This window comes from Bradyrhizobium sp. UFLA05-153, from assembly GCF_054185185.1.
Genome location: NZ_JBBIAM010000006.1, coordinates 1 through 110570 on the forward strand (window position 1 = coordinate 1; position 110570 = coordinate 110570).

General features: G+C 64.4%; 112 protein-coding genes, 5 pseudogenes and 1 riboswitch (1 of these 118 running past the window's edge). Of the genes and pseudogenes, 62 read left to right on the plus strand and 55 right to left on the minus strand.

What is annotated here, in order from left to right; genetic code table 11:
• Positions 1-271 precede the first annotated feature (271 nt).
• From hisS to Q2941_RS05760, 3 genes are all read left to right on the plus strand, one after another.
• The gene (hisS, locus tag Q2941_RS05750) at positions 272-1651 is read left to right on the plus strand and encodes a histidine--tRNA ligase (RefSeq protein ID WP_371260488.1); all 1380 of its coding nucleotides are present in this window, start codon (positions 272-274) and stop codon (positions 1649-1651) included.
• A gap of 67 nt (positions 1652-1718) precedes the next feature.
• Entirely contained in the window at positions 1719-1973 is a 255-nt protein-coding gene (locus Q2941_RS05755; RefSeq protein WP_084801445.1) for a tautomerase family protein, read from the plus strand.
• A 133-nt stretch (positions 1974-2106) separates the two neighbouring features.
• Positions 2107-2502 carry a thioesterase family protein gene (locus tag Q2941_RS05760; protein WP_254110911.1) on the plus strand — a complete coding sequence of 132 codons (396 nt, stop codon included), beginning with the start codon at positions 2107-2109 and terminating at the stop codon, positions 2500-2502.
• Between the two features lie 122 nt (positions 2503-2624).
• Here the strand turns inward: Q2941_RS05760 and proC are convergent, their stop codons facing one another.
• Positions 2625-3452 (minus strand): pyrroline-5-carboxylate reductase, encoded by an 828-nt coding sequence (gene proC / locus Q2941_RS05765; RefSeq protein ID WP_458191906.1) that lies wholly within the window; start codon positions 3450-3452, stop codon positions 2625-2627.
• Positions 3453-3628: 176 nt separating this feature from the next.
• On the minus strand, positions 3629-4129 hold the full coding sequence (locus Q2941_RS05770; RefSeq protein ID WP_027523082.1) for a type III secretion system chaperone family protein: 501 nt from the start codon (positions 4127-4129) through the stop codon (positions 3629-3631).
• Positions 4130-4530: 401 nt separating this feature from the next.
• Positions 4531-4682: riboswitch (FMN riboswitch) on the plus strand.
• A 77-nt stretch (positions 4683-4759) separates the two neighbouring features.
• Between Q2941_RS05770 and Q2941_RS05775 the strand changes: the two genes are divergently transcribed.
• The 9 genes from Q2941_RS05775 to Q2941_RS05815 all read left to right on the plus strand — a co-directional run bounded on the left by Q2941_RS05775 (position 4760) and on the right by Q2941_RS05815 (position 14228).
• Positions 4760-5338 (plus strand): 6,7-dimethyl-8-ribityllumazine synthase, encoded by a 579-nt coding sequence (locus Q2941_RS05775; RefSeq protein ID WP_458191907.1) that lies wholly within the window; start codon positions 4760-4762, stop codon positions 5336-5338.
• A gap of 101 nt (positions 5339-5439) precedes the next feature.
• A complete protein-coding gene (locus Q2941_RS05780) occupies positions 5440-6642 on the plus strand; it encodes an MHYT domain-containing protein (protein WP_458191908.1) in 1203 nt (400 codons plus the stop codon).
• Between the two features lie 301 nt (positions 6643-6943).
• A complete protein-coding gene (locus tag Q2941_RS05785; protein WP_027523085.1) occupies positions 6944-7807 on the plus strand; it encodes an FAD binding domain-containing protein in 864 nt (287 codons plus the stop codon).
• An 11-nt stretch (positions 7808-7818) separates the two neighbouring features.
• Positions 7819-8319, plus strand: coding sequence for a (2Fe-2S)-binding protein (locus tag Q2941_RS05790; protein ID WP_458191909.1), 501 nt, complete (start codon positions 7819-7821; stop codon positions 8317-8319).
• Positions 8316-10736, plus strand: coding sequence for an aerobic carbon-monoxide dehydrogenase large subunit (locus tag Q2941_RS05795; protein WP_027523087.1), 2421 nt, complete (start codon positions 8316-8318; stop codon positions 10734-10736). The genes Q2941_RS05790 and Q2941_RS05795 overlap by 4 nt, the downstream gene beginning before the upstream one ends.
• A 100-nt stretch (positions 10737-10836) precedes the next feature.
• Positions 10837-11703, plus strand: coding sequence for an AAA family ATPase (locus Q2941_RS05800; RefSeq protein ID WP_027523088.1), 867 nt, complete (start codon positions 10837-10839; stop codon positions 11701-11703).
• On the plus strand, positions 11700-12908 hold the full coding sequence (locus Q2941_RS05805) for a vWA domain-containing protein (RefSeq protein WP_458191910.1): 1209 nt from the start codon (positions 11700-11702) through the stop codon (positions 12906-12908). Before Q2941_RS05800 ends, Q2941_RS05805 begins: the two co-directional genes overlap by 4 nt.
• 11 nt (positions 12909-12919) lie before the next feature.
• Entirely contained in the window at positions 12920-13807 is an 888-nt protein-coding gene (locus tag Q2941_RS05810) for an XdhC family protein (protein WP_051389747.1), read from the plus strand.
• Entirely contained in the window at positions 13767-14228 is a 462-nt protein-coding gene (locus Q2941_RS05815) for an SRPBCC family protein (protein WP_027523090.1), read from the plus strand. The genes Q2941_RS05810 and Q2941_RS05815 overlap by 41 nt, the downstream gene beginning before the upstream one ends.
• Position 14229: 1 nt before the next feature.
• Here Q2941_RS05815 and Q2941_RS05820 read toward each other — a convergent pair whose 3' ends face one another.
• Both Q2941_RS05820 and Q2941_RS05825 read right to left on the minus strand, forming a co-directional pair.
• Complete coding sequence (locus Q2941_RS05820) at positions 14230-14802, minus strand: DUF1700 domain-containing protein (protein WP_027523091.1); 573 nt, start codon at positions 14800-14802, stop codon at positions 14230-14232.
• Entirely contained in the window at positions 14799-15128 is a 330-nt protein-coding gene (locus Q2941_RS05825; RefSeq protein ID WP_027523092.1) for a PadR family transcriptional regulator, read from the minus strand. Before Q2941_RS05825 ends, Q2941_RS05820 begins: the two co-directional genes overlap by 4 nt.
• A gap of 113 nt (positions 15129-15241) precedes the next feature.
• Between Q2941_RS05825 and Q2941_RS05830 the strand changes: the two genes are divergently transcribed.
• Positions 15242-16336: a serine hydrolase domain-containing protein gene (locus tag Q2941_RS05830; RefSeq protein WP_458191911.1), complete on the plus strand. Its 1095-nt coding sequence runs from the start codon at positions 15242-15244 to the stop codon at positions 16334-16336.
• 35 nt (positions 16337-16371) lie between these two features.
• Entirely contained in the window at positions 16372-17370 is a 999-nt protein-coding gene (locus tag Q2941_RS05835) for a dienelactone hydrolase family protein (protein WP_458191912.1), read from the plus strand.
• A gap of 55 nt (positions 17371-17425) precedes the next feature.
• Here Q2941_RS05835 and Q2941_RS05840 read toward each other — a convergent pair whose 3' ends face one another.
• From Q2941_RS05840 to Q2941_RS05875, 8 genes are all read right to left on the minus strand, one after another.
• The gene (locus Q2941_RS05840) at positions 17426-18460 is read right to left on the minus strand and encodes a D-alanine--D-alanine ligase family protein (protein WP_027523095.1); all 1035 of its coding nucleotides are present in this window, start codon (positions 18458-18460) and stop codon (positions 17426-17428) included.
• Positions 18457-19485 (minus strand): putative zinc-binding metallopeptidase, encoded by a 1029-nt coding sequence (locus tag Q2941_RS05845; RefSeq protein ID WP_027523096.1) that lies wholly within the window; start codon positions 19483-19485, stop codon positions 18457-18459. The genes Q2941_RS05840 and Q2941_RS05845 overlap by 4 nt, the downstream gene beginning before the upstream one ends.
• A 220-nt stretch (positions 19486-19705) precedes the next feature.
• A complete protein-coding gene (locus Q2941_RS05850) occupies positions 19706-20659 on the minus strand; it encodes a ribose-phosphate pyrophosphokinase (protein WP_027523097.1) in 954 nt (317 codons plus the stop codon).
• Between the two features lie 191 nt (positions 20660-20850).
• Positions 20851-21465 (minus strand): hypothetical protein, encoded by a 615-nt coding sequence (locus Q2941_RS05855; protein ID WP_458191913.1) that lies wholly within the window; start codon positions 21463-21465, stop codon positions 20851-20853.
• 184 nt (positions 21466-21649) lie between these two features.
• Positions 21650-22417 carry a peptidoglycan editing factor PgeF gene (gene pgeF, locus Q2941_RS05860; RefSeq protein WP_027523099.1) on the minus strand — a complete coding sequence of 256 codons (768 nt, stop codon included), beginning with the start codon at positions 22415-22417 and terminating at the stop codon, positions 21650-21652.
• Entirely contained in the window at positions 22414-23535 is a 1122-nt protein-coding gene (locus tag Q2941_RS05865; RefSeq protein WP_027523100.1) for a class I SAM-dependent methyltransferase, read from the minus strand. Before Q2941_RS05865 ends, pgeF begins: the two co-directional genes overlap by 4 nt.
• A 21-nt stretch (positions 23536-23556) precedes the next feature.
• Positions 23557-24399: a prolipoprotein diacylglyceryl transferase gene (lgt, locus tag Q2941_RS05870; RefSeq protein WP_027523101.1), complete on the minus strand. Its 843-nt coding sequence runs from the start codon at positions 24397-24399 to the stop codon at positions 23557-23559.
• A 12-nt stretch (positions 24400-24411) separates the two neighbouring features.
• Positions 24412-25143, minus strand: coding sequence for a dienelactone hydrolase family protein (locus Q2941_RS05875; protein ID WP_027523102.1), 732 nt, complete (start codon positions 25141-25143; stop codon positions 24412-24414).
• Between the two features lie 176 nt (positions 25144-25319).
• Between Q2941_RS05875 and Q2941_RS05880 the strand changes: the two genes are divergently transcribed.
• The 4 genes from Q2941_RS05880 (at position 25320) to ychF (ending at position 28410) form a co-directional block, all read left to right on the plus strand.
• The gene (locus Q2941_RS05880; protein WP_027523103.1) at positions 25320-25586 is read left to right on the plus strand and encodes an accessory factor UbiK family protein; all 267 of its coding nucleotides are present in this window, start codon (positions 25320-25322) and stop codon (positions 25584-25586) included.
• Between the two features lie 213 nt (positions 25587-25799).
• Complete coding sequence (locus tag Q2941_RS05885) at positions 25800-26525, plus strand: 50S ribosomal protein L25/general stress protein Ctc (RefSeq protein ID WP_027523104.1); 726 nt, start codon at positions 25800-25802, stop codon at positions 26523-26525.
• Positions 26526-26585: 60 nt separating this feature from the next.
• Positions 26586-27191: an aminoacyl-tRNA hydrolase gene (pth, locus tag Q2941_RS05890; protein WP_027523105.1), complete on the plus strand. Its 606-nt coding sequence runs from the start codon at positions 26586-26588 to the stop codon at positions 27189-27191.
• Between the two features lie 121 nt (positions 27192-27312).
• A complete protein-coding gene (gene ychF, locus Q2941_RS05895; protein WP_027523106.1) occupies positions 27313-28410 on the plus strand; it encodes a redox-regulated ATPase YchF in 1098 nt (365 codons plus the stop codon).
• Positions 28411-28524: 114 nt separating this feature from the next.
• Here ychF and Q2941_RS05900 read toward each other — a convergent pair whose 3' ends face one another.
• On the minus strand, positions 28525-28818 hold the full coding sequence (locus Q2941_RS05900; protein WP_027523107.1) for a DUF4282 domain-containing protein: 294 nt from the start codon (positions 28816-28818) through the stop codon (positions 28525-28527).
• Positions 28819-28973: 155 nt separating this feature from the next.
• Here Q2941_RS05900 and Q2941_RS05905 point away from each other — a divergent pair, with 155 nt between their 5' ends.
• The 3 genes from Q2941_RS05905 to Q2941_RS05915 all read left to right on the plus strand — a co-directional run bounded on the left by Q2941_RS05905 (position 28974) and on the right by Q2941_RS05915 (position 30251).
• On the plus strand, positions 28974-29426 hold the full coding sequence (locus tag Q2941_RS05905) for a MaoC family dehydratase (RefSeq protein WP_027523108.1): 453 nt from the start codon (positions 28974-28976) through the stop codon (positions 29424-29426).
• Positions 29426-29908, plus strand: a complete 483-nt coding sequence (locus Q2941_RS05910) for a MaoC family dehydratase (RefSeq protein WP_458191914.1) — start codon at positions 29426-29428, stop codon at positions 29906-29908. Before Q2941_RS05905 ends, Q2941_RS05910 begins: the two co-directional genes overlap by 1 nt.
• 196 nt (positions 29909-30104) lie before the next feature.
• Positions 30105-30251 carry a hypothetical protein gene (locus Q2941_RS05915; protein WP_458191915.1) on the plus strand — a complete coding sequence of 49 codons (147 nt, stop codon included), beginning with the start codon at positions 30105-30107 and terminating at the stop codon, positions 30249-30251.
• A gap of 42 nt (positions 30252-30293) precedes the next feature.
• Here Q2941_RS05915 and Q2941_RS05920 read toward each other — a convergent pair whose 3' ends face one another.
• From Q2941_RS05920 to Q2941_RS05945, 6 genes are all read right to left on the minus strand, one after another.
• Positions 30294-30431 carry a hypothetical protein gene (locus tag Q2941_RS05920; protein WP_198031757.1) on the minus strand — a complete coding sequence of 46 codons (138 nt, stop codon included), beginning with the start codon at positions 30429-30431 and terminating at the stop codon, positions 30294-30296.
• 320 nt (positions 30432-30751) lie between these two features.
• The gene (locus Q2941_RS05925) at positions 30752-31168 is read right to left on the minus strand and encodes a hypothetical protein (RefSeq protein ID WP_027523111.1); all 417 of its coding nucleotides are present in this window, start codon (positions 31166-31168) and stop codon (positions 30752-30754) included.
• A gap of 307 nt (positions 31169-31475) precedes the next feature.
• Positions 31476-32384, minus strand: a complete 909-nt coding sequence (locus tag Q2941_RS05930) for a hypothetical protein (protein ID WP_458191916.1) — start codon at positions 32382-32384, stop codon at positions 31476-31478.
• A 270-nt stretch (positions 32385-32654) separates the two neighbouring features.
• Positions 32655-33095: a nuclear transport factor 2 family protein gene (locus Q2941_RS05935; RefSeq protein WP_458191917.1), complete on the minus strand. Its 441-nt coding sequence runs from the start codon at positions 33093-33095 to the stop codon at positions 32655-32657.
• Positions 33096-33276: 181 nt separating this feature from the next.
• Entirely contained in the window at positions 33277-33543 is a 267-nt protein-coding gene (locus Q2941_RS05940; RefSeq protein ID WP_027523114.1) for a hypothetical protein, read from the minus strand.
• 288 nt (positions 33544-33831) lie between these two features.
• On the minus strand, positions 33832-34281 hold the full coding sequence (locus Q2941_RS05945; protein ID WP_254110921.1) for a nuclear transport factor 2 family protein: 450 nt from the start codon (positions 34279-34281) through the stop codon (positions 33832-33834).
• A gap of 299 nt (positions 34282-34580) precedes the next feature.
• Between Q2941_RS05945 and Q2941_RS05950 the strand changes: the two genes are divergently transcribed.
• Positions 34581-34967, plus strand: coding sequence for a hypothetical protein (locus tag Q2941_RS05950; RefSeq protein ID WP_027523116.1), 387 nt, complete (start codon positions 34581-34583; stop codon positions 34965-34967).
• Between the two features lie 184 nt (positions 34968-35151).
• Here the strand turns inward: Q2941_RS05950 and Q2941_RS05955 are convergent, their stop codons facing one another.
• From Q2941_RS05955 to Q2941_RS05975, 5 genes are all read right to left on the minus strand, one after another.
• Entirely contained in the window at positions 35152-35853 is a 702-nt protein-coding gene (locus Q2941_RS05955) for a hypothetical protein (RefSeq protein WP_458191918.1), read from the minus strand.
• Between the two features lie 284 nt (positions 35854-36137).
• On the minus strand, positions 36138-39035 hold the full coding sequence (gene uvrB / locus Q2941_RS05960; RefSeq protein ID WP_458191919.1) for an excinuclease ABC subunit UvrB: 2898 nt from the start codon (positions 39033-39035) through the stop codon (positions 36138-36140).
• Between the two features lie 87 nt (positions 39036-39122).
• Complete coding sequence (locus tag Q2941_RS05965; protein WP_254110928.1) at positions 39123-39353, minus strand: hypothetical protein; 231 nt, start codon at positions 39351-39353, stop codon at positions 39123-39125.
• A 47-nt stretch (positions 39354-39400) separates the two neighbouring features.
• Positions 39401-39631, minus strand: a complete 231-nt coding sequence (locus Q2941_RS05970; RefSeq protein ID WP_027523120.1) for a hypothetical protein — start codon at positions 39629-39631, stop codon at positions 39401-39403.
• 92 nt (positions 39632-39723) lie between these two features.
• Complete coding sequence (locus Q2941_RS05975) at positions 39724-40638, minus strand: LysR substrate-binding domain-containing protein (RefSeq protein WP_458191920.1); 915 nt, start codon at positions 40636-40638, stop codon at positions 39724-39726.
• Between the two features lie 311 nt (positions 40639-40949).
• Here Q2941_RS05975 and Q2941_RS05980 point away from each other — a divergent pair, with 311 nt between their 5' ends.
• From Q2941_RS05980 to Q2941_RS05995, 4 genes are all read left to right on the plus strand, one after another.
• Positions 40950-41729 (plus strand): sulfite exporter TauE/SafE family protein, encoded by a 780-nt coding sequence (locus Q2941_RS05980; protein WP_027523122.1) that lies wholly within the window; start codon positions 40950-40952, stop codon positions 41727-41729.
• Positions 41726-41956 carry a hypothetical protein gene (locus Q2941_RS05985; protein ID WP_458191921.1) on the plus strand — a complete coding sequence of 77 codons (231 nt, stop codon included), beginning with the start codon at positions 41726-41728 and terminating at the stop codon, positions 41954-41956. The genes Q2941_RS05980 and Q2941_RS05985 overlap by 4 nt, the downstream gene beginning before the upstream one ends.
• Before the next feature lie 45 nt (positions 41957-42001).
• On the plus strand, positions 42002-42982 hold the full coding sequence (locus Q2941_RS05990) for a hypothetical protein (RefSeq protein ID WP_458191922.1): 981 nt from the start codon (positions 42002-42004) through the stop codon (positions 42980-42982).
• Positions 42983-43091: 109 nt separating this feature from the next.
• Positions 43092-43787, plus strand: a complete 696-nt coding sequence (locus Q2941_RS05995) for a glutathione S-transferase family protein (RefSeq protein WP_458191923.1) — start codon at positions 43092-43094, stop codon at positions 43785-43787.
• A gap of 12 nt (positions 43788-43799) precedes the next feature.
• Here the strand turns inward: Q2941_RS05995 and Q2941_RS06000 are convergent, their stop codons facing one another.
• A complete protein-coding gene (locus tag Q2941_RS06000) occupies positions 43800-44282 on the minus strand; it encodes a hypothetical protein (RefSeq protein WP_458191924.1) in 483 nt (160 codons plus the stop codon).
• Positions 44279-44875 (minus strand): hypothetical protein, encoded by a 597-nt coding sequence (locus tag Q2941_RS06005; protein ID WP_458191925.1) that lies wholly within the window; start codon positions 44873-44875, stop codon positions 44279-44281. The genes Q2941_RS06000 and Q2941_RS06005 overlap by 4 nt, the downstream gene beginning before the upstream one ends.
• 434 nt (positions 44876-45309) lie before the next feature.
• On the opposite strand from Q2941_RS06005, the pseudogene Q2941_RS06010 reads away from it, so the two are divergent.
• The 4 genes and pseudogenes from Q2941_RS06010 to hmuQ form a co-directional block, all read left to right on the plus strand.
• Positions 45310-46875 (plus strand): annotated as a pseudogene (locus Q2941_RS06010) (DUF1800 domain-containing protein); the annotation flags it as partial.
• A gap of 87 nt (positions 46876-46962) precedes the next feature.
• Entirely contained in the window at positions 46963-48183 is a 1221-nt protein-coding gene (locus tag Q2941_RS06015; protein ID WP_458191975.1) for a DUF1501 domain-containing protein, read from the plus strand.
• 64 nt (positions 48184-48247) lie between these two features.
• Positions 48248-48523 (plus strand): annotated as a pseudogene (locus Q2941_RS06020) (endonuclease domain-containing protein); the annotation flags it as partial.
• 148 nt (positions 48524-48671) lie between these two features.
• On the plus strand, positions 48672-48995 hold the full coding sequence (gene hmuQ / locus Q2941_RS06025; protein WP_027523131.1) for a heme-degrading protein HmuQ: 324 nt from the start codon (positions 48672-48674) through the stop codon (positions 48993-48995).
• A gap of 147 nt (positions 48996-49142) precedes the next feature.
• On the opposite strand, the gene Q2941_RS06030 is transcribed toward hmuQ, so the two are convergent.
• The 6 genes from Q2941_RS06030 to Q2941_RS06055 form a co-directional block, all read right to left on the minus strand.
• Complete coding sequence (locus tag Q2941_RS06030) at positions 49143-50084, minus strand: aldo/keto reductase (RefSeq protein WP_458191926.1); 942 nt, start codon at positions 50082-50084, stop codon at positions 49143-49145.
• Between the two features lie 253 nt (positions 50085-50337).
• The gene (locus tag Q2941_RS06035; protein WP_458191927.1) at positions 50338-50793 is read right to left on the minus strand and encodes a GNAT family N-acetyltransferase; all 456 of its coding nucleotides are present in this window, start codon (positions 50791-50793) and stop codon (positions 50338-50340) included.
• Between the two features lie 84 nt (positions 50794-50877).
• Complete coding sequence (locus tag Q2941_RS06040) at positions 50878-51690, minus strand: PAS domain-containing protein (RefSeq protein WP_458191928.1); 813 nt, start codon at positions 51688-51690, stop codon at positions 50878-50880.
• Between the two features lie 178 nt (positions 51691-51868).
• A complete protein-coding gene (locus tag Q2941_RS06045) occupies positions 51869-52015 on the minus strand; it encodes a hypothetical protein (RefSeq protein WP_198031758.1) in 147 nt (48 codons plus the stop codon).
• 76 nt (positions 52016-52091) lie between these two features.
• Positions 52092-52268 carry a hypothetical protein gene (locus Q2941_RS06050; RefSeq protein ID WP_198031759.1) on the minus strand — a complete coding sequence of 59 codons (177 nt, stop codon included), beginning with the start codon at positions 52266-52268 and terminating at the stop codon, positions 52092-52094.
• Between the two features lie 146 nt (positions 52269-52414).
• Positions 52415-53065: a glutathione S-transferase family protein gene (locus Q2941_RS06055; RefSeq protein ID WP_027523135.1), complete on the minus strand. Its 651-nt coding sequence runs from the start codon at positions 53063-53065 to the stop codon at positions 52415-52417.
• A 547-nt stretch (positions 53066-53612) separates the two neighbouring features.
• On the opposite strand from Q2941_RS06055, the gene Q2941_RS06060 reads away from it, so the two are divergent.
• From Q2941_RS06060 to Q2941_RS06090, 7 genes are all read left to right on the plus strand, one after another.
• On the plus strand, positions 53613-54815 hold the full coding sequence (locus tag Q2941_RS06060) for a pyridoxal phosphate-dependent aminotransferase (protein ID WP_027523137.1): 1203 nt from the start codon (positions 53613-53615) through the stop codon (positions 54813-54815).
• Between the two features lie 413 nt (positions 54816-55228).
• On the plus strand, positions 55229-55708 hold the full coding sequence (locus tag Q2941_RS06065) for a DUF992 domain-containing protein (protein ID WP_027523138.1): 480 nt from the start codon (positions 55229-55231) through the stop codon (positions 55706-55708).
• 128 nt (positions 55709-55836) lie between these two features.
• Positions 55837-57885 carry an elongation factor G gene (locus Q2941_RS06070; protein ID WP_027523139.1) on the plus strand — a complete coding sequence of 683 codons (2049 nt, stop codon included), beginning with the start codon at positions 55837-55839 and terminating at the stop codon, positions 57883-57885.
• 224 nt (positions 57886-58109) lie between these two features.
• A complete protein-coding gene (locus tag Q2941_RS06075) occupies positions 58110-58943 on the plus strand; it encodes a shikimate dehydrogenase (protein WP_027523140.1) in 834 nt (277 codons plus the stop codon).
• A 56-nt stretch (positions 58944-58999) separates the two neighbouring features.
• Entirely contained in the window at positions 59000-59626 is a 627-nt protein-coding gene (locus Q2941_RS06080) for a hypothetical protein (protein WP_027523141.1), read from the plus strand.
• A gap of 119 nt (positions 59627-59745) precedes the next feature.
• On the plus strand, positions 59746-60405 hold the full coding sequence (locus Q2941_RS06085) for a single stranded DNA-binding domain-containing protein (protein ID WP_156944304.1): 660 nt from the start codon (positions 59746-59748) through the stop codon (positions 60403-60405).
• Positions 60406-60721: 316 nt separating this feature from the next.
• Entirely contained in the window at positions 60722-62266 is a 1545-nt protein-coding gene (locus tag Q2941_RS06090; RefSeq protein WP_458191929.1) for a L,D-transpeptidase, read from the plus strand.
• Between the two features lie 28 nt (positions 62267-62294).
• Here Q2941_RS06090 and Q2941_RS06095 read toward each other — a convergent pair whose 3' ends face one another.
• On the minus strand, positions 62295-63431 hold the full coding sequence (locus Q2941_RS06095; RefSeq protein ID WP_458191930.1) for an alpha-hydroxy acid oxidase: 1137 nt from the start codon (positions 63429-63431) through the stop codon (positions 62295-62297).
• A gap of 90 nt (positions 63432-63521) precedes the next feature.
• On the opposite strand from Q2941_RS06095, the gene Q2941_RS06100 reads away from it, so the two are divergent.
• The 11 genes from Q2941_RS06100 (at position 63522) to Q2941_RS06150 (ending at position 74661) form a co-directional block, all read left to right on the plus strand.
• On the plus strand, positions 63522-63689 hold the full coding sequence (locus Q2941_RS06100; RefSeq protein ID WP_458191931.1) for a hypothetical protein: 168 nt from the start codon (positions 63522-63524) through the stop codon (positions 63687-63689).
• A 225-nt stretch (positions 63690-63914) separates the two neighbouring features.
• A complete protein-coding gene (gene glmM / locus Q2941_RS06105; protein WP_027523145.1) occupies positions 63915-65258 on the plus strand; it encodes a phosphoglucosamine mutase in 1344 nt (447 codons plus the stop codon).
• A 151-nt stretch (positions 65259-65409) separates the two neighbouring features.
• Positions 65410-66663: an MFS transporter gene (locus Q2941_RS06110; protein WP_458191932.1), complete on the plus strand. Its 1254-nt coding sequence runs from the start codon at positions 65410-65412 to the stop codon at positions 66661-66663.
• A gap of 226 nt (positions 66664-66889) precedes the next feature.
• The gene (locus Q2941_RS06115; protein ID WP_458191933.1) at positions 66890-67717 is read left to right on the plus strand and encodes an outer membrane protein; all 828 of its coding nucleotides are present in this window, start codon (positions 66890-66892) and stop codon (positions 67715-67717) included.
• 170 nt (positions 67718-67887) lie between these two features.
• Complete coding sequence (locus Q2941_RS06120; RefSeq protein WP_458191934.1) at positions 67888-68712, plus strand: outer membrane protein; 825 nt, start codon at positions 67888-67890, stop codon at positions 68710-68712.
• 73 nt (positions 68713-68785) lie between these two features.
• Positions 68786-69376, plus strand: coding sequence for a glutathione S-transferase family protein (locus tag Q2941_RS06125; protein ID WP_027523149.1), 591 nt, complete (start codon positions 68786-68788; stop codon positions 69374-69376).
• A 14-nt stretch (positions 69377-69390) separates the two neighbouring features.
• A complete protein-coding gene (locus Q2941_RS06130) occupies positions 69391-69858 on the plus strand; it encodes a GNAT family N-acetyltransferase (RefSeq protein WP_027523150.1) in 468 nt (155 codons plus the stop codon).
• 119 nt (positions 69859-69977) lie between these two features.
• On the plus strand, positions 69978-70214 hold the full coding sequence (locus Q2941_RS06135; protein ID WP_458191935.1) for a hypothetical protein: 237 nt from the start codon (positions 69978-69980) through the stop codon (positions 70212-70214).
• Positions 70215-70293: 79 nt separating this feature from the next.
• Positions 70294-71466: a phosphoserine transaminase gene (locus tag Q2941_RS06140; RefSeq protein ID WP_027523152.1), complete on the plus strand. Its 1173-nt coding sequence runs from the start codon at positions 70294-70296 to the stop codon at positions 71464-71466.
• Positions 71467-71688: 222 nt separating this feature from the next.
• Positions 71689-73278 (plus strand): phosphoglycerate dehydrogenase, encoded by a 1590-nt coding sequence (gene serA, locus Q2941_RS06145; RefSeq protein WP_458191936.1) that lies wholly within the window; start codon positions 71689-71691, stop codon positions 73276-73278.
• A gap of 213 nt (positions 73279-73491) precedes the next feature.
• Positions 73492-74661, plus strand: a complete 1170-nt coding sequence (locus Q2941_RS06150; RefSeq protein ID WP_458191937.1) for a thiolase family protein — start codon at positions 73492-73494, stop codon at positions 74659-74661.
• Here the strand turns inward: Q2941_RS06150 and Q2941_RS06155 are convergent, their stop codons facing one another.
• Positions 74662-75732: an AraC family transcriptional regulator gene (locus Q2941_RS06155; RefSeq protein WP_027523155.1), complete on the minus strand. Its 1071-nt coding sequence runs from the start codon at positions 75730-75732 to the stop codon at positions 74662-74664. It abuts the gene before it with no gap.
• Positions 75733-75935: 203 nt separating this feature from the next.
• Here Q2941_RS06155 and Q2941_RS06160 point away from each other — a divergent pair, with 203 nt between their 5' ends.
• Together Q2941_RS06160 and Q2941_RS06165 are read left to right on the plus strand one after the other, a co-directional pair.
• Positions 75936-76565 carry a response regulator transcription factor gene (locus tag Q2941_RS06160; RefSeq protein ID WP_027523156.1) on the plus strand — a complete coding sequence of 210 codons (630 nt, stop codon included), beginning with the start codon at positions 75936-75938 and terminating at the stop codon, positions 76563-76565.
• 170 nt (positions 76566-76735) lie between these two features.
• A complete protein-coding gene (locus Q2941_RS06165; RefSeq protein ID WP_254110966.1) occupies positions 76736-78424 on the plus strand; it encodes a mucoidy inhibitor MuiA family protein in 1689 nt (562 codons plus the stop codon).
• A gap of 160 nt (positions 78425-78584) precedes the next feature.
• On the opposite strand, the gene Q2941_RS06170 is transcribed toward Q2941_RS06165, so the two are convergent.
• Together Q2941_RS06170 and Q2941_RS06175 are read right to left on the minus strand one after the other, a co-directional pair.
• Entirely contained in the window at positions 78585-79940 is a 1356-nt protein-coding gene (locus Q2941_RS06170; protein ID WP_254110968.1) for an esterase-like activity of phytase family protein, read from the minus strand.
• 146 nt (positions 79941-80086) lie between these two features.
• Positions 80087-81095, minus strand: a pseudogene (locus Q2941_RS06175) (C-terminal binding protein).
• 260 nt (positions 81096-81355) lie between these two features.
• On the opposite strand from Q2941_RS06175, the gene Q2941_RS06180 reads away from it, so the two are divergent.
• Positions 81356-83041 (plus strand): methyl-accepting chemotaxis protein, encoded by a 1686-nt coding sequence (locus tag Q2941_RS06180; protein ID WP_458191938.1) that lies wholly within the window; start codon positions 81356-81358, stop codon positions 83039-83041.
• A 149-nt stretch (positions 83042-83190) separates the two neighbouring features.
• Here Q2941_RS06180 and Q2941_RS06185 read toward each other — a convergent pair whose 3' ends face one another.
• The 3 genes and pseudogenes from Q2941_RS06185 to Q2941_RS06195 form a co-directional block, all read right to left on the minus strand.
• Positions 83191-84126 (minus strand): DMT family transporter, encoded by a 936-nt coding sequence (locus tag Q2941_RS06185; protein ID WP_027523163.1) that lies wholly within the window; start codon positions 84124-84126, stop codon positions 83191-83193.
• Between the two features lie 348 nt (positions 84127-84474).
• Positions 84475-85407 (minus strand): DMT family transporter, encoded by a 933-nt coding sequence (locus Q2941_RS06190; protein ID WP_254110973.1) that lies wholly within the window; start codon positions 85405-85407, stop codon positions 84475-84477.
• Between the two features lie 355 nt (positions 85408-85762).
• Positions 85763-86727, minus strand: a pseudogene (locus Q2941_RS06195) (cation-transporting P-type ATPase); the annotation flags it as partial.
• A 314-nt stretch (positions 86728-87041) separates the two neighbouring features.
• On the opposite strand from Q2941_RS06195, the gene Q2941_RS06200 reads away from it, so the two are divergent.
• Both Q2941_RS06200 and Q2941_RS06205 read left to right on the plus strand, forming a co-directional pair.
• Positions 87042-88334 (plus strand): adenylosuccinate synthase, encoded by a 1293-nt coding sequence (locus Q2941_RS06200; RefSeq protein ID WP_027523167.1) that lies wholly within the window; start codon positions 87042-87044, stop codon positions 88332-88334.
• A 37-nt stretch (positions 88335-88371) separates the two neighbouring features.
• Positions 88372-89985 carry a hypothetical protein gene (locus Q2941_RS06205; RefSeq protein WP_027523168.1) on the plus strand — a complete coding sequence of 538 codons (1614 nt, stop codon included), beginning with the start codon at positions 88372-88374 and terminating at the stop codon, positions 89983-89985.
• A 66-nt stretch (positions 89986-90051) separates the two neighbouring features.
• Here the strand turns inward: Q2941_RS06205 and Q2941_RS06210 are convergent, their stop codons facing one another.
• From Q2941_RS06210 to Q2941_RS06225, 4 genes are all read right to left on the minus strand, one after another.
• Complete coding sequence (locus tag Q2941_RS06210) at positions 90052-91332, minus strand: virginiamycin B lyase family protein (protein WP_458191939.1); 1281 nt, start codon at positions 91330-91332, stop codon at positions 90052-90054.
• 86 nt (positions 91333-91418) lie between these two features.
• A complete protein-coding gene (locus Q2941_RS06215) occupies positions 91419-91691 on the minus strand; it encodes a hypothetical protein (protein WP_035662401.1) in 273 nt (90 codons plus the stop codon).
• Positions 91692-91944: 253 nt separating this feature from the next.
• The gene (locus Q2941_RS06220; protein WP_027523171.1) at positions 91945-92151 is read right to left on the minus strand and encodes a hypothetical protein; all 207 of its coding nucleotides are present in this window, start codon (positions 92149-92151) and stop codon (positions 91945-91947) included.
• Positions 92152-92223: 72 nt separating this feature from the next.
• Positions 92224-92466, minus strand: coding sequence for a hypothetical protein (locus tag Q2941_RS06225; protein WP_458191940.1), 243 nt, complete (start codon positions 92464-92466; stop codon positions 92224-92226).
• A gap of 150 nt (positions 92467-92616) precedes the next feature.
• Here Q2941_RS06225 and Q2941_RS06230 point away from each other — a divergent pair, with 150 nt between their 5' ends.
• Together Q2941_RS06230 and Q2941_RS06235 are read left to right on the plus strand one after the other, a co-directional pair.
• Complete coding sequence (locus Q2941_RS06230; protein ID WP_254110979.1) at positions 92617-93042, plus strand: DUF5413 family protein; 426 nt, start codon at positions 92617-92619, stop codon at positions 93040-93042.
• 78 nt (positions 93043-93120) lie between these two features.
• Positions 93121-93672, plus strand: coding sequence for a DUF4112 domain-containing protein (locus tag Q2941_RS06235; RefSeq protein WP_027523174.1), 552 nt, complete (start codon positions 93121-93123; stop codon positions 93670-93672).
• 211 nt (positions 93673-93883) lie between these two features.
• Here Q2941_RS06235 and Q2941_RS06240 read toward each other — a convergent pair whose 3' ends face one another.
• From Q2941_RS06240 to msrA, 4 genes are all read right to left on the minus strand, one after another.
• Entirely contained in the window at positions 93884-94171 is a 288-nt protein-coding gene (locus Q2941_RS06240; protein WP_027523175.1) for a hypothetical protein, read from the minus strand.
• A 204-nt stretch (positions 94172-94375) separates the two neighbouring features.
• A complete protein-coding gene (locus tag Q2941_RS06245) occupies positions 94376-94540 on the minus strand; it encodes a DUF3309 family protein (protein ID WP_080586674.1) in 165 nt (54 codons plus the stop codon).
• Positions 94541-94644: 104 nt separating this feature from the next.
• A complete protein-coding gene (msrB, locus tag Q2941_RS06250) occupies positions 94645-95064 on the minus strand; it encodes a peptide-methionine (R)-S-oxide reductase MsrB (protein ID WP_027523176.1) in 420 nt (139 codons plus the stop codon).
• Between the two features lie 30 nt (positions 95065-95094).
• The gene (gene msrA / locus Q2941_RS06255) at positions 95095-95805 is read right to left on the minus strand and encodes a peptide-methionine (S)-S-oxide reductase MsrA (protein ID WP_458191941.1); all 711 of its coding nucleotides are present in this window, start codon (positions 95803-95805) and stop codon (positions 95095-95097) included.
• 246 nt (positions 95806-96051) lie between these two features.
• Between msrA and Q2941_RS06260 the strand changes: the two genes are divergently transcribed.
• The gene (locus Q2941_RS06260) at positions 96052-97737 is read left to right on the plus strand and encodes a caspase family protein (RefSeq protein WP_458191942.1); all 1686 of its coding nucleotides are present in this window, start codon (positions 96052-96054) and stop codon (positions 97735-97737) included.
• 94 nt (positions 97738-97831) lie between these two features.
• Here Q2941_RS06260 and Q2941_RS06265 read toward each other — a convergent pair.
• The 8 genes and pseudogenes from Q2941_RS06265 to napE form a co-directional block, all read right to left on the minus strand.
• Positions 97832-98044 (minus strand): annotated as a pseudogene (locus Q2941_RS06265) (ATP-binding domain-containing protein); the annotation flags it as partial.
• A 73-nt stretch (positions 98045-98117) separates the two neighbouring features.
• Entirely contained in the window at positions 98118-99101 is a 984-nt protein-coding gene (locus Q2941_RS06270) for an ABC transporter substrate-binding protein (protein WP_458191943.1), read from the minus strand.
• Positions 99102-99263: 162 nt separating this feature from the next.
• A complete protein-coding gene (locus Q2941_RS06275; protein ID WP_458191944.1) occupies positions 99264-100379 on the minus strand; it encodes an ATP-dependent DNA helicase in 1116 nt (371 codons plus the stop codon).
• A gap of 165 nt (positions 100380-100544) precedes the next feature.
• Positions 100545-101210 carry a NapC/NirT family cytochrome c gene (locus Q2941_RS06280; protein ID WP_458191945.1) on the minus strand — a complete coding sequence of 222 codons (666 nt, stop codon included), beginning with the start codon at positions 101208-101210 and terminating at the stop codon, positions 100545-100547.
• Positions 101207-101677: a nitrate reductase cytochrome c-type subunit gene (locus Q2941_RS06285; protein WP_027523181.1), complete on the minus strand. Its 471-nt coding sequence runs from the start codon at positions 101675-101677 to the stop codon at positions 101207-101209. The genes Q2941_RS06280 and Q2941_RS06285 overlap by 4 nt, the downstream gene beginning before the upstream one ends.
• A gap of 2 nt (positions 101678-101679) precedes the next feature.
• On the minus strand, positions 101680-104184 hold the full coding sequence (gene napA / locus Q2941_RS06290; protein WP_458191946.1) for a nitrate reductase catalytic subunit NapA: 2505 nt from the start codon (positions 104182-104184) through the stop codon (positions 101680-101682).
• Between the two features lie 30 nt (positions 104185-104214).
• Positions 104215-104529 carry a chaperone NapD gene (locus Q2941_RS06295; protein ID WP_027523183.1) on the minus strand — a complete coding sequence of 105 codons (315 nt, stop codon included), beginning with the start codon at positions 104527-104529 and terminating at the stop codon, positions 104215-104217.
• 25 nt (positions 104530-104554) lie between these two features.
• Positions 104555-104737, minus strand: coding sequence for a periplasmic nitrate reductase, NapE protein (gene napE / locus Q2941_RS06300; RefSeq protein ID WP_027523184.1), 183 nt, complete (start codon positions 104735-104737; stop codon positions 104555-104557).
• A 322-nt stretch (positions 104738-105059) separates the two neighbouring features.
• Here napE and Q2941_RS06305 point away from each other — a divergent pair, with 322 nt between their 5' ends.
• The 6 genes from Q2941_RS06305 to ssuD form a co-directional block, all read left to right on the plus strand.
• A complete protein-coding gene (locus tag Q2941_RS06305; RefSeq protein ID WP_458191947.1) occupies positions 105060-106265 on the plus strand; it encodes an LLM class flavin-dependent oxidoreductase in 1206 nt (401 codons plus the stop codon).
• Positions 106266-106499: 234 nt separating this feature from the next.
• Complete coding sequence (locus tag Q2941_RS06310) at positions 106500-107669, plus strand: cytochrome P450 (RefSeq protein WP_458191948.1); 1170 nt, start codon at positions 106500-106502, stop codon at positions 107667-107669.
• Positions 107670-107678: 9 nt separating this feature from the next.
• Positions 107679-108173, plus strand: coding sequence for a hypothetical protein (locus Q2941_RS06315; protein ID WP_458191949.1), 495 nt, complete (start codon positions 107679-107681; stop codon positions 108171-108173).
• A 221-nt stretch (positions 108174-108394) separates the two neighbouring features.
• Entirely contained in the window at positions 108395-109345 is a 951-nt protein-coding gene (locus Q2941_RS06320) for a sulfonate ABC transporter substrate-binding protein (protein ID WP_458191950.1), read from the plus strand.
• 38 nt (positions 109346-109383) lie between these two features.
• A complete protein-coding gene (locus tag Q2941_RS06325; RefSeq protein WP_458191951.1) occupies positions 109384-110337 on the plus strand; it encodes a sulfonate ABC transporter substrate-binding protein in 954 nt (317 codons plus the stop codon).
• A protein-coding gene (ssuD, locus tag Q2941_RS06330) for an FMNH2-dependent alkanesulfonate monooxygenase (RefSeq protein ID WP_458191952.1) crosses the window boundary here: on the plus strand, positions 110334-110570 show its beginning. It continues 930 nt past the right edge of the window; the window shows 237 of its 1167 coding nt (coding positions 1-237); it begins with the start codon at positions 110334-110336; its stop codon lies beyond the right edge, outside the window. The genes Q2941_RS06325 and ssuD overlap by 4 nt, the downstream gene beginning before the upstream one ends.

A 110570-nucleotide genomic window follows, 5' to 3' on the forward strand; every position in this document is an offset into this window, starting at 1 on the left:
GTCGGCAGCGTCAGATGTGTATAAGAGACAGGGGGCGGTGGCAGTGAGATTCGCGGAGAGTCCCCCTCACCCGAAATTCCCGCTTGCAGCGTGAATTTCGACCTCTCCTCGCAAGCGGGGCGAGGTGAAGAACACGCCAGTTGCCGCATCGCGCGTCGGCTGGTAAACGCCGCGCATGGCCGAAAAACCCAAAAAACCCCAGAAACTGAAGGCGCGCCTGCCGCGCGGGCTGGAGGATCGCGATCCCGCCGCGATCAAGGCCACGCGCCAGATGGTCGAGAAGATCCGGGCCGTCTACGAGCTCTACGGATTCGAGCCGGTGGAAACGCCGGCCATGGAGTATACGGACGCGCTCGGAAAATTCCTGCCCGACCAGGACCGCCCGAACGAGGGCGTGTTCTCGTTCCAGGACGATGACGAGCAGTGGATCTCCTTGCGCTACGACCTGACCGCGCCGCTCGCGCGTTACGTCGCCGAGAATTTCGATACGCTGCCAAAACCCTATCGCAGCTACCGCGCCGGCTACGTCTTCCGCAACGAGAAGCCCGGCCCCGGCCGCTTCCGCCAGTTCATGCAGTTCGATGCCGACACGGTCGGCTCGGCGACGCCGGCGGCGGACGCCGAGATTTGCATGATGGCCGCGGACACGATGGAGGCGCTCGGCATCGCGCGTGGCTCCTACGTGGTGAAAGTGAACAACCGGAAAGTTCTCGATGGCGTGCGCGATGCGCTCGGCATCGCCGACGACGCCCAATGGCTCACCGTCATGCGCGCGATCGACAAGCTCGACAGGCTTGGTCTTGCCGGTGTGCGACAACTCCTCGGCGAGGGTCGCAAGGACGAGTCCGGCGACTTCACCAAGGGCGCAGGCCTGAAGGAGGACGACATCGCGCTTGTCATCTCCGCTATCGAACAGAATAACGGACCGCTTGACTCGCGACTGGCGGCCAGTGCCATCGGACAGCAGGGACGCGATGAACTCGACCAGATCGGCAAGCTCGTGTCGGCTGCCGGCTACGGCGAAGATCGCATCAAGATCGATCCTTCCGTCGTCCGCGGCCTCGAATACTACACCGGCCCCGTCTACGAGGTTGAACTCCTGCTCGACACCAAGGACGAGAAGGGCCGCCCGGTTCGCTTCGGCTCGGTCGGCGGCGGCGGGCGTTATGACGGCCTCGTCTCGCGCTTCCGCGGTGAGCCGGTGCCGGCGACAGGTTTTTCGATCGGCGTGTCGCGCTTGCAGGCCGCGCTGACGCTGCTCGGCAAGCTCGACACGCGGCCCGAATTCGGGCCCGTCGTCGTCACCGTGTTCGATCGCGACCGCGTCGCCGACTACCAGAAAATGGTCAGCGCCTTGCGCAGCGCGGGCATCCGCGCCGAGCTCTATCTTGGTAACCCCAAGAACATGGGCAACCAGCTCAAATATGCCGATCGCCGTAATTCGCCTTGCGTGATCATCCAGGGCTCGGATGAGAAGGCGCGCGGCGAGGTCCAGATCAAGGATCTGATCGAAGGCGCCAAGGCCGCGGCCGCGATCGCCTCCAACCAGGAATGGCGCGAGACGCGCCCGGCACAATTCTCGTGCGGCGAGGCTGATCTCGTCGCGAAGGTGCGCGAGGTGCTCGCGCGCCATGACGTGAGCTGGGGTTAGCTATTCGCGATAGCCGTCATGCCCGGGCTTGTCCCGGGCATCTGCGTCCTGTTTGATGCGAACGACCATGAATGGCCGGGATGTGCCCGGTCATCGCGAAAGCCGCAGGGAGAAGACGATGCCTGAGATCACCATCAGCATGGCCGAAGGCCGCACCGACGAACAGAAGGCCGGCATGATGCGCGACATCACGCAGGCGCTGGTGAAGAATCTCGGCGTCGACGCGGAAGCCGTCGTCATCCAGATCAACGAAGCTCCGCTTCGTCACAAGATGAAGGGCGGCAAGACCTTCGTGGAACGCGCGGCCGCAGCGAAGAAGTGACGCGTGAGCGTCATTCCGGGGCAGCCCGCAGGGCTGAACCCCAATGCGCAATTGCGCATTGGGGAATCTCGATCCCCAACCTCTGGATTCCGGGTCCGCGCTTCGCGCGTCCCGGAATGACGAACAAGGCATCATGGACGCACGCGAGTTCATCACGATCGGCATGAGCGCTGAGCGCACGCTGGTGGTGCCGGCGGAGCGCACGGTTGGGCATTTCGTGCCCGGCATGCCGATGGTCTATGCGACGCCGATGATGATCCTGGAGATGGAGATGACTGCGGGGGATGCTATCCGCGGTGCACTTCAGCCGGGCTGGGTCACGGTCGGCACCGAGGTCGACATCCGCCATCTCGCAGCAAGCCTCGTCGGCGCGACGGTGCGGACCACCGCGAAGGTGATCGCGGTCGAGCGCCGCGTGATCCGCTTCGAGGTCGAGGCGTTCGAGGGTGCGCGCAAGCTCGGCGAAGGCCGCCACGCCCGCGGCCTCGTCAATGTCGAGACGTTCAACAAGCGGTTGGGCGCAACGTAGAAGAAGCCGTAAAGCGGGGATGCCGTAGGGTGAGCAAAGGCGCTCTTGCGCCGTGCCATCTCTCCACGTGTGCGACAGAAGTGGTGGGCACGCTTCCGCTTTGCCCACCCTACGGCATCGAATTACTTGGCGAGCTCTTTCGATCGCTTCGTCGCCGCCGCGATCGCGCGGATCATCAGGTCACGCAGGCCCACTTCGCCCATCAGCACCTCGAGCGCCGCGGCGGTGGTGCCGCCGGGCGAGGTGACGTTCTGGCGCAGCGTGCTCGATGCGAGCTCCGAGCGGTGCAACAATTCGCCGGCCCCTGATACGGTCTCGCGCGCGAGTTTGGTTGCGAGCGCTTCCGGCAGACCTGCCTCCACGCCGGCGCGCGCGAGCTCTTCGGCGAGCAGGAAGACATAAGCGGGGCCGGAGCCGGACACGGCGGTGACAGCATCCATCAGGCCTTCATCCTCGACCCATTCGACCGAGCCGGCGGTGCGGAGCAGCGCGTCGGCGACTGCGCGCTGCTTGTCGCTGACATTGTTCGCGGCCACGGCAACCGTGATGCCGCGGCCGATCGCGGCCGGCGTGTTCGGCATCGCGCGCACGACGGCGCCGCCGCAGACTTCTTGCAGCGAGGCGATCGTGGTTCCCGCCATGATCGAGACCACCGAGGTGCCTGCAGACACATAGGGCTTCAGCTTCGCGCCGGCCTCGCGGAAGGATTGCGGCTTGACCGCGACGACAAGCGTCTCGACGCTGCCGGCGCTGGTCACATCCGGATTGAGCGCAACGCCTTTCGCAGCAAGCGCGCTGATCTCCGGCGACAGGTGCGGCTCGATCACCGCGACGCGGCGTGGATCGAGACCTTGCGCCAGCCAGCCGGTCAGCATCGCCCCGCCCATCTTGCCCGCGCCGGCGAGGAGGACTGTGCCGGTGATGTTCTTCAAGGTGCTGTCGTTCGCCATCGCTGGTGCCGCTCACTCGGTGTCGTCCTGGCGAAAGCCAGGACCCATTACCCCGAGTGGTTCTAGTGGATGGGGATGTCGGCAACAAGCACCGCGCGATGCGGTCAGACCTCGCGGTATGGGTCCTGGATCGCGCTCGCTCCGCTCGCATGTCCAGGACGACGAGGGGAGAGGCCTTACGCCTCACCGGCCGTGTCGAACATCGCCGCGTCCATCGCCTCGGTGGTCGACTTGCCCGCCCACACCACGAACTGGAACGCAGGGAAATAGCGCTCGCAGCCGTGGATGGCACCGGCGAGCATGGCCTCGCATTGCGCGGTCGAGGCGGTCAGTCCACCCGGCAGCACCAGGGCCTGGCGGTGCATGATCATGCCAGTGTGGGTCCACAGATCGAAGTGGCCGACCCACAACTGCTCGTTGATGGCGGCGACCAGCCGCTGCACCTCGGAGCGGCGTGCGACCGGAACCTTCATGTCGAACGCGCAGGCCAGATGCAGCGCCTCGATCTCGCCCATCCAGGTGAAGGAGAGCTGATAGTCGGTCCACTGTCCCTTCGAGACGATGGTGATCTCGTCGTCGCCGGAACGTTCGAACGCCCAATTGTTGCTGGCGGCGATGTCCTCCACCACCGAGAGCGGGTGGCTGCGGGAATCGATATTGCTTTCGAGCAGGGACATGCCGTCTCGACCTCTTGCCTTTTTGTTATCTTGATACGCACGCGGTTGGCCCGGCGCGCGCTCCCTTAACGTCGCTGACGGCGATCCCCTCGGATCGCGCGGGCCTTTCGGGGATCAACTGATGTGATTTGCGGAATCTGCGCAACTCCGTCGCGAGTCCGTCCACAAGGTCCGACAGGCTCGTCCACAGCTCATCTCGGTCACAATTATTAATTTGAGAACAAATCGGAATCGGATTGAGCAACTGGTGCGGCAATCGTTAATGCCGTCCCAAAATTCCGTTCCATGGGGCGCCGGACCGCCCCGGCAGCATGGGACCATGCGGTTTGGCGATGCCGAAGGCGCTTGCTGCGGCCGCCCGCCGGCGTCATATTTCATCCAGGTTGTTCATTCCGAGCAGCCGATGTTCTCAGGGCGGGGTGAAAGTCCCCACCGGCGGTAAAGGGCCGTAAGGTCCAAGCCCGCGAGCGCCTTCCTCCGCAAAGGGGAAGGGTCAGCAGATTCGGTGCAACTCCGAAGCCGACGGTTAAAGTCCGGATGAAAGAGAACGGTCGGTGGCGGTCCGCATCGCGAGGATGCGGCCGTTTGTCGTTCCGTATGCCCTGATTCTGGTCCTTAAGAAGGAAAGCCATGAATCAGATGTTGCAAGACCCGCAAGTCGAAGCATCCCAGCTTCACCCCTCCCAAGAAATCAAACCTCCGCCGGTTCCACCCGAGCCGCCGGCGCACGAGCATCCCCGCTTCGCAAAGCCGCAGCGGGTCGCCTTCGTCGAGGCCTGCTGGCATCACGACGTCGTGCAGGAGGCGCGCTTTGCCTTCCTGAGGGAGGCCGAGGCGCGGCATCTCACCCATGTCGACGTGTTCCAGGTGCCGGGCTCGTTCGAGATCCCGCTGCACGCACAGATCCTCGCCAAGACGCGGCGCTACACCGCGATTGTCGCGGCCGGCCTCGTCGTCGACGGTGGCATCTACCGCCATGAGTTCGTCGCCGACACCGTGATCAAGGCGCTGATGGACGTGCAGCTGCGCACCGAGGTGCCGGTGTTCTCCGCCGTGCTGACGCCGCAGCAATTCCACGAGACCGAGGTGCACTACGATTTCTTCCGCAAGCACTTTGCAATCAAGGGCGTCGAGGTTGCCGAGGCCTGCGCCAACACGCTGCACGGACTGGAGCGGCTGCGCGGCCAGGTCGCGGCGGGGATCGTATAACCTTCGTCTCACAGGCCGCCGATTGTCTTTCCCGCCGCTGCGTTGATAAACTCGGCGGCGGGAGGGGACCGGTCCGTGGAGACGGACTGGCCGGCAAGATCATGTTCGAAGGACACGATCCCTATCTGGTCGCGCTCTCGGTGGCGATCGCGAGCCTGGGCGGCTATACCGGCTTTGCGCTTGCGGCGCGCATCCGCAACACGCCGGGCGTCAGCAACCGCGTGCTGCTGGCGGGCGCTGCGGCATTTCTGGCCGTCGGCATCTGGACCATGCATTTCGTCGGCATGTTGGCGGCGCCGCTGCCGCCGGACACCGTCTATCTCGTGCTGCCCACCATCATCTCATTCCTGATCTGCGCGCTGGTCGTCGGCATCTCCCTGTTCTTCGTATCGATCGGCGAGCCATCGCTGAAGCGGGTGGTGTCCTCGGCCGTGCTGCTCGGCGTCGGTATCAGCAGCATGCATTACGTCGGCATCCACGGCCTTTCCGGGCCGTTCACCATTGCGCATGACGGGTCAATGGTGCTGCTCTCGGTCGTGGTCGCGATCGTCACCGCCTATGGCGGCTTGCGTGCCTTCCTGGCGCAGCAGGAAGGTCTTCGCCTGATCGTAAGTTCGATCGCTTATGGGATTGCTGTGTCCGGCATGCACTACACGGCGATGCATGGCATGCATTTCATGCCGCTCACGGGTGAAGCGCATCAGCATCTCGGCGGCGGCCTTGCGGCGTCGCAGCAAATATTATCCATCGTCGTGGCCGTGCTGTGCTTCGTGATCGCCGCCGGTTTCCTGCTGTCGCTGGTGCCGGATCCGCGCCGGCAGACGCTGGTGCCGGCGATGGCCGACGACCCGACCGCGCCGCCAGTCGAGGCTGTTGCGCCGGCTCTAGCTGCGGCGTCACCACGGCCGGTGTCGGCGCCGCTCGGTGGCGTCGGTCAGCCGCCGCGCGCGGCGCCCGTCCCGCGCCTGCCGGTGGAAGGCGCCGACGGCACACATTTCATCGATACCGCCGATGTCCGCAGCGTGCGTGCGGATGCCCACTATACGCGGGTGCATGACGGCACCCGCGAGCGCATGTGCCCGTGGTCGATCTCGGAGGCGGAGGCGCAGCTGGACCCCAGTCTCTTTCTCCGGGTGCACCGCAGCCACATCGTCTGCATCCCCCACGTCGCCCTCGTTCGCAGGGAGGGCGACGGCGCCGTGCTCGAACTCGATGGCCCGTCCCCGCACCGTGTGCCCGTGAGCCGCAGCAAGATCGCCGAGGTGAAGGCGAGGCTGGGGCTGGCGTCGCGGCGGCACGCGTAGTGCGCTCCCTCTCCCGCTTGCGGGGGAGGGCTGGGGTGGGGTGCTTCCGCAATCGAGATTCCCAATGTGGAGCGAGTTCCCGCCCGTCGCGCTACGCGCGCCGACCTCCCCCGCAAGCGGGAGAGGTGCAGCGGAGGTCAGGTCCATAGGTCGCCCTCTCTGACGCAATTCGTGGGTTCCAGTCCGCATTTCGTGCGAAATTCCCCTCTTTGTGCCCCAACCATTGCAGCCCGCTCCGCTCAGGAAGACGGTCCCGCCCAACGTCCGCGCCACCGTGCGCAAGGACGATTGGGAGGAGACGATGATCCCCGGCGCATTCAGCTATCACCGGCCGGCAAGCGTTGCCGACGCCGTCAAACTGCTATCCGACCTCGGCGAGGACGCGCGGCCGCTGGCCGGCGGGCACAGCCTTGTGCCGATGATGAAGCTTCGGCTGGCGAGCCCCGCGCATCTGGTCGACCTCCACGGCATCGCCGGCCTCAAGGGCATCCGCCGCGACGGCGATAACCTCGTCATCGGCGCGATGACCACCCAGCATGATCTGCTCGCCTCAGAGGATGTCGCAAGATCAGTGCCGATCCTCCATGAGGCCGCGCTTTTGATCGCCGATCCGCAGGTGCGCTACCGCGGCACGATCGGCGGCAATGTCGCCAATGGCGATCCCGGCAACGACATGCCGGCGCTGATGCTGACGCTGGGCGCGACCTATCGCCTGGAAGGCGCGAATGGCGCCCGCGAGGTCCAGGCGGCCGATTTCTACCAGGGCGCCTATTTCACCGCGCTCGAGCCCGGCGAGATCCTCACCGCTGTCTCGGTTCCATTGCCCGCCGCGGGCCACGGCTACGCCTACGAAAAACTCAAGCGCAAGGTCGGCGATTACGCGACCGCCGCTGCAGCCGTCGTGCTCACCCTGGCGGGCGGCAAGGTCGCAAGCTGCGCGATCGGGCTCACCAATGTCCACGAGACGCCGCTGCTCGCGGCTGACGCCGCGAAAGCGGTGATCGGCACGAGCCTCGATGCGGCTGCGCTGAAGAACGCCGCGGCTGCGGCGCAAGCGATCATGTCGCCGGCGGCGGACGCTCGGGGGCCGGTCGAGTATCGCAAGCATGTCGGCGGCATCATGGTGGCGCGGGCGCTGCAACGCGCCGCGAGCCGCGCGCGCTAGGGGAGGGACGAATGGCAAAAACACATGTGACAATGAAGGTGAACGGTGCCGAGGTCGAAGGCCTCGTCGAGCCGCGGACGCTGCTCGTGCATTTCATCCGCGAGAACCTCGGGATGACCGGCACCCATATCGGCTGCGAGACCACCCATTGCGGTGCCTGCACCATCGATATCGACGGCATGTCGGTGAAGTCCTGCACCATGTTCGCGGTCCAGGCCAATGGCAGCGACATCACGACCGTCGAGGGCATGGCCAATGCCGACGGTTCGTTGTCGGCCTTGCAGGAAGGTTTCCGCATGATGCACGGCCTGCAATGCGGCTTCTGTACGCCCGGCATGATCATGCGGGCGCACCGCTTGCTGAAGGAAAATCCTTCGCCATCCGAAGAGGAAATCCGGCTGGGCATCTCCGGCAACATCTGCCGCTGCACCGGCTACCAGAACATCGTCAGGGCGATTCAATACGCCGCTGCCAAGCTCAACGGCATCGAATTCAAGGAGGCCGCGGAATGAACGACTTAACTCCCACGCGGGAACAACGCACGGCCGCACTCGAAGGCATGGGCTGCAAGCGCAAGCGCGTCGAGGACATCCGCTTCACCCAAGGCAAGGGCAACTATGTCGACGACGTCAAGCTGCCGGGCATGCTGCACGGCGACTTCGTCCGCTCGCCACACGCGCATGCGCGCGTCAAGTCGATCAACAGCGAGGAGGCGCTGAAGGTCCCCGGCGTGCTCGCGGTCATCACCGCCGAGACGCTGAAGACGGTCAACCTCGCCTGGATGCCGACGCTCGCCGGCGATGTGCAGATGGTGCTCGCCGACGGCAAGGTGCTGTTCCAGAACCAGGAGGTCGCCTTCGTGGTTGCGACCGACCGCTATGCCGCCGACGACGGTGTCAACAAGGTGGTTGTCGAGTATGAGCCGCTGCCGCCGCTGGTCGATCCCTTCAAGTCGATGGCGCCTGATGCGCCCGTCCTGCGCGAGGATCTCGCCGGCAAGACATCTGGCGCGCACGGTCCGCGCAAGCACCACAACCACATTTTCGAGTGGACGGTCGGTGACAAGGAATTGACCGACGCCGCCTTCAAGAAGGCGGAGGTCACGATCAAGGAGATGATCTCCTATCACCGCACCCATCCGTCGCCGCTGGAGACCTGCCAGTGCGTCTGCTCCTTTGACAAGATCAAGGGCGAATTGACGATCTGGGGTACCTTCCAGGCGCCGCACGTGATCCGCACCGTGGTGTCGCTGATCGCGAAGCTCCCGGAGCAGAAGATCCACGTGATCTCGCCCGATATCGGCGGCGGCTTCGGCAACAAGGTCGGCGCCTACCCCGGTTATATATGCGCGGCGGTGGCCTCCATCGTCACCGGCAAGCCGGTGAAATGGGTCGAGGACCGCATCGAGAACCTGACCGCGACCTCGTTTGCGCGCGACTATCACATGACGACCGAGATTGCCGCAAACAAGGACGGCAAGGTCACCGGCCTTCGCGTCCACGTGCTCGCCGATCACGGTGCGTTCGACGCCTGCGCCGATCCGTCGAAATGGCCGGCCGGCTTTTTCAACATCGTCACAGGATCCTACGATTTCCCGACCGCGCATCTCGCGGTCGACGGCGTCTACACCAACAAGGCGCCGGGCGGCGTCGCCTATCGCTGCTCGTTCCGCGTCACGGAAGCCGCCTACTGCATCGAGCGCGCAATGGACATCCTGGCGCAGAAGCTTGGCATGGACCCGGCCGAGCTACGGCTGAAGAACTTTATCAAGCCGGAGCAGTTTCCGTATCACTCGGCCCTGGGCTGGGAATACGACTCCGGTGACTACCATACCGCCATGCGCAAGATGATGGAGACGACCGGCTACGCCGCGCTCCGGAAGGAGCAGGCGGACAAGCGCGCGGCCTTCACGCGCGGCGAGACCCGCGAGATCATGGGCTTAGGCGTCTCCTTCTTCACCGAGATCGTCGGCGCCGGCCCGTCGAAGAACTGCGACATCCTCGGCATCGCGATGTTCGACTCCTGCGAGATCCGCATGCATCCGACCGGTGCCGGCATCGCGCGCATGGGAACGAAGAGCCAGGGCCAGGGCCACGAGACCACCTGGGCCCAGATCATCGCGACCGAGATCGGCATTCCCGCCGACAACATCCAGGTCGAGGAGGGCAACACCGACACCGCGCCTTATGGGCTCGGCACCTACGGATCGCGCTCGACGCCGGTGGCGGGTGCCGCGATCGCCATGGCGGCGCGCAAGATCAAGGCCAAGGCGCAGATGATCGCGGCCTACAAGCTCGAGGTCCACGAGGACGACCTCGAATGGGACATCGACGGCTTCCGGGTGAAGGGCCTGCCGGAAAAATTCATGTCGATGAAGGATATCTGCTGGGCGGCGTACAACTCGGTGCCGCCGGGCATGGAGCCGGGACTGGAGGCGGTCTCCTATTACGATCCGCCCAACATGACTTATCCCTTCGGTGCCTATCTCTGCGTGATGGACATCGACGTCGATACCGGCGTGTACAAGGTCCGGCGTTTCTATGCGCTCGACGATTGCGGCACCCGCATCAACCCGATGATCATCGAGGGCCAGGTGCATGGCGGCCTCACGGAGGCCTTCGCGATCGCGATGGGGCAGGAGATCCGCTACGACGACACCGGCAACGTCGTCACCGGCTCGTTCATGGACTTCTTCATGCCGACGGCAGTCGAGACGCCGCATTGGGAGACCGACTTCACCGTGACCCCGTCGCCGCATCACCCCATAGGCGCCAAGGGCGTCGGCGAGAGCCCGAATGTGGGCGGCGTGCCGGCGTTCTCCAATGCCGTCAATGACGCGTTCTCGTTCTTGGGGAGCACGCACATCCAGATGCCGCACGACTTCTGGCGCAACTGGACAGCGGCGAAGCAGCTGGGAGCGGTGGCATAGTGGAGTTGATCTCGTCATTCCGGGGCGCCCGAAGGGCGAGCCCGGAATCTCGAGATTCCGGGTTCGGCTCTTCGAGCCGCCCCGGAATGACGGAGGTAACATGAAAGGCCGTGACGAGATCGCGCAAGCGCTGGCTGCGTCGGGCTACATCGCCGACGCGGAGCTCGCGACCGCGATCTCGCTGATGCAATTATTGCGGCGTCCGCTGCTGCTGGAAGGCGAGGCGGGCGTCGGCAAGACGGAGGTGGCGAAGGCGCTTGCCAAAGTGCATGCGACCGAGCTGATCCGCCTGCAATGCTATGAGGGTCTCGACCAGTCCTCCGCACTCTATGAATGGAACTACCAGCGCCAACTGCTGGCAATCCAGGCGCATCGTGGCACTGACAGCATCGAGGACCAGATCTTCTCGGAAAAATACCTGCTGGAGCGCCCGTTGCTCGCTGCGATCCGCCGCGCGCAGGCTCCGGTGCTGCTGATCGACGAGATCGACCGCGCCGACGACGAGTTCGAGGCGTTTTTGCTGGAGCTGCTGTCCGACTTCCAGGTCTCGATCCCCGAGCTCGGCACCATTCCCGCGATCACCATCCCGCAGGTGGTGCTGACTTCGAACGGCACGCGCGAACTCTCCGACGCGCTGCGCCGGCGCTGCCTCTATCACTATGTCGACTATCCCGACGTCGATCGCGAGACGCGCATCATCCTGGCGCGGATCGCGGGCGCAAGCCCGTCCCTGTCGCTCCAGATCGCGCACATGGTCGAGGGCGTCCGCAAGGAGGAATTGCGGAAAGTGCCTGGTGTCGCGGAGACGCTGGACTGGGCGGCCGCGCTCGTCGGCCTCGACATAGGCGATCTCCACGATGCGCCCGAGACCGTGCACGAGACGCTGATCTGCCTGTTGAAGACGCATGAGGACCGCGCGCGCGTCACGCGTGAGGTGACGCAGCGCCTGCTCGGGAGGGTCGCATGAGCTGCTGCGGCGCGAGCCCCGAATTCGACGATCTCAACGAGGTCTCCCGACTTGTCTCCGCAAGGCTCGCGGCTTTCCTGCGCACATTGCGTGACGCCGGCTTCCGCGTCGGGCTCGCCGAGGGGCTGGATGCGGCGGCGCTGATGTCTGCGGGCTATGTCGCGCGTCCCGGCCTCCTGCGCTCGGCGTTTAAACATCTGTTTTCGGCGCGCAAGTCCGACTGGGACAAGTTCGACGGCCTGTTCGACGCATTCTGGCTCGGCAAGCGCTCGCGCTCGCGCTCGCGGACGGTCGGCTCGGCGCAAGGCGCGAACAGCCCGTCGCTCAAGAGCTTGCAGGAAGGGGCTATGGAGCAGGGCGGCAAGCAATCGCTCACCGACCAGATCCCGTCATCCGAAGATGCACCGGATGGGCGCGGCGGCGAGGGACGGATGGAAGGCGCCTCGCGCGCCGAGAATCTCGCCGAGGTCGATTTTCGCAAGCTCAGCGATCCCGACCAGATCGCACAGGCCCACGAAGCCGCGGCGCAGCTCGCAAAAGTGATGCGCACGCGGCTGACGCGGCGTGATCTCGCGCGAAGGCGCGGATACCGGCTCGATCTCCGCCGCACCATCCACCGCAACATCAGCCATGGCGGCGTGCCGATCAGCCTGGTGAAGCGGCAGCGCAAGGACAGGCCGCTGCGGCTTATCGTTCTGCTCGACGCGTCGGGCTCGATGAGCGCCTACACATCCGTGTTCCTGCGCTTCATCCACGGCGTGCTCGACGAATTCCACGAGGCCGAGGCGTTCCTGTTCCACACGCGCCTCGCCTACGTTTCCGATGCGCTGAAGGAGAAGGATGCCGGCCGCGCGCTCGACCGGCTCTCGATCATGGCGCAGGGCACCGGTGGCGGCACGAAGATCGGCGAGAGCCTGCAAAGCTTCAACCGTTGGCACGCGCAGCGCGTGATCCATTCGCGCAGTTGCGTGATGATCGTGTCCGACGGCTACGAGACCGGCGACGCCGTATTGCTCGGGCGGGAGATGGCGGCGCTGTCGCGGCGTTGCCGGCGCATCGTCTGGCTCAATCCGATGATGGCGTGGGCGGGCTACGCGCCGGAGGCGAGGGGCATCAAGGCTGCGCTGCCTCATGTCGATCTCTACGCGCCCGCCAATACGCTGCAAAGCCTGCACGCGCTCGAACCCTATCTGGCGAAGCTCTGACGGAGGCGCCAATGACAGCGAATGTCGAAGTGCTGGATCTGGTGGCGCAGCTGAAGGCCGCCGAGCGTGCCTTCGTGCTCGCCACCGTTGTGCGCACCGTGTCGGTCACAGCGGCCAAAGCTGGCGCAAAGGCGATCATCGCGGCCGACGGGCGCATCGTCGCGGGCTGGATTGGCGGCGGCTGCGCCCGGGGTGCGGTGCTGAAGGCGGCGCGCGAGGCGCTCGCCGATGGCGTGCCGCGCATGGTGTCGGTGCAGCCGGAGAATCTGCTCGCCGAGCTCGGCGTCAGCCCGGGTGAGAGCCGCGACGGCATCCGCTTTGCCAGCAACATGTGCCCGAGCAAGGGAACCATGGACATTTTCGTCGAGCCGGTGCTGCCGCATCCTTCGGTCGTCATTCTCGGCGCGAGCCCGGTTGCGCTGTCGCTCGCAGCCCAAGCCCGCACGCTAGGCTTTCACGTCACGCTGGCGGCGCCATCGGCCGATCTCGCCTCGCAGCCCGACGCCGACACGCTCATCGACGGCTACCGGTTGGGCGAATTGACTGAGGCAAAACGCTTCGTCGTGGTCTCGACGCAAGGCAAGGGTGACGAGGCCGCGCTGCGTGCCGCGGTCGCAACCGAAGCCGCCTATCACGCCTTCGTCGGCAGCCGCCGCAAGATGGCGGCGCTGCGCGCCAAGCTGATCGCGGAGGGCGTGGATGCCGTTGCGATCGATCGCGTCAAGGCGCCGGCCGGGCTCGATCTCGGCGCCATCACGCCGGAGGAGATCGCGATGTCGATCCTCGCCGAGATCACGCAAGCGCGCCGCCGCGGCCAGCGCGCCGCCACCTCGCTCACGGACAAGGAGAAGACCGACCATGCAGATGACCGACAGCCAGCGCATTCCCGCATCCCGTGACAAGGTCTGGGCAGCGCTCAACGATCCCGATGTGCTCAAGCAGTGCATCCCGGGCTGTCAGTCGCTCGAGGTCACCGGCCCGAACGAAATGACCGCGACCGTCGTCTTCAGGGTCGGCCCGGTGAAGGCAACCTTCGGCGGCAAGGTGACGCTCTCCGATCTTCAGCCACCGAACAGCTATCGCATTTCGGGTGAAGGCTCGGGCGGCGTCGCCGGCTTCGCCAAAGGCGGCGCAATGGTGCGGCTGGAGTCGGACGGTGCCGACAGCACCGTGCTGCACTATGATGTCGACGCGCAGATCGGCGGCAAGCTGGCCCAGCTCGGGGCGCGGTTGATCAACTCCACGGCAACGAAGCTCGCCGGAGAGTTCTTTGCGTCCTTTGCCGAGGTTGTCAGCGCCAGGGCGGTGGCGGACACCTGACTCACGCGATCGGCTGCTCCGGCTTGAGCAGCCGGTAATGCAGCCGCGCGTAGCCGCCGAGCCACCTGACGGCAGCATTGAGTCCAAGCAGCAGCAATGCACCGAAACCTACGCCTGTCGTCACCAGCGTGATGCCCGCCAAAGCGCGCAAAATGAGCGCGACGATCCGTCCGTCACCTACATGCTTGTAGAGGCTGAGCAGCAATCCGATTCCGACGATCCCGAGGACGAGCATCACGAAGGCTATCACGAGCAGGATCAGCACGACCACCAGCAGCAACGGCAGCAGCAGGATGATATCGACCACGGCGAGGCCGCCGAGTGCCAGCAGCGCGGCCGTGGAGTTTTGCAGGGAATGATGATTTTCCCACCGGCGAAGCCCGGTCTCGGCGCGCAGCTCGCGCGCCAGTCGCCGCGGGTCGCCGAGCGCTTCCGCGACCTGCTCCTCGGGCCGGCCGGAGGCGCGGGCTTCATCGAAGTGGGCGGCGTAGTCGGCGAGGATGTCGTCGACATCGTCTCTGGGAAGTCCGGCGAGCCCGTCACCGAGGATGTGGAGGAAGTCGGCACGCTTCATCTGGTGTCTCCGAGCAACTCGTTGACGGCGTCCGCGAATGTGCGCCACTCGCGCTTCTGCGCGGTGAAGGCCGCGCGGCCCGCCGGCGTGAGCCGGTAGTATTTTCGCGGCGGCCCGCTGCTGGATTCGGCGAGGCGGGTGTCGACGAGTCCGTCATCCTGCATGCGTCGCATCAGTGGATAGATCGTGCCTTCGCCCATGCCGACGCTGGCCGCCAGTGTCGAGGCGATCTCATAGGCATAGCTCTCGCGGCGCGCGAGCAGAGCGAGCACGCAGAGTTCGAGCGCGCCCTTCTTGAGCTGAATTTGATTCGCGGAATCTGCCATTCCTCCACTTGACTACACTGCCTTGAAGTGAACTTATATAGCAAGGTACTGTGTATCACAAGGTACCTGTTAATATGCACCTCCAGGTGCGCGCTTTTATGGGAGACGCAGCCATGAGCCTTCTTGATCGTCGCCGCCTTCTCGCTGTCCTTGGCGCCGGCCTCGCTGCGCCGCGTACATTGCTTGCAGCCGCACCATCCGAAGCGATCGCGCAGCGGCTTGCGGACGCCGAACGCAACGGCAAGGTGTTCGGTCTACATGCGCTGCTCGTGAGCCAGGGCGGCAAGTTCGTGTTCGAGCATTACGGGCAGGGCGTGGACGTGGCCTGGGACCGGCTGCTCGATAATGTCGTGTTCGGGCCGGACGTAGCGCACGATCTGCGCTCGGTCTCCAAGAGCGTGGTCGGGCTCGCCTATGGTGTTGCGCTTGCGGCAGGCAAGGTCCCGCCGCCGGATGCCAAGCTCTACGGCCAGTTTCCGGAGTACGCCGATCTCGCCAGGCAGCCGGGCCGCGACAAGATCACGATCCATCACGTGCTCTCGATGACGCTCGGCTTCGACTGGGACGAGCTGACGATCCCCTATGGCGATCCGCGCAACAGCGAGATGGCAATGGAAGCCGCCGCCGACCGCTATCGCTTCATCCTCGAGCGTCCGATCGTTGGTGAGCCCGGCGTGAAGTGGACCTATTGTGGCGGCGCCACCGCGCTGCTCGGCCGCCTCATCGCCAAGGGCACTGGGGAAGCGTTGCCGGCCTATTGCCGCCGCGTGCTGTTCGATCCCATGGGCTTTGGTCCGTCCGACTGGAGCGTCGGCCGCGACGGCGAGCCGCGCGCCGCGTCGGGCCTGCGGCTCCTCCCGCGCGACCTCTTGAAGATCGGCCGGCTCATGCTCGCTGGCGGCACCTGGAACGGAACACCCATCGTTCCCGCCGACTGGGTAAAACGCGTCACGACGCCTGTGGTCCCGACCAGCAACATCCGCAGCTACGGCTATCACTGGTACATGGGCGATTATGCGCCCGGCACAACTCCACAGCCATTGCACTGGTTCGGCGGTGTCGGCTGGGGCGGCCAGTATCTCTTCGTCATTCCCGCGCGTGATCTCGTCATCGTGATCCATTGCGGGAATTACCGGCGGACCGGCGCCGAGCAGACCGCGGTCATGCGCACGCTCATGACCGAGATCGTGTTGCCGAACTTCGTGTAAGTGCGAACGCGCAGAGTCAGACAGAAGGGGCTCTCATGCACCGGTTTTTATGCGTCCTCATGGCGATGGTCGTATTTGGAACAGCGGCTGCGCATTGTCAGGCACCACAGGCCGGAACGACCACGATCACGCTTCAATCGTCTACCTACAGCGACTTTCGTCAGCTTCTGACGCGAGAGGCTCCGGCCGGAACGGTTACTATCCGTGCGAATCTGGGCTTTCCGGATGAAGCCAGGGATCACTATCCCGCAATCATCGTCATTCATACGATCAGCGGCTATCGCGATGCCAATGAAGGCTATGTCGTTGCTGAACTACGCAAGTCAGGTTTCGCCACCTTGACCTACGACAGCTTTGCCGCGCGCGGGACAACGGGGGCGGTTCTGTCGGGGACGCCGGCCTATCTGCCCGCCGGTGTGGCGGACGCTTACGCCGCGCTGCGGCGGCTGGCGAGCGAGCCCAGGATTGACGCCGATCGAATTGCCATTATGGGTTTCTCATATGGCGGTGAGATGGCTCATCTGACGGCCTTTGAGCGGCTTCGTTCGGCGCTGGATCCCGGACAAGGTCGCTTCGCCGCGCATGTTGCTTTCTATCCCGCCGGAAATTTCGGCGTAATCGCCGAAAGCGGTGCCTATACCGGGTCGCCGGTGTTGATGCTGCTTGGCGAGAAAGACGACAATCTGCCGGTGGCAAAGATCGAAAGCTATCTGGCCTACGCCCGGGCTGCCGGGAATCCGGCGCCGATCGAAACCGTCATCTACCGGGGAGCCTACCACGCATGGACCGTTCCTAGCCTGGTGACGTTGCGCTTCTACCCTGACTACGTCAGCACAAAAAAATGTCCGCTCATCCTGCTCGGATCAAACGGACCTGCGTTCCTCATCGATGGTCAAGCAAAGGCGTTCGACCCGGGCTTCTTCGCGGCTTGCATGGGCGAGGCGCCCGGCTATTCGATGGTTTTCGATGCCGCGGTTCGGGAGCGATCGATCAGCGATTCGGTGCAGTTTCTTCGGCGAAAGCTCCAACCCTAGCGCGTGGGACGGTTGGCTGGGTAACGCGAACGATTCCGGACTCGCCCCGCAAGGATCAACCCAGGGATACGCCTGCCTTGGCACGACTTATCCCGAGAGTCAGGATGCGCTCCAGGAGATCCGGATATTTGAGCCCGTCGTGCTGAGCTGCCGTGGCGAACTCTTGGCTCTTCGCGATTTCGGGATTTGGGTTTGCTTCGATGAAATACGGCGTGCCGTCGGCGGAGAGACGAAAATCGATGCGCGCGTATCCGTCGAGTCCAAGCGCCCGATAGACGCGTTTCGCAGTTCGCTGAATGCGTGCGGTGACCTCGGGCGCCAGGTCTTTCGCTGGCCCGTCGACGATTCCGACGCGCTCCTGATAATCTGGATCGTGCTTGGCCTTCTCGGTGGCGATGTGCCGTGACCTGTGACCGCCCATGCTGCCGAATTTCAATTCCCAAACCGGTAAAACGCGCAGGCGGTTGTTGCCGAGCACGCCGACATAGAGCTCCCGTCCCTCGATAAACTGCTCGGCGATGGCGGCGGTCTCGCTCCGATCGTGGATGAAGGCGACCCGCTCGGCGAGCTTCTCGTCGGTATCGACGATCGATGCCTGAGAGATCCCGAAGGATCCATCCAGGTTCAGGCTCTTGACGATCAGCGGCAGCGCGAGGCGCGGTGGCCGTTTGACCTTGCGGCGCATCGGGAAAACGGCGAAGGCCGGCACCGCGATCCGGCGATGGTGCACCAGCGTCTTGGAAAGGTCCTTACCGCGCGCCAGGATCAGGCCGCGCGGGTTGCATCCGGTATAGGCGACCTTCATCAGCTCGAGATAGCTCGCGATGTGCTGGTCATATGCGACGTTGTAGTGGAACTCCTCCAGCAAGGTGAAAACCACGTGCGGCTTGAAGTCCTCGATCGCGTCGCGCACCGGCTTGATTTCCTCCTGCGCGCCGAGTGGACGAACGTCATGACCGGCCGCGCGCAGGGTGCTCACGACGTCGTATTCTGTTTTCCATTCATTGATCTGCTGCGCGGTGTATCCGTCGGTCGAGTCCGGAGGCACGAAATCCGGATGCATGAGCACGAGAATACGGAGGCGTCTCATAGCGCAATCCATTTGCGTCGTGATGGGCCGAACAGCGCGTGCATGGTCTTGGCGGTGACGAGCACGGTGAAGTCGAGAACGAGCTTCTGTTCAGGGCCAACGGCACGCAGATCTAGCTCGCGGCAGCGGGAGATCATGTCGTCAAGCACGGCGTCGAGCGTAAGCTGGTTCTCGCCGGTCCATCGCGCTACCAATTGCCTGATTTTTGCGCGGTGCCGCCTGATCAGGACCGAAGCCGGCTTTGACCGTTGATGCCGTGAGGCGGCGGAAAAGAGCCTTCGGAGGTCGCGGTCGTAGGTCTTCGGCGGCGTGAAGGCGTAGAACGCCTGCTTCTTCTTGTAGTGGTCCTCGAGCGTCTGGCTGAGCTGACTCAATGGATCGACGCGCTCCCGCGTCGTGATCGCCGGTCGCTGTCCCGCGATCTCGCCCATCAGCTCGTCGACATATTCGAGCTTCTTCAACGCCGGCCAACCGGCATATCGCGTCCGCCAGTTCGAACGCGGCCGCAGCCACACCGCAAAAGTTTCGGCGAAATCCTCGTCCGGATGGCTCTGCGCGTACCAGAGCCTAAGATGCTGGACGTAACGCCGGCTGGCGGGATTGGGTCGGTAGTAGCGCGGGTAGTGTTTCGATGAGGGACCGAACAGCTGCTGCCAACGCCGGCGCCGCTGCAGCTGGTAGCCGTGCTGCACGGCATGGCCGGCCTCGTGTCGGAGGATGGCCATGCATTCGCGCCAGGTTCCGCCCTCGACGTCGAACATCATTTTCTTCTCGAGCTTCATCAGCCGCGGATGTGCGAGATAGAACGGGACGGCGATGCCTGGCACATCTGCCGGGCTAAACCATTCGCTTGATATCCATGTGTGTGGCCGCAGCCGGATGCCCCGCTCTTCGAGTTCCTCGTGAAGCGTGCTGACACAATCCTCGAGCCAGGTGCCTTCGACCGTCACCCTCAAACTGCTCAGGCGTAGTTCGAGCAACTGCTCATCCGACAGCTTTTCCCAAGCAAATTTCCGGCGTGGCATCAGGCATCCAGAAGGCAGCGATGACTCGGTATCTGGATGATGTCACGGGCCGCTGCCCGCAACAACCCGCAGAGCTGCGAGGCGTGCTGCAGCGCGTCAGAGCGCGCCGATCATAGGGTGGGCAAAGCGAAGCGAAGCGTGCCCACCGTTTGCGCCGCAAAGAAAAAGGTGGGCACGGCGCGTCGCGCCTTTACCCACCCTAGGGCACCGGGAATTTAAATCAGTCGAACAGGCTCGACACCGATTCTTCCGACGCCGTGCGCGCGATCGCATCCGAGATCAGGCTGGCGATCGGCAGCGCGCGGATGTTCGGCGCCTTGATCACCGCATCGGTCGGCAGGATCGAGTCGGTGATGACGAGCTCTTTCAGCCTCGAATTGGTGATACGGGCGGCGGCGCCGCCTGACAGGACGCCGTGAGTGATATAGGCATAGACGTCCTTGGCGCCCTTGGCGATCAGCGCATCGGCGGCGTTCACGAGCGTGCCGCCGGAATCGACGATGTCGTCGACCAGGATGCAGGTGTAGCCGGCAACGTCGCCGATCACGTTCATGACCTCGGACTCGCCGGGACGCTCGCGCCGCTTGTCGACGATCGCGAGCGGGGTGTTGATGCGCTTCGCAAGCCCACGCGCGCGCGCCACGCCGCCGACGTCGGGGGAGATCACCATCACCTTGGAGAGGTCGAACTTCTCCTTGATGTCGCGCACCATCAGCGGCGCAGCGTAGAGATTGTCAGTCGGAATGTCGAAGAAGCCCTGGATCTGGCCGGCATGCAGGTCGAGCGTCATGACGCGGTCGACGCCGGCCTGCGTGATCAGGTTGGCGACGAGCTTTGCAGAGATCGGAGTGCGCGATCCCGATTTACGATCCTGCCGCGCGTAGCCGAAATAGGGCAGCACCGCGGTGATGCGGCGCGCCGACGACCGGCGCAGCGCGTCGGTGATGATCAGGAGTTCCATCAGATGGTCGTTCGCGGGGAACGAGGTCGATTGGATGATGAAGGCGTCCGAGCCGCGGACGTTCTCCTGGATCTCGACGAAGATCTCCATGTCGGCGAAGCGCCGCACGACCGCTTTCGTCAGCGGTAGGTCCAGACCTTGCGCGATCGCTTGCGCGAGCGCCGGATTGGAATTGCCGGCAACCAGCTTGATTGAGCCGTTTTTGGCCGACATGGTCGCTTCCTCCCGCGCCTTGCTGGACACGACGTTCAACATCTCGGATACCCATGGAGCACGGTTTCGACGGGCGAGCAAATATCAGGCCCAAGGCCGCACTGGCAACCCGGGATGCTACGTTTTCCCTGCGAAAATCCTGAGTCGGGCCAACAGTTTGGCTGGGTATTGGGGCTGTGGTTTAGCGCTGGTTATCGCTCGGCATAGCCGAGTGCCGCAGCCGGCATGTCTGATACGGGCGAGCCGGGCGTCACGCTTGCCACTGCCGGTCCCCGCAAGCCGGGAACGGAGCTCGGCGCATCCGGCGTTGCGTTGATCATGTTGGAAAGTCCGCTGAATCCGGCCTGCGCGATCTTCCGGAGGACCATGTCGTCGGCCGCCGACCAGGGGTCGCGGCCGCTCTTTCCGCCAGGTTCCTCACCGGACAGGCGCAGCGCCCGCTGCTGGTTGGCGTCATAGACGTCCCAGACCCAGGCGATCATGGTCTTGCCGCGGACGACCTGAGCCGAGAGATAGCTGCGCACACGGTAGGCAGCGGTGCCCTCGCGCGAGACCACCGTCAGGCTGCGCAGCTTCGATTCGCTGTCGAGCACGCCGACCATGCGGTCGAACACCTGCGGCGGCGGCCCATCGATCGATTCGAAGGCCACCGTCGTCCCGCCGCCGCCGCTCGGCGGCGCCATCGCATAGGAGTTGCTCGCCGCCCCGCCGCCGGCGCAGCCGCCAAGTGCGCACGATGCCGCCAGCAGCATGGCCACCAGCACGCGCGTGCCCGCGCGGCGCAAGAATGATGACGCTTCCCTCATTATGGAGGGCAGCGATATCGTTAAAATGCGTTAAGGTCTAGGGCAGGGGAGCCACAGTCCCAAATGCAGTCATTCCGGGGCTCGCGTAGCGAGAGCCCGGAATCTGGAGGTTGTGGCGCGAGATTCCCGGTTCGGCTCTTCGAGCCGCTCCGGAATGACGGAAATCAAAGTGTTGCTGTTGTGTTCACGCTTCGAGCGCGATCGCGTGGATGTGGCGGCCGTAGTCCGGCTCCTTGCGGTGCACGGAGCGGCGGTAGCTGAAGAAGCGCTCGTCGGCATAAGTGTCGAGGCCGAGGTCGTCGATCATCAGGATGCCGGCGGCCTCCAGTCGCATGCGGATGAAGCCGGCGAGATCGAACATCGCATGGCCCTCGCGCACGGATGGAATGAAGAACACCGCGTTATTCGCGTCCGCCTCGATGAAGCGCGCGACGAACTCGTTGCCGACCTCGTAGCTTTCCTGGCGGATCAGAGGGCCGATCGCGGCGATGATGCGGCCGCGCTCGGCGCCTAACTTTTCCATCGCCGAGATCGTGGACTCCAGCACACCCGTCAGCGCGCCCTTCCAGCCGGCATGTGCCCCGCCGATCACCCGCGCGTTCGGGTCGACGAACAGCACCGGCCCGCAATCCGCTGTGGAGACGCCGAGCGCAAGGCCGGGCGTGCGGGTGACGAGCGCATCGCCCTTCGGCCGCGGACCGCTTGGCCAGGCGCCGTCGGCGACGAGCACGTCGGGCGAGTGGATCTGGTGCAGGCTGATGAAACGCTCAGGCCGAACGCCAACATGCTCGGCCATGCGGCGGCGGTTTTCCGCGACGAGTGCCGGATCGTCATTGGAGCCGAGCCCGCCGTTGAGCGCGGCATAGATCCCGCTGGAGACGCCGCCCTCGCGGGTGAAGAAGGCGTGGCGCAGGCCGGGTACGGCCGAGAGCAGCGAGGAGCCGAGAGTCATGACGCGTCGTCGCCTTCTTCAACATGGTCGCTCAGGGCCGCGAGCGAGGTGAGCCGCGGCTCGGAGATGGCGAGCACCTTGAACATCGAGCCCATGCCGCCGCGGCCCGTATCGGTCAGTCGCTTCAGCGCTGTGGCGATGTCGGTGGCGACTTCTGGCGTCGCCTTCTGCATCAGTGCTGCCGCGCGAGTGTCGACGCCGAGGCGCTTCAAGAACTCGCCCTGCGTCACCGGTCCATGGACGCGGGCGCCAACGTCCTCGGCGGCACGCGACAGCGCCTGGAAGTCGACATGGGCGGTGACGTCGGCCTGGCCCGGCGCCTTCAGGGGATCGGCAAAGGTGTGGCGCGCGATCGCCTGGAAGGTATCGCCGGCATCGCTGCGCAAGTGGCCGTAATCGATGATCAGCGCCGCGCCGTCCTGGTCGCGCACGCGGCTTGCGAGCTTCATGATCTCGGCATCCGGCCGCCATTCGAACACCGCACCGACCGGCGCCGCCCGCACCAAAGGCGGCAGCAGCACGTCGAAGCGTGGGGTCGGATCAGCGGCGGCGCCGAACTGAAGCTTGCCGTTCGCATCAATGTCGACGACGCGCTCGTGCCAGCCGTTTTCGCGCTTCACCATCTGGTGGATCGGCAGCACGTCGAAGTACTCGTTGGTGAGGATGATCGAGGGGCCTTCAGGCACGTCGTCGATCGTGTCGTGCCAGCTGATGTTGCGCACACCCGACAGTGTCGCCTTCTGCCGCTCGCGCAGCACCGGATTGATTTCGACCATGTGGACCTGGAGTGCCTGGTAGAGCGGCGGCAGCACCCGCAGCGCGCGTAGCGCGTCCGCCATCATCGTGCCGCGGCCGGGGCCGAGCTCGATCAGCCGCAACAGCTGCGGCGAGCCCATCTGCTTCCACACCGATGCCGTCCACAGCCCCAGGAGCTCGCCGAACATCTGGCTGACTTCCGGCGCGGTGGTGAAGTCGCCTTCACGCCCGAGCGGATCGCGCGAGATGTAGTAGCCGTGACGCGGATGCATCAGGCACAGCTCCATGTACCTCCACACCGGCATCGGGCCGGAGGATTTGATCAGGGCCTTGATCTCGTTCAGCAGCGGCGAGTCGGTCACAGCCTGTCTTCTCGAAATGAATTAACGAATGGCCTCGAGCGGTTCGGGCGCACCGCGCCGCACTGCAAATACAATAAGTATGGCGCCGACGATAAGCATGGGGATCGACAACAGCATGCCCATGGTTAACCCGCCCCACAAAAATCCGAGTTGCGCGTCCGGCTCGCGAAAATGCTCGCCGATGATCCGGGTCAGGCCGTAGATCAGGATGAAGCTGCCGAGGATCATTCCCGGCCGCTTCAAGGCGCCGAAGCGGATCATCACGGCGAGCACGGTGAACAGCAGAATGCCTTCCATGCCGGCTTCATAGAGCTGGCTCGGATGGCGCGGGACGTTGCCGCCGGTCGGAAAGATCATTGCCCAGGGCAGGCTCGGATCGGCGGCGCGGCCCCACAGCTCGCCATTGATGAAATTGGCGAGCCGCCCCAGGAACAGGCCGATCGGCCCCACGGCGGTCGTGATGTCGCCGAGCGACAGGATCGAAATGCCGTTCCGGCGCGCAAACCACATCACCGCAACGACGCAGCCCAGGAAGCCGCCGTGGAAGGACATGCCGCCTTCCCACAATTTGAGAATCTCCGAGGGGTGCTCGATGAAGAAAGGCAGGTTGTAGAACAGCACGTAGCCGGTGCGGCCGCCTAGGATGATCCCGAGCGTAACCCAGAGGATGAAATCGTCGAGCTGGACCAGCGAGATCGGCGCGGGCCCGCTCCACAGCCTGTCGGTCTTGACCAGCGCGCGGGCGTAGATCCAGCCGATCACGATCCCGCCGATATAGGCGAGCGCATACCAGCGGATGGCGAACGGCCCGATTGCAATCGCGATCGGGTCGAAGGAGGGGAAGTTGATCAGAAGAAGCGGCATCGCGCCAAGGTTCTAGACAAGATTGCGGCGATAGAGCGCCAACAGGCGTTCCCAGTGCCGCTCGGCGGCGTCGCGGTGATAGACCGGGCGCTTGGGGAAGGCGAAGCCGTGATGGGTGCCGGGATAGATCTCGACCTCGGCCTTGGCGCCTTCCATGGCTGCCTTCACTTTGTCGATGATCTCCTGCGGCGCGTAGATGTCGGTCTCGGCGCAGGCGAAATAGAGCTCGGCTTTGGTCTTGCTCGCCGCGAGATGCGGGCTGTTGGATTCCTCCGTCGCCAGATGCGTGCCGTAGATCGAGGCCGCAGCCTTCACACGATCGGCAAAATGCGTGGCGGCGTTGATGGCGTAACGGCCGCTCATGCAATAGCCGACGGTGCCGACCAGCCTGGTGTTGGCGGCCGCCTGGCCCTCGGCATAGGCGAGCAGGGCGCGCGTATCGTCCATGATCAGGGGAATGTTGATCGAGTTCATCAGCTCGTACATGCGCTTGCGCTCCGGCGCATTCGGGTCCGGTGGCACCGGTCCGATCTCCATCACGCCGGAGCGGTAATAGAGGTTCGGCAGCATCACGTAGTAACCGGACGTACCGAGCCGGCGCGCCATGTCGCGCAGCTCCTCGCGGATCGCCGGCGCATCCATGTAGAAGATGATGACGGGAAACGGGCCGCCGCGCTCGGGATGGGTGATGAAGGTGGTGGTCGAGCCGTCCTTGGTCGGGATCTCGATCTGCTGGTCGATCATGGTCTCGTGCTTCGCTTTCTGATTCTTGTTATGCCCGGTCCGATCAATACGATTGCAAGGAAACCAGGGCATGACAAGGACGGCTCAGACGCGCGTATGGGCCCTTGATCGGCCGGGTCCGGATTGCCATTGTCTTCCCAAGCTCAAGGTTCGCGCAAAGGCATCCGGAGATCGCCATGACACAGACCACCAACCGGTTTTTCGACGAGATCGGACGCCTCATGAATGACGCCGCCGGTGCCGCCCAGGGCGTCAAGCGCGAGTTCGATACGGTGATGCGCACCCAGGCCGAGAAATTCCTGCGCGACATGGACCTCGTGAAGCGCGAGGAGTTCGAGGCGGTCAAGGATATGGCCCGCCTCGCCCGCGAGGAGAACGAGGCGCTGAAGGCCCGGATCGCGGCTCTGGAAACCAGGCTAGGCGGAACGCCGCCGTCCTCCTAGCAGGCGTCATTCCGGGTTCGCCCGCTGGCGCGATCGCCCGGAATGACGGCAAAACCGGTTCTGGCCGGATGCCCATTCTCCTTGTCATTTCCGCAGCTTCCGGCTAAAAGCCCGCCACGTCCGCGGCCCCCGCACCCCTGGAGGCTTGCTGCGGCGAAAACCATGGGCCGCGTTGCGGCCCATTAACTTTTGCAAAAACAAGGACTTAACGTTATGGCGACCGTCAAGGAATTGAAGGCGACCGCACGTCCGAAGAGCGGCAAGGGGGCCGCCCGGGCTGAGCGTCGCGCCGGGAGAGTGCCCGGAGTGATCTATGGCAACAACCAGCCCCCGCTCCCGATCTCGGTTGACGATCGCGAACTGCGCCAGCGCATCCTGGCCGGCCGGTTCCTCACCACCCTTGTCGACATCGACCTCGAGGGCAAGAAGCACCGCGTGATTCCGCGCGACTTCCACCTCGACCCGGTCAAGGATTTCCCGATCCATGTCGACTTCATGCGTCTCGGCGAAGGCGCCACCATCCGCATCAGCGTGCCACTGCATGTCGTGAAGGCGGAAGGCTCGCCCGGCGTGAAGCGCGGCGGCACGGTGAACATCGTCGCTCATGCGATCGAGCTCGAATGCGGTGTCGAGAACATCCCGCAGTTCATCGAGGCCGACGTCGGCTCGCTCGAGATCGGTCACTCCTTGCATCTGTCCGACGTCAAGCTGCCGACTGGCGTGAAGGCGCTGACGCGTGAGGACGCAACCCTCGTGACCATCGTGCCGCCCTCCGGCTACGCCGAAGAGCAGAAGGCGGCGGCTGCGGCTGCAGCCGGTGCTGCGGCTCCGGGTGCTGCGGCTGCGGCGGCTCCGGCGGCTGGCGCGGCAGCTCCCGCAGCGGGTGCTGCTCCGGCAGCGGCTGCCAAGGCTCCGGCCGGCGGCGACAAGAAGAAGTAATCTCTCACGGCGCTGGCGCGCGGTTTCTGACCGCGCGCCAGGCGAGGGGCGCGCCGCGTCATGCGACTCTTTGTTGGGCTCGGCAATCCCGGCGCGAGATACGCACGCAACCGGCACAATATCGGCTTCATGGCCGTCGACGAGATCGCGCGGCGTCATGCCTTTGCACCATGGCGCCGCAGATTTCAGGGCGAGACCTCCGAGGGCACGTTGGGGACCGAGCGCGTCATTCTGCTCAAGCCCACGACCTACATGAACGAGTCGGGCCGCAGCGTTCAGGAAACCTCCAGCTTCTTCAAGATCGCGCCCGGCGACGTCACAGTGTTCCAGGACGAGCTCGAGCTGCCGCCGGGCAAGGTGCGGGTGAAGATCGGCGGCGGCATCGCCGGCCATAATGGTCTGCGCTCGATCTCCGCGCATATCGGCAACGAGTATCGCCGGGTGCGGCTCGGCATCGGTCATCCCGGCGTCAAGGCGATGGTCCACAGCTATGTGCTGGCGGACTTCGCCAAGGCCGACGACGAATGGGTGACGACGCTCTGCGACGCCGTTGCCGAGCACGCTGCTCTGCTCGCCAAAGGCGCGGACGCGACCTTCGCCAACAAGGTGCATCTCGCCATGCAGGCGAAGGGATTTTTGACTAAGGACGACAACGGCAAAGAGTAGGGTGGGTTAGCCCCGCGGCTGCGCGAAGCGCAGTCCGCTCGGCGTAACCCACCATGTCACGGCAAAATGTTGGTGGGTTACGCTTCGCTAATCCACCCTACGCACTGCGTTAGAGGACACGATGGGATTCAAATGCGGGATTGTCGGGTTGCCCAATGTCGGCAAGTCGACCTTGTTCAATGCGCTGACGGAGACTGCTGCGGCGCAAGCGGCGAACTATCCGTTCTGCACCATCGAGCCGAATGTCGGTGAGGTCGCGGTGCCGGATCCGCGGCTGGAGAAGCTCGCCGCGATTGCCAAGTCAGGGCAGATCATCCCGACGCGATTGACCTTCGTCGATATCGCAGGGCTCGTGCGCGGCGCTTCCAAAGGCGAAGGCCTCGGCAACCAGTTTTTGGCCAACATCCGCGAGGTCGATGCGATCGCGCATGTCGTGCGCTGCTTTGAAGATTCCGACATTACCCATGTCGAGGGCAAGATCGCCCCGCTCGCCGACATCGAGACCATCGAGACCGAGTTGATGCTCGCGGACCTCGACAGCCTCGAGAAGCGCGTCGACAACCTCACCAAGAAGGCCAAGGGCAACGACAAGGACGCCAAGGAGCAGCTCGACCTCGTCAACCGCACGCTCGTGCTGCTGCGCGACGGCAAGCCCGCGCGCCTCGTCGAGCGCAAGGCTGAGGAAGAGCGCGCCTTCTCGATGCTCGGCCTCTTGTCGTCGAAGCCCGTGCTCTATGTCTGCAACGTCGAGGAAGGCTCGGCCGCCACCGGCAACGCTTTCTCCAAGGCAGTCGAGGAGCAGGCCGCGAAGGAGGACGCTGTCGCCGTCGTCATCTCCGCCAAGATCGAGTCCGAGATCGCGACGCTGTCACGCGAAGAGCGCGTCGACTTCCTGGAGACGCTGGGCCTGGAAGAAGCTGGCCTCGATCGCTTGATCCGCGCCGGCTACCGGCTGCTCGATCTCATCACCTATTTCACGGTGGGACCGAAGGAGGCGCGCGCCTGGACCATCCATCGTGGCACCAAGGCGCCCGCGGCGGCCGGGGTCATCCACACCGATTTCGAGAAGGGTTTCATCCGCGCCGAGACCATCGCCTATGACGATTATGTCGCGCTGGGCGGCGAAGCCGGCGCCCGCGATGCCGGCAAGCTGCGCCTCGAGGGCAAGGACTACACCGTCGCCGACGGCGACGTGATGCATTTCAGGTTTAATACGTAAGTTCTGTGGGACTCGCAGGGCGGGTTAGCGAAGCGTAACCCACCACTTCTCCCGCGGTGATGAAAGCGGTGGGTTACGCCTTCGGCTAACCCACCCTACGCATCTGCGCTTGCCTCAGCGCATCCCGCCCTGGTCGCGGATGGCGCCGAGATGCTCGTTGATGCGGAACACGATCAGGATGAACTCCGCGACGATGCGCGAGAACACGATGCCGACGATGACGCTCGCAATCGACGAGAGCACCACGAGAAAGCCGCCGAACGGGCTGATCGCCATCGCTGCGAGCCCAGAAAAGATGCCGGAGATGCCGAACAGGCAGATCAGCGCCATCACCAGCCAGTAGAAGGTCTTGATGATGGTCGGCGTGATGAAGCGGTCCCACTGAAACAGGTCGCTGAATGTGAACATCTCTCTCCCCCGGCAAATCGGGCCTGACCCGCGTCCATCCGACTCAGGGCAGGCAAGCCCTGCCGCATCGAATGTAGCACGAGCCATGCGGGCGGGCGGGTTGAGATTGCCGCAAAGTGCGGCCACAATCTGTCATCCCCGCTGATCTCACCAAGATGACCCTGACCTTCGAAGACTTTCCCACCGGCCGTTTCGGCACGTTCGGCCCGCGCCATGTCAGCCGCGACGAGATTTTGGCCTTTGCCGCTGAGTTCGATCCGCAGCCGATGCACCTCGACGAGGAAGCTGCCAGCAAGAGCATGCTCAAGGGCCTGTCCGGCTCGGGCTGGCATCTCTGCTCGCTGATGATGCGAATGATGGCCGACGGCTTCATCACCCGCGCAGCCTCGCTCGGCTCGCCCGGCGTCGACGAGGTGCGCTGGCTCTCTCCTTTAAGGCCCGGCGATGAACTGACTCTCGACGTCGACGTGTTGGAGGCGCGCGCCTCGAAGAGCCGGCCCGAACTCGGCATCGTCAAGTTCAAATGCACCGCCCGCAATTCGCGAGGCGAAGCGCTGTGCGAGATGACCTCCCCGATCCTGATCAAGCGGCGCGAAGGGCTCAAGTGATGCGGTTCTTCGAAGACATGCCGATCGGCCTGCGCCGCGAGATCGGCTCCTACACGTTCACCGCAGAAGCCATCAAGACGTTCGCCGCGAAATTCGATCCGCAGCGTTTTCACCTCGACGAGGAAGAGGGCAAGAACTCGCTGTTCGGCGGGCTCGCCGCGTCCGGCTGGCATGTCGGCTCCGCCTGCATGAGCCTGCTCGTCGCTGATGGCCAGCGCCTTGCGAGGGAAGCTGCCGCACGTGGCGAGAAGATTGCGGTGTGGGGGCCGTCACCAGGGTTTCGCGACCTGCGCTGGATCAAGCCGGTGCTCGCAGGTGATGTGGTGAGCTTCGTCAGCGAAGTCACCGACAAGCGCGTCTCCGCCTCGCGCCCCGGCTGGGGCATCCTGCAAGGCATCACGACCGGTACCAACCAGCGCGGCGAACAGGTGTACGCGATCACCACGACCGCCTTTGTGCCGATGCGCGGGCAGGGCGGTTAGACCAGTTCCAATCTGAACGGCCAAAATGCGCGGCAAGTGTTGCCCGCGCGCTATGGACGGAATTGGCGCTCGCTGCCATAAGCCTCGCCATGCGGTTCGTCGCGAAGCATTTCGCGGAACCATTGATTTGCTAACCAATTGTGAACCTGTCGCTGTCTATTTGAACCAACGGGATAGAGGACAGGGAACGAGGACCATGGCAGACCGCGGCGCACTCAAGCTGGTCGGATTCATCTTCGCCACCGCGACGCTCGCGGTGATGCTGATTGCCGGCATGGTGGTGCGGGGCTATGCCGATGGCGGCTATACGCTCGAAGCCTCGACCGTCGTGGCGGATCGCTAACGGTTCATTAACCCATCATTCGCCGGCGCGAGGCGAGCCGTTTCATCGGCTGTAGACCAGCGCCAGAATCACAATCGCGACCACCAGCAGCCCGACAAAGCGGATCATGATCGTGCCGAACTGCGTCGGCGCAGGGCGCAGCGGGATGGGGTCCGTGGTCTCGGGCCGAATGCTTTCCATCTGAAACTGTCCCCTGCCAAGGCCCGCAAAAAAGGGGCCCGCGAATGCGGCGCTAGGCTTTAGTCGCGGCGGGACTGTGGAAAGTTCAAATCAAGATTTCGCGGGTGGGAGCTGCAAAGCTTGCCACATTCTCGGTCGTCATGCCCCGCGAAGGAGGGGCATCCAGTACGCCGAGGCCCATCCGTATTCGTCGCCGCCTCTGGAATACTGGATCACCCGCCTTCGCGGGTGATGACGCCTGCAATGGGGACGCGCATCTCCCAAAATAAAACCGCCGCGCTCCCTTGGGAACGCGGCGGTCAAAGCGTTGTGGACTGCGATCAGCTGTTGCGCAGGCCGTCGGCGGCGCGCTTCCACTGCGCGACGTTGTCGGAGATCATGCGGGTCGACTTCATCGCGGCCTGGCTGAGCTGGGCGTAGCCGGATATCTCGCGCTGGACGCGCTGGCCTTCGGCATGCAGGAGATCGCGCAGGCTCTCGAGCTCGGAGATCAGGTTCTCGATTTCGGCGAGCGAAGTGCCGGCGACGCGCTGGATCAGCGAGTTGACGTTGGTGACGGTCGCTTCCGCCGACGCATCGAGCGCCGGCTCGCTGCCCGCGGCCGGACGGCGCAGATAGGCGATGTCGTTGCGCACGAAGTCGCGGATGCCGGCCTCGACTTCCGTGACCGCGGCGAGGTTGCTGTCGGCGACCTCGGTCTCAGTTGATTCAATCTTTTCCGAACGAATGGCGTTCATCGTTGTTCCCCTGTTCGCGTTGAGCGCAGCGCGAGTGTCCCCCGCACGACGACGTCTGTAAGGCGAAGGGCATCAGGGCGTCCGATTTTGACCGCATATGGGCGTAGATGCGGCAAGGATCGACCATTCGGCGGCTTTGCCGTGGCGGTGTTGTCGACCTCTCCCCGTTCTTACGGGGAGAGGGTTGGGGTGAGGGGCTGCTTCCGCAGATTCGGCGACAGTCGGACGCGGGGAGGCTCCCCCTCACCCGGAATCCGCGCTCCGCGCGCATTCCGGCCTCTCCCCGCCGGCGAGGGAGGCGAAGACCTCACCAGCTCTTCTTGAACCCGGCCGTCAGGCTCTTGTTCGTGGTGCCCTGCGCGGTCTCGCCGACGGAGCCGGAGACGGTGACGTTGTCGAACAGCTTCTGCTCGGCGCCGACCTTGCGCAGCCATTTGTCATCGGTGGTCGACATGGTCTGGCCGGCAACGAGGCTCGTTCCGGTCTCGCCGAAGGTGACCTTGGCGGACTGGTCGGTCTCGTAGTTGCGCGTGGTGCGGCCGGCAATGCCCGGGATCGGCGTCGTGCCTTGCTGGTTGACGCTGTACCCGTTCTGCAGCGTCAGGGAATGCTCGTCCGACAGCGGCACCGATTTGCTGAGCGAGGCGCCGAGCTTGCTGCTTTCGGCGCCGGGATCGACACGGGCTTCCACCGCGGTCTTGTCCCAGATCGAGCCCGCACCCGGCGCGGTCACCGTCGCCCAGGCGCTGCCGGAGGATTGCGGCACGCTGCCGCCATTGGCGGCCTTCTCCGCCAAAAGCTCGGACATCGTGGTGGGCTCGCGCGTCACCATCATGTCGGCGCCGACCTGGGTGTCCCAGAACGGGGTGACCGATTGCTTCACCGTTACCGCCGATGTGCCGTTGGCGCGCCGGTCGTTCGACCAGTTCGGCCCGCCATTGGCGGTCGCCTGCGCGCGCTTCTTCGCCGCCATCAACTCGTTGAGCGTGGCGGCGTCGATATTGAGCTGGCTCCAGTCGAGCTTGTCGACGTCGATGCCCTTGAGCACGTCGGGATCGTTGACGTCGGCCGCTTCCTCGGCCTCCTCGGGCGCGGCTGCGGCCTGGTCGGGCTGCATCGGTACGATCTGCGCCGGTGCCACCGTCATGGACGCCAACACGAACACGGCCGCCAGCAGCGGCAGCCTGGTCCAGCTCAACCCTGTCGAGAATTCCATCGTCCTGCCCGCAAGCCCGGCGCATGATCGGGAAAACTGTGCGGGTTTTCCGGCTCGATCATGCGTTTCATTCCGCGTCCACGATGCGGAGATATCGTCGCAAAATTGTGGCGGCAAGGGGCGGGCGAAACGTCACATCACAGCGAAGACCAACGGGCCGCGCGCGCTAAGCGCGCGCCCGGCGACATGGGAAGCGACCCGGCGGGGCTGGCGGCCAGGTGCTCACGCGCACGTCATCGGGCCCGGGAATGACGGGACCCGTTGGTGCCCTCACCCCACCCGGCTCATCTTCGGCAGATGAATGGGACGGCCGAGCGCCTGCTCGACGAGATCAAAGGTGTCGATCAGCACGCGCATGTTGAGCAGCCTGCCGGCCTTGAACTGCGCGAACTGCGCCACCCGCAGCGAGATCGGCTTGTCCGAATCGAGCGCCGTGAGCGAATAGCGCAGCATGGACGAGGCGGAATCCAAGCCCAGCATGATGGTCTCGCGGTCGAAGCGGCGGACGCGGAAATTGTCCGCGATCTGGCGGATGACGTCGAGCACGGCGTCCTTGCCCTGGCGGGCGCCGAGAAACGGAAACATGTCGATCGGGCCGTAGACCGCCCAGTCGACGTCCTCGTCGATCAGGGTCTCGAGATCCTCAAACTGCCGGTCGTTGATCGCGCCATGCAACGCGCGCGAGAAACGCCAGAGACTATGCTCTGTCATTTGGGTCGTTCCTGAAACTGGCTAGCAAAAAACGAAAACAACCCCATGCACAGTAGGCGCCGCGGGGTTGCTGAATTCGTTCGTACGCAAACAAATAAGCCTGGCACGCGAAAACGCAATTCACGTTTTCGCCATGCACAATTGAGTGCGCTTTGTGAAATTTACAATAGAACCCCGTAATTTACCGGTCGGTCCGGGGCACGGGTTCCCGCTGGACGGCGATCGCGTCGTCGCGCATCGCCAGCAGGCCGAACAGCACGCCGCCGGCGATCCCGCCGATCCCGGCCCCCAGGGGCATGAAGGTGAAGAACACCAGCATGCCGCTATAGCCCTCGAAATTCGTGGTCTTGAAGATTTCGACCCAGGCGAGCCCGGCTCCGATGCCCAGCGCAGCCCCGCCAAGCGACCCCAGAAACAGCCCCAAAAAGGCAAGCAACGCGATCTTCATAGGCCCGGACTCAAGTTGGCCGGCGTCCACAACGCCCCGAGGTGGGTCGGGGGAGGGAAGAGCGAGGTTCAATTTTCATCTCTCACCGTTCCAGCGCGCGAAGCGCCGCACATCCGATGTCGTCCTGGCGAAAGCCAGGACCCGTTACCCCGAATGCAACTGTGACGGACGCTGCCAACCACCAGCCTGCCCATTGCGGAAGCTGGTGGGTATGGGTCCTGGCTTTCGCCAGGACGACTATGAGGAGACAGCCAGCGTATCGTGGCATAGCGTGGATCGCGAGCCGCGCTACCCCTCCACCGGCTCCCCCACGATCAGCGGGCCGATCTCGCGCTCGAGCACCTGCTGCACCAGGTCGTAGGAATCGATGATCTCGCGGATCTCCGATACGAGCCCGTCGCGCAGCGAATAGAACACGGCCATGTCGACCTGCACGATGCGCTCGTTGGTCCGCTTCCTGAAGAAGGTGCGCAAGTACGTCGCGACCTGATCGCCCTCGGCGACGACGCGCGCCGGCTCGTGGCGGATCTCGGAATAGCGCGACCACACCGTCTGCCAGAGTTTTCGCAGCTCGGCCTTGCCGTGCCGCGGCACCATGTGCGGCAGCACGTCGATCGGTGCGTGAGTGAGGAAGTCGACGTCGTCGGTGCAGCACGCCAGCGCGGCATCGAGATCGCCGCGCGCAAAAGTCTCGAGGAGATGCAGCACGCGCTGTCTGTTCAAGCTCTCAACCGTCATGCTCCGCCGCCCCTCATTGGCCCGCACATAGCAAACGCTATCCTGGCCTGCCCGATCCCAGCAATCCGCAAAAACACCGAGGATTGCAGAGGTTTTGACGCGGCGGCGCAATACCCGGTTCATGGTATGCAACTGTACATTGTGTGACTATTTCCTGCACGGATTCGTGTGCAATAGGGCCATGGGGCAATGGCGCAGCAGGCTTGTCGATGGCGCGCGACGCCGGGCACGTGAGCCAGCTCACATCAGGCGACGCCGGCTGGGGTTAGTGTCACACGCGTGTCATCAGGGAAACACGTATGGCTGTGACCGCCGCTGCCCGGAAATCCCGCCTGCAAAACCTGCTCGAAGGTTTTGCGTTGACCGCGATTCTGCAAAGCTTTCCGACCTTTGCGGCCGCCGCGCTGATGCTCAAGCTCGTCGGCAACAAGGACCTCGTCGGCGACGCCGGCGTCGCCGTCTTCGTCGTCGGCGCATCGCTGGTCCGCGCGCTGCTCGCGGTGTCGCTGGGGCCGAAGCTGCCGACCCTGTTCCGGATGATCTACGAGCCGAAATTCTTCGACGGCCATTTGTCGCTGTCGGACAAGATCACGGAGTGGCGCACGCAGCCCGCGGCCTCGCTGCAACTGCTGACGATCATGTTGATGCTGTCGGTGCTGGCCGTGGTGGTAGCGAGCGTCGGGTAGGGTACGATGCGATTGGATGCGGCCGCAAACAGCGTTGCAGGCGCGCTCCCTCTCCCACTTGCGGGAGAGGGCGGGGGAGAGGGTTTTTCCGCAATCAGGATTCTCTGAGTGGAGAGAGCCCCGCGCCGCTTTGCGCCGCGACCTCCCCCGCAAGCGGGAGAGGTAAGGCGAGTCCGTGGCTCAATCAGACCACGACGGTGGTTGGCGTCCGCAGCCATGCTTCGTGGGTGATCGCCACCATCGACGGCACGTCGATGATGCCGATGCTGCCCCAGGTGAACATGGCATAGCCGGGCTTGGTGCCGTCCACGCCCGATGGCACGGAGGCGTCGAGCTGATGCGCCAGCCAACTGATGGTGCCGTAGCCGCACAGGCTCACGCAATGATCCTCGTTGTTGTCCTGTGTGTAGCCGGTGGCGAACCAGCCGGTCTTGAAATTGTGCGCGCGGCAGGTGGTCTCGAGCTGGTCGGCGGCGACGCCGATCTTGACCGGCCCGTGATACAGCGCGCTCTTCAGCACCGCCGGGTTGGTCCAGTCGACCGTGCTCGCGTGGCCGTCATCATAGGAGTGATCGCTCTGGCTGAAGCCTTCCTTCTGCATGGCCTTCAGCACGTTGATGAGCACCGCGCCCTCGTAGACGCCGTGGGCCTTGGCCCATTTCTCCACCTCGGCATCGCTGATGAAGATCTCCGGCTTGTGGCAGGCCTTGGCGAAGGCTTCTTCGGCGGTCACGCAGTCGCCATGGATGTCGTTGTGCCAGATCGAAAGTTTCTTGGGGAAGAACAGGTGATGGGCCGGGACGTGAGCCAGCGCCACATGCGGCATCGCCGCTGCCAGTTCGTGTCGCGGGCTCGGAATCGCACCACGTTTCACCGCCATTGCCATGTCTATCACTCCTCTAAAATGTCCACCCCGGCAATTCGTAATTGAAACGTGGAAATCGTCAGGTGAAGTAGGTCACACCGGCAAGCCGACTGGTCACACTCTGGCTTCACAAGCGTGTGTGCAAGCAGCGCATGCAAAGTGGAGACGATGTGTCGTTATCGGCTTGGCGCGGCAATGCGTGCGGGGAGGCGGCAATCTCTCGTCTTCATTCCGGGGCGCCGCAAAGCGGCGAGCCCGGAATCCATCGCGTCTCTTGCTTCTTGGGTAGAATGCGAGCGCCCAACCTACCTCTTCTTCCACCCACCCCTTCGCCCCGGCGCTCCTCCCGTCGACTTCGGCGCTGGCCCGAACTCCGGGCCCGACTGCCGCGAGTCGGTGGGCTGGATGATCCGGCTCGTGCTGCCGAACGGCTTTGACGGCAGCGCGCGGCTCTCGCGATAAGGCAGCGACTCCGGGCCGTGCATCTCGTCGAGATGCGGCTTGTGGACCTTTGAGCCGCTGCTGCCGCTGGCCTTGATCGCGGAGCCCACCGTCCTCTTCTTCATGGCGCTGACCGGGAGGTTGGCGGCGTCGCCGTATTTCCTGGTGCCGGCATAGGCGCCGGCCTTGCCCTGCACTGTGCGCTGCTTCGCGGTGGGATCGTCGACCACCGCAAGCTCGGTGGCGCGCAGGCGCTTGACCTCGTCGCGCAGGCGCGCGGCCTCCTCGAAGTTCAGGTCGGCGGCGGCCTCGCGCATGCGGGTTTCGAGGTCAGCGAGCACGGCTTCAAAGTTGTGGCCGATCGAGATGACGTCGTCGGTCATGTCGTGGCCGCCGACCTCGACCAGCACGTGGTCGCGCTCGTAGACGGAGTTGAGGATGTCGCCGATCTGTTTCTTCACGCTCTCCGGCGTGATGCCGTTGGCGTTGTTGTACTCGACCTGCTTCTCGCGGCGGCGGTTGGTCTCGGCGATCGCGCGCTCCATCGAGCCGGTCATCTGGTCGGCATAGAGGATCACCTTGCCGTCGACGTTGCGCGCGGCGCGGCCGATGGTCTGTATCAGCGAGGTCTCGCTGCGCAGAAAACCTTCCTTGTCGGCGTCGAGGATCGCGACCAGTGCGCATTCGGGAATGTCGAGCCCCTCGCGCAAGAGGTTGATGCCGACCAGCGCGTCGAAGGCGCCGAGTCGCAAATCGCGGATGATCTCGATGCGCTCAATGGTATCGATATCCGAGTGCATGTAGCGCACGCGAATGCCCTGCTCGTGCAGATATTCGGTGAGGTCCTCCGCCATGCGTTTTGTGAGCACCGTGATCAGTGAGCGATAGCCGGCCTGCGCGGTGACGCGGACCTCGCCGACGAGGTCGTCGACCTGCGTGCGCGCCGGGCGGATGTCGACGGGCGGATCGATCAAGCCGGTGGGACGGATCACCTGCTCGACGAATACGCCGCCGCTCTCGTTGAGCTCCCAGCCCGAGGGCGTCGCCGAGACGGCGACCGTCTGCGGCCGCATCATGTCCCACTCCTCGAACCGCAAGGGGCGGTTGTCCATGCAGGAGGGCAGACGGAAGCCGTATTCGGCGAGCGTTGCCTTGCGGCGGAAGTCGCCGCGGAACATGGCGCCGATCTGCGGGATGGTGACGTGGCTCTCGTCGGCGAAGATCAGCGCGTTGTCGGGCACGTATTCGAACAGCGTCGGCGGCGGCTCGCCGGGACGGCGTCCGGTCAGGTAGCGCGAATAGTTCTCGATGCCGGCGCAGCTTCCCGTCGCTTCCATCATCTCGAGATCGAAGGTGGTGCGCTGCTCCAGCCGCTGCGCTTCTAACAGGCGCCCCTGGTCGTGGAGCTGGTCGAGCCGTTGCTTCAGCTCGAACTTGATCGACTTGATTGCCTGCACCAGCGTCGGGCGCGGCGTCACATAATGCGAGTTGGCGTACATCTTGATGAATTCGAGCTCGTCCTGCTTGTGGCCGGTGAGCGGGTCGAACTCTTCGATGTTCTCGATAGTGTCGCCGAACAGATTCACGCGCCAGGCGCGGTCCTCATAGTGCGCCGGGAAGATGTCGATCACATCACCTCGAACACGAAAAGTGCCGCGGGTGAAGTCGGCCTGCGTGCGCTTGTATTGCAGCGCGACGAGGTCGGCGATGAGCTGGCGCTGGTCGATGCGCTCGCCCTTCTTCAGCGCGAAGGTCATCGCGGTATAGGTCTCGACCGAACCGATACCGTAGATGCAGGACACCGAGGCGACGATGATGACGTCGTCGCGTTCGAGCAGCGCGCGCGTCGCCGAATGGCGCATGCGATCGATCTGCTCGTTGATCGACGAATCCTTCTCGATATAGGTGTCGGTGCGCGGGACGTAGGCTTCGGGCTGGTAATAGTCGTAATACGAGACGAAATATTCGACCGCGTTGTCGGGGAAGAAATTCTTGAACTCGCCATAGAGCTGGGCGGCGAGCGTCTTGTTCGGCGCCAGGATCAGGGCAGGGCGCTGCGTCGCCTCGATCACCTTTGCCATCGTGTAGGTCTTGCCCGAGCCGGTGACGCCGAGCAGCACCTGCGAGCGATCGTTGCGCTCGACGCCTTCGACGAGCTCGGCGATCGCGGTCGGCTGATCGCCCTTGGGCTGGTATTCCGACTTGATCTCGAAGCGCACGCCGCCTTCGGACTTTTCCGGGCGCGGCGGCCGGTGCGGCGTCCACACCTTCATGGAGCCGTCGTCCTTGCGGAACTCCGGTCGTCCCTCGCGGATCAGCGTCTCCAGCGCGTCCGCGGTGGCCTTGACGCCAAGCGCCTCCATCTTGCTGCGCGGGGGACGCGCCAGGGCTTCCGCGTCATCCTCCTCCGTGGGCAGTCCGAGCTGACGGGCCAGTTCCGGATCGAGGAACGGCACGGTCGCGGCGGTGCCATAATTAGCCTGCGGCGCTTCCTCCAACCCCGCGGGGCGATCGGCCGGAAAATCCTTCGGCGTCGACGCTCGTGCGCGATGTGCGGCGGCCTCGCCGCCGGCGCGGCGGTCGCGCGAATTGTCCGGCGGCGGCTGCAGCCCCGTGGACGAGCCGATGCCGCTCTCGCCGCGATTGATCGCGGGATTGAGCAGTTCGGCCAGTGCCGGCGCGATCGGCTGCACGTCGGGCCGATGTGCTTTGGATTTCGGGGTTTTGACGGATTTTTCGGGGGGAGCAGGTTTCTTCGCCATCCTCCGAATATGGGACGAGTCCGCCGCACAGGAAAGGGCGAATGCCCCTGCTCGGGTCAGCCTGCTGACAGCAGGTTGGCAGCAGGCTCACGCCGCCGGCAGCGAGCCGCCGTCTTCGCTCAGCGCTTGCGGTGGGACGATGTCGAGATGGATCCCGCCGCAATGGGTGCAGCGCATGGTCCAGTACTCGCAGCCGGCGCGGCCGCTGATCACCCGGAGCACGGCGAGCTCGCCGGCGCATTCCGGGCAGCTCGACAGCACGGATCGGTGACAGGATTGGGCCAGCGGTTGCGTCTCTTCGAACTCGATCTGCGACATGACTTCAGTCCTCGCCCTACCACCGCGCTGTGTCAAAAATATCCCGGTCAAAATCCCTCGTCGTCGTGCTCCGTCCGCCGGCGGAAGCGGTCGATATGGTGCTTGGCATCGGCGATCGCGGCTTCCGGATCGGGCCAGGCGAAACCGACCTCCATTGCCGGAAACAGCACGCCGTCGATGGCGAGAAGGCTTAAGTCGGCTCGCCGGATGCGGGCATGCCACAGGCCCTTGCCAGCCTCGAACGATTCGATGTCAAAGCCGTCGTAAAGCGTCGTCATTCGTAGTCCCCAATTTCTCGTTGGAGGGTTAGGAGACCACGTCCGCGCGAAAGCGCGTGTGAAGCCGTTCACACGGAGGCGGCTTTTTCGCCTCAGGCGCGCGCGGCGAGGCGCGCGCCCTTGCGTGGGCGCACGGCAGGTTCCGCGGCGGTGCGCATGATCCAGCGGCGGAACGCGGCAAAGTCGCGCTGCTCGGTCTGGAAGCTGCGATACACCAGATACCAGCGCATGCCCTTGGGCACCGAGAGGTCGAACGGTGCCACCAGCCGGCCGGCGGCGAGATCGTCGTCGATATAGGGGCGGATGCCCATCGCGATGCCGAGCCCGTCGACGGCGGCCTGCAAGGCCTGGCCGTAGAACTCGAACTCGGGCCCGCGCGCGGTGACGCGGCTGACATTCGCCGCCTTCAGCCAAAGCGGCCAGTCCTCCGGCGAATGCGCGACGCGGATCATGCTCGGGCCCTTGAGGTCGGCCGGCCGCTTCAGGGATGTGGCCAGGCGAGGTACGCAGACCGGCGTCAGGTCGCCGGCGAACAGCGGCTCGGCGACCAGTCCCGGCCAGTCACCGGTGCCGAGCTTGATGCCGCAGCTCCAGTCCTCGCCGAACGGCACCGCCGCGCCGCCGGTGGTGAAGCGCACCTCGATATCCGGCTCCTCGCTGCGGAACTCGGAAAGACGCGGGATCAGCCAGCGCATTGCAAAGGTGTGGCCGACGCCGATGGTGAGCACGCGCACGCTGGAGGGTGCCGTCACCTGCGCGGTGAGGCTTGCCAGCGCATCGAAGATCGGTGTCAGCCCGCTCTGATAGGCGCGGCCCGCTTGCGTCGGCACGAGCTTGTTGGCCTTGCGCTCGAACAGCGCGACGCCGAGGCGCTCCTCGAGCAGGTGCACCATGCGGCTGACCGCGGCGGCGGAGACGCTCAGCTCGACGCCTGCCGCGGCAAAGCTGCCGGTCCGCGCCGCCGCCTCGAATGCCTTGATGCCGTTGAGAAAGAGCAGCCGTCGCAAAGCCCCGTACCCTCAGGAAAGCTGATGCCAGGCCAAGATAACTCAGTTTGCGTGAGTTCCACAAGCGAGGCACAAGAATGGACGTAGCTTGAAGCCGATTTTCGCGACGCGTGCTGCACTTCACCTCGCCCCGTTCTTACGGGGAGAGGTCGATCGCGAAGCGATCGGGTGAGGGGAGTCTCCGCGAGTCCTTCTCGCGCCGAATTCGCGGAAGGAGCCCCTCACCCCACCCTCTCCCCGCAAGAGCGGGGCGAGGGAGAACTAGCAATTTGCGTCCCTTACTCGCAGAGCCCAACGCTGGAGATTTTCTCGTGACGCCCATCATGATCGCTGCCCTCGGATTACTGATGGTCGCCACGGCGTTCCTGTCGGGGCTGTTCGGCATGGCGGGCGGGCTGATCCTGATCGGCGTGCTGCTGGCGCTGATGCCGCTGCCGACCGCGATGGTGCTGCATGCGATCACGCAGATGGCCTCGAACGGCTGGCGCGCGTTCCTGTGGCGGGCGCATATCCGCTGGCGGCCGGTGTTCGTCTATCTGATCGGCTGCGCGCTGGCCTTGGCGCTCTGGTCGATCACGCGCTACGTGCCGGACAAGCCGGTCGCGCTGCTCCTGCTCGGCGTGACGCCGTTCATGGCGCGGATGATGCCGGCAGGAATCAAGCCGAACCCGGACAGCATCTGGCAGGGCACGTTCTACGGCTCGATCTGCATGGGTTTGATGCTGATGACCGGCGTTTCGGGTCCATTGATGGACACCTTCTTCCTCGGCGGCAAGTTCGGCCGGCGCGAGATCGTGGCGACGAAAGCGACCTGCCAGGTCGCGAGCCATTTCACGAAGCTGCTTTATTTCGGCGGCATCATCGATCAGGCGGCGACGCTCGATCCGGTGCTCGCGGGGGTCGCGATCGCGGCCTCGATGCTCGGCACCTCGCTGGCTCGGCGCCTCCTTGAGGCGATGACCGACCAGCAATACCGCGTCTGGGCGACGCGGCTGATCACCACGATCGCCTGCTACTACATCGCCTATGGGAGCTGGCTTCTGGTCCGTACGCCCGTGATGGCGGCCTTTGAGAACGGAGGTGTGCAATGACTGACGGCGCAGACCCGCTGGTGCTCGATTTCGTCGAATGGATCGCGCGCGAGCCGCGCGCCTATGCCGAGGTGATTTCGACCTGGAAGACCTCCTGCCCGCGCCTGACGATCTGGGAAGACGCCGCCGACCGCGGCTATGTCGCGCGGGAGACGCTGCCCGGCATGGGCCTGATCATCGTAGTGACGGAGGACGGCGAAAAGTTTTTGCGCGTCAACGGACGGTAATTGAACCCATTCCCTCCACACCACCACCAAGGGCTGGAGGGACGCATGATACACCCGCAGTTTGACACCATCCGCCGTGCCGGGACGTTCGCCGCCGCGCTCGCCGCCCTCGCACTTCACACCGCCTGCGCCGCAGAGCCGCCCGAGCGTCCCTTCGATCCGCCGGTCGGCAGCCGCTGGATCATCGAAACCGAAACCAGCACCGACGAGGCCAGGGCGGAGGGCGGCACGCGGAATTCGCTGCTCAAGTCGCGTGCCGAGATGACCTTCGATGCGAAGGTCGCCGACGGTTTTCGCATCACCTATGTCCATCGCGGCACCACGGCCGAGGGCAACGATCCGACGCTGCCGCTGGTGCGTTCCGTCGCGAAGGCGCTCGACGATGTCCCGATCAAGGTCACCACCGATGTGCACGGCAGGCCGGTGCGTGTCGACAATCTCGATGAGGCCAAGGCCGCCGTGCGCAGGATGGCCGGCAGCCTCACTGAGCCGTACAAGGACAAGCCGCAGCTTGTCGCCCTGCTCAACCAGATCATGGCGGGCTTCGTTGAAGTTGACGCCGACAAGGCCGCGACCAGCTACGTCGAAGATTTGCCGCAACTGGCAAAAGCGCAGGTGACCGGCATGAAGCGGGGCGAGGTCAGGCGCTCGACCGATACGGTCGATAGTCCGCTCGGCGGCGGTGCGATGAAATCCAACGCCAGCTTCGAGCTGACCGAGGCGGATGCTGCCACCGGCAAGCGCACCTATGTCAACACCACCTCTTACGACGCCGCAGCGTTGAAGGAGTTCACGCAGTCGCTGATGAAGAAGCTGATGGCCGCCGCCGGCAACAGCGCGACGCCGCAGCAGATCGACGACATCGTCAAGCAGATGGTGCTCTCGCTCGACGAGCGCGCTGTGCTCGAGGTCGAGGACGGCATGACGCGCAAGATCACCGACAAGTCCGTGACCTCGGCGCGCGCGCTCGGCCGGAGCATGCAGAAGACCGAAGTCAGAACCATCACAGTGACGCCAGCGCAGTGAGTAAAGCGAAGCAAGAATTTCGCTGCCGCGGCAATCTGGATTGCTACTTCACTTGCGCTCCTTGCGGTGACGGTTACTCTCTCCGCTAATCACAGCAGCGGGGCCACTCATGTCACTCAAACTCTTCGAACTCGTCGGCACCGACGCCGGGCGGCCCTTCAGTCCGTATTGCTGGCGCACGCGCATGGCGCTTGCGCATAAGGGTCTCGCCGCCGACACGCTGCCCTGGCGCTTCACCGAGAAAGCCGCAATCACGCCGCACGGCTCGGAAAGGGTTCCGGTGCTGCTGCACGACGACAGGCCGGTCGTCGATTCCTGGACCATTGCCAACTATCTCGAAGACACCTTTCCCGATCGTCCGTCGCTGTTCGGCGGGGAGGGCGGCCGCGCCATGGCGCGGATGCTGAACGGATGGGGCGACATCGCGATCGTCGGCGGCATCTTTCCGTTGATCATCGCCGACATTCCGAAGAACCTGGCACAGGTCGATGCGGATTATTTCCGCCGGACGCGTGAAGCGCGCTTCGGCAAGCCGCTGGAGGAGATCATGGCGAGCCGCGACACCGCCGTCGTTGCCTTCCGCAAATCGCTCGACATCATGCGTCTCACCCTGAAGACGCAAGCCTTCCTCGGCGGCAGCGCCCCCAACTATGCCGACTACATCGTGTTCGGCGGATTCCAATGGGCGCGCGTGGTGAGCCCGTTCAAGCTGCTGGAGGTGGACGACCCCGTCTACGCCTGGCGCGAAAAGCTGCTCGACGCGTTCGACGGCATGGCACGGAACTCGCCGGGACACCCGGTGTAGAGCCAGCGCCGGTCACCCCGCGCAGGCTTTCGCGATCACGCGCTCGTTCCTGACGACAGCTTCGACCATCTTGCGTGCGACGTTGTTCAGGTCCGACAGCTTCAGATAGCCTTGCGCATAGGCTTCCTGGGTCAGTCGATCGATGCGCTGGTCCTCTCCCGTCGACCATTGCCTGGCGATGTAGTCAGCGCCGGGCTTGCCGAATGTTTCGGGATAGCGCTCCATCTGGTTCTGGCGCTGATAGTAGTATTCGTTGAGGCCGCCGATGAACTGCTTGCGGCCGTCGTCTGTGCAGCGAGCCCCATAGGGACGTTCCAGCGCAGCGATTGCGTCGGCACGCTGGCTCACTCTGGCGTCAACCGAATATTTCTCGCTGCTGCCATACCCTGGACCGTCGCTTGCGGGTGCTTGCGGGGCCTTCGGCTCCGGCGCAAACGCCCACGCCGCGACCTGCACAACGATGATCGCCCAGACGACGAACCAGATGCGGCTCATCTGGGGCTCGCTGTCATGCGCTGCCGCGGCAGGCATACGGGCGAGGGATCAGACCACAGGCCGGGGCCGGCGAATGCCAGTACGGCAAAACGGATGTCCTCCGGGAAATCCTCCTTGACCACGCCCTTCTGCTCGAAGGCTTCCGCGAGCGCCGCCTTGACGCGCACGTCGAGCGGCGTCGAATACGCCGCGTTGGCCTGGTCGCGCTTCTGTTCGCTACAGAACATACCCATGGCCGGGTTCGGGCAGTCGTAGATCTTCATGTAGCCGCGCGCATAGGCCGACGTGGCCGCGATCAAATTGGCCTTCATCGTCCTGTCGCAAGGCGACATGGCGTAGGCGGTGCCGGCCTGCAAGGCGTCCATGCGCAGCGCGTCGAGCTTCGGGTCCTTGTCGCTCATTGCGGTGTGCTCCGCCTCCCACGCCTTGCGCTCATACGCTTTCGCGCTCTCGTCGCCGAATGTTGCGGTGAGCGTCGGCTTCAACTCGCCGATCGGCGAATAGGAGGTGGTGGGAAATCCACGCAATGCCCAGGAGACGCCGACGAAGGCGGTGACGAAGGCCATGCAGGTGAACAGGATGAAACGACTCATGCGGCGTACTCGAATTGACGTCGCACAACCTAGCCGTGTCTGGTTAAGAGATGCATGAAGCTGCGGGTTCCAGCCGACGAAGGTAAAGGGAGTTCTAAGGCGGCCACATCAGTTTTCGCGACCAGAATCCTTCGCCGTCTCACTGACCGCCTTGCGCAGACAATCGCGGCACAGGCAATCTTCGGCGTCGGTCGGCATCGGCAGCCGCGCCGTCTCCTCGGCGCACCAGCAAGAGCCCGAGAGTGCGCATGAAAACGCCGTGCCGCAGCGGGAACACACGATTTGACGCAAAGGTGCGGCGGGGGCGGTGAGGATTTCTTTCCGATTTGTCATCGTTGGCGCCGAAGCTTCGCTGACATTTTCATGCCGGGTTCATCATTGTCGGCGGTATAGTAGTCGGCGCGCATGCCGCAAGGAAGTGCAAGGACAGAACAATGGCCCGCGATTCGCAAGCCGCACTCGTTGCACTCAACCGGTTCGGTTTCGGCGCGCGCGGCGGTGCATCCGGCGATTTCATCAATGCGGCCTCCGACCCGCGCGGTTTCGTGAAGTCGGAGCTGGGCCGGCCGAATGGCGTGCTGCTGGAAGCGCCGGGCCTGCAATCGACGCCGCAACTCGGCCAGGCCGTGTTCGAATATCAGGCGCAGGTGAAAGCGGCGCGCGAGGCCGCCGCCAAGTCCGGCACGCCAGGTGAATCGAAACCAGGTGAATCGAAACCTGGTGAAGCGAAACCAGGTGAAGGGCCGCCGCCGCAAACCCAGGGCGCGCCGCCGACGCCAGCCGATCAGAAGCCCGCAGCGCGCCGCAACCTGTCGCTCAACGCGGTTGCGATGGATATCGCCGGCCAGTCGCCGCAGATGAAGGCGTCTGATGCGGCGGCAAAACCCGCTGATGCCATGCAGCCCAATGCGGCGCCGCCCGCCGCAAAGCCTGCGCCGCAGCCGCTGAATGTGATCCAGAAGACGTTTCGCGCCGAGGCCTTGGCGCGGCTGCAACGCGCCACGCTCGCCGATTGCGGCGAGGCCTTGGCGCGGCTGCAACGCGCCACGCTCGCCGATTGCGGCTTCACCGAGCGCCTGGTTGCGTTCTGGTCCAACCATTTCTGCATCTCGGCAGCCAAGGGCGAGCTGGCGCGGATCTGGGCCGGCTCGTTCGAGCGCGAGGCGATCCGCCCCCATGTGCTCGGCCGTTTCGCCGACATGCTGAAGGCTGTCGAACAGCATCCGGCGATGCTGTTCTTCCTCGACAACCAGCAATCGCTGGGGCCGGATTCACGCGCGGGCCAGAATCGCAAGCGCGGGCTCAACGAAAATCTCGCGCGCGAGATCATGGAGCTGCATACGCTCGGCGTGAATGGCGGCTACACGCAGGAGGACGTCACCTCGCTCGCGCGCATCATCACGGGGTGGACTTTTGCGGGCCCGCAGGGCCGGTTGGGCGAGCCCGGCAATTTCGTGTTCAACGCCAATGCCCATCAGCCGGGACCGCAGGGGCTGCTCGGCAAGACCTATGACGCGGCGGGGCTCGCGCAGGGCGAAGCGGCGCTCGCCGATATCGCGCGCCATCCCTCGACCGCGAACTTCATCGCCACGAAGTTCGCCCGGCACTTCGTTGCGGACGATCCGCCGCCCGCGCTCGTGGCGCGCCTGCGCGACGTATTCACGAAGACCGACGGCGACCTCAAGGCGCTTGCGACGGCGCTCGTCGATTCCAACGAGGCGTGGACTGCGCCGCTGACCAAGATGCGCAGCCCTTACGAATTCCTGGTCGCCAGCGGCAGGCTGCTCGCGCGCGTGCCGGAAGATCCCGGACAATATCTCAATAGCCTCAATCTGCTCGGACAGCCGCTGTGGTCGCCGGCCGGGCCGAACGGATTTCCCGACACCAACGCCGCCTGGGCTGCGCCCGAGGGCATGAAGCTGCGCCTCGACATCGCCGTCCAGATCGGCTCGCGGCTCGGCAACAACATAGACCCGATTTGCCGCGGCGGATGCGGCTTCGACCGAGACGCGGCGGACCATCGAGCGCGCGGAATCGCGCCAGCAGGCACTGGCGCTGCTCCTGATGTCGCCGGAACTGCAGAGGAGATGACGATGGATTGTGCCGAGAACCGGCTCCTCACCTCGCGCCGCGCGCTACTGCTTGGCGGCGCCTCCTTCGCCGCCTGGGCCTACTTGCCGAAATTCGCGCGCGCTGCCGACGGTCGCGATCCCCGCCTGATCGTAGTGATCCTGCGCGGCGCGCTCGACGGCCTTGCGACCGTCGCGCCGGTCGGCGATCCCGATTATGCCGGCCTGCACGGCTCGATCGCGCTGACTCGCGACGGCGAGCACCCTGCACTCCTGCTGGATTCGTTCTTCGCGCTGCATCCGTCGATGCCGGAATTCGCGCGCATGTATCGCGACAAGCATGCCGCGGTCATCCACGCAGTGTCGACGCCCTACCGCGACCGCTCGCATTTCGACGGCCAGGACGTGCTCGAAAGCGGCTATGCGGGGCCCGGCCGCGTGCAGTCCGGCTGGCTCAATCGCGCGCTGGAAGCGCTGCCGCGCGGCGAGCACGTCTCCAGCGGGCTCGCGGTTGGACCGACCACGCCGCTGGTGCTGCGCGGGGCTGCGCCAACCGTCGGCTGGGCGCCGGTCGCGCTGCCGCAGGCCGATGACGACACCGCGATGCGGCTCGTCGATCTCTATCGTCACCGCGATCCTGCGCTTGCATCCGCGCTGTCGCAAGGCTTGCAGCTCGAGAAGGCCGCAAGCGGCGACGACATGAAGCCGAAGGGAGGCAACGCGGTCGCGCAAATGCGCCTGGTCGCGAAGGGCGCCGCAAAATTGATGGCGGCCGATGATGGCCCGCGCATCGCCGCACTCGCGTTCGACGGCTGGGATACGCACGCCAACGAAGGCGGTGCGGTTGGGCGGCTCGCATTCCTGCTCGGCGGCCTCGACGGGGCGCTCGCCGAGTTCGAAAGCGGCCTGGGGGATCGCTGGCGCGACACGGTCGTGGTGGTCGCAACCGAATTCGGCCGTACCGCCCGCATCAACGGCACCGACGGCACCGACCACGGCACCGGCACCATCGCGCTGCTCGCCGGCGGCGCCGTGAAAGGCGGCCGTGTGATCTCCGACTGGCCGGGACTGAAGCTCGCCAACCTCTATGAGGGCCGCGACCTCAAGCCGACGACCGACCTGCGCGCCGTGATCAAGGGCGTGCTGCAAGACCAGTTCGGCCTGAACGATCGCGTGCTCGCCGAGACCGTGTTCCCGGACAGCGCCAGCGCAAGACCGATGAGGGGGCTGGTTTCTTAACCTCTCCCCGCTCTTTCGCGGGGAGAGGTCGGATCGCGCAGCGATCGGGGTGAGGGGCAAGGCAATGCGTCGCAACGATCAGAAGTCCATCCGACTCGCACGTCGACTATGCGTCGATCAGACCGACGCAGAGACAGTCCTCTGGAATCGTATCCGCAACCGCCGCATCGACGGCAACAAGTTTGTGCGGCAAGAGCCGATCATCGGCTTCATCTGCGACTTCGTCTGCCGCGAGAAGCGGCTCATCATCGAAGTGGACGGCGGGCAGCACAATGAATCTGCAGCAGATGCCGTCCGAGATGAACGGCTGAGAGAGAAGGGCTACAAGATTCTTCGCTTCTGGAACAACGACGTCCTCGGCAATATCGACGGCGTTCTGCGTACAATTCAGACCGAACTTTGCAGCCCCTCACCCCACCCTCTCCCCGTAAGAACGGGGAGAGGGAGTGAGAGAGCCGAATTCCCCTTACGTCAGGAGAAATCAAAAAATGTACATCGCCATGAATCGCTTCCGTGTCGCCAAGGGGTCGGAAAAGGCCTTCGAGCAGGTGTGGCTGTCACGCGACACGCATCTGGACAAGGTGCCGGGCTTCATCGAGTTTCATCTGCTGAGAGGGCCGGAAGCCGAGGATCACACGCTCTATGCCTCGCATACCGTGTGGGCGAATTATGCGGCGTTCGAGGCCTGGACCAAGTCGGAGGCGTTTCGCGCCGCGCATCACAAAGCCGGCGACAACAAGCCGCTCTATCTCGGCCATCCCCAGTTCGAAGGCTTTGAGGTGATGCAGACCGTGGGGCGCGGCGCGAAATAGAGCATGATCCGGAAAAGTGTGGAGCGGTTTTCCCTCGCGACAAACGCGGTACGCGTTTGCGCGGAGATCATGCTCAAACAACAACCTAAAGCGCGATGACGATTCAACCTAATCTCATCGCGCTTTAGCGCGCCGCGGTGCCAAGCGTCAGCCTTTGGTGATCCCGTCGATCTCGGCGAGCTCGTCCGTGCTGAGCTTCCAGGCGATCGCCTTGACGTTCTCCTCAACCTGCTCGACGCGGGTGGCGCCTGCGATCACGCTCGCCACCTGCGGGCGCGCCGCCAGCCAGGAGAAGGCGAGCTCGACCATGGTATGGCCGCGCGCCTTGGCGAAGGCCTGGAGTTTCTCGACGATTTCCTCGTTGCGCGGCGTGACGTAGCGGTCGCGCAACGCCGGCGCCTTGGCAAAGCGCGTATCGGCAGGCGCCGCCGCGCCGCGCTTGTATTTTCCGGTCAGAAGACCGCTCGCCAGCGGGAAGAACGGCAGGAGGCCAAGCTTGTACTCCTGCGCGGCCGGCAGCAGGTCCTTCTCGATGTCGCGCACCACGAGGCTGTATTCGTCCTGGCACGAGATGAAGCGGCCGACGTTCATTGCACGCGCGGTGAACTCGGCCTCTGCGATACGCCAGGCCGGGAAGTTCGAATTGCCGATGTAGCGGACCTTGCCTTGGCGCACGAGATCGTCGAGCGCGCGCAGCGTCTCTTCCAGCGGCGTCAGCGGGTCGTAATCATGCTGCTGGTAGAGGTCGATATAGTCGGTTTTCAGCCGCTTCAGGCTCGCCTCGACGGCGCTCATGATGTAGCGGCGCGAGGCACCCTGCTTGGTGCCGTCGCTCGCCATGGGCTTGGAAAACTTGGTCGCAAGCACGATGTTCTTGCGGCGGTCGCCGAGCACGTTGCCCAAGACCGTCTCCGAGCCGCCCATGCCGGCATAGATGTCGGCGGTGTCGAACAGGGTGATGCCGAGATCGAGCGCGCGGTGGATCACCTTGCGCGAGGTCTCCAGATCAGTGCGCTGGCCGAAATTGTTGCAGCCGATGCCGACGGCGGAGACGCGCAGGCCGGAGGCGCCGAGATTGCGGATTTCCATGAGAGGTCCTGTCAGAGGAACGTGCGGGCGAGGCCCCATTCTGACGGCCGTGCGCTCGACCAGCAAGGCGACGGCCGCGGTGCTGCCATGCGCACAAAAAAATGCGGCCCCGGTCAGACGCGGCGACTGACGGGGACCGCTTGGGCGCTTGATCGGTGACGGGGGGCCTGATCAGGCGCAAGCGGGAGCCTAGTCCCGCAATGTTACGTGCGGGTGACAGCCTCACTTATCCACAGGTTGCAAAATTCCCGGGTCAGAAGATCTTGCGATAAACGATGAAACCGGAGCGCTCCGCCACCTTGTCGTAGAGGCGCTGCGCGGTGAGGTTGGTCTCATGCGTCTGCCAGTAGACGCGGGGCGAGCCCGCGGCCTTCGCGCGCTCGTACACGGCGTAGATCAGCGCCGAGGCGACGCCCTGGCCGCGCGCGGCTTCCGCCGTGAACAGGTCCTGGAGATAGCAGGACGGCTCGATCGCCGTCGTGCTGCGGTGAAACAAATAATGCGTGAGGCCGAGCAACTGTCCGTCCTTTTCGGCGACCAGCGCATGCACGGGCTCATAGGCATCGAAGAAGCGCGCCCACGTCATGCGCGTGATCTCGCCCGCGAGCGCGGTCGTACCCGAGCGGCCGTAGAACACGTTGTAACCGTCCCACAGCGGCAGCCATTGATCGTAATCTTGCTGGGTGACGGCCCGAATGGTGAGGGACATGAGAAAATTCCGCGATCGAGGAATGCGAGGCGAAAAGCCAGTACCTTCATTCATACGGGATGTTCGCCGCGCTGATCAATCGCGCTATTCAGCGACGCGCAAATAACGGATCAGGTTGCGGCCGGTGGGATCGCGCAGCGAGCGATAGTAATCGGCGCGCGATGGCGTATCGGTGTGGCGGACGAGGTCGGTCACCGGCGTGTAGCTCAGCATGCGCCCGCCATCGGGCAGCGCGGCGCAGACGAAGCGCAGCACCTCGCCATTGCGGAGCTTGATATTGATCGGCGTGGCGTCGCCGATCCTGACCATCTCCATGCGCTCGGCGATGAAGGCGCTCAGTTCGTCTTCCGGTAGCTCGAAGGCGCCCGTATCGCGGCCGTGATACATCAGCGCGATGAAGGGCGGCCGGCTCTCGGCCTTCTCGTCGGGCAGCGAGAAATAGTCGCGGAAGGCGCGGTTGATGAACTCGGCGCGGGTTTCTGCATCGAGCAAAACAATGCCGATATCGACCTGGTCGAGCGCCGCCGACAGGCGCGCCGCCGTGGCGTAGTGCCGGCGCTCCAGCGCAAAGGCGTCGAGCAGGCGCTCGCGCATCAGCCCGGTAATCCCTGCGGTGGCGGCTACCGTGATTGCCAGCAGGCCGAGCCGGACGAGATCGGTCGTGGTGTAGCCCGGCACGCCACCGTGATTGAGGAAGAACAGCGCCGTGCCTATCACCGCAACAGTCGCACTGACCATGGCGGAGGCGAAGCCGGAGAGCGAGCCGGCAAAGGCAACGATGCAGACGAACAGCGGTGCGGGTGCGGGGACGGGAAGATAACGATCGAGCAGGAGCGCCAGCAGCGCCGTCGCTGCCGTCAGCGCCGGACCGGGTATCGTACGCCATCCGAACCGCATGGCCCTGTCTTGCTCCCTGACGAGCTAACGTGCGGAGATTGGCCGATCGTTGCATCGTTGCGGTGTGATTTCGCTTGCGATGCTTAAGGCGTCGCTGCGGCGGCGCGCAGAGCTTTCTGCGGATTTTAAGCCAAGTCGCCGCGTGTTTGACCGAGCGCGCTACGCTGGCGTGCGCGCCTCACGCCACCACCTGACCGTGCACGGCCGGAATGTTCAGCGTCGAGGAGCCCGTGTTCTTGCGCGTGCCGGCGAAAATCAACAGCGATGCCGCGACCAGGATGGCCGCGGTCAGGGTCGCTGCAACGATGATCACCGGTGACTTCATCAATGTCCTGTCGCGGTGCCGGTCTGCGCAGGCCGGCAACGAAAGTGCCGAGTGGTGGTCCGGGATGGAACGAGGGTCAGCCCGCAAGCCCCATCGCCATGGTCGCCCGGGTCGTCATTACCGTCAGGGCGACGATCACGCACAGCGACAGCGCCGCGATCGCGAGTGATGCCGCGACGGCACCTGTCAGCCGGGAAGAGACGACGGGGGCAGGTCGGCCCTGAAAGCCGACCATGCCGGACGCCCGAGCCATGGTCTAAATCCTTCAACGCGCGAGCGAATCACCCGCGACGCAAACCAATGTCACAATTTCAACCGGCAACATTTGGGCAGCGATCGCGCCGAACATGGCGAGATCGTGGCAAAAGTTAACGTTGTGCCCGGTATTCTAAAGTCCGCTCAGGCGCTCGCGGCGATGCTCGCGGGATCGTCGACATCGGCCGGCCGCCAGTCCATCGACACGAAGCCGGGCGCCTGCTCGACCCGCTTCAGCCAGGCCCGGATCGCCGGGAAGGTCGAGAGGTCGAAGTCGCAGCGGTCGGCAAGATGGGTGTAGCCGTAGAGCGCGATGTCGGCGACGGTGAGCTGACGCGCAGCAAAATACTCGGCGGTCTTGAGGTGGTTTTCCATCACCTGGAGCGCGCCATAGCCACGCTCCATCCAGTCCTCCAGCGCGTGGGTCTGGAGGTCGCGGCCGCCCTTGACCAGCGACAACCAGAAATAGGCTGCGCCGATGTTGGGCTCGAGCGCGTGCTGCTCGAAGAACATCCATTGCAGCGCCTCGGCGCGGTCGATGCGTTGCTCGGGCGCGAGCGGCGTGCCGCCGGCCACGTACCAGAGGATGGCGTTGGACTCGGCGAGGTAGCGGTCGTCGCCGACCTCGAGCAGCGGCACCTGGCCAGAAGGATTCTTTGCAAGAAAATCCGGCGTGCGGCTCTCTCCGCGCAGAATGTCGATCTCGATTGCCTGGTAGGGCACGTTCAACAGCGCCAATGCAAGGCGGACCTTGTAGCTGTTGCCGGAGCGTTGCATCGAATAGAGCTTGTACATTCGAGAGGTTCTGATCCGGTGACGGGAAGATGCGCCGCTTGTTGCCCTGCAGCGCGGCTAAACAATGATGCCGTTGCGAATCCGCCGCAAGGGCCGCGTGCTAGAAAAACTTGAAATCGCTACTGCACTGCAACGCCGCAAAAAATCATTTCAACACGACAGAACAATTCGCATCACGCTTGCGTCAGACCGCGATCGCTGCGCGCCGGCGATGACATGCCGGGATCGAATGGTTGCGTTATCAGCCGCGCAATCGATCCGGGATGCCTCGCATCGTCAAGTTGCACGGCCTTGCCGAAATGGCAGCTTGCAGTTCGGCAAAGAGCAAAATTGCTCGGAGGACAATTCTTGCCGGATATAAGCGATTCCGGCAGCAAAGTTTAGGAATATTGCCCAAATTCGGGGCCTCTCCGGCTCGGATCCGTAAACTTTTGCCGGATTGGGCCGAAGTTTCTTGCGGTGCAGCGGCACCCGTCCTAGGGTACATCCATTCCCACAATCAGAGTCGTGACGCCCAAGAGCTCACGACGCTCGCCAGGAGATGATGATGTCCTTCCTTGCCGCTGCGCTCGACCGTGTGAAGCCGTCCGCGACCATCGCGGTCACGGATAAAGCACGCGCGCTGAAAGCGGCGGGCCGCAACGTCATCGGCCTCGGCGCCGGCGAGCCCGACTTCGATACGCCCGCCAACATCAAGTTGGCCGCGATCCGCGCCATCGAAGCCGGCAAGACCAAGTACACCGCGGTCGACGGCATCCCCGAGCTGAAGGAAGCGATCATCGCGAAATTTCAGCGCGAGAACGGCGTCAGCTACAAGCCGAACCAGGTGATCGTCGGCACCGGCGGCAAGCAGGTGCTCTACAACGCGCTGATGGCGACCATCAATCCGGGCGACGAGGTGATCATCCCGGCGCCCTATTGGGTCAGCTATCCCGAGATGGTCGCGCTCGCCGGCGGCGAGCCGGTGCCGGTGGTCTGCACCGCCGCGGCCGGCTTCAAGCTCCAGGCCGAAGCGCTCGAGCGTGCGATCACGCCGAAGACCAAATGGGTCATCCTGTGCTCGCCGTCGAACCCGACCGGCGCGGCCTACACCAAGGCCGAGCTGAAGGCGCTCACCGACGTGCTGGTGAGGCATCCGCATGTCTGGGTGATGACCGACGACATGTACGAGCACCTCGTCTATGACGACTTCCAGTTCACCACCGTCGCGCAGGTCGAGCCGAAGCTCTACGAGCGCACGCTCACCGTGAACGGCGTCTCGAAAGCCTACTGCATGACCGGCTGGCGCATCGGCTATGCCGGCGGTCCGGCGCAGCTCATCAAGGCGATGTCGACCATCCAGTCGCAGTCGACCTCGAACCCGTGCTCGATCGCGCAGTGGGCCTCGGTGGAAGCGTTGAACGGTCCGCAGGATTTCATCCCCGCGAACAACAAGGTGTTCAAGGAGCGCCGCGACCTCGTCGTCTCCATGCTCAACCAGGCGAACGGCATCGAGTGCCCGCGCCCCGAGGGGGCGTTCTACGTCTATCCGTCCTGCGCCGGCACGATCGGCAAGACCGCACCGTCGGGCAAGGTGATCGGAAACGACGAGGCGTTCGTCACTGAGCTCCTCGAGAGCGAAGGCGTCGCGGTCGTGCAGGGCTCGGCCTTCGGCCTCGGTCCGGCCTTCCGCATCTCCTACGCGACCAAGACCTCCGATCTCGAAGACGCCTGCAAACGCATCCAGCGCTTCTGCGGCAACCTGCGCTAAGCCTATCGCGACAAGAATAGAAAAGGCCCGCTTCGGCGGGCCTTTTTATGTGCTTCGAACGATAGGGCGAATGCTCGCATGCGAGTCGGATGGATCCTTGCTTGGGTCAGCATTGCGCCTTGCCCCTCACCCGGATTGCTTCGCAATCCGACCTCTCCCCGCTGAAGGGCGGGGAGAGATTAAGTCGCGCCCGATGGCGCGTTCTACTTATTCTCCACCGTAAGGGGCGCACGGTTCTCTCGCTCCCTCGCCCCGTTCTTCCGGGGAGAGGGTGGGGTGAGGGGCTCCCTCCGCGAATTCGGTTTTAGATGTGTCCGATCTGGAACCACCAAGATTATTGTGGCATAGACGCTTCGCGCGCCGCGGGTGCGGCGCCTTCTCTGCTCGCATCACATCATAGCCGGAGACCTTTCATGCGCCGTTCACTCCTCCTCGCCGGGCTTGCCGCGCTTGGCCTCGTCGCGTCTGTCACAGGTGCGAGCGCGCAGCAGCGGATGGTACGGGTCGGCGTGCTCGAATGCCGCGGCGGCGCCAGCATCGGCTTCGTGGTTGGATCAGTGACCAATCTCGGCTGCGTGCTGCGGGCCGAGGGCTTGCCCGAGGATCGCTACGTCGCGACCATTCGCAAAGTCGGTCTCGACCTCGGCATCACCCAGGAGACGGCGCTGGCGTGGGGTGTGTTCGCGCCGGTCGACCGCCTCGGGCCTGGCGACCTCTCGGGCAACTATGCCGGCGCGCAAGGCAGCGCGTCGGTCGGCGTCGGCTTAGGAGGCAACGTACTGGTCGGCGGCTCCAACAATTCGATCGCGCTTCAGCCGCTCAGCGTGCAGGGCCAGGTCGGACTCAACATCGCCGCGGGCCTCGAAAGCCTGGAACTGCGGCCGGGTCGCTAACAGTCAGACACGTTTCAGCGACGACGCACCGCAGCGACGTTTCGCGCTTGCCAAAACGAAGGGACCGGCAGAGCATCGACCTTTGCCGACCCAATCACGGGCCGAGCTCCACATGACGGAGGCGGCGAATGGGACAAGACGTCAGAAGTCCCCGAGGTCCACGGTGCATTGCGCTTGTGGGCCCTTTCCAAAGCGGTAAAACCACTCTTCTCGAAGCGATTTTGGCACGAACGGGCGCGGTCCCGCGTGCCGGCAGCGTCGACGCCGGTACTTCGGTGGGCGACGCCACGCCAGAGGCCCGCCATCACAAGATGACTGTGGGCCTGACGGCTGCCACCACGAGTTTCATGGGGGACAGCTACACTTTCCTCGATTGTCCGGGTTCCGTTGAGTTCGCCCACGACATGCGCGCGGCGCTTCCCGCGGTCGACGCTGCGGTCGTGGTCTGCGAGGCTGACGAGAAGAAGCTGCCGCAGCTTCAGATCATCCTGCGCGAGCTGGAGGAGATGAAGATCCCGCGCTTCCTGTTTCTCAACAAGATCGATCGCGCCAACAAGCGCATCCGCGAGACGCTCGAGACATTGCAGCCGGCCTCCCGCGTGCCGCTGGTGCTGCGCCAGATTCCGATCTGGAATGGCGAGCTGATCGAGGGCTTCGTCGATCTCGCGCTCGAGCGCGCCTTCGTCTATCGCGAGCATAAGGCCTCAGAGGTCATCGCGCTCGAAGGTGGCAATCTCGACCGCGAGAAGGAAGCCCGCTTCTCGATGCTGGAGAAGCTCGCCGATCACGACGACGCGCTGATGGAGCAATTGCTCGAAGACATCCAGCCGCCGCGCGATTCCGTGTTCGACGATCTCTCTCGCGAGCTGCGCGAGGGCCTGATCTGCCCGGTGCTGCTCGGCGCCGCCGCACGCGAGAACGGCGTGCTCCGCCTGATGAAGGCGCTGCGCCATGAGGCGCCCGGCATCGCCGAGACCGCCAAGCGGCTTGGCGCGGCCGACAGCAAGGATGCGCTCGGCTACGTCTTCAAGACGCTGCATTCGCAGCATGGCGGAAAGCTGTCGCTGACGCGGCTGCTCGCCGGCCATCTCGACGACGGCGCCACGCTGCAATCTGCCTCGGGCGGCGCGGGGCGCATCTCCGGCATTCTTGCCGTCAACGGTGCCTATGATACCAAGCGCCCGTCGGCGGAGATCGGCGACACGATCGCGCTCGGCAAGCTCGATCCGATCAAGACCGGCGACACGATCTCGACCGGTAAGACCCAGCCGTCTCAGCTGATCGCGGTCGAGCCGACGCCGCCGGTGCTTGCGATCTCGGTCGCGGCCACCGACCGCAAGGATGACGTCAAGCTCGGCCAGGCGCTCGCCCGGCTGCACGAGGAAGACCCCTCGCTCGTCATTGTGATGAACGCCCAGACCCACGATACCGTGCTGTGGGGGCAGGGCGAGATGCACTTGCGCGTTGCCAGCGAGCGGCTGCGTGACCGCTTCGGCGTCAACGTCAAGTCTCATCCGCCGGCGATCGGTTACCAGGAGACCATCCGCAAGCCGATCGTCCAGCGCGGCCGGCACAAGAAGCAGTCCGGCGGCCACGGCCAGTTCGGCGACGTGGTGCTCGACATCAAGCCGCTCGCGCGTGGAGAAGGGTTCAAGTTCGCCGAGAAGGTGGTCGGCGGCGCTGTGCCGCGCAACTACATCCCGGCGGTGGAGGAGGGCGTCGTCGACGGCCTGACGCGCGGCCCGCTCGGCTTCCCCGTCACCGACGTCGCGGTGACGCTGACCGACGGCTCCTATCACAGCGTCGATTCCTCCGATCTCGCGTTCCGCACGGCGGCGCGGATCGGGCTCAACGAGGGCCTGCCGCAATGCCAGCCGGTGCTGCTGGAGCCGATCCATGTCGTCGAGATCGTCTGCCCGACGGATGCGACCGCCAAGATCAACGCGATCTTATCGGCGCGGCGCGGCCAGATCCTCGGCTTCGACACCCGCGACGGCTGGAGCGGCTGGGACTGCGTGCGCGCCATGATGCCGGAGGCCGAGATCGGCGAGCTGATCGTCGAACTGCGCTCCGCAACCGCCGGCTCCGGCAGCTTCACCCGCCAGTTCGACCACATGGCCGAGGTGACGGGGCGCGCCGCCGACCAGATCATCGCCGCACATCGCGACGCGGCGTGATGGTGGCACTCACTTGACGGCCGGCCTCGAGGCCGGCCGTCAGCGTTCCTCTTTGCAAATCATTGGGCTTGGTGCCCCCCTTCCTGGGCGCAAGTTTGCCGCAGGCGCCGCGCTGGCGCCCGCGCGCGACGCTCGCGTGCTTGACAGCGCGGGCCGGACGCGAAATGGATCGCCGGGAAACTCCCGGGAGGGACCGTTGCGAACCTGCGCCTTCGAGGAAAACCGTGTCTAAGACGCCCGTAGCCTGCCTGATCGGATGGCCGGCGGCGCATTCGCGCTCACCGCTGATCCATCGCTACTGGCTGCGCACGCTCGGCATCGAGGGCGGCTATGTGATCGAGGCGGTGCCGCCGGAGGATCTGCGCGACTTCGTGCTGCGGCTGTCGTTGCACGGTTTCGTCGGCGCCAACGTCACGATCCCGCACAAGGAAGACGTGCTCGCGCTCTCGACGCCGGATGCGCGCGCCAAGGCGATCGGTGCCGCCAACACGCTGTGGCTTGCGGGAAGTGAGCTGCGTTCGACCAACACCGACGTCGAAGGCTTCATCAACAATCTCGACGCCAGCGCACCGGGGTGGGACGCAGCCGAGGAGGCTCTGGTGCTCGGTGCCGGCGGCTCGTCGCGCGCGGTCGTGTTCGGCCTGCTCGAACGCGGCGTCAGTCGCGTCCATCTCGCCAACCGCACCATTGCGCGTGCCGAGGTGCTTGCAACGGCGTTCGGTTCGCGCGTGCAGCCCCTGGCCTGGGACGCAATCGGTGACGTGCTGCCGCGGGCAAGGCTGCTCGTCAACACGACCTCCCTCGGCATGCGCGGCCAGCCGGCGCTCGAACTCGACATCGCGCGCCTGCCGCAACAGGCGGTCGTTGCCGACCTCGTCTATGTTCCGCTGATCACGCCACTGCTTGCGGCCGCGCAGGCGCGCGGGCTGAAGACCGCCGACGGGCTCGGCATGCTCTTGCACCAAGCGGTGCGCGGGTTCGAGCTGTGGTTCGGCAAGCGGCCGCAGGTGACGGCGGAGTTGCGCGCGCTGGTCGAAACCGATCTCACAAAATCTTGAGAGAATAGGGCGCGGCCTCCGGGGTCCTGTCCTCGTGGGACAATTTGGAGACTGTCATGCCTGTTCAACGTGCAACTTTCACACGTCCGCTTGTCGCTGTCGCGATGGTGGGCCTATCCACGCTCTATGCCGTCGCGCAGCAGGCGCCTGTTCCGACGCGGGTGCGTGGAACGATCGAAAAAGTCGACGGCGATCTGCTGTCAGTGAAGTCGCGCAGCGGTGAGGACGTCAAGCTGCGTGTTGCTTCCGATCTTCGTGTAGCGGGGATCACCAAGATCGCACTCTCTGACATCAAGGTCGGCTCCTTCGTCGGCGCGACCACGGTGCCGGGACCGGACGGCGGCCAGAACGCCGTCGAAGTCCATGTCTTTCCGGAAAGCATGCGCGGCACCGGCGAAGGCTCGCGCCCCTGGGACCTAAAGCCGAACTCCAGCATGACCAATGCGACGGTCGCCGAGAGCGTGGTCGGCAATGACGGTCACACGCTGCTGGTCAAATACAAGGACGGCGAGAAGAAGGTGTTCGTCTCCTCGGAGACGCCGGTCGTCACCTACGTGCCCGGTGAGAAATCGGATCTGAAAGAGGGCGCCAAGATCATCGCCTTCGTCAAGCAGCTTGCGGACGGATCGTTCGAGACCAGCCGCGTCAGCGTCGGCCGCGATGGCCTGACGCCGCCGATGTGAGGCGCCCCCAATGCGCGCGTCGATTTTCGTGATCGCAACAAAGCGCAGGACAGCGGAATAGGGATCCAGCTCCGGGGTTGCGATGATTGACCGGCGCAACCGCCCTGGAGGGACAGGCCATGCAGGAACTGAACGCCTGGAGGCCACGCGTGCTCGTGGCCTCGCTCGCTACCATTGCCATTGTGTCTTCTATCATTCTGTCGTCTGCGATTCTGTCTTCGGTCGCGTCGGCGCAGCAGGCGCCGACGGTCCGTATCCGCGGGACCATCGAGACCGTCGATGGCAACATGCTCGGCATCAAGACCCGCGAAGGCAGCGACGTAGAGGTGCGCATGACCGACAACGTCGCCGTGTTCGCCGTCGTGAAGACCGCGCTGTCGGAGATCAGGGAGGGCTCCTATATCGGCGTCACCGGCATGCCCGAGCCCGACGGGTCGCAGCGGGCGATTGCCGTGCACATCTTCCCGGAGAACCAGCGCGGCGCGGCCGAAGGTTTCCGTCCCTGGGATGCGCGCGCCAATTCGACCATGACGAATGCGACAGTGGCCGAGACGGTCAAGGGCACCGACGGCCAGAACATCCTGCTCAAGTACAAGGACGGCGAGAAGAAGATCGTGGTGCCGCCGGACACGCCGATCGTCACCTTCGTCGCCAGCGATAAATCCGAGGTGAAGCCGGGCGCCAGGCTCATCATCTTCGGCGCGGCGAAGAAGGAGGACGGTTCGCTCGAAGCTGGCCGCGTCAACGTCGGCCGCGACGGGGTGACGCCGCCGATGTGACTGCCGGCGTCAATTTCCGGGGCGGCACGGCTCGTGTCCGGGTTCGGGCATCCGCGAGCCGTCTAAGCCGAACCACGCCCGGGTCGCCCGCAAGGCCGCGGGCGCGCCGGCAGCCTTGCGCGCTGCCCGGCCGGTCCATTTTGGCCCAAAGCGACCCTTCCGCCCGCGCGGGCCGTCGTATATCAGAGATTTGCCATCGAAGCTGCCGATAATGCTCGGGAGCCAATTGCGATGGCGATAGTTATTTAATCCGAAGATCGCAATCTGGCCTTAAGTCGACGCTGAGGGCAGGCGCCTGTTTCAACCGGGGTACGGCATGGCAAATCGATTGACGACGGCGCAATCCACTGTGGCGATGCGGCGTTGGCGGCCTGCCGGCCTTGTAACGATCGCGGCGATGGCCGCGCTGACGGCGCTGACCACCGACGCCGCCGCGGCGAAGCAGGCGCGCCCTGCTGCCGAAGCGGTTGCGCCGCGCGCGGCAGGCGAGCCGATCATGGCGATCGTGTCGATCAAGAGCCAGCAGGTCACTTTCTACGACGCTGACGGCTGGATCCTGCGCGCGCCGGTGTCGACCGGCACCACGGGACGCGAGACGCCGGCCGGCGTCTTCGCCGTCATCGAGAAGGACAAGGACCATCACTCGACCATGTATGACGATGCCTGGATGCCGAACATGCAGCGCATCACCTGGAACGGCATCGCGCTGCATGGCGGGCCGCTGCCCGGCTATGCGGCCTCGCACGGCTGCGTGCGGATGCCGTACGGCTTTGCGGAGGACCTGTTCGACAAGACGAACATCGGGATGCGGGTGATCATCTCGCCGAACGAGGCCACCCCGGTCGATTTCTCTCATCCGGCCCTGTTCGTGCCGAAGAAGGAGGCGATTGCGGCGGCCCCGGCGCGGGCCGATACGCTCTCCCGCGAGGCCGAGGAGGCCATAAGGGCAGCCGACGAGACAAAGAAAATTGCCACGTCGACGGCACGCGAGGCCGCGTCGCTCCCGGCGTCGCTGCGCAATCTGGAACGGCTCAAGAAGAGCGCCGATGCCGAGCTCGCTTACGCCGACAAGGTGCTCGCCGCCGCCAAGACGGATCAGGCCAAGGCGAAGGCCGAGGATTTGAAGCAAAAAGCCGCCACCAAGGCCGCTGACGCGGCAACGCAGCTCGACACCGCCAAGGCGAACGCGCAGCCGAAGCGCGATGCCGCTGCTGCCGCCAAGGATGCCGCCAAGGCGGCGGCGACCAAAAAGGCCGACGCCGTCAAGGCGGCGACCGAGGCGAAGCTCGCGCTCGAGCCGGTCTCGGTCTACATCAGCCGATCGACGCAGAAGCTCTACGTGCGGCGCAATACGCATAAGCCCGCGCCGGACGGCGGCGGCGAGGTGTTCGATACGAGCATCGAGGTTCCCGTCTCGATCCGCAATCCCGAGCGGCCGATCGGCACTCATATTTTCACGGCGATGGCGAAGAGTGATTCAGGCCTGCGCTGGAGCGTCGTCACGATCGACAACGGCGACGACGCCAAGGACGCGCTCGACCGCATCACCATCCCGCAGGACGTGCTCGACCGTGTCGCGCCGACCGCAGTGCCGCGATCCTCGATCATCATCTCGGACGAGCCGCTGAGCAGCGAGACCAACTATCGCACCGAGTTCGTCGCGGTGCTGAACAACCAGCCACAGGGCGGGTTTATTACGCGCAAGCCGACGGCCCCCATGGCCGTTGCGAGTGGTGATGGTTGGGACAACAACGGCGGCTTCGGTTTCTTCTTCCAGCCGCGTGACCCGAACCCGCAACCCGTCAATCCGCGCCGGCGCGGCGGCGGCCAGTTCTGGCAGCCGCAACAGGGCTGGTGGTAAAGACGCGGTACGTCAGGCGCGGGTGGTCCTAGACCGCGATGATGTGATCGTCGATCTCGTCGACCCTGTTGACGCCGCACAGACCCATCGTCGTCAGCAGCTCCTTCTGGATGATGTCGATCGCCTTGGCGACGCCGGCCTGGCCGCCGGCACCCAGCCCATAGGCATAGGCGCGGCCGATCATGCAGGATTTTGCGCCGAGCGCGAGCGCGCGCATCACGTCCTGGCCGGAGCGGATGCCGCCGTCGAACATGATCTCCATCTTGTCGCCGACCGCATCCGCGATCTCGGGAAGCACCTCGATCGACGACGGCGCGCCGTCGAGCTGCCGGCCGCCATGGTTGGAGACGACCAGGGCTTGCGCGCCGGTCTTTGCGGCCTCCTCGGCATCCTCGACGTCGAGGATGCCCTTGATGATGAGCTTGCCCGGCCAGATGCCGCGGACCCACTCGACGTCCTTCCAGTTCAGCGATGTGTCGAACTGCGAGGCGGTCCATTCCGCCAGGCGATTGAGATCCTCGGTGTTCTTCACGTGGCCGGCGATATTGCCGAAGGTGCGGCGCTTGCCGCGCAGCACGCCGGAGACCCAGGTCGGCTTGGTCGCGAAATCGATCAGCTTCGACAGCGACCACTCGGGCGGCACCGTCATGCCGTTCTTGATGTCGGCATGGCGCTGCCCGATCACCTGGAGATCGACGGTGAGCACCAGCGCGCTGCACTTGGCGGCAATCGCGCGCTGGATCAGATCCTTGATGAAGCCGCGATCCTTCATCACGTAGAGCTGGAACCAGAACGGCTTCTCGACATTGGCGGCGATGTCCTCGATCGAGCAGATCGACATCGTCGACTGCGTGAATGGGATGCCCGCAGCCTGTGCGGCGCGGCAGGCGTGGATCTCGCCGTCGCCGTGCTGCATGCCAAGCAGCCCGACCGGCGCGAGGATGAGGGGCATAGTCGAGGGCTCGCCGAGGATCGTGGTCGAGGTGTCTCGCTTGGAGACGTCGACCAGGATGCGCTGACGAAACTTGATCTGCTGGAGATCGTCGCGATTGGCGCGCAGCGTTTCCTCGGCATAGGAGCCGCGGTCGCAATAGTCGAAGAACGCTTTCGGCACGCGCCGCTTGTGCAGCGCACGTAGGTCTTCGATGCAGGTGATATGCTTCATGACGTTCCCCGGCCCGTCCTTGCGTCAACGGATTTCGGGGTCATCTAGCATGGATGGGTGCACAGCCAAATCGTTTGCGAAGAGGCCGCCATGACCAGACCGCGATCCACGCCGAAATCCACCAAGGCCGATGAGAAGCATCGCCTCGACGAGGCGCTCGAGGAAGGATTGGAGGAGACTTTTCCTGCCTCCGATCCCGTCAACGTCACTCAGCCCCCTCCGTCCCGCGGCGACCAGCACGTGAAGCGTTCCGATTAGGGGCAGGTTCCAGCCTCTCGAGGCCTCTCGGGCAAGAGTTCCAGTGTTAACAACAGGTTGTTAGGCCGGCGGCGGGCCGGGTTCCGTAACGATTCATTATATTTCTTGAAGCCATCTTAGCTGTGATGGCATTATAAGAACGCCAGCGAAATCAGGAATGGCGGAGCCGTGCACGGCATCCGGTAGTTGTTTTGGGGAATCCTGGTTGCCGCGTGGGGGACTCATATGAGCCGCAAATATTTCGGGACCGATGGGATTCGAGGTCGTGCCAACGGACTGATCACACCGGAGCTCGCGCTCAAGGTCGGCCAGGCTGCCGGCCTTGCGTTTCAGCGCGGTGAGCATCGCCACCGGGTGGTGATCGGCAAGGACACGCGCCTGTCCGGCTACATGATCGAATATGCGATGGTCGCGGGCTTCACTTCCGTCGGCATGGACGTGCTGCTGGTCGGCCCGATGCCGACGCCGGCGGTCGCGATGCTGACCAAGTCGATGCGCGCCGATCTCGGCGTCATGATCTCGGCCTCGCACAATCTGTTCGAGGACAACGGCATCAAGCTGTTCGGCCCGCAGGGCTTCAAGCTGTCCGACGACGTCGAGAGGCAGATCGAGCAGCTGCTCGACGAGTCCCTCGACAAGAAGCTCGCACAAAGTGCGAGCCTGGGCCGCGCCCGCCGCATCGACGGCGTGCATGACCGCTACATCGAATTCGCCAAGCGCACGCTGCCGCGCGATCTGTCGCTCGACGGGCTGCGCGTCGTGGTCGATTGCGCCAATGGCGCCGCCTACAAGGTGGTGCCGGAAGCGCTGTGGGAGTTGGGCGCCGACGTCGTGCCGATCGGCGTCGAGCCAGACGGCTTCAACATCAACAAGGAATGCGGCTCGACCTCGCCGGAAGCGCTGTCGAAGAAGGTGCGCGAGATGCGCGCCGACATCGGCATTGCGCTCGACGGTGACGCCGACCGCGTCATCCTGGTCGATGAGCGCGGCCATATCGTCGATGGCGACCAGCTGCTCGCGGTGATCGCTCAGAGCTGGAAGGAAGACGGACGGCTGGCGCGGCCCGGCATCGTCGCGACCGTGATGTCCAATCTCGGGCTCGAACGTTTCCTGAAAGGGCAGGGGCTCGATCTCGTGCGCACGCCGGTCGGCGACCGATACGTGCTCGAGCAGATGCTGAGTGGCGGCTACAATCTTGGCGGCGAGCAGTCCGGTCACATCATCCTGTCCGACTACGCCACCACCGGCGACGGCTTCGTTGCAGCATTGCAGGTGCTGGCGGTGGTGCAGAAGCTGCGCCGTCCGGTCTCCGAAGTCTGCCATCGCTTCGATCCGCTGCCGCAGATCCTGAAGAACGTCCGCTACAAGAGCGGCAAGCCGCTCGACGACAGCGACGTGAAGTCGGCGATCTCCGACGGTGAGAAGCGGCTCAACGGCCATGGTCGGCTCCTGATCCGCTCCTCCGGCACCGAGCCCGTGATCCGCGTGATGGGCGAGGGCGAGGACCGCATCCTGGTCGAGGAAGTCGTCGACACCATCGTCTCCGCGCTCGGACAGGCTGCGGCCTGAGCTCAACGCCATTGGCGCACGCCCCCACCTCTCCCGATGGGAGAGGTGACCGAGTGCAGCCCAGCCATCGGCGATTGACAGTGGTCACCGCATCCCTGCCATCGTAGGGATCGGGTGCGGCGGTTCGCCGCGCCTGCCGGGAATCGATCCCTTGAACAAGCCTGTCGTCGTACCTGAGGAAACGCTGACCGAGCCCGTCGTCGTGGCCGAATTGGCGGCTGCGGCGCGCAAGCCCAGCGCAGGCCCGGCCTATGTCGTGCTTGCCGGCATCAGCTTCTCGCATTTCCTCAACGACACCATGCAGTCGTTGATCGCCTCGGTCTATCCGATCCTGAAGGACACCTACGCGCTCGACTTCGCGCAGATCGGCATGATCACGCTGGCCTTCCAGTTCACGGCCTCGCTGCTCCAGCCGGTGGTCGGGCACTACACCGACAAGAAGGCGCAGCCTTACTCGCTGTCGATCGGCATGGCCTCGACGTTCTTTGGCCTGCTGCTGCTCAGCGCCGCGCATCAGTACCTCATCATCCTGGTTGCGGCCGCGCTGGTTGGCCTCGGCTCGGCGGTGTTTCACCCGGAGTCGGCGCGCATCGCGCGGCTGGCCTCCGGCGGGCGCTACGGCTTTGCGCAATCGGTGTTTCAGCTCGGGGGCAGTTTCGGCACGTCGATGGGCCCGGTGCTGGCGGCGCTGATCGTGGTGCCGTTCGGGCAGGGCAGCATCGCCTGGTTCTCCTCGATCGCGTTCCTTGCGATTCTCATCCTCTGGCGCATCGGCCGTTGGTACGCGCCGCAAATCACGACGAAGAAGGAGAAGCCGATCCATGCGCATCCCGACGGGCCGAGCTCGCGGCGCGTCGCGATCGCGCTTCTGGTGCTGGTGGCGCTCCTGTTCTCCAAGCAGCTCTACGTCTCGAGCCTGTCGAGCTACTACATCTTCTACCTGATCGACCGCTTCGGCGTGTCGACGCAGGCAGCGCAAATCTACCTCTTCATCTTCCTCGCAGCGAATGCGGTCGGGGCATTCCTCGGCGGACCGCTCGGCGATCGCTTCGGCCGCAAGATCGTGATCTGGATCTCGATCGTCGGCGCGCTGCCGTTCACGCTGGCGCTGCCCTATGCCGGACTGTATGCGAGCGCCGTGCTCACAGTGTTCATCGGGTTGATCATCTCCTCGACGACGTCCTCGATCATCGTGTTCGCGCAGGAGCTGGTGCCGCACCGCTTCGGAATGATCTCTGGCGTGTTCTTCGGCGTGGCCTTCGGCATCGGTGGCCTTGGCGCGGCCGTGCTCGGCAAGCTTGCCGACCACACCTCGATCGAGTTCGTCTATCAGATCTGCGCCTATCTGCCGGCGATCGGTCTGCTGGCCGTGTTCCTGCCAAAACTGCCGCAGCACGCGCGTTAACTCATCTCTTTCGCTGCGCCGCGCCTTCATACATCGTTAGCAATTGAGGTGCGCATGCGCCGCATTTTTGCAACGCTCTCGCCGCATGCGCGTGCATGGTGGGAAAAAATCAACCTTAAAAATTAGGGTTAAGTGGCGCTTAAGCATTTAGTGCCATCGTCCCCGCGTGAGTTTCCAGAAAGTGAGGCGTCCGTATTTTGCCTCACCGGCCAAAAGGACGAAGCCAATGCGTAGCGTTAAGTCTTTCCTTGCCGCGGGTGCGGTGACTTTTATCTCGTCGATGGCGTTTGCCGCCGATATGCCGATCGCAGCGCCCCCCATGTACGCGCCGGCACCGCCCGCCGACTTCGGAGGCTGGTATCTGCGCGGCGATATCGGCTTCAGCAACCAGCGCGTTGACCGGCTGAACAATGTGCTCGATGCCAACAATACTTCATCGGTGCAGAACCTCAGCTTCAACAACGCTGGAATCTTCGGGCTAGGCGCCGGCTACCGGTTCAACAACTGGTTCCGTGCGGACGTGACCGGTGAGTACCGGGGCAATTCGCAATTCTACGGCACCGACCGCATCACTTATCTGGGCGGCGTCGGCACCGACACCTATCACGCGACCAAGAACGAATGGGTCGTTATGGCCAACGCCTATGTCGATCTCGGTACCTGGTGGTGCATCACGCCGTTCGTCGGCGCCGGCATCGGCACAGCGCGGGTTGCGATCAATGGCTTTACCGATACGAGCATCGCCAACAATGGCGCTGGTGCGCTGCCCGGTCTGGCATTTGGCGATAACGTCGCGAAGTGGAACTTTGCCTGGGCGGCGCATGCCGGTCTGGCCTACAAGGTTTCTCCGGCTTTCACGGTTGAGCTTGCCTATCGCTACCTCGATATGGGCGATGGCCTGACTGGCGACCTCAAGACATTCGATGGCACCAACAGCGTCTTCAATCCGACGACGTTCAAGCACATCACCTCGCACGATTTGAAGCTCGGCGTGCGCTGGAATCTCGACAGCCCGCCGGTCTACGCGCCGCCGCCGCTGGTCACCAAGGGCTGATCGCAACCCTAATCGGTTAAGACGTCTTAACGGCGCGGGATCATCCCGCGCCGTTTTGCTTTGCGTAAAATTCATGGCCTGATCGTGCCGAAATCGTGCAACGCAACCATTGGTTAAGGTTAACGCGCCATGATCATCAGCGACAAGTTCGAGTTCGATGGAGCGTTGCGATGCGTAGGCTTTTGTGGGCGGCGGCGATGTGGGGCGTGGTGTCCGCCGCGCAGGCAGCCGATATGCCGGATCTTCCGATCCTGCGCGGCAGCTTGAGCGATGGCCTCAGCCGGACGAGCGTCAACTGGCAGGGCTTCTACATCGGCGGCCAGGGCGGCTACGGCTCGTCCGACGAGAATTTCAGCGGCTCGAACTCCACCATGCTCGCCGCGCTGCTCGACCACAACGTGATCCAGGAGATGGACGTCGCCAACTGGAATCTCGGGCTCGGCAAGAACTCGAGTCGCTCCGGCGGCTACGGGGTCTTCTTCGGATACAACGGACGATGGGAAGACGTCGTTCTGGGTCTTGAGGTCAGCTACCTGCACGGCTCGTTCGGCGGCTCGTCCAGCGCGTTCAAGGAGCTCGTCAGCGGCAGCGCGCTCTCCGACGGCAATTTCCACGACGTCGCCGTGGCGTCGTCCGCCTCGATCTCGATCAAGGACATGGCGACGTTCCGTGGCCGCGCCGCCTATGCCTGGGGCTGTTTCCTGCCCTACATGTTCGGCGGCTTCGCGCTCGGTAATGCCGACATCACGCGCTCGGTCACCGTCAATGACGCGATTGCCTCGTCACAGTTGGGGCCATTCACCGCACTCACGCCGCTGAGCGCGACGGACGCCGTGCACAACCACCTGATCTACGGCTATACGGGCGGCCTTGGCGTGGACATGACCCTCACGGGCGGTCTCTTCTTGCGCGCAGAGTGGGAATATATCCGCTTCACTTCCCAGGTCGATACCAGCATCAACACCGTCCGCGCCGGTCTCGGCTACAAGTTCTGACCGCAGCGCATGGCGCCGGTTGACAGGACCGCGCCGCCCTGATGCTTTTGTCGCTGCGATGGGAGCAGCGGCGATGAAGATCTACGGCGATACGAACTCCGGCAATTGCCTGAAGGTGAAGTGGGTCTGCGACAAGCTCGCGCTGCCCTATCGCTGGATCGAAATCAACACAAGCAAGGGCGAAACGCGCACGCCGCAATTCCTGGCGATGAACGGCGCCGGCCAGGTGCCGACCATTGCATTCGACGACGGCCGCACGCTGGCGCAGTCCAATGCGATCATCCGCTATCTTGCCCGAGATAGCGACCTCATTCCGCGCGATGGCTTTGCAGCGGCCAAGATGGATGAATGGCTGTTCTGGGAGCAGTACAGCCACGAGCCCTATGTCGCGGTGTGCCGCTTCCAGATGGTCTATCTCGGCAAGGACGCTTCCGAGCTCGACCCGGAGAAGGTCAAGCGCGGCTATGCGGCGCTCGACCGCATGGAGCAGCATCTGGCCACCAGCCGCTGCTTCGTCGGCGAGGCGATCTCGCTCGCCGACGTCTCGCTGCTGGCCTATACCCGCCTCGCCCATGAAGGCGGTTTTGATCTCGGCCGCCTTGTTGCGATCCGCCGGTGGATTGCCGAGACCGAGAGCTATCTTGGTCTTCCGCCGGCGCGCTGAGCTCGGAGCCCGTCATGACCGCCGACATCATTTCGATCCGCCGTGCCCGCCGCGAGGACGTTGCCGCGATCATCGCGATGCTCGCCGACGATCATCTCGGCCGCGCGCGTGAGCGCCTGGAGGAGCCGTTGCCGGAGTCCTATTTCAGGGCGTTCGATGCGGTCGACAAAAATCCCGGTCTGACGCTCGTGGTCGCGGTGGACGGCACGGGCAGGGTGGTCGGCAGCCTGCAACTCGCCATCCTGCCGGGCCTGAGCTCGCAAGGCGGTTCGCGTGGTCTCCTGGAGGACGTGCGCGTCGCCTCCGACTGCCGCAGCCGCGGCATCGGCGAGCAGCTCGTGCAATGGGCCGTCGCGGAGGCTCGCGCGAAGGGCTGTAACCTGGTCGAGCTGCTGACGCATCAGAGTCGCGTCGATGCGCAGCGCTTCTACAAACGGCTCGGATTCACCGCGAGCCATGTCGGCATGACTGTCCGCTTTTGACGCACCTTCCGCGCGGCCGTTGCATCGTCTGCAAAATCCGCCTGCGCATCCGTTTCGGTTAAGGGCTGATAAACTACCGGGCGTTCGTTCATGTTCGCCGGGGAACGATCGGTGCTAGGTTGCGTCTGGACACCGGGCTGGTCGGTTCGGGGATTTCGATGACAAGCTATTCGTTCATCAAGGTCGGCAACGACTACGTCGTGCAGGCCGACGACAAATGCATTTTGAAGGTCGCCAGCCGGCGCCGGGCCGCGCAGCTGATCAGCGAGGCGACGGGCTTGCTGAATGCGGTGGAAGCTCCTGAGAAGGCGGCGGAAACGGCATCACTCCACCGTGAGACGCCCAAACTTCCTTGACGATTCTGCCCGTTTCCCGTATTAGCCGCCGCGGGACACCTCCCCCCAACGGGAGGCTTACTATCTGGAAGGGTAGATCATGACTGCAGCGAAGCCCGCTTCGCGGCCCCTCGTGCCGCATTTCTCCTCCGGCCCCTGTGCCAAGCGCCCCGGCTGGACCGCCCAAAATCTCAAAGACGCAGCTCTCGGCCGTTCGCATCGTGCGAAGATCGGCAAGACCAAGCTCAAGCTCGCGATCGATCTGACGCGCGAAGTGCTTGAAGTGCCGGCCGACTACCGCATCGGCATCGTTCCGGCCTCCGACACCGGCGCGGTCGAGATGGCGCTGTGGTCGCTGCTTGGCGCACGCCCCGTCACCACGCTCGCGTGGGAATCCTTCGGCGAAGGCTGGGTCAGCGACATCGTCAAGGAATTGAAGCTCAAGGATGTCACCAAGCTCAACGCGGCTTACGGTGAAATCCCGGATCTTTCCAAGGTCGATCAGAAGAGCGACGTCGTCTTCACCTGGAACGGCACCACCTCCGGTGTGCGCGTGCCGAACGCCGACTGGATCAGCGCGACCCGCGAAGGCCTGACCATTTGCGACGCCACCTCGGCAGCGTTCGCCCAAGCTCTCGATTGGCCCAAGCTCGACGTCGTCACCTTCTCCTGGCAGAAGGCGCTCGGCGGCGAGGCCGCGCACGGCATGCTGATCCTCTCGCCCCGCGCGGTGGAGCGTCTCGAGACCTACAAGCCGGCGTGGCCGTTGCCGAAGATTTTCCGCATGACCAAGGGCGGCAAGATCAACGAAGGCATTTTCGTCGGCGAGACCATCAACACGCCGTCGATGCTCTGCGTCGAGGACTATCTCGACGCGCTGAACTGGGCGAAGTCGATCGGCGGCCTGAAGGCGCTGATCGCGCGCGCCGACGCCAACACCAAGGTGCTCGCCGACTGGAAGGCGAAGACGCCGTGGATCGACTTCCTGGCAAAGGATGCTGCAATCCGCTCCAACACTTCGGTGTGCCTGAAGTTCACTGATCCTGCGATCACCTCGCTCTCGTCCGACGCGCAGGCCGAGTTCTGCAAGAAGCTGGTCGCGCAGGTCGAGAAGGAAGGCGCGGGCTTCGACTTCGCGTATTATCGCGACGCGCCCGTGGGTCTGCGCATCTGGTGCGGTGCCACGGTGGAAGCGAAGGATGTCGAGCTTCTGACCCAGTGGATCGACTGGGCCTTCGCCGAGACCAAGGCCGCGCTGCCGAAGGCGGCGTAAGATTCTTTCTTGGCCTCTCCCCGTCCCTACGGGGAGAGGCCGGATCGCGCAGCGATCCGGGTGAGGGGTTCTCTCCGCGAGCACCTCGCCTGTGGCGCCCCTCACCCCACCCTCTCCCCGTAAGAAACGGGGAGAGGGAGAGTACGCAATCTCCGAGACGCTCTACCCATTCCGGCTCTCGCAGGCCGATCCTCCCTTAGCGACGGTGAAGGAAGCATTCCAATGTCCAAACCCAAAGTTCTCATTTCCGACGCGCTCTCTCCCGCCGCCGTGCAGATCTTTAGGGATCGCGGCGTCGAGGTCGACTTCCAGCCCAACCTCGGCAAGGACAAGGACAAGCTTGCCGAGATCATCGGCAATTATGACGGCCTTGCGATCCGTTCGGCGACGAAGGCGACCGCCAAGATCATCGAGAAGGCGACCAACCTCAAGGTGATCGGCCGCGCCGGCATCGGCGTCGACAACGTCGAGATCCCGGCGGCCACTGCCAAGGGCATCATCGTGATGAACACGCCGTTCGGCAATTCGATCACGACCGCCGAGCACGCCATCACCCTGATGCTGGCGCTGGCGCGCGAAATTCCGCAGGCCGACGCCTCCACCCAGTCCGGCAAGTGGGAGAAGAACCGCTTCATGGGCGTCGAGATCACCGGCAAGGTGTTAGGGGTGATCGGCTGCGGCAATATCGGCTCGATCGTCTGCGACCGCGCGCTTGGCCTGCGCATGAAGGTCGTCGCCTTCGATCCCTTCCTGTCGCCGGAGCGCGCCAAGGACATCGGCGTCGAGAAGGTCGATCTCGATGACCTGCTCAAGCGCGCCGACTTCATCACCCTGCACACCCCGCTCACCGAGAAGACCAAGAACATCATCGACGCGGCCGCAATCGCCAAGATGAAGAAGGGCGTGCGCCTGATCAACTGCGCCCGCGGCGGTCTGGTCGATGAGCAGGCGGTGGTGGAAGCGCTGAACGCCAAGCACATTGCCGGCGCTGCCTTCGACGTATTCATCGAGGAGCCCGCGACCTCGAACGTGCTGTTCGGCCATCCCAACGTGATCTGCACGCCGCATCTCGGCGCCTCCACCACCGAGGCGCAGGAGAACGTCGCCCTGCAGGTTGCCGAGCAGATGTCGGACTATCTGTTGTCCGGCGCGATCTCCAACGCCATCAACTTCCCCTCGATCACCGCCGAAGAAGCGCCGAAGCTGAAGCCCTTCATCGCGCTCGCCGAGAAGCTCGGCTCGTTCGCCGGCCAGCTCACCGAGACCGGCATCTCGAAGGTCACGATCACCTATGAGGGTCATGTCGCCGAGATGAAGATCAAGGCGCTGACCTCCGCCGTGCTGTCCGGCCTGCTGCGGCCGATGCTGGGCGAGGTCAACGTGGTGTCCGCGCCTGTGGTCGCCAAGGAGCGCGGCATGGTGGTGGACGAGGTGACCCGCGCTGCGCAGAGCGACTATGAAAGCCTCATCACGGTGACGGTCGCAACCGAACGCCAGGAGCGCTCGGTCTCCGGCACCGTCTATCACGACGGCAAGCCGCGGCTGGTCGACATCAAGGGCATCCGCGTCGATGCCGAGTTCGGCAAGTCGATGATCTACGTCACCAACGAGGACAAGCCGGGCTTCATCGGCAAGTTCGCAAGCCTCCTCGGCGATGCCAAGATCAACATCGCGACCTTCCATCTCGGCCGTGTCGAGCAGGGCGGCGATGCCATTGCGCTCGTCGAGGTCGACGGTGCGGTGCCGGCGGATCTGCTCGCCAAGGTGCAGGCGCTGCCGCAGGTCAAGCAGGCGAAGGCGCTGACGTTCTGATGGGAAGTCATTCCGGGTTCGCGCTGCGCGCGCCCCGGAATGACAATCACGAGGAAACAGATATTCCGACCCGCGGAACAAGCGCCGCCTCCGTCTCCGGAGGCGGCGTTTTTCTTATGCCCGCGCCGCCCTTTATCTTTCCTGCGACGGCCAAGTTTGTGTACCAATGGCGCAATAACGAACATTCCAAGTCGTCCGAACAGGGAGAAAACAATGCGTGAAGCCGTCATCGTTTCCTATGCGCGCACGGGGCTGGCGAAGTCCGCTCGCGGCGGGTTCAACATCACTCCGCCGATGTCTCTCGCGGCCCACGCCATCCATCACGCGGTCGATCGCGCCGGCGTCGAGAAGGACTATGTCGAGGATTGCTATCTCGGCAATTGCGCCCACGGTGCGCCGAATATCGGCCGTCAGTCCGCGCTTCTCGCCGGTCTGCCCAAGACGACGGCCGGCGTATCGGTCAACCGATTCTGCTCCTCGGGGCTCCAGACCATCGCCATGGCAGCCAACTCGATCCGCTCCGATGGCGCCGATTGCATCGTCGCCGGTGGCGTCGAGAGCATCTCGATTCCGGGCGGCGGCTCGCCGAAGGAATCGATCGATCCGGAATTGTTGAAGGTCGCGCCCGATATCTTCATGGCGATGATCGACACCGCCGATATCGTCGCCGAGCGCTACAAGCTCAGTCGCGAATATCAGGACGAGTTCTCGCTGGAATCGCAGCGGCGCATGGCGGCCGCCCAGCAGGCGAACAAGTTCAAGGACGAGATCGTCCCGATGAAGACCAGGATGAAGGTGGTCGACAAGCAGACCAAGGCCGAGTCGATCGTCGACTACGTCGTCGACCGCGACGAGTGCAACCGGCCGGAGACAACGATGGAAGGTCTCGCCAAGCTCGAGCCGGTCAAGGGGCCCGGCAAGTTCGTTACCGCCGGCAACGCCAGCCAGCTCTCCGATGGCGCTGCTGCCGTCGTGCTGATGGAAGCCAAGGACGCGGAGAAGCGTGGCCTTCAGCCGCTGGGCCGCTTCGTCGCCTGGGCGACCGCCGGCTGCGAGCCGGACGAGATGGGCATCGGTCCGGTCTTCGCGATCCCGAAGCTGTTGAAGCGTACCGGCCTGAAGATCGACGACATCGATCTCTGGGAGCTCAACGAAGCCTTCGCCAGCCAGTGCCTGTATTGCCGCGACAAGCTCGGCATCGACCCCACCAAGTACAACGTCAACGGCGGCTCGATCGCGATCGGCCATCCCTTCGGCATGACCGGCGCGCGTCTCACCGGTCACCTCTTGCAGGAAGGTCACCGCCGCAAGGCGAAGTGGGGCGTGGTGACGATGTGCATCGGCGGCGGCCAGGGCGGCGCAGGCCTGTTCGAGATCTACTAGCTAAGCCGACACCGCGGCACGCGACGACGAAGGCATGGCGCTCCCAAGCGCCATGCCTTTTTCCTGCGCCATCGCTGGCCGCTTGCCCTTGCGCCAGTCGGTGATGGTGCAGCCGAAGTGATGACGGAACCAGCGCGCCATGGCGCTTTGCGCGGAAAAGCCGAGCTGCTCGGCGATCGCCGAGAGCGGCCGGCCGGGTTCTTCGATCAGCCGGGTCACGAGCTCGACGCGCTGTGCGTCGAGGATCTCGGAAAAAGTGGTGCCGCATTCGGCAAGGTGCCGATGGATGGTGCGGCGGGTGCAGGCCAGATGCTCGGCCACGCGCTCGACCGTGCACTCGCCGCCTGGGAGCAGCGAGTGCACGACTTCGTCGACCTTCTCGTCCCAGCTCGCAGGCCGTGTATCGAGAGCCTCGATACGCTTGCGCAGATAGCTCGCGACCAGGGGATGCGCGCTCGGGATCCGGCGATCCATGTCATGGGCTGACAGCAGAAGCGCGTTGCTCGCGGCGCTGAAGGTCACCGGGCAGCCGAAGAACTCGCGATAGCGCTTGCGGTCGCGGGGCGGCGGATAGTGAAGGTGAACCTCCTGCGGCCGCCAGTCGCTGCCGAACAGCGAGTGGATGATGCGGTGGATGCTGCCGAGCGCCATGTCGATGGACTGGCGCGGCGCACGTGGGCGCCGTCCACGCAGATGCATCGTGATGGTCACGATCTTCTTGTCACGCGTGACGTCGAGCCGCATGCCCTCGTGATGGATATGGATGAAACGCGACAGCGCCGCGATCGCATCGCCAATGGTGGCCTGCTCGCGAACGATCAGTCCGACCGGCCCGAGATTAGTCAGGCCGCCGAGCTCGGCGAGGCGCAAGCCGAAATCTTCGGCACCTGAAGCTTCTGCCGAGATTTCGAGCAGGCGGCGAAGACCGGCGACGGCGATACGAATGTCGGGCTTTTCAAGGCAGGTCAGCGGAAGCCTGACCTTGCGCATCATCTGCTTCGGATCGAGCCCGACCGACCGGGCGACCTCCGGATAGTAGGCAAGGCCTGCGCTGCGAATGAGATCGGTCATGCGAACCGCTCCTGCCAGCCATTCCTGCAGTTGTCCCGAAATGTAAAATTTCTGTCCCAATCAGTCAAATCCCGGAACCGGGCTGAACATACATATCGAAAACCGAAGCACCGGCGCGGATGCCGGTTCACGACGGCGCGGCAGGGCGATGCAGCCCCGACGCCGTCTCGGCCCATTTGACCAAGACATTGCTGAGCAGGATGATGCCGGGAAACACGCTTTCCAAGGGTGAGGTATTCGTCATCGATACTGACGCGTCCTCCCGCGAACAACTTTCTATGGCGCTCGAGCAGAAGGCCTATGAGGTCATCTGCTTCGCCGATGGTGCGTCTCTCTTGTCGGAGGCGAAGGTGCGCATGCCGGCCTGTGTCCTGCTCGAGATGCAGGCGCCGGATCAATCCGGCTTCGACGTGCTGAAGCGGCTGCGCGAGGAAAATTGCATGGCGCCGATCGTGGTGACGTCGGCCAATGGCAGCATCGCCATGGCGGTCGATGCCATCAAGTGCGGTGCGTCCGATTTCATCGAGAAGCCGTTCCAGAGCCATGAGATTGTCGATCGGATCGATGCCGCGATCGACGAATTCGCTCAGCCGGATTCGAACCGGCGGCGCTGGCTCGCCGGTTGCGAGCCACTCACAGGGCGCGAAGGCGAGGTCCTGGAGCACCTCGCGGCCGGCTACACCAATAAGGAGATCGCCCGGGTGATGCGCCTGAGCGCGCGGACGGTTGAAGGCTACCGCGCGAGCATCCTGAAAAAGGCCGGCGCGAAGAACGTCACGGATATGCTTCGCCGCATTTACGGCCAGGGTGAATCAAGGCTGAACCAAGGCTGAAGCGACGGCGCGGCCAGATGACGCGTTCCGCGGTCACCGGGCCGCCGCGCTGCCGCCGCACGGAAACCCCAATCGAACCGGTTCCTTCCCTGCCGCGTCTCACCACTTTGGCGAGGCGTTTATCGCCGCATCCGGCTGGCGGTGCGGCGCCATTGGCAGGAGGGAAATTCATGCGGACTATCGCGAAGAGTCTGGCGACGACGAGTCTGGTCCTGGTCACGGCGGCGATTGCGCTGCCGTCATGGGCGGCCGATCTGGATGCGACGTCGGCCATCGACGCAGTCACGGTCTATCCGGATGGCGCGAGCGTCACCCGCGTCATCACGCTGGACCTGCCGTCGGGTGACTCGACGCTGGTCGCAAAAGATTTTCCGCTCGGCCTCGACACCTCCTCCTTGCGGGTTGAGGGCGAGGCGGGTGCAAAGCTCACCATCGGCACCATCGACGCGCGGCCACCGCGCCAAGCGGCTCGCGTCAATCTGCCGGAGCTTGACAAGCGCATCGAGACCTTGAAGGACCAGCGCGCGGATTTGCAGGGCGCGATCGAGGCCGCCAACGCCCGGCGCAAGTTTGCCGAACGCTTTGCCGAGGCGTCCCCGGCCGGTATCGGCGAGAAGGGCGAGGCCCGGCCGGTTGCCGAGTGGCGCGCGGCCTTCTCTGCGGTAGCCGAGGAGATCGCCTCCGCCGACACCGCGATCCGCGATGCCATGCGAAAGCAGCGCGAGATCGATCGCCAGATCGCCCAGCTCGAAGCCGATCGCGCGGCCAAGCCGCCGAGCAAGCTGGAGGTGCGCGTCGACGTGGCCTCTGCGGCCGCGACCAAAGCGACGCTGCGGGTGACCTACAATGTGCGCAATGCGCGCTGGGCGCCGCTTTACGATGCCCGCCTCGACACCGGCACCCGGGATCACAAGCCGCAGCTCGAACTGGTGCGTCGCGCGGAAATCACACAGTCGACCGGCGAGGACTGGTCGAATGTCAGCCTCGGCGTCTCCACCGTTCGTGTCAGTCGCGGCGGCAGTGCGCCGGAGCTGAATTCGCTGGTCGTCCGCTATCCTCAGCCTGCGAAGCCGCTGGCGCTGGGGACGTCCGCGGATTTTTCGCGGTCCGCGTCCACGACCGCCTTCCAAGATAAATTGGAACAGCCTGCGCCAATGTCCAAAGTCGCTGAGCCGCTCGAACCGCGCCAGCGCGCCGAAGAGCAGCAGGCCAATGCCGAGATCGGCGATTTCCAGGCCGTCTATCAGATCGCAGGCCGCGTCAGCTTAGGGGCCAATGAAGGCGCCAAGAGCCTGCTGATCTCCAGCATGACGGTGACGCCGGACCTCGCGATCCGGGCCGCGCCGGTGGTGGATCCGACCGCCTATCTAGAAGCCTCGTTCAAGCTCTCCGACGACACCAACCTCTTGCCCGGCAAGGTCGCGATCTTCCGCGACGGCGTGTTCGTCGGCCGCAGCAAGTTCTCCACCGCCGCGCGGACTGAGGCGATCCGCCTCGGCTTCGGCGCCGACGACAAGATCAAGATCGAGCGTTCGGTGATCCGGCAGAACGAGGGCACGGCGGGCGTGATCTCTTCGTCAAAGACTGATACGCGCTCGTTCCGGACCACGGTACGCAATGGTCACGATTTCCCGATCCGGATCGCGATCGAGGATCAGCTTCCGATCAGCGAGAACGAGGACATCGCGGTCGAGATGCTGTCCGCGACCACGCCGCCCACGTCGACCAACCTGCGCGACAAGCGCGGCGTGCTGGAATGGGCGTTCGACGCCAAGCCCGGCGAAGTCAAGGAGATCAAGTTCGGCTGGCGCGTGCGCTGGCCCAAGGACAAGGGCATCGTTCTGGTGCCGGCGGGCTAGCTTTCTTCACCTCGCCCTGCACTCCATCGCTTGTCATGCCCCGCGAAAGCGGGGCATCCAGTACGCCGCAGCTTCTCCGTATCCCACAGATGTCACTGCGTACTGGATCGCCCGGCCAAGCCGGGCGATGACGACTGTGATTGCGGAGAGAGCCGCGCCCTCACTTCGCCTTCAGGAAGTCACCCACCTCGAGCAACACGAATTCATCATCGTCGGCCTTGTTCGGCTCGCGGCTGGAGGAGAACGGCAGGTTATTGTCGTTGCCGACGATGATGTGAGTTTCGTCGACCCGGTCGACGTTCTCGATGGTGAAGAACGGGAAGGTGAGGACGCCGTCATTGAGCGGCTTCCGCGCCTTCTTGTCTGGATCACGGATCTTCATCAGATCGATGTAGCCGATCTTGCGCACGGGCTTGCCGACATTGGCATCCGAGAGCTCGATCTTGTAGACGCGCTTGAATTTCGCGACGTCGGGAAAGCAGTTGTCGCCGCGCACGCCTTGCGGACATGCCTTGTCCGCGGTGCCTTCGCCGTTGTCGCGTTCGATGACGAGGCCGCTCGTCGGGTCGATCATGTTGAAGTCACCGATGGCGTTGCCGTTCTGCTCGAACACGAATTGCCAGTAGCGGCCGGTGAACTTCTCCGCTGCGACATCGAATTCGAGGATGCGGGAGGCTTCCTTGCCGTCGACCTTCTCCCAATCCTTCTTCTCGGCGTCCCAGAGCGGGCCTTCGAGAAGGCCGTACAAGAACTTGCCGTCCTTCGACGAGGCAAAGCCCTCAAAGCCCTTGGAGCGGCGCAGGTTGACGTTGGTGTAGCTCGCGCCCGGCGCACCAGGCGACTGCACCGCCCAATGATCCGGCGAGCGCACCGGCTTGCCATCGGCGATTGTCTCGAATACGACCAGAATCTTGCCGGTCTTGTCGGCCTTCAGGACGTAGGGGCCGAATTCGTCGCCGATCCAGAATGTGTCGCCGATGATCTGGAAACCTTCGGTGTCGAAGTCGGAGCCGGTGAGATAGCGCTTGTCGGTGTCCTCATGCACGATTCGGAACGGCACCTTTTTGTCGGGATCGTGCAGGAACACCGTCTCTTGCCGCTCGACCTTGCCGCTGGTCCAGTCGATCCTGTAGTGGTTCAGGTACAGCATCGAATCCGGCGAGTTGTAGCGCGAGCCCATGCCGTTGTCGGTGATGACCCAGAAGGTGCCGTCGCCCATCGACTTGATGCCGGAATGGCCTTGGAGCGGCTGCCCCTTGAACGGCAGCGACACGCCGGTCGCGCGCTCGGCGGACTTGCCCATCACGGTGCCGGGCGCATCGACGCGTTTTCCGGTCGTGTATTTGCCTGAGGTCTTGAGGTCGGCGGGCGCGTCCGCCGGCGCGTCGATGAAGGATTCGGCCGGCATCACCGCGTGCGCGGTCAGCGTTGCCGGGAATTCGCCCTCGTTCTGTGCGAGGGCGGCACCGGCGGTGAGAAGGATGGTGGCGATCGAGGTGAGAAAGGTCGCGCGCACGTGTGCGTCTCCTGTGAACGGACGGGCGCATGCCTTATGCTGTCGGCGTATTGCAGTTTTGTGAAATCGGGCCGAACACCGCAGGCGCGGGCTACTCCTTTACCGCGCGAACCGATCTCCAATTCATCCGAAGGCGCATCACAGGCTTAGCTGTTTGGACCGCGATCCATGCTGACGGGCTGCCAGCGTCGCAGCGCCGTGTGCTGCAGCACCGACGGATTGACACAATTCGTAGCCCACGCGCCGCTTGCGCGCTTCGTCAAAGCGTGCCGAGGCCGAGGCGACATGGGCGGTCAGGGTCACGTTCTCCATGCCGAGCAGGGGATTGTTGTGCGAGGGCGGTTCCTTCTCCAGTACGTCGAGCGCGGCATGCGCGATCCAGCCTTCTTGCAAGGCCTTGATGAGACTTTCCTCGTCCACGGTGGCGCCGCGCCCGGTGTTGATGAAGACCGAGCCCTTCTTCATCTGTCGGAAATGCTTCTCGGTCAGCATGTGATGCACCTCGGGCCGGGCGGGCGCGTGCATCGAGACGAAGTCCGATTGCGACAGCACCTCGTTCAGCGTGGCCGGCATCACGCCGTGATCGTACATCAGCGTTTCCTGGATGAAGGGATCGTAGGCCATCATCCGCAGGCCGAAGGGTGCGGCGCGCTTGGCGACCGCGCGCGCGACACGGCCGAAGGAGATGAAGCCGAGCGTCTGTCCCATCAGTCGCGGAATCTTCAGAAGTGCCGGCCGGCCCTCGGCCCAGCGCCCGCTGCGCACCATCCGGTCCTGCTCGACCAGGCGGCGGAAGCCCGCAAGCAGCAGCATCATGGCGTGGTCGGCGACCTCCTCGATGAAGGTGTCGGGGATGTTGGTCACGGGAATGCCGCGGGCAGTTGCCGCCTTTACATCGACGCTGTCGACTCCGACGGAGCCGAGCGTGATCGCCTTGCAGTTTTCCAGCGCGTCGATGATGGTCTTGGTGATCGGGATGCCCTTGGCGTAGATCGCATCAGCCGTCCGGGCCGCGGCAATAAACTCGGTCTCGTTGGCCGGCGCTTCGACGATCTCCGCGTCGATCGGGTCGAGCGCCTCCCGCTCGAAGGAATAATCGCTTCCCGCCACCGTGAAGCTCGCGCCTTTCGGCGTCACCACCCTGAATTTCGGCATTTCCTGCTCCGATTTGGTTTGTCGGTTCTTGTTGTATGACCCTGCTTTTGCGCCGGATCGTTTCGTCTTTTACGCGAAATCGAGCGTGACGCGTACAATCGTCGGTTGTCGCACACTGCGGTGTTTGCGGGTTTTTGCCTCCTCTGCGGGCTTCTACGGAGCCATCGTAACAAGTTGCTAATGGGTCCCACACTAAAAATTGATTCAAATTCGATCGACCCACCCGCGTGCCGTTTCCCCTTATCTGCCGGAGCCGCCTCGTGAAGTTGAGCAACCTGAAGATCGCCCCCAAGCTTGGCATCCTTGTCGGCGTCACCTTGTTCGGCCTCTGCATCTCCGGGGTTCTGGCCGGATATCTGATGAAGCGCGAGATGGTGAATGCGCGAATCGATCAGACCAAGGCGATCGTCGATTTGGCCCGCAACTATGCGACCACTTTGATGAAGCGGGTCAACGTCGGCGAGATGACGAAGGAGGCCGCGCTGGCCGAACTTCGCCGCTACGGCAACGCCATGACCTATGACAGGGGTTCCGGCTATCTGTTCGGCACGACCTATGACGGCATCACGCAGCTCGCGCCCGATCCGAAGCAGATCGGCATGAACCGCATGGACGTGGAGACGAACGGCCGCAAGCTGTCCAGGGAGCTGATGGACGGTGTCAAAGCCAATGGCGAGATCCTGCTGTTCTATGAATATGTGAAGCCCGGTCAGGAGAAGCCGATCCGCAAGCTCGGCTATGCCGTCGCGGTTCCCGGCTTCGACATGTATCTCGGCACCGGCGCCTATCTCGAGGATATCGACGAGAAGATGGGCCCGGTCTACTGGCTGCTCGGCCTGTCCATGCTCGGCATTGTCATCGTTGCAGGCAGCGTTGCCTGGCTGCTCGGCCGCAGCATCAGCCTGCCGCTGAACAGGCTCGGCACGCGCATGAACGAGCTCGCCAACGGCAAGCTCGAGGACGACATCCCCGGCGTCGGCCGTGGCGACGAGGTCGGTGCGATGGCCTCGACCGTGCAGATCTTCAAGGACAATGCGATCCGCATCCGTGATCTCGAAAAGACCGAGGCGGTTGCCAAGGAACGCGCCGCGGCCGAGCGCCGCAGCGCGATGGAAGGCATCGCCAGCGACTTCGAGCGCAGCGTGAACGGCATCGTGCGCTCGGTCTCCTCGGCTGCCGCCGGCATGCAGACCACGGCGCAGTCGATGACCGCGACCGCGAGCGACGCCAGCGCGCGGGCGGCCACCGTCGGTGCCGCCTCGCAAAAGGCGTCCGGCAATGTCGGCACGGTTGCGGCCGCCGCCGAAGAGCTGTCGAGCTCGGTCGCTGAAATCTCCCGCCAAGTGACGCGCTCCACGGAAGTTGCCAGCAAGGCGGTCAGCGACGCCGAGCGCACCAACACCACCGTGCAGGTGCTGTCCTCCGGCGCCGAGAAGATCGGCGAGGTCGTCAAGCTCATCCACTCGATCGCGGCGCAGACCAACCTGCTCGCGCTCAACGCCACCATCGAAGCGGCGCGCGCCGGCGAATCCGGTCGCGGCTTCGCGGTCGTCGCCTCCGAGGTCAAAGCGCTCGCCAACCAGACCGCGAAGGCCACCGAGGAAATCTCCGCCCAGGTCGCAGCGATGCAGACCTCGACCAGCGACGCGGTCGCCGCCATTGCTGGCATTACCCAGACGATCGCCGAGATGAGCGAGATTACCGCGGGCATCTCTGCGTCGATCGAGCAGCAGGGCGAGGCGACGCGCGAGATCGCCCGCAACATCCAGTCGGTCGCAGCCGGCTCCAGCGAGATCAACGCCCATATCGGCAGCGTGACCTCGGCGGCCAAGGCGACGGGTACGGCAGCCTCCGACGTCCTGTCGAACGCACGCGAGCTCGACAATCAGTCCGGCGCACTGCGAAGCGCCGTCGACGGCTTCCTCGCCAAGGTGCGGGCCGCGTGATATCCGCGATGATTTCGTAGGGTGGGCAAAGACGCGCAAGCGTCGTGCCCACCGCTTCTTTCGAGGCCTTGGATGCTTGATGGTGGGTACGCTTCGCTCTGCCCACCCTACGAGAGCATCACAACTGGCCGTGATCCCTCAGCGCGGAATTATTTCGACGCCGAGCCCTGCCGCGATGCGATCACGACGCCGGCGAGCACCAGCGCGTAGCCGACGAGATGGAAGAGTTGCAGCCTTTCGCCGAGCAGGAGGATCGCCATCGCCGAGCCGAACACCGGCACCAGATGAAAGAACGGTGCGGCACGGTTCGGTCCGATCAGCGCCACGCCGCGATTGAAGAAGAGATAGGCGAGCGTCGAGGGGAAGATCAGGATGTAGGCGAATGTCGCCAACGTCGTCGCATCCAGCTTCAAGACGTTGCCCGCGGAGAACTCCCACACCGCGGCCGGCAGCAGCATCATCGCCCCGCAGCAGGTGGTGAAGGACAGGAAGGAGAGCTGATGGATTTTTGGCCGGCGCGGGATGAAGGCGGAATAGAGCCCGAACGCCACCAGCGAGGAGGCGAACATGATGTCGCCCCGGTTGAAGCTGATGCCGGCTAGCGCCGCGAGATCGCCGCGCAGGATGATGATGAGGACGCCGAGCAGCGAGATCGCGATGCCGGCGAGCTGTGCGGCCGTCAGGCGGACGCCGAACAGCACCAGCGACCACAGCGCCACGAACAAGGGTCCGGCCGACTGGATCAGCAGCGCATTCAGCGCCTCCGTATATTGCAGGGCCCAGAACGAGATCGCGTTGTTGAAGGCGAAGCCGACCAGCGACAGGAACAGCATCAGCGGCAGATGCGCGCGCAATGCCTTCCAGTCGCGCCTCAGATGCGGCCACGAAAATGGCAGCAGGATGAGGAAGACGCCGAACCAGCGGATCGTGGTCAATGTGAGCGGCGGTACATGCGCGCCGACATGGCGCGCGAGCACGATGTTGCCGGCCCAGAACAGCGAGCTCAGGCTCAGCAGCAGATAGGGCTGGTTGTTGAGCCAGCCGGCCGGATTCGAGGCCGATGGCGCGGGCGAAGCGATCGTCATTGGTTTTCGTGAGGAACTTGCGCCGGATTACAGCCGCACCACAAGTCCCATCGCCGCAATGCTACAATGCAGTGGAGATCACGGAGGTGGCTTTGGCGGTTAATATGTTGAACATCGGCGCTTGATCTCACCCTCTCCTCTTGTGGGAGAGGGTGGCTCGCCGCGCAGCGGCGAGACGGGCGAGGGGTCTCTATCCGCCTGCGAATCTTTCGCGATTGAACTCGCGGAAGCAACCCCTCATCCGGCGCGATAGCCGAAGCTGCACTTCGGCGTTCTCTTAAGAACGGCGGCCGAAGGCCGCCTATGCCACCTTCTCACAAGGGGAGAAGGAAGAAAGAAAAGTCGAACTCAGCTCGCCTGCTTGCGCGAGGCCACGAATACGCCCGACAGTACCAGCGCAAAGCCGATGAAATGGAAGGCCTGCGGCAGTTCACCCAGGAAGATCATCGCCATGATCGAGCCGAACACCGGCACCACGTGGAAGAACGGCGCGGCGCGATTGGCGCCGATCAGCGCAACGCCTCGGTTGAAGCAGAGATAGGCGAGCGTCGAGGGAAACACCGCGACATAAACCAGTGTCAGAATGTTCGGCAGATCGAGCTTCATCACGGGACGGGCCGACAACTCCCATATCTCCAGCGGCATAAGGCACGCCGCGCCGCAGCCGAAGGTGAAGGCAAGAAATGACAGGCCGTGGATCGCGGGCCGCTTCAACGTCAGCACCGAATAGAGCGCGAAGATCACCAGGGCGACCATGAAGATCAGGTCGCCCTTGTTGAACTCGATGTTGGAGAGTGTGGTGAGATCGCCATGCAAGAGGATGGTCAGCACGCCGCACAGCGAGAGCAAAACGCCCAAGGCCTGCATCGCCGTGAGCCGGACGCCCAGGATGATCAGCGACCACAGCGCCACGACCAGCGGGGCAGCCGATTGCAGCAGCAGCGTGTTCAGCGCCTGCGTATGCTCCAGCGCCCAATATTGCAGCGTGTTGAAGGCGCCGATGCCGGTGATCGACAGCACGATCATCAGGCCGAGCTTGCGGCGGATCGCCGGCCAGTCCTTGACCAGATGCGTCCAGGCAAACGGCAGCACCAAAAGGAAGGCGAAGAGCCAGCGTAGGAAGGACAGCGTCACCGGCGGGATGTGGCCGGCGGCAAGCCGACCGACAATGGCATTGCCGGCCCAGCACAGCGCGGTGATGCTGAGCAGGAGATAAGGCTGGTTGGCGATCCAGTGCCGGTCGGGTGCGGCAAGGCGCGTGGTCTGGTCGGCGGCGGACATTGTGATTGTTATGGCCCCGGTTCATGCGCCGGGGCGTCCGACCCGGTGGTGCGCCCCGGGCCGGGTCATTCCCGGCCCGCTCACAGACACGGAAATCGACCTGATATCAATGGGGCCCGGCGCATCGCGTCCATGCGCGGCTTCGATGCGCGGGGAACCCTCGCTTCAACTCTTCCGCCCGGTGCGGATCCAAAGGTCAGGAAATCGAACACCGACGACAGGGGGCCCATGATCGCGGCGAAGCGCACCAGGCGCGACATGCTCCACACCTGCGGCTGCGCGGTTGCCTGCGCCGAGACGCGGTCAAAGGGAATGCCGAGCTCGGAGAGATCGTAGAGCAGGTTGTTGAGCGGGTGGCATCGTCGATCGTGCAGAGTTCGAGCACTGCCTCCGGCGCGCCCTTGACGATCAGCAGCGCGCCTTCGGGACCGCTCGCCAGCACCGATCCCAATCGCCGGGAGAAATCGAACGCCTGGCGGCCCGCGAGTGTCCAGCCTTGCGCGGCGCCCACGCAGCCGGCGACCAGCGCCGCATCGAGCGAGCCGCGGTCGCCGCCGAGCGAAGCCGCAATGGCACCGAGCTTTGCAGCGCGCGCATCCACCTTGCCGCAGGCGTCGAGACTCTGCGCAAGCGTGATCTCGGCCGAGGTCAGCGTGCCCGTCTTGTCCGTGCACAGCACCGTCATGGCGCCGAGGTCGTGGATCGCCGCGAGGCGCTTGACGATCACCTTGCGGCGGGCCATGCGCCGCGCGACAAGGTCACCGTGGTGATCATCGGCAGCAGCTCCGGCGTCAGCCCGACCGCAAGCGCAACGGCAAACAGCAACGCCGTGCTGTCGATGATCAGCGCGTCCGCCGGGATGATGTCGCCGGCACGGATGCGCAGGATGTCGCCGGGCACGACCTGCTCGACGTCGATCTGGCAGAACGCGCCGTCGCGCTTGACCTCGGCCTTCAGCGCCACCGAGCGGCGGAGGATTTCGGCGGCCCGGACTGCATGTCCTTCCTGGATGGTGTCGAGCCCGATCGACAGCGTCAGGATCAGCACGATGATCAGCCCGCCGATGTCGTCGCCGGTCAGCATCGAGATGATGCCGGCGACCAGCAGGATCAGCGACAAGGGCTCGAAGAGCCGTCGCACGATCGCGCGCATCGCGGCCTCGATGCGCGGCGGCGCGTCGCTGTTCGGGCCGAAGCGGCTGAGTCGTTCGGTGGCATCATGCGTGGCCAGCCCCTGCAAGCCGCGGCCGAGCTGCCGGGCGAGCGCGTCGGCTGAAAGGCGCCAGAACTGGCTGGCCTGGTTTCCCGATGGTTCCGTCACGGCATGTCCGAAAGAGGCGTTATGGCCTGCAAAAGGTAAGGGGTGGAGGTGACAGCCATCCCTTAGGCAACCGGCGAACGGAGCGGTTGATGCGTTAATTCAGCGGTTCCCGAGCTTGCCGGCGCGGTCCAGAACCTTTCCGGATTTTAAGGGGATATCAAAGGCTTGGATCGCGCTTTAGGCCTCGAAAAGGCCCCGTTCTTGCTTGCCTAGAGAGGCTGCTTCCGATATCCGGTTGGCTGCCTCGCATGCGAGCGGCCCCCGGCCGTGGATTGGCTGGGCGCATCTAAATCTTGCATAGGGAATACCCGCGAATGGCCAATGTTGTCGTCGTCGGCGCCCAGTGGGGCGACGAGGGAAAAGGCAAGATCGTCGACTGGTTGTCGGAGCAGGCCGACATCGTCGCGCGTTTCCAGGGCGGCCATAACGCCGGCCATACGCTGGTCATCAACGGCGAGACCTACAAGCTCGCGCTCCTGCCCTCCGGTGTGCTGCGATCGTCGAAACTGTCGGTGATAGGTAACGGCGTGGTGTTCGATCCGCAGGCCTTCCTCGACGAGGTTGCCAAGCTGCGCGGTCAGGGCGTCGCGGTCGGCCCGGAGAATTTGCGCGTGGCAGAGAACGTCACCCTGATCCTGCCATTGCATCGCGAACTCGACGCACTTCGCGAGAGTTCCAATTCGGCGACCGCGATTGGCACCACGCGCCGCGGCATCGGCCCCGCCTATGAGGACAAGGTCGGCCGTCGCGCGATCCGGCTGATGGACCTCGCCGACCTCGACACGCTCCCGCACAAGATCGACCGTCTGCTGGCGCATCACAACGCGCTGCGCCGCGGCCTCAATCTGGAGGAGTTCGACGCGGCCGCCATCCTGCGCGATCTGACCGCGCTGGCGCCGCAGCTCCTGCCCTATGCCGAGACGGTGTGGCGGCTGCTCGACATCAAGCGCCGCGAAGGCAAGCGTATCCTGTTCGAAGGTGCACAGGGCGCCCTCCTCGACGTCGACCATGGCACCTATCCTTACGTCACCTCGTCGAACACGGTGGCGGCCCAGGCCGCGACCGGAACCGGCCTCGGTCCGAACGGCGTCGGCTATGTGCTCGGCATCTGCAAGGCCTATACGACCCGGGTCGGCCAGGGGCCGTTTCCGACCGAGCTCACGAACGAGATCGGCGAGGAGATCGGCCGCCGTGGCCGCGAGTTCGGGGTCAATACTGGGCGCAAGCGTCGCTGCGGCTGGTTCGACGCCGTGTTGGTTCGCCAGACCGTGCGGACCTGCGGCATCAACGGGCTGGCGCTGACCAAGCTCGACATTCTCGACGGCTTCGAGTCGATCGAGGTCTGCACCGGCTATCGGCTGGACGGCAAGGAGATCGACCACCTGCCGGCCGGCGAGGGCGCGCAGGCCCGGGTCGAGCCGATCTACGAGACCATCGAAGGCTGGAAGGAGCCGACCGCAAATGCCCGCTCCTGGGCGGATCTGCCGGCCCAGGCGATCAAATATGTGCGCCGGATCGAGGAACTGGTGGGCTGCCCGGTCGCACTTCTTTCCACGAGCCCCGAACGTGAAGATACTATTCTGGTACAAAACCCGTTTGAGGCTTAACGATATCTTACCGGGACAGGCGCATAGTTGAGTTGAAATGGCTGATTACTATCCGCTAATCGCCCGTGCTATTGCCGCCCTGGACCCCAATGCTCCCGGCGAAAGCCGCCGCGCGCTCTATGAACGGGCGCGCACGGCGCTGATCGCGCAGCTCCGCAGCGTGCAGCCACCGCTCTCCGAATCCGAGATCACGCGCGAGCGCCTGTCGCTGGAAGAGGCCGTCCGCAAGGTCGAATCGGAAGCCGCCCAGCGCGCCCGCGAGGCCTCGCGCCCGGGCGGCGGCCCCCGCACCGGCGGCGGCAGTGGTGATGCCTTCCGTCGGGCCAGTGCCCGCGCCGCCGAGGGCGCTCTGCCCGTTGCGCCGCCTTCGGCCTCATCGCCCGCACCGCGCCCCCCGCGTCCCGCGGCGCCGCCGCCGTCGCGCAACGAGCGTCCCCCGCTTGGCGGGGACGATCTCGGAGACCGCGACGCCCAGCGCCAGTCGCGTCCTCCGCGCCCGCAGGCTCCGCCCCCGATGCCCGAGCCGCCGCCGGCGCCGCCTGCGGCGCGCGATCGCTCCACCTCGCGCCGTCCCCCGGAGGGCGCACCACCGCAGGCGCCGGGCGTTCGCGGCTTTCGCGACATCACCGCGGATGCCGACGATCTCGGCCGGGCCGCAGCGCAAGCCAACCGCGCCGCGCGCCGCACCTACGCCAACGTGCCGTCGCCCTCGCCGGAGTTCGACCGGCTCGAGCCGAATCTGGAGAACCGCGGCGGGGAGCCGCCGGACGTTCCGTATTCCTATGACGAGTCGATCGAGGAAGCCGAGCGCTACGCGCCCCGGCCGTCCGCGCCGCGCCCGCACATCCCGGTCCTCGACCGCGACACCAAGAAGCGCCGCTCCGGCTCCACCTTCCCGTTCAAGAGCGCGATCGCCGTCGGCATCGTGCTGATCCTGGTCGGTGCCGGCATCCTCTGGGGCAAGCAGGCGGTGCAGACCGTGAGCGGCCTGTTCAAGCCATCCCAGACGCAGGTCGTCGAGGCGCCGAAGGATACGTCGCAGCCGGCGCCGAAGCCGAAGATCCCGGATCGCGTCGGCCAGCCCTCGTCGACCGAGCAGCCGGCCGCGCCGGTGGCGCAGAAGGTCGTGCTCTATGACGAGGATCCGTCCGATCCCAAGGGCAAGCAATATGTCGGCACCGTGGTCTGGCGGACCGAGCCGATCAAGGCCTCGGGCAATCAGAAGGCCGACGTCGCCGTGCGCGCCGACATCGACATCCCCGACCGCAAGTTCAAGATGACGATGTCGTTCCGTCGCAACACGGATTCATCGCTGCCGGCGAGCCACACCGCAGAGCTGACCTTCATCCTGCCGCCGGACTTCCCCGGTGGCGGCGTCGCCAACGTGCCTGGCATCCTGATGAAGTCGAACGAGCAGGCGCGCGGCACGCCGCTCGCGGGCCTCGCAGTCAAGGTCACCGACGGCTTCTTCCTGGTCGGCCTCTCCAACGTCGATGCCGATCGCGCGCGCAACGTCCAGCTCCTGAAGGAGCGCTCCTGGTTCGACGTGCCGTTGGTCTACGCCAACCAGCGTCGCGCCATCATCGCCATCGAGAAGGGTGCCCCCGGCGAGCGCGCCTTCAACGACGCGTTCGCGGCGTGGGGGGAGTAGGGAACACTTCAACCGCTTTCGTCATTCCGGGTTCACGCTTCGCGCGCCCTCGAATGACCGCAGAACCTAGTGCCCCGTCCCGCCGATCTCCACCACGCCCACCTTGTTGACGAGGCTGTTGGCCAGCACCGGGTTGCCGTTGCGGTCGACGTCCATGTTGCGGACGATGTCGCCGCCGCCGGGGATCGCCCAGCTCTGGAATTTCTCGCTTGCGGGATCGAAGCGGACGATGGTGTTGGGTTTTGCGGCGGACTCGCTGTACCAGACTGCGCCCTTGGTGAAGACGATGCCGTAAGGCTGCGACTTCGGCCCGCTCGGTGAAGCCCATTCCTTCACCATGCCCGTTGTGGGATCGAGCCGGCCGAGAAAGCCGCGAGCGAAATCGACATACCAGATCGCATCGTCGGGGCCGACAGCGAGCCGGCGCGGGCGGGCGGCCGCATCCGGCAACAGGTACTCGCGGATCTCCATCGTCTTCGAATCGATGGTTGCGATCTTCGGTGCGCCGAACTCGACGAACCAGACGGCGTTCTTCGCATTCACCACGATGCCGTAGGGCCGCGCGTTCGCCGTCGGCGGCGTGACGAGCCTGATCTCGCCGCTCGTTGGATCAAGGCGCCCGACCTTGTTGCCGCCTTGCACGGTGAACCAGATGATGCCGTCATGGTCGAAGACGAGCGTATGCGGGTCCTTGGCCGATGCATCCGGCAGCCGGTACTCCCTGACGTCGCCGGTCTTCGGATCGAGCCTGCCGATCAGCCCGGCGAAATTGCCGGTGAACCAGATGTTGCCGTGCTTGTCCTCCTTCAGCCCGTGCGGACCGGTCTGCGGATTGAGCTTGTATTCGCGGATCGCGCCGCTGGCGGGATCGAGGCGGCCGAGCACGTTGGCGAGCTGGCCCGAGTACCACAGCGATCCGTCACGAGCGGCGAGCGGATCGTGCGGCCGCGAGCCCTCGGTGGCGACCGGCCACTCCTTGATGTCGATCTGCGTGTCGCCGGCGATCAGCGCTGCCGCCGGCCGTGGCCGTTCCGGAAAGCTCTTGATGAGATAGTCGGTGATCCCGGCGACCTCCTCCGGCGGGATCGGCGCGCCAAAATTCTGCATCATGCGGATGACGGTGTGCCAGCCTTCGGGCGAGTAGCCCGCCGTGAGCCGGCCGATGTCGTGGCAGGAGCCGCAGATGCCGACGACGGTGTTCTTGCCGGGGCCATCCGGAAAGTTGACGCCGGCCTGCTGGGCGGGCGCCGCGCAAGGCGCCAGTGCCAGCAAGGCGGCTGTGCTCGCCGGGATAAGGGATTGCCGCCAGCCGCCCGCGATCAGGATCCTCGCCCAAATCTTCGCCATGTCTGTTGCTCCAGCTCTCTTGGCCGGGCCTCAGCATAGCGTCGATCGCGACAGGACGCCGCTCAACTTGCAGTGCGCGCGAGGGATCAGTTCGCGGCAGCTTCCCGCTTGCGCGCGGCGGCGGCCTCGCGGTCCATCACGGCGCGGCAGCCCGGGCTGACATGGTGCTTGTTGCGGACCATGCAGGCAGTGACCCGGGAGATGTAGGGGATTTCGCTGGCGCACAGCCGCATGGCGTCGCTGGTGCACATCTGTTGCGCCTCGGACGAGAAGGCGAGGCCGGGTGCGGCGTGAAGCACGGTGGCAGTTGCGGCAATGGCGGCGAAAGTGGCGATCTTCCCGATCCGGTAACTAGACATGTGAGATGCATCCCCAAGATTTTGGCGGTGTTGGCCGCTTGTGCATTGGAGGCGCCGCACGCGGCTTGCGCTGCCGCACGTCAGGTCCGACACGCGGGGAGATGCCCCCGGTGTGGTTGCTCGATTACGCTTGAGATTTCGAATCGAAAGTGCTGCGCCGCCCCAATTCGATTATGCGCGAATGCTGCGAAGCTTCAATGGTTCGTGTGAACGATTTCACGATTGTTGCGCGTTCGTCACGGCAACGCTTGCCTCACGCACGCGCCGAGGGCGCGTCAGCGAGAGCCGCGGCATGCTCCTCGATCGCCGTGACGCCTTTGGACGTCAGCTCGAACAGGTCTCCGTCCTTCATGACATAGCCTTCGATGATGAGCTCCTCGATCTCGCCATGGCGGTCGTCGGCGAAGGCGATGGACTGGCTAATGTCCCTGAGGATCGCGAGCTGTTCGTCGCGCAGCATCGTGGCATCTCCGTCTTAAGGCGCGATGAGGTCAGGATGAATCGTCATCGCGCTTAGGGCGCCGCAAGCGCCTTACATGCCGTGGCTCTCGAACACCTTGCGGCAGGAGCGCGAGAGCCTGGCCCGGTTCGCCTGGAGGCAGGACTGGACCGCCCCGTCATTGCCGAGATCCTTGCGGCACAGGCGCTCGGCGTCGCGCGAGCAGGCCTGCTGCTCTCCTGGGGTTCCAGCATGACCTTGCGCGAATGCCGGCGGGCTTGTGAGGCCGGATGCGGTGAGCGTAATCGTTGCCAGGAACAGGGTGATCCAACGCATGGCCAAATCCAATCTCCTGAAAGGGCAGACATGTGGTCCGTTCACAGAACCCGGCGGCCTGCCACTTGTTCCCCGGCCGCCCCGCCCCGGCTATCCAAGCTTCTCAGGGCGCTGCTATAACGGGGCGGGTCTTGAGGTGAGGGGTAATTGATGAAACGCTATCTGGTTTTTGCGCTGGTGGGCCCGTTTGTCGGTGGATTCCTCCTGCTGCTGACGACGACCTACCAGTCCGGCTATTGGGCCCAGACCAATTTGGGCGAGGTCGGCAAGCTGTTCGTGGTGTTCTTCAAGACACTGCAATACAGCTATTTGTTCGGCTTCCTTCCCTCGCTGATGATCGGCGCGGTCGACGACATTCTGGTCCACATCAAGCGGATCGGGCCGGTGCTGCGGATGCTGCTGGTTGGCCTGTTCGCGTTCGTGCTCGCCGCTATCACCTATGGCTCGCGCGGGGCGGATTCCGGCGCGGTGCAATGGATCCTCTATGGCCTCGTCGGTTTCGTGCCGAGCGTGATTTCGTCCTGGCTCGTGCATAAATATGTCGAGGAGTCGCAACCGGCTCCGGCGCCAACCTGAGGGCAGGGGCGGCGATTGGGCGCGGCGCAGCAACCGAAGCGGCGCATGCGCGTTTGCCCAAGCGATGACGCTCAACGAATGACGATGTCTGACGACGATATTCTTGCAACGCGCCGTCCCCGCTCGGGGAGGACCTCGCGCGCGGCCTTCTCGGGCGATGAGGCCCGTGGGCCGATCATCGATCAGGACGGCCGCGAGATCCGTCCCGAGACGCTCGGAGAGGGCTTTCGCGAATTCGGCCAAGAGTTCGGCCAAGAATTTGGCCAAACCAATCCGTTCGGCAATCTGACGCGCGAGCAGCGGCTGGCGCGGCTCGAGGCGATCGCAAAGCTGCTCGACGTCGCCTTCATCCTGCCCGGCACCAATATCCGCTACGGCATCGACGGCCTGATCGGCTTGATCCCTGTCATCGGCGACATCATCACAACAGCGATCTCGCTGTGGCTGGTGCGCGAGGCCCGCGCGCTGGGCGCGCCCTGGTACATCACGGCGCGGATGCTCGGCAATGTCGCGGTCGACGGCGTGGTCGGCATGGTGCCGTTCGCAGGCGATGCCTTCGACGTCATGTTCCGCGCCAACATGCGCAACGTCCGCCTGTTGCGCCGCTGGCTGGACAAGCAGCCGCGCTAGAGCATGATCCGGACCGGAGCGCCGCGTTAGCGCAAAGTGTGGAGCGGTTTTCCCTCGCGACAAACGCGGTACGCGTTTGCGCGGAGATCATGCTCAAACAACAGCCTAAAGCGCGATGACGATTCATCCTGATCTCATTGCGCTTTAGACGCGAAAAGCGCGGTAACCTTTCGGCTACCGCGCTCATTGCGCATCGGAGGATGAGAAAAGCTTACGCCGCGTCGGCGTCGGTGTTCGCGGCCGGCTTGCGGCGGCGCGGCAGCGGGAACGCCTCGCTCTCATAGAGCGAGCGGATGCCATTCTGGTCGAAGCGAGCTTCTTCGACCTGGAGGTACGCGCCGTTCAGTGAGTCCGTCGGCAATTCCTCGATCGCAAAGCGCACGGCTTCGGCCGCGGTGCCGAACCGCCGATAGGTGAAGCCCGCACGCTTCTTCTTGCGGATCGCGGCGGGGAAAAGCTCGGCGGAGGTATTGAAGTTGAACGGACGCAGTGGACGCATGGTCAAAGACCTCGTGATCTTCTTCGGTTACAGGCGCGTGTGGGGTTTGTTGAGCGCGGGCCGCAATCGGGCGGCCATGGCATTTTCGCCCTCTAATATAGGCCGATTTGACGGAAATGCGACCCCTGCGAACGGAGATGATGAATCCACGCATGGCAGCCACGCAAAGGAAATAAGTTTAATAAATTCAATAGCTTGGATGGTTTACAGCTTGCCAAGAAGCAGCAGCACGATCAGCACCACCAGGACCACGCCGCCAATCCCCATGCCGGAATGGCCCATGCCATAGCCATAGCCGCCAAATCGGCCGGACATGCCGCCCAGGAGGTAGATAATCACCAGGATGATCAGGATGGTTCCGAGGGTCATGGCGTCCTCCCTGACGGTCCGCCGGAATGCGCCTCCGGCCGCACCGTCAGAAGAGAAAAGCACATCCGGCCGCCGGGTTCCATGCCGGAACCCGGCTCTTGCCATTATCTCGGCTTGAGCTTCAGCGCCGCCGAATTGATGCAGTAGCGCAGGCCCGTGGGCGCCGGGCCGTCGGCGAAGACATGGCCGAGATGGCCGCTGCAATTGGAGCACAGCACCTCGGTGCGGATCATGCCGTGGCTTGAGTCCGTTTCCTCGTCGATATGGCTCTCGACCGCCGGCTGGGTGAAGCTCGGCCAGCCGCAGCCGGAATCGAATTTGGCGTCGGACTCGAACAGCACGTTGCCGCAGCCGGCGCAAACGTAGGTGCCGGCGCGGTGGTCGTGCTCGTACTCGCCCGAGAAGGGACGCTCGGTCGCCTTTTCGCGGAGTACCGCATACTGCATCGGCGTGAGCTCGCGCCGCCACTGCTCCTCGCTCTTGGCGACCTTGGTTTCGTTCGTGGGTGTCTTGGTGTCGGGCATGGATCTCCCGTTTAGCTAGTGACTTTGCAATCAGTTGGTGGCCTTGCTGGCGCTGACCAGCGTCGGCTTCTCGATATAGTTATCCGCGAACAGCTTTTTCAGGTTCTCGACCTTCGGGATGTCGTTGTAGGCGATGTAGGGCTGGTTCGGATGCAACGTCAGATAATCCTGGTGATAGGCCTCCGCCGGATAGAACGCCTCCAGCGCGCCGACCTTGGTCACGATCGGCTTGCTGAAGACCCTGGCGGCATTGAGCTGCGCGATGTAGCCGTCCGCGATCTTCTTCTGCTCGTCGGAGGTGGTGAAGATCGCCGAGCGATATTGCGTGCCTGTGTCGGGGCCCTGGCGGTTGAGCTGGGTCGGATCGTGCACGACGGAGAAGAAGATCTGGAGGATCTTGCCGTAGGAGATCTTCTTCGGATCGTATTTGATCTCGACGGACTCTGCGTGGCCAGTCGTGCCCGACGAGACCGTGTGATAGTCGGCGCTCGCCTTGGTGCCGCCGGCATAGCCGGAGACCGCGTTGACGACGCCGGCGGTGTGCTGGAACACGCCCTGAACGCCCCAGAAGCAGCCGCCGGCCACGACCGCGGTCTGGATACCGCTTGTGGGCGCAGCGTCGACGGCGGGGGCAGGGATCACCACCGCATCTTCCGCAGCCCGCGAAGGCGCGGCGAAGGCCAGCGCCAGCGTGGCGGTGGCGGCGAGCAGAGGGAGGGAATGGAAGGCGGGTCGGCTCATGGCGGATCCTCGTTCGGTCGGTAGCGACAGTCTAGGGTGGTTGGGGCCGGGCGAACAGCCCGGCAGGCCGCCGCTTTCGGGCCTGCCCAAGATACGGGCGCGCGGGCCGGATGTTACGCGCTGGCAGACACGAGCCCGTGAAGAAGCCATGCTAGCGTCGCCGGAACGCGGAAAATCGGGCCGGGATGAACCCCTCTCTTGGATGACCGACATAGAATGAGTGGCGGTGGAGCTTGTTCGACGAAAATGTTGCGCGTCGTTTCCCTGATCCTTCTCATCCTGCTGTCATCTGCGCCGGCCGTCCTGGCCGACCCCCAGCTTGGCGACGATCTCGAGACCTGCCGCGAGCGCAAGATCGACCTGCCGACGCGGTTCACAGCCTGCGAAAACCTGCTCGGCTCGGACCGCGTGACCGGGAAGGACAAGTCCATCGCGCTGACCGTGCGGGGCTTCACGCTTCTGAACAAGCGCGACTTCGACCACGCCCTCGAAGCCTTCGCCGCGGCGCGCGACGCCGATCCCGACAACATGGTCGCGCTCGACGGCCAGGCCCAGGCCCACCAGCGCAAGGGCCAGGACGATCTGGCGATGGCCGACTACAACCTCGTCCTCCAGAAGCGCCCCAACTATGGCGGTGCCTACAATGATCGCGGCACGCTGTACTTGCGCAAGGGCGCGCTCCAGAGCGCGCTCGACGATTTCAATCTCGCCATCAAATACACGCCCAATCTGCTGGTCGGTCACACCAACCGCGCGCGGACGCGGACCTTCATGAAGAATTTCGACGGTGCGCTCGCCGACTTTGCCGACGCGCAGAAGATCGATCCGAATGCGCTGCAAATTCCTAACCATCGCTGCGTGACCTTTGCCGCGATGCGGCGCTTCGACGAGGCGCTCGCCGATTGCAACAACGTCCTGGGCAAGCAGCCGAAGAACCAGTATGCGCTCGCCAACCGCGCTGATGCCTACCTCGCCAAGGGCGACCTCGATTCCGCGCTGAACGACTACAACGCCATCCTCGAGATGAATCCGAACAACGTCCGCGCCCATGCCGGCCGCGGCCAGGTGTTCGAGCGCAAGCAGGATCGCGCGCAGGCGCGCGCCGACTACCGCGCCGCCGCCTTTGCGCTCACCCCGTTCGACGAGATCGACGTCGCGATGGCGCGCACCGGCGCGCGGAGCCGCCTGGCCGTGCTCGAGCCCAAGACGCCTTCGACGCGCTCGACGCTGCGCCGAGTGGCGCTGGTGATCGGCAACGGCGCCTACCGCAACGTTCATGCGCTCGCCAATCCGCCGCGCGACGCCAAGCTGATCGCCAGTGCGCTACGCGACGTCGGCTTCCAGACCGTCACGATCTCGACTGATCTTTCCCGGGACCAGTTCTTCGAGACGCTGCGCAGCTTTGCGGCGGATGCGGAGAAGGCCGATTGGGCGGTGGTTTACTATGCCGGGCATGGCTTCGAGATCGGCGGCGTCAACTACCTCGTGCCGGTCGATGCAAGGCTCGCGGTCGACAAGGACGCGGAGACCGAAGCCGTGGCGCTGGAGCAGGTGATCGCGGCGGTCGGCGGCGCGCACAAGCTGCGGCTCGTGATCCTTGATGCCTGTCGCGACAATCCCTTCGCGCCGACCATGCAGCACACGCTGGCGCTCAAGCTGGTCGACAAGGGTTTTTCCAACATCGAGCCCAGTGTGGGTTTCATGGTGGTCTACGCCGCCAAGCACGGCGAGACCGCGATGGACGGCGACGGCAACGACAGCCCGTTCGCGCTTGCGCTCGCCCGCGATGTGCGGCAGCCGAATGTGGAGGTCCGCAAGCTCTTCGACATCGTCCGTGACGACGTCTGGCTCCAGACCAAGCACGGGCAGCAACCCTTCACCTACGGCTCGCCGCCCGGCAGCGAGGATTTTTACTTCGTGGCGGGCAAATGAGGGATTTCGTAGGGTGGGCAAAGCGAAGCGTGCCCACCATTTCTCCGCGCATTTGGATGGATGGTGGGCACGGCGCTTCGCGCCTTTGCCCACCCTACAGCACCACCACACTGAGCCGCTTCGCCGCCCTTGTGATGCCCGTGTACAGCCACCTGGCGCGGCTGTCCTGGAACGCAAAGCTCTCGTCGAACAGCACGATATCGTCCCATTGCGAGCCCTGCGACTTGTGCACGGTCAGCACGTAGCCGTAGTCGAACTCGTCATAGGGCTTGCGCTGCTCCCAGGCGATCTGCTCGCCCCCCTTGAACGACGTCCGCTATGCTCTCAATAGCGGAAGGAAAGCGGACGCTGCACGAGGTCAGATGGGCCAATAAGCGACGTCACTCGATCACCTCGTCCGCGTGGCCGAGCAGCATCGCAGGCATTTCGAGGCCGAGCGCTTTCGCGGTTTTGAGATTGATGATCAGCGCGAATCTGGTCTGCTGATAGAAAGGAATATCACCCGGATTGGCACCTCCAAGAATTTCAACGGTGAGGCTGGCGAGGCGGCGAAAAGTGTCCTTCAGGTCGATTGAGTAAGCCATCAGCCCGCCAACATCGACATATTCGCGGAACGGATAAATTGCAGGAATCCGGCTTTTCGTAACCAATTCGACAATCACCTCGACATTGATGGTGTTCTCGGGTTCATCAGACACCATGAGCGCATCCGCTCGATCTTGTTCCATCGATCTGAAGACGCGCTGGTACTCTGCTTCGTTAAAAGCGCTCAGCATGGCCGGAGACAATGAAACGCCTGCCTGTTTGGCGGCTTCTCGCACTGTCGCGCCTCTTTGATCTTCCCAGAATGGTTGCGATGCAAGGTAGCCGACGGTGGACAGTTTCGGCATCGCCTCGACCAGCAAGCCCAAACGTTTTCCGATGATCTCCAATCCGCCAGCAATAGCAACGCCTGTGATGTTGCCACCCGGCCGCGCGATGCTTGCCGTAAGTCCCATTGCAATCGGATCGATGATCACCGTCACGAGCGGGATCGTGGTCGTCGCCATTTTGAAGTCCAGCGAGAGACGGCCGCCCGACACCACAATCAGGTCGGGATGCGTGTTGACGACATTGCGGGCCAACTCGGCATAGCGCGCTCGCCCTTCTCCTGAGTACCTGTCCACCCCGAGGTTTTGGCCTTCAACATAGCCATGGCGGTTTAGCTCTTCGAAAAAAGCGCGGTAGTTTGCGCTTGTTCGGCTACCGGTGCCCGCCGAACTAACGAAAGCGATCCGCTTCATCTTCGCAGGTTGCTGCGCACGCGCTGCGAGCGGCCAGGTAGCCGCAGTGCCAAGTGCGGCGACGAAATCGCGCCGTCTCATGTATCCCTCTCAGAGAAACCTCATCGACGCCTCAAGCATACACCTTGCGAAGAAGCAGCGGGTGAGAAAGGAAAGCCAACCGACCCTAGCCCCCTTGCGACCCAATGTCCGTTCGGGACGCATCCCTTGACCGTGGGTAGGAGGTCCTACGGCAGTGGAGCTTTACACCACCACGCTCAGCCGCTTCGCCGCCCTTGTGATGCCCGTGTACAGCCACCTGGCGCGGCTGTCCTGGAACGCAAAGCTCTCGTCGAACAGCACGACATCGTCCCATTGCGAGCCCTGCGACTTGTGCACGGTCAGCACGTAGCCGTAGTCGAACTCGTCATAGGGCTTGCGCTGCTCCCAGGCGATCTGCTCGACGCCGCCCTCGAAGCAATCCGCGCGCACCGAGACCTTCGTCACCTTGTGACCGAAGTCCTCGTCCGGCGACAGCCGCATGCTGAGGATCCGCGACTTCGAGCGCGAGGTGTTGCGCGACTTCACGCGCCACAGGCCGCCATTGAACAGGCCCTTCTTGCGGTTGTTGCGCAGGCACACCAGCTTGTCGCCGGCGACCGGAAACTGGTCTTCGATATTCTGGCGCTGGCGCACGCGCATGTTGTAGGCGCGGCGGGTGTTGTTGCGGCCGACCAGGATCTGGTCGGCGCTCATGACGCGGTCAGGATCGAGCTCCTTGCGCGAGACCACCTCGCTCTCGCCATAGCGGCCGATTTCGAGCTCCCGACCCTCGCGGATGTCCATCGACATCCGCACGATCGGATCGTCCTGCGCCTGGCGATGCACCTCGGTCAGCATCGCGTCGGGCTCGGTATTGGTGAAGAAGCCGCCGCCCTGGATCGGCGGCAACTGTGCGGGGTCTCCGAGCACGAGCAGCGGGCAGTCGAACGACATCAGGTCGCGGCCGAGTTCGGCATCGACCATCGAGCATTCGTCGATCACGATTAGCTTCGCCTTCGAGGCCGGCGCATCGTCCCACAGTTCGAAGCTCGGCTGCTCCTCGCCGGATTCACGGGCGCGGTAGATCAGCGAATGGATGGTGGAGGCGTTGTCGCAACCCTTGTTGCGCATGACGAGCGCCGCCTTGCCGGTGAAGGCGGCAAACTTCACCTCGCCGTCGACGCCGTCGGCGATATGCCGCGCCAGCGTCGTCTTGCCGGTTCCGGCAAAGCCGAACAGCCGGAAGATCGGCGGCGTGCCGTTACGGCCGGGCTTTGCCTTGAGCCAGTCGGCAACGGCGTTGAGGGCGGCATCCTGATGCGGGGTAAATGTCGGCATTTTCGTCTTGAGGGAGGGCGAAAATGATCGATTCGCCAGTCCCCAAAACTAACCATTCCCCCCGCCGGTTCAAGCCGCGGCGCATGATCCGGAAAAGTGCGCAGCGGTTTTCCGAAAAGATCATGCTCAAACAACAACTAAAGCGCGATGACATCGCGCTTTGCCCTATTGCCAGCCGGGAACGCCGCGCATGTCGGGCAGGTGGTGGGCGATGCCCTTATGGCAGTCGATGCAGGTTTTCTCGCCCGTGAACAGGAAGCGCTGATGCGCGACGGACGCCCGCGGCGACTGCTTGGTGATGTCCATGGAATCGGCACTGTGGCAGTTGCGGCATTCCAGCGAGTCATTGGCCTTGAAGCGCGCCCATTCATGCGCCGCGAGCTCGAGCCGGTGGTCGACGAATTTCTCGCGGGTGTCGATGGTGCCGAAAATCTTGCCCCAGACTTCCTTGGAGGCCTGCATCTTGCGCGCGATCTTGTCGGTCCAGTTGTGCGGGACGTGGCAGTCCGGGCAGGTCGCACGCACGCCGGAGCGGTTGCTGAAATGGATGGTTGATTTCAGCTCGGCGTAGACGTTGTCCTTCATCTCGTGGCAGCCGGTGCAGAATTTTTCGGTGTTGGTCAGCTCCAGCGCGGTGTTGAAGCCGCCCCAGAAGATGACGCCGGCCACGAAGCCCGCGAGCACCAGCGTACCCAATGCGAATACCGTGCTCGGCCGCGTCAGCACGCCCCACAGCTCGAGCGCGAAATCCCAGGTTCGGGCGAGAAAGCCGCGCCTGGTCTTCGGATCTGTATTGGGGTCTACATTGGGGTCTCCGGCGGTCGTCGTCATCGGCGGCCACCGGGGCTTGAACGCGAGAGCAGCGTGTCGATGTCGGTGAAGTCGTTGCTGACAGGCGGCGTGGCGGTGTTCTGCGGCACGTGGCATTCCGTGCAGAAGAAGCGCCGCGGCGAGATCGAGGCCAGGAACTGGCCGTCACGGTCCATGAAATGCGTGATCGAGACCATCGGCGCCTGTGATTCCGCCGTGCGCGAGCGCGCATGGCAGGACAGGCACTTGTTGCTGTTGAGGTCGATCTGGTAGCCGTCGATCGAATGCGGGATCACCGGCGGCTGCTCCGGATAGTTGCGCGACTCCCTTTCGGAGGTGTTGCGGTTCGGCAGCATCGGCGGAGCCGGCCCTTCGTCGTTGAGCGGGGTCGGCCCGCGCAGGCCCGAGGTCACCGTCTGCGCGGTCAGCGAACTCGCGCCCGCGGCAATAGCGAGCGCCAGAAGGACGATTCCGGATCGTTTCATCATGGTCACACCCGCTCGATGCGCACGGCGCATTTCTTGAAGTCGGTTTGCAGCGAGATCGGGTCGGTGGCGTCCAGCGTCACCTTGTTGATCAGCTTGGACTCGTCGAACCAGGGCACGAACACCAGCCCGCGCGGCGGCCGGTCGCGGCCCCGCGTCTCGACGCGAGCGCGGATGTAGCCGCGGCGGGACACGACCTTCACCTCGTCGCCGCGGCGCAGTTTTGCGTCCTGCGCGTCGTCGGGATGCATGAAGCAGACGGCCTCGGGGAACGCCTTGTAGAGCTCGGGCACGCGGCGCGTCATGGTGCCGGAATGCCAGTGCTCCAGCACGCGGCCGGTCGAGAGCCAGTACGGATAGTCATTGTCCGGCGATTCCGCCGCCGGCTCGAAAGGCAGCGCGAAGATGCGCGCCTTGCCGTCGGGGTAGCCGTAGAACTGCACGTCCGTGCCCTGCTTCACATAGGGATCGCTGCCTTCGCGGAAACGCCATTTGGTCTCCTGGCCGTTGACGACGGGCCAGCGCAGGCCACGCTCGCGGTGATAGCTTTCGAACGGCGCAAGGTCGTGACCATGGCCGCGGCCGAAGGCGGCATACTCCTCGAACAACCCCTTCTGCACGTAGAAGCCGAACGCCTTGGACTCGTCGTTGGCGTAGCCCTCCTCGATCTCCGAGGTCGGGAATTTGTCGACCTGCCCGTTCTTGTACAGCACGTCGAACAGCGTCTTGCCGCGATATTCCGGCTTCTTGGCGATCAGCTCTTCGGGCCAGACCTCCTCGATCTTGAAGCGTTTTGAAAACTCCATGAGCTGCCAGAGATCGGATTTGGATTCGCCGGGAGCCGAGACGAGCTGATGCCAGAATTGCGTGCGTCGCTCGGCGTTGCCATAGGCGCCTTCCTTCTCAACCCACATCGCCGTCGGCAGGATGAGGTCGGCCGCGAGCGCCGTCACGGTCGGGTAGGCATCCGAGACCACGATGAAATTGTCGGGGTTGCGGAAGCCCGGATAGGTTTCCTCGTTGATGTTGGGTCCCGCTTGCAGGTTGTTGTTGACCTGCACCCAATAGGCGTTGAGCAGGCCGTCTTTCAGCATCCGGCTCTGCAGCACGGCGTGATAGCCGGGCTTGTCGGGGATGGTGCCCTCGGGCAAGAGCCAGATGTGCTCTGTCTTGTCGCGGTGCTCCTTGTTGGTGACGACCATGTCGGCCGGCAGGCGATGCGAGAAGGTGCCGACCTCGCGCGCGGTGCCGCAGGCTGATGGCTGGCCAGTCAGCGAGAACGGGCTGTTGCCCGGCGAGGCGATCTTTCCGGTCAAGAGATGGATGTTGTAGACGAGGTTGTTGCACCAGACACCGCGGGTGTGCTGGTTGAAGCCCATGGTCCAGAACGAGACCACCTTGGTCTTGGGATCGGCGTAGAGCTCGGCCAGCGCCTCCAGCCGGTTGAGCGGCACGCCGGACATTTTTGCGGCCTTCTCCAGCGTGTAGTCCGAGACGAACTTTACGTATTCGTCGTAGGTCATGTCGGTGGAGTCGTTGGCCTTGGCCGCGCCGGTTGCCTTCTTCTGAAGCGGGTGTTCGGGCCGCAGGCCGTAGCCGATGTCGGTCTGGCCGCGCTTGAACACGGTATGCGCGGCGACGAAATCCTTGTTGACGCGGCCGGTCTTGATGATGTGGTTGGCGATCGCGTTGAGGATGTAAAGGTCGGTCTGCGGCACGAACACCATGCCGATATCGGCAAGGTCGAACGAGCGGTGCTCGAAGGTCGAGAGCACGGCGACGCGGACATGGGGGGCCGAGAGCCGGCGGTCGGTCAGGCGCGTCCACAGGATCGGGTGCATCTCCGCCATGTTGGAGCCCCACAGCACGAAGGCATCGGTGGCCTCGATGTCGTCATAGCAGCCGGCCGGTTCGTCGATGCCGAAGGTGCGCATCATGCCGGCGACCGCCGAGGCCATGCAGTGGCGCGCATTGGGATCGATATTGTTGGTGCGGAAGCCGGCCTTGAACAGCTTTGAGGCGGCATAGCCTTCCCAGATCGTCCACTGGCCGGAGCCGAACATGCCGACGCCGCTGGGCCCACGCTTCTTCAGCGCGTCCTTCCATTTCTCGGCCATGATGTCGAAGGCTTCGTCCCACGACACCGGCGTGAACTCGCCGTTCTTGTCATATTTGCCGCCTGTCTTGCGCAGCATCGGTTGCGTCAGGCGATCATGGCCGTACATGATCTTGGAGAGGAAGTAGCCCTTGACACAGTTGAGGCCGCGATTGACCTCGGCCTTGATGTCGCCGTGGGTAGCGACCACGCGGTTGTCCTTGGTCGCGACCATGACGGAGCAGCCGGTGCCGCAGAAGCGGCAGGCGGCCTTGTCCCATTTCAATTCGCTGCCGTCACGTTCGGTGACGAGGTTGGCGGCGAGCGCCGGTGCCGGCATGCCCGCGGCGGCGGCTGCGATCGCAGCGGCCTCCAGCTTCAGCATCTGGCGGCGGTCGATCTTCGGTGCGGTCATAACGGTTCTCCCGGCGTCAGCGACGCGGTCTCAAGCAGTTTCGATGGCGTGAAAGACCAGCGCCGCGGAATAGACGTGCGGCATGGACTGGATGTCGTTGAGCATGGTGCCGAGGCTGCCGGCATCCGGCGCCTCCACCACGACGACGAGCTTGCCGCGCGCATCGCGGCCATGAATTTCGCAGCCGGGCAGTGCCGTGATGTCGGCCTCGACCTCGGCGAGGCGCTCGGGGCGCGCCTGCACCAGAATGCTGGCGATCTCGCCTCCGGGCGGAGGCACGACGCGGTCGGCGCTGAGCACCCGGCCGGTGATCAATGCGCGGCGGTTGAGTTTGGCTAGGGCCATGATCTCGGTCTTTCGCTGCGGGAATTCAATGTGGGGGAGGCGGGCCGGGAGGGCCTGCGAACATCTGGTAGATCCACACGGCGAGCCCGTAGCTGCCGACCGTTCCGACCGCGAGTGCGGGCATCACAACCGCTGTCAGGAACAGGAATGCAAAGATCTCCATGCGCTTGCGGCGCACGCGCCCAGTTGTGTCGTCAGGGGCCGACATATTCGGTCTCTCTGAAATTTGGGAATTGGACGGCTTCCGGGCCGTTGCCTCGACGAACCATAGGTATCGGGCGGCAGATTGCCTTGATCTGAATCAACGGTTTGCGTCTGCGGGCACTTCGCCGCACGTCTGCGACGAGCGGGCCGGGAAGCTATCGGCTACTTTGCATGGGGTTTTTTTCGATATTTTGCGCCTTCGTGGGTCTTCTGCCTTCGCCCGCGTACGCTCAACGACGTCCCGTCCGGCGGAATTGGGCCGCCATGGACAGGGCCGCCTCGCTCAATAAAATGCCCGCAACAAAAACAATCTCGGGAGAGGCGTCATGAAGTTCGGCATCTTCTATGAGCTGCAATTGCCGCGTCCGTGGGGGGCGGGCGACGAGCTCCGGCTCTACCAGAATGCCCTGACGCAGATGGAACTCGCCGACCGGCTCGGCTACGACCACGCCTGGGTGGTCGAGCATCATTTCCTGGAGGAATATTCACACTCGCCATCGCCGGAATCCTTCCTCGCCGCCGCAAGCCAGCGCACCCAACGGATCCGGCTCGGCCACGGCATCCTCCAGCTCACCACCAACCATCCCGCGCGCGTCGCCGAGCGTGTCGCGGTGCTCGATCTGCTTTCGAACGGCCGCTGCGAGTTCGGCATGGGCGAGAGCGCCTCGATCACCGAGCTCGAGCCGTTCGGCCGCGACATGGAGACGAAGAAGGAGATCTTCGAGGAGGCGGTGCGCGCGATCTTCCCGATGTTTAGAGACGGCGGCAGCGAGCATCACGGCAAATATTTCGACATGCCCCTGCGCAATGTCGTGCCGAAGCCGGTGCAGAAGCCTCATCCGCCGCTCTGGATGGCCTGCTCGCAGCTTCCGACCATCGAGCGCGCCGGCCGCCACGGCTTTGGCGCACTCGGTTTCCAGTTCGTCAGCGCGGACGCCGCGCACGCCTGGGTGCACGCCTATTACAACGCGATGACCAAGCGGCTGCACAAATTGGCAGACTACGAGATCAACCCCAACATGGCGCTGGTGTCGTTCTTCATGTGCGCGAAGACGGATGAGGAGGCGCGCGCGCGGGCCGATGGCGCAACCTTCTTCCAGTTCGCCTTGCGCTTCTACGGCGCGTCGCAAAACCGCCAGCGGCCGGCGCCCGGCACGGTCAACATGTGGGACGAGTACAACAAATGGAAGCGAGATAATCCGGAAGCGCAGGAGGCCGCGCTGCGCGGCGGCCTGATCGGTTCGCCGGAAACCATCCGCAAAAAGCTGCGGCGTTTCCGCACCTCCCACATCGACCAGGTGATCCTGCTCAACCAGGCCGGCAAGAACAGCCACGAGCACATCTGCGAGTCGCTGGACCTCTTCGCGCGCGAGGTGATGCCGGAGTTCCAGAACGATCCGGAGCAGGAGGCCTGGAAAAAGGGCGTGATGAGCGGCGAGATCGAGCTCGAAGAGATCGACACGCAGGCCTTCACTGACCGCTACGGCAAGCTCGCCATCAACGTGCCGCCGGCGAAGGTGGTGGCGGTGTAGGGCTCAACGGTTTGCGGCGCGGGCCCCGGCTCAGCAGCGCACCGTTTCACGCTGCGCTACGTCCGGGGCACGATACTGTCTAACAACGCGCTCCCTCTCGTGTCCCGGACGCGCTGCAGCGTGCAACGCTGCTGCGCAGAGCCGGGACCCAGAGAGGCGAGGGAAGGGGCGCTTCCGGCGCGCCGCCCTTGTTGATATCCTCCCAGAGCAAACAAGAAGCCCGAGGAAACAGGCTTGAGCACCGCGCCACGCATCGACATCGACCCGGTCTCGTTCTGGCAGGATCCTTATCCGATGCTTGCGAAGATGCGGAAGGAGGCGCCGATCGCCTTCGTGCCGCAGCTCGGCTCGACGCTGCTCGCGAGCCGCGACGACATCTCGATCTCTGAGAAGCAGATCGACGTGTTCTCCTCGCACCAGCCCGAGGGGCTCATGAACAAGCTGATGGGCCACAACATGATGCGCAAGGACGGCGAGGCGCATCAGGTCGAGCGCCGCGCGCTGTTTCCCGCGGTTTCGCCCAGGACGGTGAAGGCGCGCTGGACCGCGCAGTTCCAGGCTCACGCCGATCGCATCATCAATGGCATCGAGCCGGGCGCGCGGATCGATTTCATGCGCGACTTCGGGCTGCCGTTTTCAGGCGAATGCCTGAAGTCGATCACCGGTCTCACCAACATCGGCTTTGGAGAGATGGATGCCTGGTCGCAGGCCATGATCGACGGCATCGCGAACTATGCCGGCGATCCCGCCGTTGAAGCGCGCTGTCATGCGGCCACCGCCGGCATCGACGCGGCGATTGACGACATGCTGCCTGTCATGCAGAAAAATCCAGACCAGAGCCTGCTCGGCGTGATGCTGGCATCCGGCATGCCGATGCAGAGTGTGCGCGCCAACGTCAAGCTGGCGATCTCCGGCGGCCAGAACGAGCCGCGCAAGGCCATCGCCGGTACCGTCTGGGCGCTCCTCACCCATCCGGACCAGTTCGAGCTTGTCCGGCGCGGCGACGTGTCCTGGCTCCAGGCGTTCGAGGAATATGCGCGCTGGATTTCGCCGATCGGCATGTCGCCGCGGCGAATTGCAAAGCCGTGGGCTATCCGCGACGTCTCGTTCGAGACCAATGAGCGCGTGTTCCTGATGTTCGGCTCGGCCAATCGCGACGAGAGGCATTTTGAGCGTGCCGATGAATTCGACGTGCGGCGCGACGTGTCGAAGAGCGTCGCCTTCGGTGCCGGCCCGCATTTCTGCGCCGGCGCCTGGGCCTCGCGCGCCATGATCGCCGACGTCGCTCTGCCGACGGTATTCGCGAAGGCAAAGAACTTGCAGATCGCCGATGACGAGCCGGTGCGGATCGGCGGCTGGGCGTTCCGCGGCTTGCTCAATCTGCCGGTGAGGTGGGATGCTTGAACCGCAGGGTTGCTCGGCGACACAAACGACGTGTCCTATGAGTGCTCCACCAAATTGCTGCGGCAAACGGCTCTTCTGACCGGCGCCTTGGCGCTGCTTGCATCGTCGCTCGTTGTTCCTGCGCGCGCCGCGCGTCTGCCCTCGATTTCCGGCTGCTGGACCCAGACCTCGCCTTGGCCGAGGGCGCAAACGCCGCCAGGAAAGGAGTGGGGCACGCGCACCTGGTGCTTCAAGCGGCATGGCGTAATGGAGCGTTTTCATACCGCGTGCGACCGCGGCGGCTGCGACGGTTGGCAACAGGATGGGCGCTACCACTGGCGCCGGCCGATCATATCGTTCTCCGACGTCGATACGTTCGATGACGGCAAGCGCCGGGCGTCACCATGGCGCCGTTGTCCCGCCAAATTCCTCGCGCCGAACCGCATGGTGCTCGAGAATTGCTATGGCCCCTCCACTCCCTGGTCGCGCGGGCCTTACCTGGGCAGTAAACGCAGCGCTGAGTAGATGATTGCCCATCCGGGACTGCTTTGCCCGCAGCTTCACGTTCGCGTGCGGAAAATTTCTCTCTGCATTCGCTTTGGCAATTGAAAGATTAATCACGCGCATTGCCGCAAGCGCAGTGCGCGCGTCGCTATTTTTCCGGGCGTCTCGACAGCTTCCGTAAGGCGCACCATCATTCCCGCATCGCAATGAAATGCACGGCCGCGCGCGGTCGGGAGTTGGGAATGCAGCGTCGGGACTTCCTGAAATTCTCTCTTGGAACGGCAGCGCTGGCTGCGTTGTCCTCGCGTGCAAGCGCGCAAGGCACCGTGAAGGAAATTCGTGTCGGCTACCAGAAGAACGGCGTGCTCGTCATCACGCGCCAGCAGGCCGCGCTGGAAAAACATTTCGCGTCCCAGGGCATCGAGGTGAAATGGGTCGAGTTCTCGTCCGGCCCGCCGATGATGGAGGCGATGAATGTCGGCAGCGTCGACTACGGCGCGGTCGGCGATTCCCCGCCGGTGTTTGCCCAGGCCGCGGGCGCCGCGATCGTTTATGCGGCAGGCCAGCCCATCACCAACGGGCAGGGCATTTTGGTGCCCAAGGATTCACCAATCCAATCGATCGCGGAGCTGAAGGGCAAGCGCATTGGCTTCACCAAGGGTTCCAGCGCGCACAACATCGTGGTGCAGACGCTGGAGAAGGCTGGCCTCACCTATGCCGACATCACGCCGCTCTATCTGACGCCGCCGGACGCCGGCCCTTCCTTTGCCAATGGCAGCATCGATGCATGGGCGATCTGGGATCCGTATTTTGCGATTGGCGAGACCAAGCAGAACGGCCGCATCCTGATCAATGCGTGCGAGGTCACCAAGAGCAACTCCTTCTTTATCGCCAACCGCGATTTCGCGAAGAACCATGGCCCGATCCTCCAGCAGATCGTCGACGTGACGACAGCGACGGCGCGCTGGGCCGAGCAGCACCGCGATGAGGTCGCCAAATCGCTGGCCGCGGTGACGGGCATTCCCCTCGACATCCAGACCATTGCGGCCAATCGCTCGGCCTTCGTCGTCGGTCCCGTCACCGAGGACATCATTGCGACCCAGCAGGGCGTCGCCGACCGCTTTCACAAGCTCGGCCTGATCCCGAAGCCCATCGTTATCAGGGATATCGTCTGGCGCAGCGCGGCGACCTGATCGTGCCGACCAGCCTTCCCACTTCAAAAGGTTTGAACATGAGGCGTATCATTCAGCGCGTGATCGCGGCCATCGTCCTGTCGCTTGGCATCGTGGCGGCCGCGGTTGGCACATCCTACGGCCAGGACAAGGTCGTTCGCATTGGCTACCAGAAATACGGCAAGCTGGTGCTGCTCAAGAGCAAGGGCACGCTGGAGCCGAAGCTTGCGGCGGAAGGCTACAAGGTGGTGTGGACGGAATTCCCCTCCGGTCCGCCGCTGCTCGAAGCGCTCAATGTGGGCGCGATCGATTTCGGCAACACTGGCGAGGCCCCACCGATCTTCGCGCAGGCTGCCGGCGCGCCGATCCAGTATGTTGCCTATGAGCCGCCGGCGCCGAAGGGCGAGGCGATCCTGGTGCCGAAGGATAGCCTGCTGAAGTCGGTCGCCGATCTCAGGGGCAAGAAGGTCGCACTGAACAAGGGCTCCAACGTCCACTATCTCCTGGTCAAGGCGCTGGAGAAGGCCGGCGTGAAATACTCCGAGATCGAGCCGGTGTTCCTGGCGCCGGCGGATGCCCGCGCCGCCTTCGAGCGCGGCTCGGTGGATGCCTGGGTAATCTGGGATCCGTTCCAGTCGGCCGCGGAGGCCGCGACCGGTGCGAGGACGCTGGCGGATGGCGCCGGTATCGTCGCGAACTACCAGTTCTATTTCTCCTCGAAGAAGTTCATCGAGGCCAATCCAAAGATCGTCGACGCCGTGTTGGCCGAGCTGAGCGCCGTCGATGACTGGGCCAAGGGCGACATCCATGCGGTGGCCGAGCAACTGGCGCCGTCGATCGGATTGTCGGTCCCCGTGGTCGAGGTGGCGCTGAAGCGGCAGTCCTACGGCATCAAGCCGATCACCGAATCTGTGATCGCCGATCAGCAGCAGGTTGCGGACGCGTTTTTCGCGCTCAACCTGATTCCCAAAGCAATCAAGATTTCCGACGTAGCGCGGAGGCCAGGAACATGAGCAAGCAAGGTAACGCCAACATACTATGGTTCCTGCCGACCCACGGCGACGGCCGCTATCTCGGCACCGGCATCGGCGGCCGCGAGGTGAATTTCAACTACCTGCGCCAGATCGCGCAGGCGGCTGACCAGCTCGGCTACTACGGCGTGCTACTACCGACGGGACGGAGCTGCGAGGATTCCTGGATCGTGGCTTCCGCGGTTGCGCCCTTCACCGAGCGGCTGCGCTATCTC

Bases quoted from the DNA above. Each gene is read 5' to 3' on its own strand.
- hisS (WP_371260488.1), top strand. From the start codon at position 272: ATGGTCGAGAAGATCCGGGCCGTCTACGAGCTCTACGGATTCGAGCCG.
- Q2941_RS05755 (WP_084801445.1), top strand. From the start codon at position 1,719: ATGAATGGCCGGGATGTGCCCGGTCATCGCGAAAGCCGCAGGGAGAAG.
- Q2941_RS05760 (WP_254110911.1), top strand. From the start codon at position 2,107: ATGGACGCACGCGAGTTCATCACGATCGGCATGAGCGCTGAGCGCACG.
- proC (WP_458191906.1), bottom strand. From the start codon at position 3,452: ATGGCGAACGACAGCACCTTGAAGAACATCACCGGCACAGTCCTCCTC.
- Q2941_RS05770 (WP_027523082.1), bottom strand. From the start codon at position 4,129: ATGTCCCTGCTCGAAAGCAATATCGATTCCCGCAGCCACCCGCTCTCG.
- Q2941_RS05775 (WP_458191907.1), top strand. From the start codon at position 4,760: ATGAATCAGATGTTGCAAGACCCGCAAGTCGAAGCATCCCAGCTTCAC.
- Q2941_RS05780 (WP_458191908.1), top strand. From the start codon at position 5,440: ATGTTCGAAGGACACGATCCCTATCTGGTCGCGCTCTCGGTGGCGATC.
- Q2941_RS05785 (WP_027523085.1), top strand. From the start codon at position 6,944: ATGATCCCCGGCGCATTCAGCTATCACCGGCCGGCAAGCGTTGCCGAC.
- Q2941_RS05790 (WP_458191909.1), top strand. From the start codon at position 7,819: ATGGCAAAAACACATGTGACAATGAAGGTGAACGGTGCCGAGGTCGAA.
- Q2941_RS05795 (WP_027523087.1), top strand. From the start codon at position 8,316: ATGAACGACTTAACTCCCACGCGGGAACAACGCACGGCCGCACTCGAA.
- Q2941_RS05800 (WP_027523088.1), top strand. From the start codon at position 10,837: ATGAAAGGCCGTGACGAGATCGCGCAAGCGCTGGCTGCGTCGGGCTAC.
- Q2941_RS05805 (WP_458191910.1), top strand. From the start codon at position 11,700: ATGAGCTGCTGCGGCGCGAGCCCCGAATTCGACGATCTCAACGAGGTC.
- Q2941_RS05810 (WP_051389747.1), top strand. From the start codon at position 12,920: ATGACAGCGAATGTCGAAGTGCTGGATCTGGTGGCGCAGCTGAAGGCC.
- Q2941_RS05815 (WP_027523090.1), top strand. From the start codon at position 13,767: ATGCAGATGACCGACAGCCAGCGCATTCCCGCATCCCGTGACAAGGTC.
- Q2941_RS05820 (WP_027523091.1), bottom strand. From the start codon at position 14,802: ATGAAGCGTGCCGACTTCCTCCACATCCTCGGTGACGGGCTCGCCGGA.
- Q2941_RS05825 (WP_027523092.1), bottom strand. From the start codon at position 15,128: ATGGCAGATTCCGCGAATCAAATTCAGCTCAAGAAGGGCGCGCTCGAA.
- Q2941_RS05830 (WP_458191911.1), top strand. From the start codon at position 15,242: ATGAGCCTTCTTGATCGTCGCCGCCTTCTCGCTGTCCTTGGCGCCGGC.
- Q2941_RS05835 (WP_458191912.1), top strand. From the start codon at position 16,372: ATGCACCGGTTTTTATGCGTCCTCATGGCGATGGTCGTATTTGGAACA.
- Q2941_RS05840 (WP_027523095.1), bottom strand. From the start codon at position 18,460: ATGAGACGCCTCCGTATTCTCGTGCTCATGCATCCGGATTTCGTGCCT.
- Q2941_RS05845 (WP_027523096.1), bottom strand. From the start codon at position 19,485: ATGCCACGCCGGAAATTTGCTTGGGAAAAGCTGTCGGATGAGCAGTTG.
- Q2941_RS05850 (WP_027523097.1), bottom strand. From the start codon at position 20,659: ATGTCGGCCAAAAACGGCTCAATCAAGCTGGTTGCCGGCAATTCCAAT.
- Q2941_RS05855 (WP_458191913.1), bottom strand. From the start codon at position 21,465: ATGAGGGAAGCGTCATCATTCTTGCGCCGCGCGGGCACGCGCGTGCTG.
- pgeF (WP_027523099.1), bottom strand. From the start codon at position 22,417: ATGACTCTCGGCTCCTCGCTGCTCTCGGCCGTACCCGGCCTGCGCCAC.
- lgt (WP_027523101.1), bottom strand. From the start codon at position 24,399: ATGCCGCTTCTTCTGATCAACTTCCCCTCCTTCGACCCGATCGCGATT.
- Q2941_RS05875 (WP_027523102.1), bottom strand. From the start codon at position 25,143: ATGATCGACCAGCAGATCGAGATCCCGACCAAGGACGGCTCGACCACC.
- Q2941_RS05880 (WP_027523103.1), top strand. From the start codon at position 25,320: ATGACACAGACCACCAACCGGTTTTTCGACGAGATCGGACGCCTCATG.
- Q2941_RS05885 (WP_027523104.1), top strand. From the start codon at position 25,800: ATGGCGACCGTCAAGGAATTGAAGGCGACCGCACGTCCGAAGAGCGGC.
- pth (WP_027523105.1), top strand. From the start codon at position 26,586: ATGCGACTCTTTGTTGGGCTCGGCAATCCCGGCGCGAGATACGCACGC.
- ychF (WP_027523106.1), top strand. From the start codon at position 27,313: ATGGGATTCAAATGCGGGATTGTCGGGTTGCCCAATGTCGGCAAGTCG.
- Q2941_RS05900 (WP_027523107.1), bottom strand. From the start codon at position 28,818: ATGTTCACATTCAGCGACCTGTTTCAGTGGGACCGCTTCATCACGCCG.
- Q2941_RS05905 (WP_027523108.1), top strand. From the start codon at position 28,974: ATGACCCTGACCTTCGAAGACTTTCCCACCGGCCGTTTCGGCACGTTC.
- Q2941_RS05910 (WP_458191914.1), top strand. From the start codon at position 29,426: ATGCGGTTCTTCGAAGACATGCCGATCGGCCTGCGCCGCGAGATCGGC.
- Q2941_RS05915 (WP_458191915.1), top strand. From the start codon at position 30,105: ATGGCAGACCGCGGCGCACTCAAGCTGGTCGGATTCATCTTCGCCACC.
- Q2941_RS05920 (WP_198031757.1), bottom strand. From the start codon at position 30,431: ATGGAAAGCATTCGGCCCGAGACCACGGACCCCATCCCGCTGCGCCCT.
- Q2941_RS05925 (WP_027523111.1), bottom strand. From the start codon at position 31,168: ATGAACGCCATTCGTTCGGAAAAGATTGAATCAACTGAGACCGAGGTC.
- Q2941_RS05930 (WP_458191916.1), bottom strand. From the start codon at position 32,384: ATGGAATTCTCGACAGGGTTGAGCTGGACCAGGCTGCCGCTGCTGGCG.
- Q2941_RS05935 (WP_458191917.1), bottom strand. From the start codon at position 33,095: ATGACAGAGCATAGTCTCTGGCGTTTCTCGCGCGCGTTGCATGGCGCG.
- Q2941_RS05940 (WP_027523114.1), bottom strand. From the start codon at position 33,543: ATGAAGATCGCGTTGCTTGCCTTTTTGGGGCTGTTTCTGGGGTCGCTT.
- Q2941_RS05945 (WP_254110921.1), bottom strand. From the start codon at position 34,281: ATGACGGTTGAGAGCTTGAACAGACAGCGCGTGCTGCATCTCCTCGAG.
- Q2941_RS05950 (WP_027523116.1), top strand. From the start codon at position 34,581: ATGGCTGTGACCGCCGCTGCCCGGAAATCCCGCCTGCAAAACCTGCTC.
- Q2941_RS05955 (WP_458191918.1), bottom strand. From the start codon at position 35,853: ATGGCAATGGCGGTGAAACGTGGTGCGATTCCGAGCCCGCGACACGAA.
- uvrB (WP_458191919.1), bottom strand. From the start codon at position 39,035: ATGGCGAAGAAACCTGCTCCCCCCGAAAAATCCGTCAAAACCCCGAAA.
- Q2941_RS05965 (WP_254110928.1), bottom strand. From the start codon at position 39,353: ATGTCGCAGATCGAGTTCGAAGAGACGCAACCGCTGGCCCAATCCTGT.
- Q2941_RS05970 (WP_027523120.1), bottom strand. From the start codon at position 39,631: ATGACGACGCTTTACGACGGCTTTGACATCGAATCGTTCGAGGCTGGC.
- Q2941_RS05985 (WP_458191921.1), top strand. From the start codon at position 41,726: ATGACTGACGGCGCAGACCCGCTGGTGCTCGATTTCGTCGAATGGATC.
- Q2941_RS05990 (WP_458191922.1), top strand. From the start codon at position 42,002: ATGATACACCCGCAGTTTGACACCATCCGCCGTGCCGGGACGTTCGCC.
- Q2941_RS05995 (WP_458191923.1), top strand. From the start codon at position 43,092: ATGTCACTCAAACTCTTCGAACTCGTCGGCACCGACGCCGGGCGGCCC.
- Q2941_RS06000 (WP_458191924.1), bottom strand. From the start codon at position 44,282: ATGAGCCGCATCTGGTTCGTCGTCTGGGCGATCATCGTTGTGCAGGTC.
- Q2941_RS06005 (WP_458191925.1), bottom strand. From the start codon at position 44,875: ATGAGTCGTTTCATCCTGTTCACCTGCATGGCCTTCGTCACCGCCTTC.
- Q2941_RS06015 (WP_458191975.1), top strand. From the start codon at position 46,963: ATGACGATGGATTGTGCCGAGAACCGGCTCCTCACCTCGCGCCGCGCG.
- hmuQ (WP_027523131.1), top strand. From the start codon at position 48,672: ATGTACATCGCCATGAATCGCTTCCGTGTCGCCAAGGGGTCGGAAAAG.
- Q2941_RS06030 (WP_458191926.1), bottom strand. From the start codon at position 50,084: ATGGAAATCCGCAATCTCGGCGCCTCCGGCCTGCGCGTCTCCGCCGTC.
- Q2941_RS06035 (WP_458191927.1), bottom strand. From the start codon at position 50,793: ATGTCCCTCACCATTCGGGCCGTCACCCAGCAAGATTACGATCAATGG.
- Q2941_RS06040 (WP_458191928.1), bottom strand. From the start codon at position 51,690: ATGCGGTTCGGATGGCGTACGATACCCGGTCCGGCGCTGACGGCAGCG.
- Q2941_RS06045 (WP_198031758.1), bottom strand. From the start codon at position 52,015: ATGAAGTCACCGGTGATCATCGTTGCAGCGACCCTGACCGCGGCCATC.
- Q2941_RS06050 (WP_198031759.1), bottom strand. From the start codon at position 52,268: ATGGCTCGGGCGTCCGGCATGGTCGGCTTTCAGGGCCGACCTGCCCCC.
- Q2941_RS06055 (WP_027523135.1), bottom strand. From the start codon at position 53,065: ATGTACAAGCTCTATTCGATGCAACGCTCCGGCAACAGCTACAAGGTC.
- Q2941_RS06060 (WP_027523137.1), top strand. From the start codon at position 53,613: ATGTCCTTCCTTGCCGCTGCGCTCGACCGTGTGAAGCCGTCCGCGACC.
- Q2941_RS06065 (WP_027523138.1), top strand. From the start codon at position 55,229: ATGCGCCGTTCACTCCTCCTCGCCGGGCTTGCCGCGCTTGGCCTCGTC.
- Q2941_RS06070 (WP_027523139.1), top strand. From the start codon at position 55,837: ATGGGACAAGACGTCAGAAGTCCCCGAGGTCCACGGTGCATTGCGCTT.
- Q2941_RS06080 (WP_027523141.1), top strand. From the start codon at position 59,000: ATGCCTGTTCAACGTGCAACTTTCACACGTCCGCTTGTCGCTGTCGCG.
- Q2941_RS06085 (WP_156944304.1), top strand. From the start codon at position 59,746: ATGCAGGAACTGAACGCCTGGAGGCCACGCGTGCTCGTGGCCTCGCTC.
- Q2941_RS06090 (WP_458191929.1), top strand. From the start codon at position 60,722: ATGGCAAATCGATTGACGACGGCGCAATCCACTGTGGCGATGCGGCGT.
- Q2941_RS06095 (WP_458191930.1), bottom strand. From the start codon at position 63,431: ATGAAGCATATCACCTGCATCGAAGACCTACGTGCGCTGCACAAGCGG.
- Q2941_RS06100 (WP_458191931.1), top strand. From the start codon at position 63,522: ATGACCAGACCGCGATCCACGCCGAAATCCACCAAGGCCGATGAGAAG.
- glmM (WP_027523145.1), top strand. From the start codon at position 63,915: ATGAGCCGCAAATATTTCGGGACCGATGGGATTCGAGGTCGTGCCAAC.
- Q2941_RS06115 (WP_458191933.1), top strand. From the start codon at position 66,890: ATGCGTAGCGTTAAGTCTTTCCTTGCCGCGGGTGCGGTGACTTTTATC.
- Q2941_RS06120 (WP_458191934.1), top strand. From the start codon at position 67,888: ATGCGTAGGCTTTTGTGGGCGGCGGCGATGTGGGGCGTGGTGTCCGCC.
- Q2941_RS06125 (WP_027523149.1), top strand. From the start codon at position 68,786: ATGAAGATCTACGGCGATACGAACTCCGGCAATTGCCTGAAGGTGAAG.
- Q2941_RS06130 (WP_027523150.1), top strand. From the start codon at position 69,391: ATGACCGCCGACATCATTTCGATCCGCCGTGCCCGCCGCGAGGACGTT.
- Q2941_RS06140 (WP_027523152.1), top strand. From the start codon at position 70,294: ATGACTGCAGCGAAGCCCGCTTCGCGGCCCCTCGTGCCGCATTTCTCC.
- serA (WP_458191936.1), top strand. From the start codon at position 71,689: ATGTCCAAACCCAAAGTTCTCATTTCCGACGCGCTCTCTCCCGCCGCC.
- Q2941_RS06150 (WP_458191937.1), top strand. From the start codon at position 73,492: ATGCGTGAAGCCGTCATCGTTTCCTATGCGCGCACGGGGCTGGCGAAG.
- Q2941_RS06155 (WP_027523155.1), bottom strand. From the start codon at position 75,732: ATGACCGATCTCATTCGCAGCGCAGGCCTTGCCTACTATCCGGAGGTC.
- Q2941_RS06160 (WP_027523156.1), top strand. From the start codon at position 75,936: ATGCCGGGAAACACGCTTTCCAAGGGTGAGGTATTCGTCATCGATACT.
- Q2941_RS06165 (WP_254110966.1), top strand. From the start codon at position 76,736: ATGCGGACTATCGCGAAGAGTCTGGCGACGACGAGTCTGGTCCTGGTC.
- Q2941_RS06185 (WP_027523163.1), bottom strand. From the start codon at position 84,126: ATGACGATCGCTTCGCCCGCGCCATCGGCCTCGAATCCGGCCGGCTGG.
- Q2941_RS06190 (WP_254110973.1), bottom strand. From the start codon at position 85,407: ATGTCCGCCGCCGACCAGACCACGCGCCTTGCCGCACCCGACCGGCAC.
- Q2941_RS06200 (WP_027523167.1), top strand. From the start codon at position 87,042: ATGGCCAATGTTGTCGTCGTCGGCGCCCAGTGGGGCGACGAGGGAAAA.
- Q2941_RS06205 (WP_027523168.1), top strand. From the start codon at position 88,372: ATGGCTGATTACTATCCGCTAATCGCCCGTGCTATTGCCGCCCTGGAC.
- Q2941_RS06210 (WP_458191939.1), bottom strand. From the start codon at position 91,332: ATGGCGAAGATTTGGGCGAGGATCCTGATCGCGGGCGGCTGGCGGCAA.
- Q2941_RS06215 (WP_035662401.1), bottom strand. From the start codon at position 91,691: ATGTCTAGTTACCGGATCGGGAAGATCGCCACTTTCGCCGCCATTGCC.
- Q2941_RS06220 (WP_027523171.1), bottom strand. From the start codon at position 92,151: ATGCTGCGCGACGAACAGCTCGCGATCCTCAGGGACATTAGCCAGTCC.
- Q2941_RS06225 (WP_458191940.1), bottom strand. From the start codon at position 92,466: ATGCGTTGGATCACCCTGTTCCTGGCAACGATTACGCTCACCGCATCC.
- Q2941_RS06230 (WP_254110979.1), top strand. From the start codon at position 92,617: ATGAAACGCTATCTGGTTTTTGCGCTGGTGGGCCCGTTTGTCGGTGGA.
- Q2941_RS06235 (WP_027523174.1), top strand. From the start codon at position 93,121: ATGACGATGTCTGACGACGATATTCTTGCAACGCGCCGTCCCCGCTCG.
- Q2941_RS06240 (WP_027523175.1), bottom strand. From the start codon at position 94,171: ATGCGTCCACTGCGTCCGTTCAACTTCAATACCTCCGCCGAGCTTTTC.
- Q2941_RS06245 (WP_080586674.1), bottom strand. From the start codon at position 94,540: ATGACCCTCGGAACCATCCTGATCATCCTGGTGATTATCTACCTCCTG.
- msrB (WP_027523176.1), bottom strand. From the start codon at position 95,064: ATGCCCGACACCAAGACACCCACGAACGAAACCAAGGTCGCCAAGAGC.
- msrA (WP_458191941.1), bottom strand. From the start codon at position 95,805: ATGAGCCGACCCGCCTTCCATTCCCTCCCTCTGCTCGCCGCCACCGCC.
- Q2941_RS06260 (WP_458191942.1), top strand. From the start codon at position 96,052: ATGTTGCGCGTCGTTTCCCTGATCCTTCTCATCCTGCTGTCATCTGCG.
- Q2941_RS06270 (WP_458191943.1), bottom strand. From the start codon at position 99,101: ATGAGACGGCGCGATTTCGTCGCCGCACTTGGCACTGCGGCTACCTGG.
- Q2941_RS06275 (WP_458191944.1), bottom strand. From the start codon at position 100,379: ATGCCGACATTTACCCCGCATCAGGATGCCGCCCTCAACGCCGTTGCC.
- Q2941_RS06280 (WP_458191945.1), bottom strand. From the start codon at position 101,210: ATGACGACGACCGCCGGAGACCCCAATGTAGACCCCAATACAGATCCG.
- Q2941_RS06285 (WP_027523181.1), bottom strand. From the start codon at position 101,677: ATGATGAAACGATCCGGAATCGTCCTTCTGGCGCTCGCTATTGCCGCG.
- napA (WP_458191946.1), bottom strand. From the start codon at position 104,184: ATGACCGCACCGAAGATCGACCGCCGCCAGATGCTGAAGCTGGAGGCC.
- Q2941_RS06295 (WP_027523183.1), bottom strand. From the start codon at position 104,529: ATGGCCCTAGCCAAACTCAACCGCCGCGCATTGATCACCGGCCGGGTG.
- napE (WP_027523184.1), bottom strand. From the start codon at position 104,737: ATGTCGGCCCCTGACGACACAACTGGGCGCGTGCGCCGCAAGCGCATG.
- Q2941_RS06305 (WP_458191947.1), top strand. From the start codon at position 105,060: ATGAAGTTCGGCATCTTCTATGAGCTGCAATTGCCGCGTCCGTGGGGG.
- Q2941_RS06320 (WP_458191950.1), top strand. From the start codon at position 108,395: ATGCAGCGTCGGGACTTCCTGAAATTCTCTCTTGGAACGGCAGCGCTG.
- Q2941_RS06325 (WP_458191951.1), top strand. From the start codon at position 109,384: ATGAGGCGTATCATTCAGCGCGTGATCGCGGCCATCGTCCTGTCGCTT.